This is a genomic window from Arcicella gelida (assembly GCF_034931025.1).
In the GTDB taxonomy this organism is placed as follows: Bacteria; Bacteroidota; Bacteroidia; order Cytophagales; family Spirosomataceae; genus Arcicella; species Arcicella gelida.
In genome coordinates this window covers 1-115,343 of sequence record NZ_JAYGIL010000013.1, presented here as the reverse complement: position 1 = coordinate 115,343, position 115,343 = coordinate 1, and the positions used below count along the sequence as shown (strand labels likewise).

Below are 115,343 nucleotides of genomic sequence, written 5' to 3'. Positions count from 1 at the left end.
CTAGCGAACAAGTAGAAGCTTAATATTACCGACTATCAAACAAATGGAAGAGTTTATCAAAAATGATATTAGTTTTTGATAAACTCTTTTTGTTTTGTACCGTCGTTGTAATTCTGTTAGACTTCCAGCGACTCATTCCAAAACTAAAAACAAACTAAACCCACACCGTTGATGTCGAATATTTTAGAAGCCCACCATGTGGTAAAACGCTATGCAGGACACACTGCCTTAGACGAAGTAAGTATTGAAGTCCCAGCAGGTTCAATTTTTGGTTTGTTAGGACCAAACGGAGCAGGTAAAACGTCTTTGATTAGAATTATTAATCAAATTACTGCCCCCGACGAAGGTGAAATCATTCTTCTTGGTGAAAAATTACAACCCAAACATATTGAGGTAATCGGTTATTTACCTGAAGAACGGGGGTTGTACAAAAAAATGAAAGTTGGCGAACAGCTACTTTACCTTGCTCAACTAAAAGGAATGAGTAAAGCCGAAGCCACTGAAAAACTAAAACATTGGTTTATAAAATTCGATATAAAAGATTGGTGGAATAAAAATGTTGAAGACCTTTCAAAAGGAATGCAACAAAAAACACAATTTATCGCAACCATCGTTCATGAACCTAAATTGATTATTCTTGATGAACCTTTCTCTGGTTTCGACCCCATCAATGCCAATTTATTGAAAGATGAAATCCTAGAATTGAAAGAAAAAGGGACAACCATTATTTTTTCTACACACAGAATGGAGTCCGTTGAAGAATTATGCGACCACATTGCATTGATTAATAAATCGAAAGTGGTACTTCATGGAGCTAAAAAAGAAGTAAAAAATCGTTTCAGAGATAATTCTTATACCATCGAATTTATTGGTACGCTTAACGCAAATCCTTTGTTTTTTGAAGTATTAGATAGCAAACCGCTGGATGATGGCATTACCCAATCTCATATTAAACTTGTTGAAGGGGTATCCGTAAATCAAATGATTACTGTTTTGCTTGAACAAGTAACGTTAATTTCTTTCAATGAAAATATTCCTTCATTCAATGAAATTTTCATCAAAGTGGTTGGTGGCGAAGCTAACGATATTCTTTGAAATAATCCTAAACCAATTTTTACTCCCTTTTTAAATCCCCAAAACGATGAATAAGATTTTACTGATTATACAGCGAGAATATACAACCAGAGTAAGAAAAAAATCTTTCTGGATAGCTTCGCTTTTAGTGCCAATTCTTATTGCCGCAGTTTATGCTATTCCGCTTTATTTATTTTTGAATTCAAACGATACCAAAACGATTGAGGTTGTCGATGAAAGTAAATTATTCAAAGGGAAATTGCAATCTGAAGAAGACATTACTTTTAAATTTGTTGAAACCACCTTTGAACAAGCCAAGAAAAACTTATTTAAAAGTAATGCCGACATTGTTGTGAATATTCCCAAAGATATTCTTGACAATCCAAATGGTGTGAAAATGGTTGGTAAAAAGAGTATTGGTTTGTCAATTCAATATAGCATTCAAGGGAAAATCCAGAATGAGTTACGCAACATAAAATTACAAAGAGCCAATATTGATTTAAAAGTACTGGAAGAAAACAAGGTTAACGTAAATGCAAAAACCTATACTTTGGATGAAGATGGTGGCGAACAAAGCAGTAGCTCGACTGGTGCGATGATTTTGGCAGGTATTTTTGGAATGATATTGTACATCTCAGCATTCTTGTATGGTTCACAAGTGATGAATGGTGTAATCGAAGAAAAAAGTAATAGAATTATTGAAGTAATGATTTCTTCGGTTCGTCCTTTTCAATTAATGATGGGTAAAATTGTAGGAGTTGGTTTGGTTGGTCTTACTCAGTTTTTATTGTGGGGCATACTTACTTTTGGTGCTTCAACAGCCACAACAGCAATTATGTCGGGTAAGATTCAGGAAAAAGTAGAAACTTTAAAAAAATCTGGAGCAGGCTCAGACGAAATCAAGAAGTACCAAGATTCTGTAAAAGATACAAATCCACTTTCTAGTATTTCTCAAACAATTGAAAACATATCGCTTGCAAAAATTATTATCTGTTTCTTTTTATTTTATATCGGTGGATATTTACTGTACAGTTCACTTTTTGCAGCGATTGGTTCAGCTGTTGAAAATGCTTCGGAAGCACAGCAATTCATGTTCCCCGTCACGATTCCAATTATCTTATCGTTTATTTTAGCACAAGTAATTATTCAAAAACCTGATAGTCCGATTGCTTTTTGGGCATCAATTTTTCCACTGACTTCACCAATTGACATGATGGTGAGATTACCTTTCGGTGTACCCAACTGGGAAATTGCCTTATCTTTTGTACTATTAGTCTTTGGCTTTTTAGGAACAACTTGGTTTGCCGGAAAAGTATATCGAGTAGGAATTTTAATGTACGGTAAAAAGCCTTCTTGGAAAGAAATTAGTAAATGGGTTTTTTATAAAGGATAAAATCAATAAAATGCTTTTCAGATTACTGAAAAGCATTTTATTTTCACAAAGGTTTTATTTAGGTTGGTTTAATAAGCCTAAATCTGGTTGTGAATACTTCAAAATTTTGATGTACATATCCGTTTTGGTTTGATACACTCCTTCAATATTCGGAATACGTTGATTAATTACTTCTAGTAAGTGATTATTGTCTCTACACATCACATCCACCTGAATATCAAAATCTCCTGAAGTGACCGCTAAAAAACTTACTTCCCTGAATTCTTGAAGCTGAGCAGCTACTGACTCAATAAGATTGGCTGGACGAACAGAAATTTTAATATGTACATAAGCATGAAAGCCTACTCTTGCAGTATTTACACGTCCAACAATTTGGATGGTTTTATCTTCAATGAGTTTACTTGCCCTGCTTCGGATGGTACTGGCAGAGGTTTTTAAATTTTCTGCCATGTCTGTAAATGAACGGCGTCCGTCTTCTTGTAATTGACCTAAAATAGCGAAATCTAATTCGTCAAGAACAACTGCATTTTCGTTTGTATTGGTTGGTTGAGTAAGGCTCATAAAGTAGAAAAAAGTAAGTTCATTATTAATTTCCGAATTTTTAAGGAAAAATAAAAACTAAATTTTAGCTTGTTTTTGAAAATTCATCAAAAAATAGGCGTTTTTTGGTGAAAAACTAGAAAAACAGACGAATTTTAGTGAAAAATAATAGAATCTACTTAGATGATATTTTTGCTTTTTTTTGATAAAAATAATACTTCATCACATTATTTTGAAGCATTGAACCTAAGCCAAAAATTAATAGTTGAAGAGATAAGTGTCAATTTGTGTAGAGAACTATTTTCAGAGAGCCCAAAATAATTATGATTACCACCACAACTACTTACCAAGCAGCTCAAATAGTTTCTGAAACTGTTGAAAGCCATTTTATATTTCATCATCAAAAAGCAGTTAATCACGATGGGAAAGTACTTGCACCGATTCCTACAAGCCAAGTAATAGAATCAATTATTGATACTACTTTTTGGGCAAGTCTTCGTCGTGAAGAAGGTCGTTTCCCTAAAATTTCTATTGCTTTTTTACCCCCAAACTTAGCTGAACAACCACTTATTTTTGAAAATAGCTTGTCGTTTAATCCTAATGTGTTGACCAAACTAGCACCTTCTGTTGAACATGCTGGTATTCATCTTGGCGTTTGGATTGAAAACGATGAATTATATATTTGGGGAACAACTACCAGTATCCCAGGTTTATGTTTTGTTTTAGAAGTAGTTGAACCGGGTTTGTTAGTCGTAAAACATAGAAGAACGGATGGTTTCGGGAAATTTATTAACGTTGCAGTTTTAAAAGGCGATCAGATTAAAATTATTGATGAGAATAGTAGTGCATTACCCGATTGTCCTGCTTTAGTTGGTTCTATGATAGGGATTGCTTCGCCTTCTTCTTGGAATGACTCTCTGAACATTTTAGTACAACTGGCTGTTGCGATGCGAGCACACCAAAGAGGAGGTGCTTTGCTGATTGTACCTTCAAAACACGATAATTGGCGTTCTTCAATAATTTATCCAATTACTTACTCGTTACAACCTGTTTTTACGGGACTTTCATTGCTGAATCAGAAAGGAGTTGATTTACAAAATTATGCTTTTCAAAGTAAACTCAATCAAGCCATTAATGGGGTTGCAGGGCTTACTGCGGTTGATGGTGCTACAATTATTAACGATAAATTTGAAGTAATGGCTTTTGGTGCTAAGATAGGGCGTTCACCCTCTGGCAAAGCACTTGAAGCTATTTTAGTGACTGAACCAATTTTAGGAAATGAACCTCAGGTGGTACATCCTGTACAGAATGGAGGAACAAGACATCTTTCAGCCGCTCAATTTGTATATGACCAGCGTGATGCTATTGCTATGGTGGCTTCGCAAGATGGAAGATTCACCATTTTTTCATGGTCGCCTTGTGAAAGAATGGTGCATGCACATCGTGTAGATACTTTGTTACTTTAAGCTAACAAGTAACACTTAGCCCGTCATAAGCTAATTTGATGTAAGCAGGAAGCTCTTCATCAACATCACGGTGTAAACCCATTTGGTGGCTGATGTGCGTAATAAAAGCTTGTTCTGGTTGGATTTTATCAAGTACTTCAACTGCCTCTGATAAAGTAAAATGCGATAAGTGTTTTTCTTTTCGCAAAGCACCAATTACTACAATTTTAGAACCTTTTACTTTTTCAATAGCTTCATCAGAAATGTGGTTCACGTCTGTAATGTACGTAAAATCGCCAATTCTGAATCCATAAACTGGAAGCTTGAAATGCAGTACTTCAATAGGAGTGAAGGTAATTCCTTCTACCTCAAATGGCGTATTATGAATTTCGTTGAGTGTAATTTGTGGAGTGCCAGGATATTTTATCGCTGTAAAAGCATAAGCAAATTCTTGTTGGATTTGCTCCAAAACTGACGGACGAGCATAAATAGGCATGTCTCTTTTTTGAGAGAAATTGTAGGCTCTAACGTCATCTAATCCTGCTGTATGGTCTTTGTGTTCGTGGGTGAAAATTACGGCATCAAGCTTGTGAATGCGTTCACGAAGCATTTGTTGCCTAAAGTCTGGACCAGTATCAATAACAAAACTTTTGTCGGCTATTTCTAGGTGAATAGAAACCCTAAGACGTTTATCACGGAAGTCGAGAGATTGGCAAACTTCACAACCACAAGCAATGACAGGTACTCCTTGCGATGTTCCAGTGCCTAGGAAGGTAATTCTCATAAAATGATGAAGTATCAATTATGAGTTATGAATATATAATAATAGAAATTACAGCTTCATAACTCATAATTCATTTTCATAACTATTCAGTAAGTGATTTTACTTGTGCTACTAAAGCGTCAAAATTAAGAGGTTTAGCAAGCATATCATCAAAACCAGCTTCTTTGAAATCTTCCATTGAATAGTTTCTAGCATTACCAGTAATAGCAATCATTGGTATTTTTGCTTTCGCTTCATCTTTCAAACTACGTACAGCTTTAGCACATTCCATGCCGTCCATTACAGGCATATTAATATCTAGCAAAATAATGTCAAAATTTTCTTTTTCAAGAGCATCTAACACTTGTTGCCCATTTTTAACAGAGTGAATTTCGAAATTTTGAAATTCTAAAATCTTCTTAGCAAGGTTCTGGATAACTGAGCTATCTTCGGCAATCAGGACTTTCTTCATATTAAGGTTAATGATTGATTAATGTGGTAAAGATAAGTAACAGGAAACAATTAACAATTACCAATTAATAATTAAGCGTTTTTTTTGTAATTAAATCTTAGCTTTTAAAGGTAAGTATTTACATCTATAAGCATTGTAAAGCTAATCAAAAATATTAAAAATCGCTTACGAAATTATCATCAAATTCAATAAAGTACTATTATGAGTGAATAAAATGATAAGTTTCTACATAAAAAAAGCTTGTTTGCGTTCTACGGCAAACAAGCAGAGTAAATTTTAACAGAGATAATTACTTCACTTTGAAAGCAACAGCAACTTTATCCCACATCAACGTTACGTCTCCGTTGTTTTCTGCTTTGATGGTAAAACGTTCCATCATGTCGTTAGCTTTTGGCGTTGCTTTTACTCTTAAAGCATCTTCGGCTTCGTTATATTTGAAAGCACCCCATTGTTTAGCAACTTTATTGAAAATGATTGTCCATTCTTTTTCTCCAGGAATTGTAAATAAAGCATATTTCCCAGCTTTCAATGTTTGTCCTTGTACTGTTACATCTTTACTTACTTCAAAAGTGGTAGCATCATTTGCTCCTGTACGCCATACTTTACCCAAAGGTGCTAAGTTCCCATCCCAAACATTACGTCCTTTTACGGCAGGCTGACTATAATTAATTGTTAAAGTAGTTTCTCCGATTGTCGCAGAAGTAGAAGCTGGAGGAGAAGGTTTTGATTTGGTTTCAGCCATTGCCTCATGTTGAGCATTGCTGATAAAAGCAGTAACAGTAAAAAAGGCTAATAAAAGTAATTTTTTCATTTTTGTAAATCAGTTTAAGTTATTTTTGAAAGGAGTTCTCCATCTAAGCAAACGCAAAAGATTTTATAAAGTTTTATTTTAATGGAGTTATTTTACTGCAAATTTGTTATATTTCTATTAAACGATTATTATAATTTAGTAGATGAAGAGATTTTTATTTTCAGAGAGCCCCGTATTAACCTATTTTGATAAGCAATTCGAGCAAGAAAATATTCGTAGAGAACGACAAAGGGCGGGCGTTTTATTGATTTTTTTTTCAATTAGTTTTCTTTCTTATGCTTTGTTTGCCAAAACAGTATATCAATTGAACTATTTGAATGGGCATGAAAACGTTCCTCAAATTATTTTTTTGTACTTGGCATTCATGACCTTCTACGAGCTTACGGTTTGGATTTCAATGAAGTATCTTTTGAAAGTAATGAGCAAAATGCCTTTGGTTGCCAAATTTGGAAATGCTTCATTAGAAATTACTTTGCTTACTTTGGTGATGTATTTTGCAAGTCAGGAGTATAATCACCCAATTCTGATAGTCCTTTCTCCGTTAGTGTATATCTATTTTATTTTTATCATTCTTTCTACTTTACGGTTAAGCTTTGCAGTGTCGTTATGGACTGGACTTTTGGCTGGAATTGAATACTTTTTTCTGAGTAATCATTTGATAGAATCGGGGACGATTGTTTCTGAACACGATATTTACACGAAACAGATGTTTTCGTATTTACTCAAAACGTTTTCATTGATTTTTGGAGGATTATCTGCGGGTTATGTAGCCATGCAAATTCGTAAGAGTATTCAACTTTCGATAGAAAGAATGGAAACGCAAGAGCATATCGTAGAAATGTTCGGTCAGCAAGTTTCGCCTGAAGTAGTACAAGTAATGTTAGAACAAAACGGTATTTTAAAAGCCAAGCATCAAAAAGTAAGTATTATGTTTTTAGATATTCGTGATTTTACTGTTTATGCCGATAAGCATACTGCCGAAGAAGTAATGAATTATCAGAATGTTTTTTTTGAAGTTGTGGCGAATACCGTTAATGAGTATAACGGAATTGTAAACCAATTTTTAGGGGATGGTTGTATGGTTACTTTTGGGGCGCCCATTCCTTTGGAAAATCCTTCTGAGAATGCCGTGAAGGCAGGTTTGAGTATCATTGAGAAAATCAGTAAAATGAATGAAATGGGTACGATTCCTAATACTGGTTTAGGAATTGGGGTTCATACAGGCGATGCTGTAGTGGGAAATATTGGGACGGATACTCGTCAACAGTATAATATTACTGGAAACGTGGTGATTCAGGCTGCAAGAATTGAGCAATTGAACAAGAAATATCAATCTCAATTATTGATTAGCCAAGAAGTAATGGATGAGATTTCAGCGATTCCGATTGATACCGTTCAAGTAGGTTCGGTAAAATTGAAGGGAATGGAAAATGAAATGTTTTTATGGAAATTAGCATAAGTAAAAAGGAGGGATTTGAATTTCCCTCCTTTTGTTTTTAGAAAAATAATCCCGCTTTTACTGAAAATAAATTACTTTCTTCGGTTATTCCGTACATGCCCGTAATCACAACCATGTTGAACGGAGCAACCCAAACACCCGCCCCATAGCCATGATGCCATTTCTCTGAATTTTCGTTTGGATTCCATACTCTACCAACATCATTGAATGCAAGTACGCCTGCGTAAGCTGGAAATAAGTATGATTTGATGTTGATAACTTTCAAACGAATTTCTGTATTATTATAAAAAGACGATTTTCCTGAAAAACGAGTACGTCTGTAACCTCTGATATTACTTAAACCTCCTAAAGAATTGGCTTGATATAATTCATAATCTGCAAGGTTCATCCCGCCACCGAAACGTGTCGCTAAACTAACAACCGCTGGTAATTTGAACGTATAATAAAACGATAAATCCGTTTTTAAATTTGCATATTTATTTTCAGTAACGTCGTTTGCACCTCTTTGTAAAGTAGCATCAAAATTCCATAAAATACCTCTTGTTGGGAAAATGATGTTATCTCTATTATCAAGAACAAATCCAGTTTTTAAACCAATAAAAAACTTGTCTTGGTAAATTTCATCACCATTTGGAACTAACTTCGTGAATTCATGAATAAACCGTTTTGGATTTTCTTTGATATGCCATTCGTTTTTGACAGCTCCATAATACAAAGTCAATTTATTAAATCGGCTTTTGAAAAGTGCAGTAATCTCTTCGTTTTCATACTGAATTCTGTAATAATCAATGCCTTTTTCTTGTTTGTATTCAGATTCATTACTCAAACCAAAAAAGTTATCAACCAAACCGCCTTGCTGAATATTAGCTTTTAGCTCAAAATCTGTTTTTCCGATTACATCCATAAATTCGCCTTTGTAGAAAATATTATATGAATTTGTCCCGAAAGCATAATTCCCAGAAATACTGTGTTGTGAAGCGAATGGGTCTTTTCTAAAGCCTTGGCGAGTCCACTGTAAACCTGTTCCGATAAAAATTCCATCATCGACATTGAAGGCAAAAGACGCAAGTGGTGCTATTCTGTCATATTTAAAAGCTTCACGATTGTAATCATTTACGGTCTTTTTCTTACTTGTTAAATCTTTGGCTTCACTTCCTAAATATAAACTTGTGTTGTCTTTTTTATCATAAATAAGCGTCTTTTTACCGAAACCAGCCACTTCTGAAGAATCGCTAAAAATATCTTTCCCTTTTCCACCTATCAAACGTACTTTGATGCCTCTGTTGGCTTTTCCCAAAATTTGAAAATTGTCTTCGCCGTCTAATCCCCAAATTCTAATTTCTTTGGTGATTTTGGGTTCAAAAGTTCTTTCATAAAGTACTCTTCCTATTTCTCCATTTTTCTTTTGGTCGTAAACACTTACTTTGGTTTCGCCATTTTCTAGTCTATTGACAAAGAAAAACTCGTCTTTATCACTTCCTAAAATATCAACTTCTTTACTTAAAAATTCATAAAGTTCTTTAGAATAAGTAGTTAAATCATTACGACGTTGTTTTAGTTTTTTAGCAATAATGGCAGAATGTTCTGGGAAATTTGGAAAATGGCTCACGGCTGAATCAATGACAGAATCGCTGATTTTCAGTTGTAATTCAGTTGCCATTGAAAGCCAATCTTTTTCTGAAGATTGTGTCAAAAACGAGCGGTCGAAGTATCGGGCATTGAATGCCAAACCAGCTACATCACGGATTTTATAATCGAACCCTTGAATTTTAGGCAAAATCCATTTTCTGGAAATAATGGTTGGTAAAAGCCCTTGATTGACAAAAAAAGCTTGATCTCGGTCACGTGGAATTGGTCTATAAGTAAGTCCTTTGTCGTTTTTATTTTCAAAACCAGCCCAACGCCATTGGTCTTCGTGGCGGTCCCAGTCGCCAATCAACATATCCAATAATCTGGCTCTGATTACTTCTTTTTCATCAATATTGTTATGATTATCTTCTGCGAGTTTTTCAACAACTTTTTGTGTACTCTGAATTTTTTTAGAACCACCAAAACTACCTTCTGGTCTTTCTTCAAACAGTGCTAATTGATTGGTGAAAAGGCGTTTGTAATTTCCTAAAACATTACTTTCTGGAATAATTACTAAGGAAGGATTCGTGTGTAAAACTCCAGCCGCTTCTGCTAAATGCGAAGCCACCAACGCAGCAAATGGATGTGAAGCAGAAATTTGATCAGAGACAATATCAGTTGTAAACTTACTTCTAATAGCATCTGGAACGGCTCTTTCAGGATATTTTTCTACTGAACGAGTAACGAATTGTTCGCCTTTTGGATTTTGATAACGTAAAGAAAGTGTTTGATAACCTCCGCCTCTTTGAATTACTTTCAAACCGCCTTGTTCTTGTTCAAAATCAATCGTTTTGGGTTTGATGGCTGTCGTCCAAATATCACGATAGTTTTTTCCAAGTAAAAAACTTTTTAGTTTTCCCGCTTTATAAAGTGGATTAGGAACAATTCCTTCTGTTTGTATTTTGGCAGTTTGTAAATCTTTTGGGTCAATAGCATTGGTATTCAGTAATATTTCAGTGCAGTAAAGTTCTTTGCCATTTTCTCCATCGCCACTTAAAAAAGTAAGTACTGTTTTGTTATCGAAGAAATCTAAACGAGCAAAACCAACTTGTGAACTCGCAAATTTTGAATCTTTGCCCATTTTCACAGGCGTATTTTTTGAACCAGCCCCAGAAGTAATATAATTGATAGAATCTCTTTGAATCAATTGCAAATTATGTTCGTGACCATTGGCATAAATAACATTTTTATATTGCTTAAAAATTCCGACCAATCCATCACGCATTTGCTTGTATTTTGGATGCGGAATGTCTTGAATATCACCAATTAAGGTTCTGTATAAAGGGTAAATTGAGCCAAGAACTGGCAAAGGAATGTTTACATTTAATTCGTGAAAAGGTAAAAGATGATCTGCTAGAGTGAAATATCCACCATGAGACCCGTGCGAATACATGGGATGATGCCCCATCACAATTACTTTTTTATGACGATTTCTGTCTAAAATATCATTCACACTCACAAGCATTTCCTCTAATGATTTTACTTCACAGTCAGATTCTGCTTCTGGTTTTTTCCAAGGATGAAGCCACCATTGGGTATCTAAAATAACAGCGGTTACTTGGTCATTTAGTGCTACTTCGTGTGGGGTTGGACAGCCACCTTTAGGAAAAAACACATCTTCTCTTTTCAAAAAATCAGAAACAAATTTTTCTTGATTTTGAATATATTCCCAACCTTTTTTTCCGCCTTGTTGCCAATCGTGATTTCCCGGAATGATAAATGGTTTTCCTTCATAATCTTTTAAAATTGATAATTGGTCAGCTAAACGAGTAGAATCATTTTTTCGATTGGGTTCATCAAGATTACTTAAACCTTTTGGGTAAACATTATCGCCCAAAAAAACAACAGAAGAATTTTTTCCTGCTTTTTGCATTTGTCTTTTTAATGGCGTTAGTACTTGGTTGGTGTCAGCTTTGGGTGGTTCGCCAGCGTCGCCAATTAAAAAGATAGAGTAATTGGGAGTGGTTTGACTATAGCCCAATGTTGCATTCCCCAAGATGGTAAGCAATATACTAAAGCCTGTAACGATGTGCTGTTTGAGAGCTGTCTTCATATATTTTTTGGTTGATAAAGATTGAGGTTTAGTAATGGACTTGTTAATAGTTATGAATTGTGAATTATAAATTATGAGTTGTCCAACATTTGATTTAATGTCTCAACTGTTTCACTGTTACTATTTTTTATAATCAAATTTCAAAATATAGCCATCGCCACCATCGCCTTCTGATGAAATAAATAGATTTCCATCAGGAGTAAAACAAATGCCTTCTGGTTGTTTGTAAAGTGATGGACTCAAATCTACTAAAGCTTCTTTAGCTCCGTCTTTTGATAAAATCAAGAGTTTCTTTCCTTGTGAAGCAATAATAAAAACTTGCTGAGTAATTGGATGAACAGCAATTCCTGAAGGTCTGAACATTTTTTTGCCATCTTTCCCTACTAATTTTTCTTCTGGAATGGCAATAGATTTAAACAATACTTTTCTGTTGAAATCGTAAGCGTAAATCATTTTTTTATTATCAACATCTTTTACTCTTTGCTTGGCAGCTAATAGTAAATTTCCAGTTTTGGGGTCATATCCAAGTCCTTCGTATTCAATTACGTCTGGGTCGCTACAATCAATTTCTCTTTCAAAAGCTTCTCCAATTTTAAAGCTCTTAATTATGCCATTGCTTTTCAGTATAAATACTTCATTTCCAATTACTTCTACACCTTCATAGTCGCCTTTTTTGCCGAAGGGAATTGTCTGTAAAATTTCTTTTTTAACAAAGTCGAAAATAAAAACTTTACCTTCTTCGTCATTAATGCAAGCCAATTGATTATTTTTATAAAATGACAGTCCAGAAATTTCTTGAAGACTACTCGGTAAGGTGATTTTTTCAATAGGATTTTCAAAATTATATTGAAGCTTAAATGCCTCAGCATCTTCTTGTTTGATGTCTTTTTCTTGGTGTTTGTTTTTACTTTCACAAGAAAAGAACGACAATGGAACGAAAGTTAGTAGAATTAAAGTTTTGGAAGAGATCATTACGCTTTTTATTTAATGTTATAAGTTATTATGCAAACGGAATTGCTCATAAAGGTACAAGAATATGCTGAAGGAATTTTAAAGAAATTACCTACGGAATTGATTTATCATAATTTGGGACATACCCAACATGTGGTAAAAGTTTCGGAGGAAATTGGTAAAGCTTCTGACCTTTCAGATAAAGCGTTGGAAACGATTCTGATTGCTGCTTGGTTACATGACATCGGTTATCAAGAAGGATGTATCAAACATGAGGATAGAAGTAAACTTATGGCGAAAACGTTTTTGGAAGGCTTAGAAGTTCCAGAAAAGCGTATAAACAAAGTTTTGGGCTGCATTGAGGCAACGAAAATGCCTCAAAATCCAAAGAATGAAAAAGAGATGATTCTTTGTGATGCCGATTTATCACATTTGGCTTCACCTGATTTTATGAATTATTCGGAAGCTTTGAGAGTAGAATTTTGCACCATCTTACAAAGTATTGGCGAAAAAAAATGGTGGGAATCGACAGTAGAATTAATTCAAAATCATCATTATTTTACAGAATATGCCCGAGAACATTTTGAAGTTTCCAAACAAGAAAATTTGAAAAAAGGTATATTGAAATTGGCTGAATTTCAGGGAGAAAGTAATTTTGAAATTCCCATTCCAACTATTTCAGAGACTCACGAAAGTAAGTTTGACAAGAAAGTCAGAAAAGAAATAGAAAAAATAAAAAAGCCAGAACGTGGAATAGAGACGATGTTCAGAACGACTTCCTCAAACCATTTTCAATTATCAGCCATGGCAGATAACAAGGCAAATATTATGATTTCGGTGAATTCAATTATTATTTCTTTGGTACTCAGTGTTTTGGCTAGAAAGTTAGAAGAATGGCCCAATTTAATTTTGCCAACCGCCTTATTAACTATTGTTTGCCTTGTAGCAACGATTTTTGCCATTTTGGCTGTTCGTCCTAATGTTACTTCTGGAAAATTTTCTAGGGAAGATATTGAAGGGAAAAGTGCCAATTTACTTTTCTTTGGTAATTTTCACCAAATGGAATTGAAAGATTATGAATGGGGAATGCGTGAAATGATGAATGATTCAGATTTTTTGTATGCCAGCATGACTCGAGATATTTATTATCTTGGTAAAGTATTAGGCATAAAATATAAATATCTGAGGGTCTCTTACACAGTTTTTATGTTTGGTTTTGCAGCATCGGTTTTATCATTTGCTATTGCAATGTATTTTTTTAAATAGCTTTTTTATCAGAATGCCCCAAACTTTTTTCTGGACAAACAAGGTCTCGAACAATTTGTTTGAGTTCCTTGGCTTCAGGAAAATGTCCTTCTCTTTTTCTATCGAAAATTACTTCATTTTCTAAGAAAACTTGAAAACGCCCAGATACTTCGCTTGGGCGTAAACTTACTTCTCCTAATTCTTCAACAAAAGTTGTCAGTAATTCCTGTGCCATCCAAGCTGAACGCATCAACCAATTACATTTTGGACAGTATTCTATGGTAATTTTGGGTTTCATTTTTAAGAGGATATCGGTCGTCGGCTTTCAGCTTTCTGACTTCATATTTGGATTAAAAAATTGTGTTAGTCTGCGTATCAATCAGCGAAAAAACTGCGAGTAAAATTAGCTTTCAATAATCATTTATCTGAAAGCCGACGACCGAAAGCCGATAGCTTTTTTACAAATGCCACCAATAAGTAAATTTCAATACAATTGCTCTGTTTTTAATGTTCAAACTTCCTGGAATATAATTGTCGGTATAAACCAAAAATATATCTGAGGCAGGTTTGTAACGCCATTGTACACGACTATTAATGTTTACGTTTTGTACCTGTTCGTTATACTGTATAAAAGTTGTCCAGAATAATTTGTTGGTAAAAGTAATATCAATTTTTGGACTAACCAGCCAGAAATTTGTTTTCACAATTTTATCAGCTTGGTCTTTCACAGGAATTTTTATATCACTAATATCAACATAATTAATATTGGCAGATAAACTGACATAAGGTTGGAAACGATAACCAAAATCACTTGAAATACTGAGTAATTTTCCATCGCCAAAGTAACTTCCATAACTTCCTGTAAAACCAAAAGTATATCTTTTTCTTGGTGTAGATAAATAATTAAGATTAAAAGAACTAAAATGATGTTCGCTACCGATGGCTAATTTATCATCACTTCCTTTATTGGTTGGGTCGAAAGGACGTGGTAGTTTGATATAATTTGTTTCATAATAAGCAGTTAAACTACTTCTATCTTTCATGGAAACTAAGTAATAATATTGACGTTGAAAGTCTGTCAGTACTTTTTCAGTATTCCAATAAGTATTGGAAGTGAAAGCGGGAGCATGATATTGAACGATACTTCCCTTCTGTTTCGGGTAAAAATTATACTGTAATGGCATAGCAATTTTATGATACCCAACACGAGGAACATAGCCAATTTCAGGATTATAATTGCTTCCAACATATTCATATTGAATACTTCCAGAAAAATTCAATCCGTTATGATATACATTAAATGCACTCACAAAATCATCCCCTTTTGTATTTGGGCTGTATGATTTTAAGTACATGGCTTTACCAGTCCACAAATTACTTGCCGAAGCTAAATTGTATTCAAAACCAAAGTTTCGGTTGTACTGATTAAAGCCTTTATTGATAACTTCGTCATAATTAAGCGATTGCTTATTTAAAAGCATCATGCTGATGTTTGAGCGACTAAATACTTTTTGTTGAAGTACTAAAGCCGAAAAGTTTTGACTGGGACGATTATCCAAATCACTTGTTCCAGTTTGGATATTCATCGCACCGATTCTGAGGTTATTATTGATTTTTCCGCTCAATCTTGCTCCATAATTAATGGGTACTCCTAAACCAATTCTTCTTGAAAAAAAAGGGCGAATACTGCTCAAACCAAAATTGTTGAAGAGATCGGCATTTTCTAAAAAGAATTGTCTTCGTTCTGGAAAGAATAATTCAAATCGACTTAAATTGGTTACTTGCTTATCGACATCTACTTGAGAAAAATCTGGATTGACCGTTAAATCTAAATTTAAGGCTGATGAAACAGCGATTTTAGCATCTAAGCCAACATCTTTTCTGATACTTGTCGCTGAACCGTCTTGAAAATTTTTACTTGTTCCACCCAAAGCATAAGGAATGATTGAAATATTACTTTTAGGAGTAGGAGGAGGGGTTTCCCAATTCATCGTTCCAGTATAAGCAAGTGTGATACTGAAGTATTGTCTTGGAATTCTAGCCCAAGTAGATTTCTCGCCAGATTTTAAATCTAATCTACTGAAATTCATTCCCCATTTGGTTACTCCAGCTTTGTATCGAAGCGTTTTAAAAGGAATCGCTGCTTCAAAAATCCAGCGGTCGCCTAAGTACTTAGTTTCTGAAAACCATTTATTGTCCCAATTGGCATTCAAATTAGTTCCTTCAGAAATGATTCCGTCAAATTGTGCGCCCGCAGCATTTACTCCAAATACAAAACCGTTAGTTAAATCATTGAAAGGTTCAAGGATGAACCAGAAGTTATCATTATTCCCAAAGCTGAAATCTCTTTTTAAAGATTCAACGACAAAACCTTTATTTTTAATTTTTTCGTGACAAACGGCACTGATATACAGAAAATTGTCATCATAAGTAAGGCGTACTTCAGTGGGTGCTAAACTTTGTGAAGTATCCATTGGTGTCATCATCCAAAAGTCTTTGGCAATATCTGTTTTACTCCAAGCTTCATCATCAAGAATACCGTCAATTTTGATTTTTGTATCTGTTTTTTTGATATTGAACTGAAAGGATTCGTTAATCTTTTGAGAAAAAGATGAAATAGAAATAAGGATTATGGATAATAAAAGTAAAAGTTTGTTCATAGCAAATGGTTCAACATATTGATTCTTGTGCGAAGATACCCATAATCTTTTCGATTCATTGAATAATGAAAGGGGAGGTTTTCCTGTCCTGATTCACCAGACAAACAAACCTTGTGATTCATTACTTTTTGTGTACATTATCAGCATCTTTTAATGACTAGTGCCTGCTTTTTTGTAATTCTTGCAATCATTGACTAATTTGTATAGAATTGTCAATCCTTTAAAACCACATCAAATGAAGTCAACTCCTCCTAATCAAGGAAAATTAGTTCGCTCTATTGGACTTACCTCAGCCGTAGTACTCATCATCAGTTCTGTTATTGGTACAGGAGTATTCAAGAAAGTAGCTCCGATGTCAGCCGCATTAGAATCTCCTTCCTTAGTATTAATTGCATGGCTCGTGGCAGGCTTGATTAGTTTAGCTGGCACACTTTCCAATGCAGAAGTAGCCAGTATGTTAGCAGATTCAGGAGGAGAATTTGTTTATTTTCGAAAAATCTACAACCGTTTTTTTGCTTTTCTATTTGGATGGACCAACTTCGCTGTGATTCGTACCGCATCCATTGCTTCGATTGCTTATGTGTTTTCACAATCTTTAAACAGTGTTTTCCCATTTCCGACTACAGCTTCTTCATTGGCTGAAATAAATTTTATAGGATTACATCCTTTCGATAACCTCAGCGTAAAATTAGTAGCCATCGCTTTAATTATATTTTTAACCTATTTCAATTACAAAGGATTGAAATTAGGCGAAAACCTCAGCAGAGTATTAACGGCTTTGATGATTACCGTAATGCTGTTGATTGTTATTTTAGCTTTGCTGTCAAACTACGGAAGTTTAGAAAATATTACGATGAATAGCGTTCGTTACAATGCAGATGAAATGTCGGGAGCGACGCTCTTTAAAGCTTTGGCTTTAGCTTGTTTGAGTGCTTTTTGGGGTTACGAAGGTTGGGCAAGTGTTGGTTTTATTGGTGGAGAAATGAAAAATCCACAAAGAAATTTACCTTTAGCTTTAATCATAGGCACATTAATCATCATGGCTTTGTACATGTCGATGAATTTTGTGTATCTGTACATTTTACCAATTGATGATTTTATTCAAATTTATGAATCAAAAAATGGAATTGCTGCTGTGGCTGTGGTGAGTCACTTTTTAGGCTCTTGGGGTGGAATTCTGATTTCAGGATTGATTTTAGTGGCTACTTTCAACTGTGCAAGTACTACTATTTTATTAGCGTCAAGGCTTTTTTATGCGATGGCGAATGATAAAATGTTTTTCAAAAGTGTAGATTATATTCATCCAGATTATAATACACCATCCAGAGCTTTGTTTATTCAAGCAATTTGGACTTCCCTCTTGGTGTTGTCTGGAACATTCGACCAACTGACGGATATGCTGATTTTTGCTGCCTTTATATTTTATGGAGCAACAGCTTTTGGCGTGTTTGTTTTACGTAAAAAAATGCCAGAAGCACATCGCCCTTACAGAGTAATTGGTTATCCTATTGTTCCAGCTATTTTTGTACTTTTTTGTGTTATTTTAATTGTGAATACTTTAATTGAAAAACCAGTCGAAGCACTTAGTGGTTTAGGCTTGATGGCAACAGGCTTACCTTTTTATTATTATTGGACTAAGAAAAAAGAGTAATTTTGTGTAAATGATAATCAAAAAAGAGGCTGTCCAATAATATATTTGAGACAGCCTCTTTTTTGATTATCATGAATACTAAAAATCCTTTTGTATCAAAATAATACATTAAGTGATTGAATGGTAAAGTAAACCAAATCTTCTTTGTAATTTTGGAACTTAATTGGCTGTTAGACGATTAACTATTAGCTTGAAAAACAGCGATTTTATTATTCCAATTTATTTAAGATGTCAAAAAAAACTTACTATTCTCTTATTCTAATACTTGGTAGCTTAACGGCATTAGCACCTTTTTCAATTGATATGTATTTGCCTGGTTTTCCAGCCATTGCCCAAGATTTGAATACAAGTGCTGCCAAAGTATCGCTTACATTATCTGGTTTTTTTATTGGAATTTCAGCAGGACAATTACTTTATGGCCCGTTATTAGACCATTTTGGTAGAAAGAAACCTTTATACTTCGGTCTTTCCTTGTATATATTAGCCTCAATTGCTTGTATTTGGGTGAAAGATATTGATAGCTTAATTGTACTCAGATTCATCGAAGCCATCGGTGCTTGTGCCGCTACGGTTGCCTCAGTCGCTATGGTACGTGACCTTTTTCCTGTACAAGACAGTGCTAAAGTATTTTCATTATTGATGTTAGTTTTGGGCGTTTCTCCAATGATTGCCCCAACAGTTGGTGGAATTGTTACAGCTACTTTTGGTTGGCAAGCAGTTTTTATTATCTTAACTGTAATCGGTATTTTATTGCTATTATCAGTAATACTTTGGCTTCCCAACAGCTATAAACCTGATCCATCACACTCTTTAAAGCCAGAGCCTATCATTCGTGATTTTATTTCTGTAATTATTGAACCACAATTTTATACTTATGCGTTAACTGGGGCAATTTCTTTTGCGGGTTTATTTGCTTACGTTTCGGGTTCGCCAATGATTTTTATGAATGTTTTTAAAGTAAGCGAACAGGTTTACGGATGGATATTTGCCTTTTTATCAATTGGATTCATTGGTGCAAGTCAGTTAAATAATATTGTACTTCGTAGATTTAAGAGTGAACAAATTATTCAAGTAGCACTCAGAACACAAGTATTGGTCGGTTTTATCTTCTTAGTTGCTTCTTATAATGACTGGCTCAATCTTGGCATTACGCTTTTCTTACTTTTCCTCTTTCTTTCTTGTATTGGTTTTGCCAATCCAAACATGGCGGCACTTTCTTTAGCACCTTTTTCAAAAAATGCAGGAACAGCATCAGCCTTGATGGGAGCAATTCAAATGGGAATGGGTTCTTTGATTTCGGTTGTAATCAGTATGTTTGATGAACCATCAACTTTACCAATGGTTGCCGCAATGGCAGGTTCGGCATTAATTGCTAACCTAGTTTATTTATTAGGAAAAAGAACAATTACCGAGACTGTTGAAATTGGAGAAAATGCAGAAGCTGGATTAGTGCATTAATATTTAGAATAGTAAAAAATTAGGGCTTAGTTTGTTGAAAACTAAGCCCTAATTTTTATTTATGTCTCATAATAGTATGACCCATTTTATCTCTTTTGGTTTTGAGATAATTCTCATTATGAGGATTCGAGTCAATTTCAATAGGTACTGTTTCTACAATTTCTAAACCATAACCCAATAATGCTGCTCTTTTCTTTGGATTATTTGAAATCAATCGGATTTTGCTTAAACCTAAATCCCTTAAAATAGAAGCACCTACTCCATAATCTCTTTGATCCATTTTGAAACCTAATTCAAGATTCGCTTCCACTGTATCACGACCCATTTCTTGCAATTTATAGGCTTTTAGTTTGTTGATTAAACCAATGCCTCTTCCTTCTTGAAACATGTATAAAATTACGCCTTTACCTTCTTCTTCAACGATTTCCATGGCACGATGCAATTGCTCACCACAGTCACAACGACAAGAACCAAAAATATCACCCGTAATACATGAACTATGAACACGTACTAAAACAGGTTCATCTTTTTCCCAAGTACCTTTTACTAAAGCTAAATGCGTTTCACCAGTATTGATTTGCTTGAAAGCAATTAAATCAAAATGACCAAACTCTGTTGGTAAATCAACACCAATTTCACGTTTGATTAAACTTTCATGCTTTAATCGATACTCTACTAAATCTTTTATTGTTACTAATTTCAAATCAAATTTATCAGCAATTGCTCTTAAATCTGGTAAACGTGCCATCGTTCCATCTTCGTTCAATACTTCAATCAATACACCAGAAGGCTTGAAACCTGCCAATTTAGCAAAATCCATTGCCGCTTCGGTATGTCCAGTTCTGCGAAGTACTCCTTCTGTTCTTGCTTTCAGCGGGAAGATATGTCCGGGTCTTCCTAAATCTTCTGGCTTAGTCTTTTCATCTACTAAAGCCTGAATCGTTTTAGAGCGGTCATGTGCTGAAATACCTGTTGTACAGCCATTTCCCAATAAATCTACAGAGACGGTAAAAGGTGTTTCGTGCGTAGCCGTATTTGAACCAACCATCATGGTTAAATCCAATTCTTTGCAGCGGTCTTCAGTGAGTGTAACACACATCAAACCACGTCCTTCACGAATCATAAAATTGGCTAATTCTGGAGTCATTGCTTCAGAAGCACAAATCATGTCTCCTTCGTTTTCACGGTCTTCATCGTCGGCAACGATGATAATTTGTCCTTGGCGAATTGCTTCAATCGCCTCTTCGATACTATCTAATTTTATCTTTGACATTGTTTTCTTGGTAAAATCTTGAATCTAGGCTCAGAGGTTGCTTTGTTATTACAATTCACTTGTATTTTTATAACCTCAAAGGTACGATTTTTTGTTCCGTTGCGTTAAAGATTAAAGCTACAGATGGTAAAAATTATGCAATAAATTTGTTTGTCAAGCCAATTTTCAATGGCTTAATTCACCATCTTTCTATCTGTTATTAACTGTTCTAGTAGGTTTTCTGTCGTAATTTGCCAGAACAAACTAGAAAATATTCCTAATTCCAATATCTTAAAAAGTTTATAGCACAATTTTTGCGTATAGTATTGAAGAAATTTACTTTGTATAAATGAATATGATTTTTAATAAAATTGCAAAAATATTGATGATTCAGCTTGTAATGATACTGATGTCTGCCAATGTTTATGCTCAATGTAAAAATAAAGCTGAACCACCCGGAACACTACCTGGAGAATTCAGTATCAATGGAGCTAAAGTACAAGTGCTAGGTGATGGTGATGGTAATAGTACTGCTTCTAATAATATTCCAGTTAAAATTTGTGAAGGAGAGACTGTAACTTTAAAAAATACAATTACTGCTACCAGTACAAATGGTGTTAGTTATTGGTTGATGCCAGTGGCTCAATATAATTCCTTGTCTGTTCCACCTTCAACGCCAAGTACTGCTAGTGCTAGTTATAATACAATCGGTGGAGATGCTTCAATTACAATAAGCACTTCATCGTCTTGGTACACAGGGCCAGGTGTTTATGTAATTACACAAGGAGATAATTCAGGAAATGGAACGACAAATGATTATCATCATGCTTGCCAAGTCATTGAAATTATTAAGCCAAGTACTCCAGTTGCTACTTATAGTGTTTGTGCTGGCAATTTAATTAGGTTGAAATTGGAGGCTGACCCAAACAATAATTACGAAGAATATGATGTGACATTTTCTGCTGTTGGAAGTTTATTTAACCCTACTTTTAATGTAAAGCCTATATCATATCCACAAACTGTATCTAGTGGACCTATTCCTGGTAATTTTGACAGAATAATTACTATTGTAGGACAATCTAAAACAGGAACTTGCCCAGCTCCAATCTATACTTCTCCGTCTATTTCAATGACTGGAAATACGATAGCACGTCCTTTAATTTCTTCAATTACTGGTACTGCTACTCCAAGTGAATTTGAAATGGCTGTTTTTGCCCAAAATAATATTCAGCGGAAAGTATTTATGAGAGACGCACTGTCAGCTCCTAACTATGACTATTCAAATCCTGTATCAAATTATACTTCTACTTCAACGACTACATTTGATAAAGTTAAAGTAATTGTACCAAATGCTAACAGACAATACTGCTTTAGAACTGAGGCGGTTGACGCCAATTGTCCTATAACAACAAATGTTAACCTTGCTAATTTAAGCAGTGAAGAGGTTTGTACTACACCAGCAAATTTAGCGATGGTCAACAATGCCGTTCAGGTTTCTTGGTTAAGAGCTTTAACAAATGTCACTGGAGGAGTCTATAACGACTACCGTGTTGAAAGATTATTGACTGACGGAGTAACAATTGATAAATTTTTTCCAGCAATTAATAATATTTCAACGCTTACGCTTACCGACGATGATGTTGTTTGTGGGAAAGATTATATCTACAGAGTCATTACTAATTATGGACAAAAATCAACTTCTCAACTCTTGAAAATTAAAGCTACTTCAACTAAACCGCTTGCTAAAATTGCCAACGTTTTCGCTGATGTTCAAGCAATAAATAATTTAATCAACGTCAAGGGATTTTTTGAATCTGGTACAGGTGAACCAACGCCGACAGAAATGCTTTCATATCAGTTTTATCGGGCTAATACTCCTAATGGTTCTTATCAATTATTGCAATCCACAGCACCTACAATTAATGCAATAAATGATGTAAATGCCGATATTAATAAACAATCTTACTGTTATTATATGACTTGGAAGGATTTGTGTGACAGGGAATCTGAGCCATCTGAAAAAGTTTGTAGTATTTTCTTATCATCATCTGTTTCAGTCATTAACTGGACGCCAGAATCATCATTTTCGATAGCAACTGATTTTTATCGGATTAATAAAATTGACCCAATTACCTTACAAGTAATAAAACCCTTGGCTGATAACCTGAAAAATACTTATGCTTTTAACACACAAGGTTTGTCGGATAGCGAAGGACAAGAAATATATCTTCAGATTGAAGCTAAACCCACTACGGGAAGTATTAGCCAAAATACTCATTCTAACATTGTAAGAATTTATCGACCATCACTTTTACTGAGTCCAGATGCTTTTTCGCCAAATAATGATGGTGTGAATGATTCATTCATTGTTTACGGAAGATTCATCAAAAAATTAAAAATGAATATTTATGATCGTTGGGGAAATCCTGTTTTTTATGATGAAACCGACGATTATCCTAATAATACACAATTGGGTTGGAATGGTACTTTACAAAATGGTGAAAAAGCTTTGCAAGGAATGTATGTTTACAAATTGCAAGTAGAAGATTATACAGGACAGATGATTACTAAGGAAGGAACATTATTTTTGACTTACTAGAAAATAAATTTTTCAAAAAGAAAACTCATGGGCAACATGAGTTTTCTTTTTTGTGTTAAATGAATAGTGTTGTAACTTGCAAAGAAAATTTATTACCAAAAAATACGAAGATTATGTTTGATATGATGGGAATGCTTGGGAAAGTGAAAGACCTTCAAGCAAAAATGAAAGAGGCTCAAGAATCATTAGTTTCAATCGTTGAGACTGGCGAAGCAGGAGCAGGGATGGTAATTGCTACGGTAAATGGTAAAAAACAAATCTTGAAAATTGAAATTGACGAAGACTTACTTAAACCGTCTGATCGTGAAGTTTTACAGGATCTAATTGTGGCTGCTACCAATAATGCAATGGAAAATATTGAAGATAAAATAAAAGATCATCTTCAAAAAGCTACTCAAGGTTTGATGCCTAATATTCCGGGAATGGATTTAGGAAGTATGTTTGGACAATAATTGTTGCAAACAAATGATTCAGGAATAGAGCTTTAATTCATTCCTGAATTTAATCATATTCTTACCTTTCAATTTATGTCTTTAAAAATTCAGAATTTAGTGAAGATTTATGGTACACAAAGTGCTGTAAATGATATTTCTTTTGAAGTAAATCAGGGCGAAATCGTTGGCTTTTTAGGCCCAAATGGTGCTGGAAAATCCACAACGATGAAAATCGCTACTTGTTATCTTGCTGCTACTTCAGGAAAAGTAGAAGTATGTGGCTACGATGTACAGCAAGATGCGATGGAAGTACGAAAAAATATCGGCTATCTGCCAGAACACAATCCTTTATATTTAGAAATGTATGTAAAGGAATTTCTGGAATTTGTGGGTGGACTTTACCAGATAAAAGGGCAAAAACTGCAAAATAGAATTGCTGAAGTAATTGAATTGGTTGGACTTACGCTTGAACAAAAAAAGAAAATAGGTCAATTGTCAAAAGGTTATCGCCAACGTGTTGGTTTGGCACAAGCGCTTATTCATGACCCTAAAGTACTGATTTTAGATGAACCTACTACTGGACTTGACCCCAATCAATTAGCTGAAATTAGAGGCGTTATTAGAAATGTAGGAAAAGAAAAAACGGTTGTTTTTTCAACGCATATCATGCAGGAAGTAGAAGCTATTTGTGATAGAGTAGTAATCATTAATCACGGAAAAATCGTAAACGATAGCTCGCTTTCAGCCTTGAAAACTTCTGGAAAAACAATGGAAGAAGTTTTCAGAAATCTTACCAATCATTAAGTGATGGGTTTATTTTCCATCACTTATTTTAGGAATTAACATTGGTACTTCCTTTTGATATTTTTCATATTGTTTCCCAAATTCCTTCACTAATCTTTTTTCTTCAAAATGAATGCCAATCCTGATATAAAAAGTTAAGCTGATTGCTGTAACTAAGTGCAAGGATGTTCCGAAAAAGCCGAAAGCTCCCCACAAAAAAATCAATATTCCCAAATAAAGTGGATGGCGCACGATGGATGATAATTCATCTTTAATTAATAATTCCTGTTTCTTTTTGGTCGAATCTTTTAGGGCATCCGTTCCTAAAAACTCAGATAAATCATATTGTTTTAAAGCAGAAAAGCCAAGAAATATTCCTGAACCCATCATTAATCCCCCTAAAATTTGATTCATGATTGATTGTTCTAACAATAAATCTGTTGGAGAATCAAGTTGGAATTTAATAATTGGCAATATTAATACAACTGCTAAAGTGTTATAAATTAGTCGATAATAAATAGAAAATCTTCCCAAAACTGATTTGAGAAGATTTTTAAAACTTTCAGTGGCAGTTAAACTATGGAAAACACCATAAACTATCCAAAGTATTGATAATATAATTTCTGATTTCATTTTATACTCAAACAAAATTTTATTTGTTATTCTTGAGGTTTACTTTCTGATTCTTCTGTTGTTTCTTCCTGTAAATCGGTATCAATATTTTCAGTATTTTCAATTGTACTTACTTCATTGTCATTATTAGCGTCATTTTCAGATTCCGTAATTTCGTTTTTGGCTTTTGGTTCTTCAAAGAATTTATTCTGGAAAATCAAAATTGTTACAACACCACAAAAAATCGAGGCATCAGCAAAATTAAAAATTGGTGTTGAATACCAAGTTCCACCCCAAATAGGTAACCAATCAGGCAACCAACCTTGATAAATATCAAAAAAGAACATATCAATTACTTGCCCATGAAACCAAGGAGTAGGAGAGTCTAAAGGGGCATTATGGAAAATGATTCCATAAAAAGTACTGTCAACCACATTACCAATGGCTCCACCTAAAATGGCGGCAATACTCCACAACAAACCTACATGAGCTTTTTTGCGTGCCAATGATACCAAGTAAGCGCCAATTCCAAACATCGCCACTATTCTAAACAAACTTAAAACTATTTTGCCGTAGGGTTTAGGAATAAATTCGAGGGTCATCCCAAATGCCATTCCTTTGTTTAATACATAATGCAACTTGAATAAATTACCAATGATTGGTACTTCATTACCTTCATATTGCAAATATTTATGAACAGCTACTTTAATAATTTGATCAATAACAATAAGCAAAAAGGTAAGCCAAAAGTATTTATATGGGGAACGAAACATATTGAATTTGAGCGATTGGTTGGAAAAACTGATATAGATTGTTGGATTTTAATGAAAATGATAATCTTCGCAAGTTACAAAATAAAAGTCACAAAGTCAGAAACACTTATGTTAACTGTCTTTGTGACGAAATATTTAATCTAAAAGTATAATAGCGTCAAATAATATTATTTTTTGTGAAAAGCTAGTCTTTTTCTTCTCACAATTTCACGTTTGATTAAAGTAAATTCTCTACTTGCTTGTCCAGAAACAGAAGTATTTTCATCTGCACGGCGGAACAAATAAGGCATTACAGCTTCTACTGGGCCATAAGGAACATATTTTGCTACATTATAGCCAGCTTTTGAAAGGTTGTAAGAAATATTATCCGACATCCCCAAAAGTTGAGCGAAGTAGAAGTGTTTGTCGGCTGGAGCTATTTGATTTTTTTGCATTAAATCAACCAAATGTTTACAACTAAATTCGTTATGAGTACCTACACAAAGCGAAATAATATTTCTGTTTTCTACACAAAAATCAACGCCTAAATTATAGTCGTGATCGGTTGCTGCTTTTGTTTCATGAACAGGTTCACAATAATTTTCTTCGTGTGAGCGCTGGCGTTCTTTTTCCATGTAAGCACCTCTTACCAATTTTACACCTAAAAGGAAATTACTTTCACGAGCATGCTGCGTAGCATCTTTCAAATTTTGTAACATATCTTTACGATACATCTGGAAAGTATTATAAACAATACAAACCTCTTGGTTGTATTTTTCCATCATGCCATAAGTAAGGGTGTCGATAGTATCTTGAATCCAAGATTCTTCTGCATCAACAAATATTCTTACTTTCAAAGCATGAGCTCTTCCGCAAAGGATGTTCATTCTTTCTCTTACTCTTTCGAAAGCGGCTTTGTCATCATTGTCTAATTCTTCCTCATTCTGGATTTTTTCAAGTAAATCCATACTTGCAATACCTGTTACCTTAAATACTGCGAAAGGGATAGAAATGTTCTCGTTGGCTTTTTCAATGGTTAGCAATACTTCTTGGGTAGTTTTGTCAAAACTTTTTTCATTGTCTTCGCCCTCTACAGAATAGTCTAATATTGTGCCAATATGAGATTTGTCCAAATTTTCTATTGTCTTATTGCATTCATGCAAAGTTTCCCCACCACAAAACTGTTCAAACACAGTAACTTTTATGAGTTTTTTTATGGGAAAATGAAGAAAAATAAAGAGTTTGATAAAAAAAGTCCCTAACTTTACGAGCCAATTCTGGTTCATACTTGCGAAGATTAAATAAATCTTCTTCAATTGTAAATTAGATTTTGAAGAAAAAGCGATTGAAGTATCTTCAAAACTAACTTTTGTGGACTCCTTAAGGGTTGATGTGGCTGGCATTTTGGTCATGTTACAGACGAATAATCGTATATAAATTAAAACTGAATGATAATTTATTGATTGATAATCAGTTTAATATGATTTAGAGCGTCGTCAGTTGTTTTACTAAAACGTGCAAATATAGCATATTAGAATAATACAAAAACAAATTTTATCGGATTAAATTTTTTAGTTTAGGATTTACTCAAATTTTAGAGGGGGAACTTAATCAGCTTTTAATAAAGCTTTTACAATATTAAATGAAATATTATGAAGGTTGATACTGTTTGTTACAAAATAATGTTTTGAAAATTTGTTAACTGTTGTTTGAAAAAAAATTAATTTTTTTGAAGATTTAAGAATCTTAGAGCATAGAAATTGATAGAGTATAGATAATAGCAGTTGATTTTACTTAATACTGTTTGCCAAATGAACGCAAATTTAGATGTAGTGCCGATGCAGGAATGGATAAAAACTGACGGCAAACCCTTGATTATCGCAGGTCCATGTTCAGCCGAGACGGAAGAACAAGTGTTGGAGACTGCTAATAGAATTAAAGCAGAAGGATATGCCCATATCATGCGTGCAGGTGTGTGGAAACCACGCACACGTCCAGGAAGTTTTGAAGGAATGGGAGAACCAGCTTTAAAATGGCTTGTTGAAGCAAAAAAACAAACTGGATTACCATTAGCTATCGAAGTAGCAACTCCTGAACACATCGAACTTGCTCTTAAATACGGAGTAGATGTATTATGGATTGGTGCTAGAACTACAGTAAACCCTTTTAATGTACAAGACTTAGCCGATGCTCTTAAAGGTGTTGATATTCCTGTATTAGTTAAAAACCCTGTAAATCCAGACTTAGCCCTTTGGGTTGGTGCTTTTGAACGTTTACAAGGATCTGGCATTAAAAAATTAGGTGCTATTCACCGTGGTTTTTCTAATGCACAAGAAGTAAAGTATCGTAACTCACCAATGTGGCAAATGGCTGTTGAGATGAAACGTTTGTTTCCTCAATTACCTATCATCGGTGACCCATCTCACATGGCTGGAAAGCGTTCGTTGTTGATGGAATTGTCTCAAAGAATTCTTGATTTGAATTACGACGGGATGATTATCGAAACTCACCGTGATCCAGATGCTGCTTGGTCTGATGCTTCACAACAATTGACTCCTGAAGCTTTAGGAACAATGTTACGTGAGTTAGAAGTACGTCAAGCAAATTATGGTGCTGAATTTACTGACGAATTAGCTGCAATGCGTGCTAAAATTGATAATATCGACCGTGAATTAATGGAAGTATTAGCAGCTCGTATGGCTATCGTAGAGAAGTTAGGCGAATACAAACGTGATAACAACGTTGCTGTATTACAATTAGACCGTTGGAAACAAGTACATGCTGACCGTGCTAAACAAGCAAGTGGTTTAGGCTTGTATCCTGAATTCGTTGAAGAATTGTTCAAATTGGTTCACTTAGAATCAATTCGTAAACAAACAGAAGTAATGAGCTCTACAGTAGCTTAATTTTCTGATAGTTTTCATAAAAAGCGGTTGTTTCAAATCTGAAACAACCGCTTTTGTTTTATGTGCCAAATAAATTATCAGTTTTGATAAAATGGCAAATATTGATGTTACTTCTTAATATTGTAGAGGGATTATGCTAAAAAATAATTGTGTTTTTATCGTGATTAGCATAAATTCTTGAGTGTTTGAAATTGATTATGTAGCGAGAGATGTTCAGAATAGATTTAAAGAAAAAATATTTTGAACTTATCAAATCTTGTTTTGACTTATTTTGAGATACACGTGCTAATTCATGAAATTTGACATGATTTGACCTTTTTTATACTTGTACTAAAGACAAATCATGACAATTATGTAATTTTTTTATAGTATTTTCGTTTCAAATTTTAATAGAGCAATTAGCATTAAAACTAAAAAAGTATGAAAAAATTAATTTTGTTTGCCTCATCAATAGTAATCATGTCTTCGTGCGTGAGTAAGAAAAAACTAACAGCTGCTCAAGCGGAATATGCTAACTTCAAAGCAAGCACTGAAAGTTCTCTTGCAAAAGCTAAAGCGGACTTAAACGACTGTGATAAAACAAGAGCAAGTTTAGAAGCTGATTTGAAATCGAAAGATGGAGATTTGCAAGCTAAGATTAAACAGTTGAAAAGCTTAGAAGACCAAATTGACTATTTGAAAAAAACTAACACTAATTTGTTAGACAGAATGTCAGATCTTTCTATCGTAAGCAAAGCTGGTGCTGAAAGTATCAAAAAATCTTTGGAAACTTTGAACGACCAAAGCAAATACATCAAAGATTTGAACTCTTCTGTTCAACGTAAAGATTCTTTGAATTTAGCTTTAGTAATGACGTTGAAACGTTCGTTAGCTGATGTAAATGATGACGATGTAACCGTAGAAGTGAAAAAAGGAGTTGTATATATCTCAATTTCTGATAAAATGCTTTTCCAATCGGGTAGCGCAGTTATCAATTCAAAAGCTGAAACAGTTTTAGAAAAAGTTGCTAAAGTTGTGAATGATCACAAAGAGTTAGATATTTTAGTTGAAGGTCATACTGATAGTGTACCTATTGCTACTGACTGTTTGAAAGATAACTGGGATTTAAGTACTAAACGTGCTACTTCAGTTGTTCGTTTATTGCAAACTAAATTTAGCGTAGCTCCAGAGCGTATGACTGCTGGTGGACGTTCAGAATTTGCTCCTAAAGATTCAAACGAAAATTCTGCTGGACGTAAATTAAATCGTAGAACTGAAATTATCGTAACTCCTAAATTGGATCAATTCTTCCAATTATTGGCGAATGGTCAAGGAAAATAAGATTTGATAGAAAATAGTTGTTTGAATTATCAAACTATTTTTCCAAATCTCTTCAAATAAAAGCCTGTTTCCACATCGGAAACAGGCTTTTTGTTTTATTTATCCCCTAGAATAATTGGCGTATTTCCTTTTCCACCAAGGATAATAACTTTAGCATTGGGTGAAAGTGCTAATTCTTTTTGTGCTTTTATCATTTCGTATTGCAATTGTTTATCACTTAAACCTGTAGAAAGTATTTTCTGATAATCAGCTATACCTTGGGCTTCAACTCGTTTACGTTCAGCTTCTTGTTTTTCTTTCTGAAGTACAAATTGCATTTTTTGAGCTTCCTGTTCTGCATTAATTTTAGATTCAATCGTTTGTTTTACTGAAGTTGGTAGATTGATATTTCGGATTAATAATTGTTCAAGTAACAAACCTCTTTTTGATAAATCTTTTTCGATAGATTTGAAAATTCTTGTTTGGAACTCATCTCTTTTGGTAGAATAAAGTGCTACAGCATCATAATAAACGGCATTATCCCTGATTTTTGTTCTTGTGATTGGTCGAACAACTTTGTCGTTATAGTCTAAGCCAATTTCTTTTAAAATTTTAGGAGCATCTACAGGAATTACTCTGTATAATACCGTTAGGTCGATAACTACTTCTAATCCATCTGCTGTTAAAACCCTGATTGCATCATCTCCATCTTTACTTCCTTCATCATGTATTGCCGACATCGTGTAGTTTTGTGTCTTAATGTCAAATGTCTGAACTTCTGCTAAAGGATTTACAAAGTTTAGCCCACTTGATAAAGTATTAGGATTTACATTTCCGAATAATGATTGTACGCCAACTTCGCCTGCATCAATTTGTTTAACTCCTGAACCAAGAACTCCGATTACAATAATAACAATACCTACCACTTTTACAGGACGAGAAAAACGTGCAGTCGATAAAGATGGAGTATTAATGGCAAAGCCTACCACTAAAATGATGATACCTAAAATAATTACAAACATGGTTTTGGTTGATTTAAGTTTGAAATTTGAGATGTTTTCAGTTAAATGGCTGAAAACGAAAACAGTATCAAATATTAACTACTTGATACTGTTTTATCCTGAAATAGTATGAATGGTAAGTTTTAAGGACAAGGAGTACTGTTAGAATGACGATTATTATTTTTAATAACTTATGCCCAAACGTTGGTAAATAAAACTCATCAACCAAGCAGGACCTATCATTAAAAAGAGTAAATCTTTGAAGAAAGAAGGCTTTTTCCCTTCAATTTTATGCCCCCAAAATTGTCCAATCCAAGCCAAAACGAAAATAGTAACACATACTTGCCAAAGTGGTACGAAAGCAGAATTTTCGATTAAATAACAAATGAATAAACAAAGAGCTGAAAATAGCAACATCCCAGCAGATAAAGGTTTGGATAGATTAAAGTAATAAATCAGTGTTAGCGTTAACACAATAAATGCAGCGTTACCTTGAATATTACCGAGACTGAAGAATGAAAGTTTGATGCTGTAGAGTAGTCCTAAAAGACTAAAAAAAATGAGTGGAACGCAAATCCAATGAACGGTTTTGTTGGTGGGGTTTTGATGGCTTTCTCCGTATTCGTCGAGCCATTGATTAATTGTCTTCATGTTGTATTAGTGATTTATGGTTAAGTGAACGCAATAATACTAAAAACCTTCAAATAAGACAATTTTATTGTTTGTTTTTGTACTATTTTGTTATTAATCAATTTACAATTTTTTGTCTTTAAAAGATAATTTCATATCATCCATTTTAAATTCTTTATCTTCGTAAAATGATAAATTTTTAGAACCAAAAATAATTAACGAAGTGTTTATTGAACCGTATCATAACCAACATCAACAAAATGGAAAAAAAACAGGCTGGATTGAAGTAGTCTGTGGCTCAATGTTTTCTGGTAAAACAGAGGAATTAATTCGTAGATTGAATAGAGCAAAAATAGCAAAGCAAAAAGTAGAAATCTTTAAACCAGCCATTGATGTTCGATATCATCATGAAGATATTGTTTCGCATAATTCTTCCTCAATTCGTTCAACACCAATACAATCTTCGCATGAAATACTCTTACTTTCTGGTGATTGTGATGTCGTTGGTATCGATGAAACCCAATTTTTTGATGAAGGAATCGTTGAAATAGCAAACTCTTTGGCATTTAATGGAAAAAGAGTAATTATTGCGGGTTTGGATATGGACTTTCAAGGCAATCCTTTTGGACCAATGCCAGCGCTAATGGCTATTGCAGAATACATTACAAAAGTTCATGCAGTTTGTATGGTTTGTGGCGATGTTGCCAATTATTCATACCGAAAAACTGCTGGCAAAGAACAAGTAATGCTCGGAGAAACAGATAGCTATGAAGCAAGATGTAGAAAATGTTTTCATTTATAACATAAAAATTTATGCTTGTTAGATTGTCAAAAAGAAGCAAAACAGTTTTTAAACCTAGAAATACTCATTGGTTTATCTTAAATCTGCTCGTTTTTTCTTGCTTATTGAATGTTAGTATTTTTTCTCAGATTTTAGCACAAGTACCAATTGGTACTTGGCAAACCTACTTCAATTATTCCACAGCAAAAGATATTGCCATTGTTCAAGATAAGATTTACTGCGTAACCGAAAATGGCTTTTTCTATTACGATAAAACAGCGAATGAATCCGTTAAACTTTCTAAAATTGATGGTTTATCAGAAATTGGCATTGTGAAAATTGCTTATGCCGTCAATCAAAATACGCTAATTCTTACTTATCAAACGGGGAATATTGATTTAATACGGCTAGATGAAAAAGCCGAACCTTCAAAAATTACGAATATTTCTTTATTGAAAGAATCTAGTTCAATCCTTGCTAGTAAAGTAGTCAATCATATTTCAGTTAGTAATAACCTTGCTTATTTGGCTTATGATTTTGGTTTAGTAATTCTTGACCTTGAAAAAGAGGAGATTAAAGAAACCTATCAAAATTTAGGTGAGAATGGTAACACGATTAAGATTTATAAAACAGTATTTGCCAACGATTCTATTTTTTTAGCCACTTCGGTAGGTATTCGCAAAGCTAAATTTGCCAGTAATGTTAATCTACAGTTTTTTGGTAATTGGACCACTCTGACAGCAGAACAAAGTACTTTAGTGAACTGGCAGAATGGACTTCTTATCGCAACAGAATCTGGAAGAGTATCTTCTTATCAAAATGGCAAATTATCAGGTGTATTATTACTCTCTGATAAAATAACGTCCATCAACCATATCACAGGCAACAAATATTTCCTTATCGCCAACGGGCAGCTAAATGTTTTGGATATGGATTTACTGACTTTTACAAAATTATCGGATGCCAAAATTCAATCTCCACAATTTTTAAGAGCTGATTCACAAGGGAAATATTGGATTGCAGATAATAAAAATGGACTTTTAAGTAACCTTGAAGGAAATTATAAAACCTACAGTCCGAATAGTTTAGATACTTTATTCAGTCAAAGAAAAGATTCTGTTGTAGTAGATTTAGAAGGAAATATCTGGATTAGGAGTAATAGTTTTGGTGGAATAATGGTAAAAAATACCAGTAATCAACAAAAATATGTCACCACTGGCGTAGGTTTTGGCAATTTGCCAAGTACTACTGTGAAAACCTTGGCATTGGATAAAGACGGACAAATGTGGGTTGGTACTGATAGAGGCGTGGTTGTTTTTGATAATCCTGCGAATGTTTTTTCTGGTAGAAATTTTGATGCTTATACGCCTGTTTTTGAAAGAAGGAGACTGTTGGGAAATGAAACAGTAACGGCGATAGGCATCGATGGAGGAAATAGGAAATGGATGGGAACTTTAAACGGAATCTTTTTATTTAATGCCGATGGAACGGAATTAGTCACAAATTTCACTGAAAGTAATTCTCCTTTACCTTCAAATGCTATTAATTACATCACGCTTGAACCGAACTCTGGAAATGTATTTATTCGTACGACAAAAGGTTTGGTTTCATACAGAGGTACTGCTACCGAAAGTACCAATAGTCAAGCTGAACAAAATGTAAAAGTATTCCCAAATCCTGTTAGACCAGACTTTGAAGGACAAATTGGCATTGAAGGATTGGTTGAAAATGCCTTTGTGAAAATTACAGACGTTGCAGGGAATTTGGTTTATGAAACCAGAGCCAACGGAGGTACTGCTGTTTGGAATGGAAAAACTTTAGAAGGGAAAAGAGCAGAAACGGGGATTTACCTGATTTTCTCTGCAAATGCAAAAGGAGAGGAGACTTTGGTAAGTCGTTTGGCTGTAGTGAAATAAAGGTTAGCTTTTCAATAAATAGGAAATAAAAACGGGTTTAGCATGTAAATTCTAAACCCGTTTTCTATTTAATCTTCCAACTTCACATGTCCCCAGTTTTCGCCTGAACGAATTCTGTTGAGCTGAGTATGCGTAATGCCAAATTGCTTTGCAATCATTTTCAAACGGTTTTTATCTGACCTAAGCATTTTTTTAATCATAATAACTTTACTTTCAGTCAATTTGTAATTTTTGGTACGTTTCGGAATTACTCTATCTTTCACCGCAGGATTTTCACGGTTATGGATAGTCATTTCATCACGAGAAACCCACTTTAGGTTTTCCCAATGATTATTTAGTTTGTCATGGTCAAGATGAATGACAAATTTCTGTTCTTCGTTTTGTTTTTCTAAAAAGAATTCGGCTACAAGTTTATGAACATACCTGTTTAATGACTTATTTCCTTTTGCCCTAATATTCAACGATTTGTATCCTTGAATTTTAGAGCCATTAATGATGTCTCCTTGAACTGGGTCATTTTGAAAACTCTTTAAACGACCATAGTTTGACACCTTATAAACAGGTGGATTTTCAACTTCGTTAAAAGGAATATCTACCCATTTTTCATTCCAAAAGCTTGCGCTTTTTTTGGTTCCTGAAGCAGTTTTTTTGTCGATCATTTTGGTTTTTTTTCTTAAATTTTTTTGTGGTTATATTACTGGGGTTAAAGCAATGAGATGGTTTCATTACTTTAAAATTGATAACGGTAAATACTATATTCTCCTTTTTCTAATAAATTAATTTGAATATTCTCACTACTACAAACGATGTTCATTTTTTTATTAGAAGTAAAAATATGCTCTAAATGTTTAGCTTCTACGATATTTTTAAATGAAATTTCTTCACTTTCTTGCTCTGTATCCAAGTTTACTATAAATAGATACAATGGATGTTCGCTTTGAGTCCATGCTATTACTTTATTTTTTCCAGAGAAATCTGGCGGAACAAGCCACAGAGTATTTTGATTTGCTATGGCAGGGCAAATTTCCTCCGAGATTTTCCTCAAGGTAGTCAAACCTTTGAATAATTCACCATTTTTTCCCCATTGATATTTTGAATGCGTCGCTTTTGGTCCTTCAGTAAGTTGAAAGACATACAATTTAGTATAGTGTTCATTTGGAGCGGGACTTAAGTGGACGTCTCTTTGTTCAAAGCCTAAGCTCATATATGAAGGCATATCACTCAAAAATAATCCCATGAACATTCTAATTTCATTTCCTCTCAAGAAAAACTCATCAAATCTTGGGTCGTCTTTATCGGCTGTAATAATGGTAAAGTTGGGTGCAAAAGTACATGTTTTTAATAATGAATGATAACGGGCAAATGCCGAAACAAATGTTTCAGAACCCAATATCATTGATTGTAAATCGCCCAAAGTACTATCGGCGTCAGAACCTTCAAGGTGTTCTTCTTCAACGCCATAAGCCATTGTATTGGGCGGAGCCAAGAAACTCTCTGCAAAATACGAAAAAGTAGGTATTGTTTGACAAATTATTCCTTTGATATATTTATGGATGTCATAAAATTCATCTGGATTGGCTGGAGTACCTTCTTTTCTAAGCTGAACATGCGACATATCACCACGCATGAAATCAAAATTATACTGTTGGGCGAAACCCAAATATTTTGCTGCCGTATATTCCCAAACTTCTTTTCTTGGAATTGAAAAATCAATTTCCCAGTGTTGGTTATTGTCTAAACTTTCATATAATTTGAATCTTGCCAAAGGTCCAAAAACTCTTGACATTGCTTCTGGTTGCGAAATGGTATAATCTCTCCATACTCTGCCGTCTTCATCAATCGTTTTGGCTTCTTCACGTTTATCAACTTCAAGTCCTCTATAAGGCGGAGCCATCGTAGCAGGTACAGGCTCGTAGCCTTCATTAAATAAAAAGCTGATTAATTGATTTCTTTTTTTATTTCTACCCCACAAATTACTTTTTTCGCCAAATAGTACTTGTAGCCTTTTTTCTTCTGGAAATAACTGGTTATTAAAAAATACTTCAGGTTCTTTTGGATATTCTATGTCAACGACCGCTCCAAACTGTTGAAGAAAGACCAGAATAAGTTCTTGAACTTTTTCATGTAAATTGGCATCATGATTAATGATTTCAAATTCTTTTCTTTGCAACCATTCAAAAAAATGAGGATTAGCTAATGCTATTTCAGAATATCTATCCGTATGCGGAATTACATCCATTCCTACCGTTTTGCCTGTTAAGTGTAAAAGATTACAGACCACTTTTAACTGTTTTTCTACGGTATTCAGATGTGAGAAAGCTCTTGCTAATTCTTCATCGTAAAATTCAGGATTAATATTCCAACTTGCCATTCCGTACAAACTAGCCACGACGCCACATTCCCAAATAGGAAGTAAATGTATGGAAGATTGCGATGCAGGTAAAGTAAGAGAATATTTTACAACATTAAAAAAACTACTAATGGTACGAACATTAATACCGACCATATTGACCGTTTTAATCCAAGATGTATCTTTTTGATAAGCAACAGGACTTGGAACAGTAAAGTCTGGATTTAAAGCTTGGTACAAAGCTGTTTGTCCGAAACGTTTTTCTAAAATGTAAAATAATTGAATTGCTGGCATTGCTACTGATTGTTCAGGCAATAAACCCACGATAAAAGAGTCTTTCTGACTTGTGTACGCCAAAATAGCCTCCTGTTGATGATTAGCCCAAAAATGGCTAAATTCATCATAAGTATCAGGAATGTGCATATAAGTATTATAAAAATGGTCTTGAATTTTCGGAAGAACTAAAAGCCTCCTGAAAAATGTTTAAAAATAAAATAAATTATTGGTAAAATCATACAAACATGAAAACATTAGTAGTTGGGGCATCAACAAATACAGAAAGATATTCATTTAAAGCCGCTAAAATGCTATTAGCCAATGGACATGAAGTAGAATTATTAGGGAAAAGAGTAGGCGAGATTGAAGGAAAAGCAATCAATACGAGTCATCCAGATTTTGAAAATATAGACACGATTACCATGTACATAGGTCCTAATCATCAGTCTGATATATATGATTATTTATTAGGATTAAAACCAAGAAGAATAATTTTTAATCCCGGAACAGAAAATGAAGTATTTGAAGAGAAAGCGAAAACGGCAGGAATAATTGTAGAAGAAGCCTGTACTTTAGTATTACTTTCCACAAAGCAATATTGATTGAAAACAAAAAAACTCAGAGAAATTTCTCTGAGTTTTTTTGTGGATGTTGTATCTGCAATAATAATTAGTTGAAGATATAACGGATACCCAATTGCATTTGCCAAACGTTATCAACTGTAATACTTTTTACATAAGAATCACGTAATAAAATTGTTTGGTTTGCACCAGCAGCATCTTTGATAACTTGTGTACCAATTCTATAAGAAGGAACACCCGCAGAGCTGATTGTTACGTTTAATGGGTTACCACTTGTTGATACATTACCAACTCCCCAAGCGTTGTTTAATAAGTTACCAATGTTTAAGATATCAGCACGTAAACGGATTGTGTTTCTCTTTCCTTTAGCTGATGTTTGAACAAAGAAATCTTGTTCAACTGTAAAGTCAAAACGAGTTAACCAAGGAGAATAACCACCGTTACGTTCTGCATATTGTCCACGACGAGTTTTCAAATATGGGTTACCTTCGATGTAAGCATCAAATGCTGTAGCCTGTTCAGCAGCAGTATAAGTTTTTGCAGTAGCACCTGTTCCAACAGTTAAAGGAATGAAGTTCAAATCTGAAGCTTTGTTAGGAACAAAGATTAAGTCATTGTTTTGACCGTCTCCGTTGAAATCACTACCAAATACATAAGATTGTCTGAAACCACTGTTAGAAACAGCCCCTAAAGTAAACATAGTCGAACCTCCGAACTCACCACCATAATTGATACGGTAGTTAACATAACCTACAAAACGGTGGCGTAAATCGTTATCAGAAAGTGCAGTAGTTAAATAATTTTGACCAGCTACTGTAGCAATGTTTGCTTGTACTGTACTACCAACAGATTGAATATCTTTTGCTTTTGCATAAGTATAACCCAACATACCACCTAAACCATTCACTGTTGGTTTTTCGATTTTAGCAGTAAAAGAATAAGATTCACCTTTGTTAGTGTTAGTTAACACAAATACGTTAGTTGTAGCAGAATTGTAAAAACGAGCAGGGTTTACAGCAGCACCAGATAAACCAGAAGCAGGGAAACGACCACGTTGGTCAGCACCTTCAAATTTAGTAGAAGCGCCCTTTAAATTAGCATCGATATAACGTAAAGCATTAATGTTTTTGTTGTAGATAGCTTCTAAAGTACCGATTAAACCAAATGGCAATTTGTAATCTACTGCGATATTTGATTTCCAAATTACTGGGTTTTTCAAATCTTCAGTAGAAGCATTCACAACATAAGCAGGCAATTTAGAGATGTCAGTTGTTGTTGGTTTGTAAACAGTTGGATTCAATGTGAATGGATAAGCTGTTGTATTAGTTTGGTTGATTACTGCTGTGTTTACACCATTGTTACCCAATTGGTTTGAAACTAATACTTGTGGAATACGAGATACGAAGAAACCTGTACCACCTCTTACTTGAACAGATCTATCTCCTTTAACATCGTAGTTAAAACCAATTCTTGGAGAAACTAACACTTTAGCACTTGGGAAAGCTCCTGTATTTACTCTTAAATCAGCATTGTTTTCATCCTTATAAGTCAAAGCACCAACAATTGGGTTATAGAAGGCTTCAGATGTTGAATTGTCATAACTGAATACATCGAAACGAAGACCACCGGTAACTTTCAATCTTTCATTTACTTGGAATTCATCTTGAACATAAGCTGCATAATTAGAAACTTTCAAAGTTTGAAGAGGCTCTACACCGTCAGGTAATAATGAATAACGATAGTTGAAACGGTTGATTGTAACTGGAGAAACTGTCAATGCTGGATTTGCTTTGTAAGCTAAAGCAGCTGTTTTGAAGTCAGCAATCGAGTTAAATACCCAAACACCGTTTGATGAAGGAAAGAATACGTTGTTTGAAGTAAAGTATTCATAACTCAAACCTAAAGTAAAAGTATGCTTGCCAGCGAAATAACTTAAATTATCAGTGAAATTTAAAGTTGAATAATTTAATTTGTTATTTGGCGTAAATGGATCCATACCTAAAGATGTATAAGTAGAGCTACCATTTAAAATATCAATTGTTGGGAAAAGAGAAACTTGTTCTCTGTCTTCAATTTGTTTGTTGTATGTTGCAATAAAGCTATTGGCAAATTTACTATTGAAAGTTGAACTTAACTCTGCTACGATTGAACGTGTATTATCTTGAATTTTGTACCCTGTATTTTGTGGAGATAAAGCTAAAGAAGAGTTAGTACGGTTCCCATTACCAGCTGTACTACTACTATTACTGTTACTGATGATTGAACCAGTTTCAGAATCGTGATGAGAATAACGAACGCTTAATTTATGATTGTTATTAATGTTATAATCTAAACGCAACAATCCTTTTTTACTATTCACTTCGTTGTTGAAACCATCAATTGCACCGATTTCATATCCGAAGTTTGTTCTCATAAAATTACCCAAATCTTCAATATCAGAATAAGTTACTCTTGAGACGTTACCAGTAGCACCAGTTCTGTTCGCAACCCAGTCTAAGGCTGGATTTGAACTTTTGAATTGCTCATAATTAGCAAAGAAGAATAATTTGTCCTTAATGATTGGTCCACCAACACGAAAACCGTAAGTTTTTTCATTGATATTTACAGGAGGTAAATCTTGACCATCTGCTTTTTTACCAACTAAATCACTATTTCTGAAAATGTGGTATGCAGAACCTGTAAATTCGTTTGTTCCTGAACGAGTAACTGCGTTGATACCAGCACCTGCAAAACCAGACTGACGAACATCAAATGGAGCAATGTTTACTTGTACTTGTTCGATAGCGTCTAATGAAACAGCAGTTGTACCAGTACGACCACCCGCTTGTGCTGAACTACCTAAACCAAACCCGTTGTTGAAAACTGAACCATCGATAGTGAAGTTGTTGAAGCGTGAATCTTGACCAGCGAAAGAACGACCATTACTGTAGGCGTTGTATTTAGTAATATCATTAATAGTACGACCAATTGTTGGAAGGCTGTTGATAGTATTTGTTCCGAATGAAGCTGCTGCTCCAGTACGATTTGATGACATAATGTCAGAACGACTACCTGTTACAGTTACCTCAGCAAGTGCATTTTCAGTTTCAGCTAATTTGAAACTTACATTTGATGCAGCTCCTAGGTTGGCAACTATACCTTCTTGTACTTGGTCTTTAAAACCAACAAATGACGCTTTCACTGTATATGGACCACCAACACGAACCGCTGCCAATGTATAGCGACCCGCTGCGTTAGTAATTACTCCATAACGTGAACCTGAAGGAACGTGAACTGCAATAACTGTAGCACCCGGAAGTCCAGAACCTTTGTCGTCTGTAACAATACCCGTAATCTGTGAGCTTGTTACCTGACCAAAAGTATTACTCGAAAAAAATGCTGTAAAAATCAGTAGCAAACCGAAAATTACCTTTGTAGTAAAGAATTTTTTCATGTTGAAAATTTGGAATTTAGTTAGAATTTGAATTGTTGAATTTGTTTGCAAAATAACAACTTTTTTTTAGCAAGAACAATATACCTTTATTAAGAAACTGTAAACAAGAATAGCCTAATTACTTGATTTGTAGGTATAGTGCAATTTATTGTTTGAAAAGTTTAGTTGTTTGCCTTTTTTGGGAAAAGAAAGATTCAATTATAAAATAACTTATTTATAACTCTATAAGTTTAGTATTTTTTAAAGATTTACCTCTTGCCAGTATATTTGATTTCCGTAAACTAAATATCGCTATAAAAGTTTTTTTAAAAGAGTATTTAATAGATAAATTTGCTTGAATATGCCTTTTGAGGCTATTTGTAATATTGAAAAAGAAAGGGGAACTTTGAAAAAGTTATTCATTAGATTACATTTTTTGATAAATAAACATTAGTAATAACATTATTCATCTTGAATTTGAGAAAAGCTTCTTGAAGTACAGAATGGTTAATTTATACAATTTTCAATGAAATTATATTGTAGAAAAACAGGAGAAAGTGGTTCGAGTATTGTCATTTTACACGGCATTTTTGGCTCGTCGGATAATTGGTTAACTATCGGTAAAGTACTTGCAGAGCAATTTACTGTTTATATGCTCGACCAACGAAATCATGGTCAGTCGCCAAGAAGTGAAGTCTTCAATTACGAAGCAATGGCGGCCGATTTAAAAGAATTTCTTGATGAAAATGCTATTGAAAATCCTATTTTAGTTGGGCATTCAATGGGTGGAAAAGTAGTAATGCAATTTGCGATGAATTATCCAGATGCTTTTGCTAAAATGGTGGTGGTTGATATTGCTCCTAAATTTTATCCTGTTCATCATTCAATGATTTTACAAGGATTGGCAGCAGTAAATTTAAAAAACCTAAAAAGTAGAACCGAAGCCAACGAAATTTTAAAAAGATTCGAAGAAAGTGAAGGCGTTCGTCAATTCCTTTTGAAGAATCTTTGGCGAAATCCTGAAAAAAATAATGAGTTCGATTGGCGAATCAACGTGCCTGTAATTACTAAAAATATTGATGTTGTTGGGCATGAGCTTGAAAATGAACACAGTGTTTCTCAACCTGTTTTGTTTATTCGTGGGGCTGAATCTCATTATATTCAGCCAGAAGATGAACGTAAAATTTGGGAATTATTCCCGAATTATGAATTAGAAAGCATAGAAGGGGCAGGGCATTGGGTACAGGCTGATAAACCTCAAGAATTCATCGAAGTGTTATCTCGATTTGTGAAAGCTTAAATATTTTAAGAATTTTTCTGGATTACAATCTCAAACAAATCGTTTAAAAATGCTTTTTTTAATTCCTTCCAAATTAGCTCCTGATACTTCTGAATCAGTACTTTCTCCACAAATCAAAGAAGTAATCAAGGAAACTGATTATTATTTTGTTGAAAATATTCGCACGACTCGCCGTTTTATCAGCGAGTTAAAAGTCGGTAAAGTAATAGACCAACTTCATTTTTTTGAACTGGACAAAGATACTCCTCTTGCCAAAGTAAAGCAGTATTTCAAAGAAATCCCTCAAGGAAAATCTATCGGTGTTATTTCAGAAGCGGGTTGCCCAGGCGTAGCCGACCCGGGAGCTTTAGCAGTACAGACCGCCCATCAATTAGGAATGAAAGTTGTACCTTTAGTTGGTCCTTCGTCTATTCTTTTGGGTTTGATGGCTTCTGGTTTTTCTGGACAGTCTTTTGTTTTTCACGGTTATTTGCCCATTGATAAAGTAGAAAGGAGTAAAAAAATCAAAGGGTTAGAAAATGATTCAAGAAAAGGACAGACTCAAATTTTTATGGAAACGCCTTTTAGAAATAATCAATTGTTGGATGATTTACTGAATAATCTGGCTTCAAGTACCTTTTTGTGCATTGCTTGTAATGTAACTGGTTCTGATGAATTCATACAAACAAAAACAATTGCAGAATGGAAAAAACAAAAGCCAGATTTGCATAAAAAACCTACGATGTTTTTATTGTCAATCTAAAAATTTCGGGGATTTATCGTCATCTTTGCACACAGTTTAATATTATTAATGACCACAAAACATGATTCAAGTACAAACATTCAGATTTAATCCTTTTGGCGAAAATACTTATATTCTTTTTGATGAAACGAAAGAATGTGTAATTATCGACCCGGGTTGTCATATCTATGAAGAACGGAGTGCTTTGAAAAATTATATTGAAGATCAAGGTTTGAAAGTAGTTCATTTACTGAATACTCATGCCCACATCGACCATGTTTTGGGCAATGAATTTATTAAAAGAACTTATGGCGTAAAGTTACATCTTCATAAAGAGGATTTACCAATTTTATTCAATGCAGAAAGCCGAGCAGAATACTACGGTTTCCCGAATTATGAACCTTCAACGGTGGATGTTTTTATTGAAGAAGGCGATGTAATAAGTTTTGGTAATTCTACGCTTGACGTGATTTTTGTACCAGGTCATGCGCCAGGTCATGTTGCTTTTTTGAATAAAGCTGAAAAAATATGCGTAAGTGGCGATGTACTTTTTAAAGGAAGTATCGGCAGAACAGATTTCCCTTTGTGTAGTTTTGAGGATTTAGAAAAAAGTATCAAAACCAAACTTTATATACTTGATGATGATATGGTGATATATCCCGGACATGGAGAAACCACAACCATTGGTTATGAAAAAGTATATAACCCTTTTGTTCGACTATAAACCACTTGCCTCACCACAAAAATGATTGAAATTAAAAAACACGTTCCTAACTTACTTACTTCTGCGAATTTGCTTTGCGGTTGCTTTGGAATTTTAAAAGTTTTCAATGGCGACTTGCAAACTGCTTCATACTTAATTGGAATTGCTTTACTGTGTGATTGGCTAGATGGCTTTGTTGCCAGACTTTTAAATGTTTCTTCCCCTATTGGAAAACAGTTAGATTCATTAGCAGATATGGTTACTTTTGGTGCTTTGCCTGCTTTTATGATGTTGAATCTAATTGAAAGTAGCTGTACTGGTTATTGTACAACTGGGCTTTTCGGTTTTCATAAACCTTATATTGCTTTTGGATTAGCTATTTTTTCAGCAGTACGTTTGGCTAAATTTAATATTGATACTCGTCAAAGTGATTCGTTTATTGGCGTGCCAACACCTGCGAATGGAATGGTTGTGGCAGCTTTACCGCTTATCGCTTTTTATCAACCTGAATACAAAGATTTTTTTATCAATTACAATGTGTTGATTTTCTATTCAATCATCATGTCGTACTTGTTGGTAGCAGAGTTACCGCTGTTTGCTTTGAAATTCAAGGATTTTGGATGGAAGGCAAATCAAACGAAGTATGTATTCCTGATTCTTTCTATTTTTCTACTTATTTTCTTGAAGTTTGTGGCAATTCCTGTCATCATTCTAATTTACATTTTACTGTCGATTATTCAGAACTTCTTACTGAAAGGCAATCAATAATCAAGAAATTACTGTTTCCTACTTTGATTATTTCGGTTGATACTAAAAACCGCAAAATACCGTAAAAAAGTATCTCACGAGATACTTCAAGTATATCGGTTGATACTAAATCCCGCAAAATACCGCAAAAAAATATCTCACGAGATACTTCAAGTATGTCGTGAGATATAAATTACCGCAAAATACCGCAAAAAAGTATCTCGTGAGATACTTCAAGTATGTCTTGAGCATCTAAAAGACGCTCAAGACATAATTTCAGTTTATTTTTTGATGAATTTCTTCGTGAATTGTTTTTCTCCTTGGCTGACATTCAGTAAATAAATTCCTTGTGGAAGTTGACGGATGTCGATAGGATAGATTTTACCAGCGTCTTTTTGTTCACTTTCATAAACTGGTTTCCCCAATAAATTATTGATTTTAAGTAAAATCGTTCCTTTTTGTTGAGTGTTTACTTCAACCGTAATGATTTCTTCACTTGGATTTGGATAGACTTTAATACCCACTTCTTGTTCTTCTGCATTTGCCAAAATTCTTTCTTCTTCTAGTTTCCAAGGGACTAAATTGGCTTCTGGTTTGGCTAAAGCTACATTACTCAACACATGAAATTGCCCCGGTGCTAATACATATTTAGTTTTTGTATCGCTTATATTGATTTCTGAATTAGTAAAGAAATCATACCATTTGCCCGTACTTTGAAAAACATCTGTGATTGTTTTCTGTTCTAAATCAAGATTGGCAACCAAGATAATTTTCTGTGAAGATGAATTTAAAGTGATTCTTTTTACCGTCGAAGTAAGGTCAGTCTGAAAATCACTTGTTTTAAATATTTCCTGCGTTGTTTTGAGTTTAATCAATTCAGCAAATACTTTATAAAGTTTTAGGCGGTCGGCATCGTCTTTATAGTCCCAACGAATAGGTTTTTTGCCCGTTCTACCATTTTGGTCAATCGACACATCGTAGCCCAACTCTCCAAATTGCCAAATCATTTTTGGTCCAGGAATCGCAAAAAACATCGCTGCTGCGGCTTTTGTTCTTTCCATTACGGTTGCCACACTAAAAATCGCTTTACTGTTTTTTAAGGCATCAAAAGCGATTCTTTCTTCATCGTGACTTTCCATATAAGCAATTGCTCCAGCATTTTTGAATCCATGTGCTTTGTATGAAAGCCTGCTGAAGTCACTGGCATTTCCTTTCACAGCATTTCTGAATTCTCCGTTAAGATTTGCCCAAACCATCATTCCCAAATCTGTAAAGGTTTGTTCTTCTTTATCTTCTGAAAATAATTCTAGGATGAAGTACGCATCTTTATCGAAGCTTCTGATATTATCATAATAGCCTTTCAAAATATCAACTCTACTTTGGTCGTACAGTCTAAACTGACTATCGTTTGAAGAACTTTTTTGGGTAAAACCTTTGGCTAAATCCACTCGATAGCCATCAATATTATATTCTTTTAACCAAAATTCATTCGCACGATTTACATAAGCTTTGGTATTGATACTTTCATGATTGAAATCGAAGAAAACACTAAATGGATGGTTTGCTTGCTGATTGAAAAAAGGCGAATCAGTAGAAGGTTGTGAGCCATCCCAATACATTTTTACATAAGGGAATTCATAATCCGCTTGGTTGAAAACAATGTCTAATACTACTGCAATGCCATTTTCATGACAAGTATCAATGAATTTCTTGAGGTCTTCTCTAGTGCCATAAGCTTTATCGGCTGCGAAGTAGTAAATTGGATTATAGCCCCAAGAATCATTTCCAGTAAATTCTGTTACTGGCATTAATTCGATACAATTGATACCCAATGTTTTTAAATAAGGAATTCTATTGATAGCATTTTTGTAAGAACCATCAGTATCAAAATCACGAATATGTAATTCGTAAATCACCAAATTATCTTGTGAAGGACGTTTGAAATTAGTCGTTTTCCATGGATAAGGCGTTTGTCCAATCTGAAAAACCGAAGCAATACTTTTTACCGTTTCAGGAAGTTTTTTCAGGTTCGGATAAGTACTACTTGTAATGTATTGGTCATTATTAGGGTCGAGTATTTTTTCGGAATATGGGTCGCCCACGGCTAAAGTACCATTTACTAAATACTGATAAGCGTATTCTTCCCCTTTGTTTAAGCCATCAATTTCTAACCAGTAACGATTGCCATCAGGAGTACGTTTCATCAGAAATTTTGCATCACTTTTCCATTGATTAAAATCACCAATGAGGTAAACAAAATCTTTTTTCGGAGCAAAAAGTACTAAAGCAACTTTCGTGTCTGAAATATAATTAATTCCATCTTTTAATCCCGCTGGTAAGGCTTCTGTAATTGGGGTTGGTTTCACAGTAACAATAAATTCTGTAGTTGATGTTTCGGTTAGGCTTGTGGCAGTAAATTTTACAGTTTGTATTGCTCCTGAGATATTTCCTACATTCAGTGAATACTTCAAAGAATCACTATTTATACTTGTTAAAACAGTGCTACCATTTACTGTTAAGTTTAAATTAGCTTTTTGAGATGCCACCGCTACAATGGGAATAGTACTGCCAGCGTTGGCAAAAAATGTTTTTTCTTGAGGTTGAATAAAAGCCACATTGAGCTTATTATCGTACATTGTTATGAAAATGTCTTCGGTTTGGGCAGTTCCATCGCCACTTTTTAACAATGCTCCAAGCCTTTTGATGGTTGAAGAAACTGGAACAGCATAATAATCTCTAGGTTTCATTTTGATACTCCATTGGTCATTGCCGAGTGAAGTCATTTTCCCTTTTTCAAAAGGTTGGGCAAAATTGCTTTGTCCAGCAGGTTGATATTGAAAGGCATCGCCTGTTTCGGTAGTACCCGCACCCGACCATAAGTAAACGTCGGATGTTTTGCCTAATAAAGCTTTTGCACGAGCATCTTTAGCAAGTTTAAGATTGAAGATGATTGTAATTTCTTGGTCACCATTTGGTAAAGCTGGTATTGTAGTGACGACCTGTGCAAAAGAGCAGAGGCTAATCACCCAAAGCAGAGCGAATAGTATTGTTGATTTTTTCATGATGTTTATAAAAAGTTGGTCAATGGAAACCCGAAGGTACTAGAAAGGAGCGAGTACTTTGGTAGAGTGCTACACAGGTATAATGTAGAAATATTTAATTGTTTAATAGTATTATTGGTTGAATTTTGACCGAAAAGAGCAGAAAAAATCAGCGTTTAGCTTCTAGTTATGTAAAGAAGAAGTATTTTACAGAACCAGAAACTAAATGTTTGATAAACAGTATTTTATTGAATTTTAAAGAAAGGTTGAAGGGCATCATAAACACGGTGAACGGGCAAACCCATCACAGTAAAATATGAACCTTCCATGCGTGGAATGCCTACCATACCTATAAAATCTTGAACACCGTAAGCACCAGCTTTATCGAAGGGCTTGCAGGTTTTAATGTAATATTCAATTTCTTGATTCGTTAGTTCACGGAAGAAAACATTGGCAATATCGACGAAATTTTGCGTACCTTCCTTTGTCATCACGCAAACGCCAGTGATTACTTGGTGCTGACGACCCGATAATTTTTTAAGCATCAGGCTTGCTTCGATAGCATCTTTGGGTTTATTTAGAATATCATTCTCCACAACCACGATGGTATCGGCAGTAAGAATGATTTGATCATCAAGTTCTTCTTTGAAAGCTTCAGCTTTTTTGAGTGCTAAAAATGCAGGAACTTCAATGGCGGGCATCGTATTAGGAAAGTCTTCGTTGGTATCTTTTACTTTAACAGTAAACTCAAACCCAGCCTCTCTTAATAACTGTTGGCGACGTGGCGAGTTAGATGCCAAAATAAGTGGTTTAGTTAATTGAAGCATTATTTTTTGTTTTGGGAAATTAAAATTAATGAATAAAACTCGACAAATTTACTCAAATTCAGTCAATCAGCTCATGAAGTTTATTTTCTTCATGTGTATATTACTTTTTATCACTCCAATCAATCTATTTGCACAAAATTTAGACTCAATTACGACAGAAACTCCAAAGGTAAAAGCAACTCCATTAGATGTCAGTATGAAATCTAAAAAGGACAGTGTTACTTTTACGAATCTTAAAAAGAAGTTTTCTAAAAATAAAATTCTCAGAGAAATCCATCATGCTTTGTTCAAAGATGTTTATAATACCAACAATCAAGGGCAAGAAATTGTAAAAATTGAAGACGATCCATTTACCGAATATGAAGGTAGAGTAATCCGAAAAATCTATGTAAAACGCCTAAGAGTATTCGGAGAAAGTATTGCAGATACCACTAGAATTGCAGAAGGTTTTGAAAAGTTTTTGAGTTCATTGCATGCGAATACTCAGGAGAGTGTAATTCGAAAATCGTTTCTATTATTTAACGTAGGTGATATTGTTGATGCTGATAGATTAAGAGATAACGAGCGTTTGATGCGGCAAAGTGCTATTCTACATGATGCCAGAATTTTGGTTTTGCCCGACCCAGAGTATCCTAATTTGGTAGATTTATTAGTACTTACCCAAGATATTTGGTCTTTTATTGTTGATGGAGAAGCGAATGGTTTACAAAATTATTCAATCAGAGTTCGACAAGTGAATTTTAGAGGACTTGGACATTCGTGGAGTAATACTTTTTTCATGAATACCCGTGAAAAACCTGCTTTAGAATATGCCAGTACTTATACCATTCCTTATATCGGTCGAACATTTGTGACTGGTCAGGCTGAATTAGAGCTGAAAAGAACTTCTAGTCATTATGCTTTTCGGCTTTTTCGTCCTTTTCTTACACCAGAAATGAAATTGGCAGGAGGTTTTGTCGTAAGTAAAGATGAAAATGAGCGGACACAATTCAGGGCTTATGATGGCACAACCTATCGTCTTAACGATAGCACTAATTTCTTTTTTCCTATCAAAAAAGATTTTATAGATTTTTGGTTGGCTCGTGCCTTTAAAATAAATTTTTTGAACAAAGGAAAAGATAGTCGTTCCAGATTTGTAGTCGGACTCAGATTTAGCGATATCAGGTTCGATAAACGCCCAGAAGTAACAGCTGATACCAATCAACTTTTTAGAAATCATCGAGATTATTTGATTGGAATAGGTTTTTCAAACAGAAAATACAAACGTGATATTTTGATTTATGGTTTCGGATTAACGGAAGACGTTCCTTACGGTTACTTAGCGACTTTTGTAACAGGTGCTGAAAACTCAGATGCTTTTGGACACCGCTGGTATGCAGGTATAAAACTTGCGAAAGGAGAGTACATAGGCAAAGCGGGTTATTTGTATGGATTAATAAATGTTGGGGGTTATTCAAATGGCACAACTGGAATGAGTATTGAATCGAATTATTTCAGTACGCTTCATGCTTTTAGAAGGCGAACACAAATCAGGCATTTTGTTAATTTACGATATGCCTTTGGGACACAACGTTATACTGGAGAGTTCATCAATGTTAATCGTGAAAATGGAATATTAGATGTAAATAGCGATAAACTTTGGGGAACGAAAAAAATGGGTTTGGGTTATCAGATAGTCTTTTTTTCAAAATTGAATTTTGTAGGATTCAGAATTGCCCCATTTTTTCAGACAGATTTTGCATTTATAAATCCAAAAAATGAGTTTTTGTTCAAGCAAACTCCCTATACAAGTATTGGTATTGGGATACGTCTTAGGAATGAAAATTTAACCTTTAATACTTTCCAGATTAAATTCTCATACTTCCCGAACCTGCCAAATATTCAAGTTTTGAATGCCTCATTTAATGATACTTATAATTTAAGACTAAAAGATTTTGATATTTCGGCACCTGAAATTGTACCTTTTAGGTGAAAAAATGACCGTTAACTAAGTTTTAAGCCATTACGAAACAATATCTCATTAGCTTACGTTTTTTAAATTAGTATAAAGTTTAACCTAAGTAAACGATTAGATTATGTCCATTGAAAAAGACATTAAGCAGAAGTCCTTTAAGAATGTTTATCAAAAAGTTGCGGTCAATTTGATGTACACTGATAGTTGGTTATTGAACCACTATACCCAACTTTTAAAGCCCTATAATCTCTCGGATAAACAATATTTCGTGTTAAAAATCCTTTGTGAAAGTCATCCTGATACAGTTTCGGTCAATTTCATTCTTGAAAGAATGTTAGATAAAATGTCTAATGCTTCTCGTTTGGTAGATAAATTAATCGAAAAAAAACTTGTTGTGAAAGTTCGTTCAAAGATAGATAAGCGTTCAATGAACGTTGCCATTACTCCTAAAGGGTTATTATTAGTAGATGAACTAAACAAAAAAGTAGCTTTATGGGAAGCAAATTACTCAAGATTGACGAAGGAAGAGATTAAAATACTTCATAATTTACTGAATAAGATGAGAGATTCTGTAAGTAAACGATTTTAAGTATTTGATAATCAGCGTGTTGTTTTTATTAACAAAAAATTAACAATTAAATGTATTGACATTAAATGTTTTTACATTAAATTTGTATCGTAATAAAATTATGAGCATCGAAAAAGACATAAAACAAGCAAGCTTTAAATCAGCCCATTCGAAAGCGATGGTCAATATTGTCTATACAAACAATTGGTTGGCTACTTTGCAAATGGAAGTTTTAAAACCTTATGATTTAACACTTCAGCAATACAACGTTCTTAGAATTTTAAGAGGGCATCATCCAGAGCCTATTACTGTAATAGGAATTATTGAAAGAATGTTGGATAAAATGTCTAATGCTTCAAGATTAGTGGATAAGCTTTTGTTAAAAGAAATGGTGCTAAGACGTGAATGCCCGAACGACCGCCGTGCTGTTGATATTTTGATTACTCAAAAAGGTTTAGACTTATTAGCTGAACTTGATGTATTACAAAAACAATGGGAGCAACAACTTTATGGTTTAACAGAAAGTGAAGCTTTACAATTAAGCGATTTGTTGGATAAATTAAGACAATCGCCACCCGAATCAGAACAACAATAATTTTAATAAATAATAATAAATAAAATCAAGTAATGAAATCTATCAAATCTATTCTTAGCGTTTTAGCAGCAGCTTTGTTTGTAAACGTAGCAGTTGCAGGTACTCCAAACACAGGAAAAAAAGCAACAACTTTAGCAGTTGATACTAAAGGAAGTAAAATTCACTGGTTAGCTAAAAAAGTAACAGGTCAGCATGAAGGTACAATTGCTATTTCTTCAGGTTCATTAGTAACTTCAGGAAACAAAGTAACTGGTGGTAGCTTTATAATTGACATGAAATCAATCGTTTGTACTGACATCACTGATGCAGAATACAACAAAAAATTCATCGGTCACATCACAACTGGTGATTTCTTCGAAGTAGAAAAATTCCCAACTTCTACTTTCAAAATCACTAAAGTAGCTGGTGCAAACATCACAGGAGATTTAACTTTACACGGCATCACAAAATCAATCACTTTCCCTGCAAAAATTACTGTTGCTGGTGGAAAAACTACTGCAACGGCTTCTATTCCAGTTGACAGAACAGATTTCAACGTGAAGTACGGTTCTAAGAAATTCTTCGAATCAATCGGTGACAAAGCTATTGATGACGTTTTCAATTTAGATGTAACTTTAGTTGCTGGAAAATAATTTTCCTAAACCTTCATTCTAGGTTTTAAAATCCTTGTAAAGTATTCTTTCTGATGCTTTATGAGGATTTTTCTTTGTTCAATAAAATCGACAAAGGTATGCTTGCATAATAATTTTATTTAATTCATATTGCATTATATTTTATCTTGAAATTGTATAAATTTTAGATTATGAATTTTAATGAACCAATGCTAAGGGATGGAGCCTTGCGAGGAAAAACAATTATTGTGACAGGTGGAGGAACCGGTTTGGGGCGTTCGATGTCAAAATATTTTTTAGAGCTAGGAGCTAATGTTGTGATTGCTTCAAGAAAAAAGGCAGTTTTGGACGAAACTGCTGCGGAACTCATGGACGAAACAGGAGGGAAAGTATTGGCAATCGCCTGCGATGCACGGAATTATGAAGAAGTAGAAAATGTGCTAAAAGCTTCTGTCGAGCATTTTGGGGCAGTTCATGGCTTGGTAAATAATGCCGCTGGCAATTTTATTAGCCCAACAGAGAAACTATCACACAAAGCTTTTGATATTGTTGTTGATATTGTGCTGAAAGGCTCTTATAATTTTAGTTTAGCCCTTGGGAAATATTGGATTGAGCAAAAAATAAAGGGAACAGTAATGTCAATCGTGACTACTTATGCTTGGACAGGTTCGGCTTATGTTGTGCCTTCAGCAACGGCAAAAGCAGGGGTTTTGGCTCTGACACGCTCTTTGGCAGTAGAGTGGGGAGCGAAGTACGGCATCCGTTTCAATGCCATCGCACCCGGTCCATTTCCAACACAAGGAGCTTGGGAGCGTCTTTTCCCAGCAGAAGCGATGGGAGAGGAGTTGGCGAATAAATTAGCACCAGAAAACAGAATTCCATTAAAGAGAGTAGGTGAACATCAAGAATTAGCGAATTTGGCAGCTTACCTAATGTCAGAATTTTCGTCATATATCAACGGTGAAGTAATTACAATTGACGGCGGAGAATGGCTAATGGGAGCAGGAGAATTTTCAGATTTAAACGAAGTTTCAGAAGAAAAATGGGTAGCCATTGCTCGGGCTGTTAGAGGAAAAAAATAATAAGGTTTATAAGCTTATGAGTTAAAAGTTTATGAGAAAACAAATACAGTTTTGCCTCATAAACTTTTAACTCATGAACTCTATTTAAAACTTTACTTTCTTAATCCACTCTAAATCATATTTCATAGATTCCAGTGGAGTATGTCCTTGATAAGATTCTTGTTCGATGATATACTCGGTTGTTCCTGCGGTTTTAGCTGCTTCTTTTAATACTTCGGCAACGTTCATAATTCCTTTGCCAAGCATTGAGCTTTCCCAAGGTTCTTTTTCGCCTTTTACTTCGTCTTTTACGTGCATCAATTCAAAACGACCGGGATATTGTTTCAATAATTCCATCGGGCGACCGCCTCCACCATACATATTACCAATATCTAATTGCTGACAAACCAATTTTGGGTCAGTGTATTGCATAATAATGTCATAAACTTTTACGCTCGTCAGACGAAGACTAAATTCAAAATCATGGTTATGATAACCAAATTTCACACCAGATTTCAAAGAAAGTTCACCAGCTTTGTTGAATACATCCATAAAGCGTTTACAATCTTCAAAGTTTCTACGAAGACTAATATCCAACCACGGACTGATTAAATATTTTTGTCCGAGAATGGCGGCATCTTCTACGGTTTGTTTCCAAGAATCTGTAAAATCTTGCTTCGTAGCATCCCAGTCTTCACCTTTCATTACCACGTGTCCGCTTCGCATGGCAAGCCCCAAATCATCAATGATTTTACGGAATTCTTTTGGTTCGTAGCCATAAAATTTGTGGTTGATATAATTGGCGTGTTCTACATTTTTATAGCCCATTTCGGCAACCGCTTTCAGCGTAGCCAAAGGGTCTTTCTTCATGTCGTCACGGACAGAATATAATTGTAGTCCAATATTTTTTTGAGAAGCTTTACTTGCCCAAAGAGCATCAGGAATCAGTAGTGCTGTTCCAGCCAAAGCAGAAGTTTGGAGAAATTTGCGTCGAGAATCGTTGTGGTTCATTGTTGATATTTTTTTTCAACAATATATAAACTTCGTGTAGAAAAGGTGTCTTTGCTTGTGATGAATTTGGGTTTGATGGCTATTTTTCAACCGCCACCAAACCCAACTTAGCTCCTTCTGCCAATACAAAAGGGATGCCTGATTCTAAAGTATTTTCGATTTGTCCTTCTAAAATGGCTTCACGAACAGCTACTTTTATCAAGCCTACTTCTTTGGATGGTTTAATTCCGAATAAATCCATGATGATTTCACCTGTCACCACTGGCTGAAATTGACGTAATTTATCGCTTTCTTCTACTTCTTTTAATTTCTGTTCAACGATGTCGAAATTGCGGAGGTATTTTTTTACTTTTTCGCCGTTTTTAGAAGTAATATCTGCCCGGCAAAGTATCATCAAGCCTTCTAAATCTTCGCCTGCTTCGTAGAGTAAACGTCTGAGTGCTGAATCTGTAATGGCTTCTTTCGAAAGGGCAATTGGACGTAAGTGTAAACGCACCAACTTTTTCACAAAACGCATTTTTTCGTTCAAAGGCAAACGCATTTCTGTAAAAATTCCTTTTACCCATTTTGCTCCCATTTCCTCATGTCCGTGGAAAGTCCAACCTCGTTTTTTATCAAAACGTTTGGTAGCAGGTTTGGCGATGTCGTGAAGAATGGCAGCCCAACGAATCCATAAATCATCGGTTTTAGTAGAAGCGTTGTCTAATACTTGTAGCGTATGGTAAAAATTATCTTTGTGTCCTTTGCCTTCTTCGGTTTCTACGCCTTTGAGTTTGACGAATTCTGGAAAAATTTTTTCTAATAAACCACAAGAATCCAGCAACAGGAAGCCATAAGAGGGCTTTTTTGCCAAAATGATTTTATTCAATTCGTCGGTAATTCGTTCTTTCGAAATAATATCAATACGTTCCTTTTCTTTGATGAGGGCATCAAAAGTATCAGGATGAATATCAAAATTGAGCTGTGTGGCAAAACGAATCGCTCGCATCATTCTGAGCGGGTCGTCCGAAAAAGTAATACTTGGTTCTAAAGGAGTTTTGATAATTTTTCTACGAATGTCAGCCAAGCCATCGAAAGGGTCGATGAGTTCACCAAAATTATTGTCGTTCAAAGAAATCGCCATTGCATTTATGGTGAAATCTCTACGATTTTGGTCATCTTCCAAAGTGCCGTCTTCTACAATGGGTTTACGTGAATCACGTTGGTAAGATTCTCTTCTTGCACCTACAAATTCTACTTCCCAATCATCTAATTTTATCATTGCCGTTCCGAAATTCTTGAAAACAGAAAGATAAGTATCTTCTCTGCCAGAGTTTTTGGCAACTAATTCAGCTAATTCAATGCCCGAACCTACACAAACGATGTCAATATCTTTGGAAGGGCGATTCAAAATAAGGTCACGCACAAATCCACCTACTACATAAGCAGGTACATTTAAGGTTTTTGCGGCATCTGCCACAATTTTAAAAATTGGATTTGTATGTAAAGTTTCTGCGAAATTCATATTGATAAGTAATTGAGCGATTTAATGAATGTGTGATTTTTGATTTTACAACATTTAAATTTAAACCGCTTACAAATTACCTTTTGTATTATATTAAGTGCTTTAGGCTATAGGCTTTAAGCTGTATGTAACGAGCATAAAACAATTTATCATTTTTTTTAAACAAATATTTTTGCCTAAAGCTTATAGCCTACTGCATCATCATTAAGTAATTTATTTTCTGATGAATTTAAAATCTCCGCCCAATCCTAATTTCACAATTTGTGAAGGCTGAATATTTTTATTTTCGCCTTTGGGATTTTTTAAAATGAAGTCAACATTTTCGATAATTTTTGGAGAAATATCTTCAAATTTTTGTGGAGAAGGTTCGCCCGAAAGGTTTGCCGAAGTAGAAACAATAGCACGTTCAAATTTGTAAACCAAACCTTTACAAAATTCATCCTTCACCAAACGAATCGCAATTGAACCGTCTTCGCCCAATAAGTTGGGTGCAAGATTTTTTCCTAGTGGATAAATCACCGTTAAGGGTTTTTCGGCAAATTCTACCAAATTCCAAGCAATTTCAGGTACTTCAGTTACGTATTCTGAAAGTTGTTCGATTTTAGAAATCAAGATGATAAAAGCCTTACTTTCAGGTCTTTGTTTAAGCTGGTAAAGTTTTTCAACGGCTTTTCCGTTGCGGGAATCACATCCTAAACCCCAAATAGTATCAGAAGGGTAAAGAAGTGTATCTCCTTTGCGTAAATGTTGAAGAGCGTCGTGGTACATGTTTAATTTTTTTTGCAAAGGTATGAAAAAAGCTTCGCTCTGCCTTCTTAACTAGAATGATTGTAATTTCTGTCTTTTCGCTTATTGACTTTTTGTCTCTTTTTGTGGAACGTAATGGAGCTTCCGAAGGTAAAATACTTCTCTTGGTAATTCATCTAAACGGCTATTGCCTTCTAATTTTCTTTTTCCCCAAACCAGAAAATGCTGATTGTACCAAGCAGCAACATTGGCATCTTCATCGGCTTTTTGTGTACTATCGCTTTTTATTTCAAAAGTTTCAATTTCTCCTAGTACTTCATTTTTCCTGATTTGTTGCATTTGTACTTTGCCTTTTTTGAAATAAGCCATCAAATAATGGTCTTGTAAACTAGAAATTTGTACTTGTTCTACCAATTCAGCACTTTCTAAATTATCCATCACCAAAGCGTTGTCCCATAAAAGATTTCCTTCTTTATCAAATTCACAAATGACAGCGTGCGTAAAACGATAATCGTCTTTGTTTTCATAATTCTTGAACCTTGTTCGAGTTACAGTATTGAAATTATTGTAGTTTTTGGGCAAAGTATAATAAATTTCAGCGACTAAAACTGCACCATTTTTAGTTTCTATTAAGTTGTGAACCAGTAATTTATAGCTAAAATTTGGGTCTTTCCCTTCTTTCTTTTTTTGTTCAATTTTTTCTTTTAGCCTTTCTTGTTTCTTGGGCGACATAAAACTGAAAAAGTTTTTCAAATCAGCGAATTTAATGATGTTAGTATTTTTTTCGAGTCCTTCTTCCAAACGAGTAAGGTACAAACCTTTTGAAAATTCATTACAGTTATTGGAAAAATTACCCACAAGTAGCGATTCTTTTTCATTCAAAGTCAACATTTTTCCACTGATGAAACTCAAACTGTTTCCTTCTTTATCTGGCACATGAATGGTTCGTAACGATTTGCCTTCATAAGAGTAAGTTTGAATCAACAAACCACATTTTCCTTTTCTTCGCTCTTTGACGATAACGTTCAATTCATTTCTTTTTTCATCAATTTCCAACGCATTAATTTCCAGTCGGTCATCGTACAAACCGTGGAGTACTTTCGCTTTTTGATTGAAAAATGAAAAAGAGGCAACGATGGGTTTATCGAAATAAACTCCACCCAAAAAAGCAGTATTGCTTAGTACTTTAAAGAAAGAAAAATCAATAATACTTGGCAATTCGCCTTTAAATTCATCAATTTCTCCTCTGGTTAAATCAATTCTAACAATATTGATTTTGGGAGTTTCTGGAATACTAAAAAGCCAAAACAAGTAATCTTTGTTCTGGAAACTCATTTGAAGCTCATATTCATAAGCCATTGAAAAATTGGTAGTCCATGATAAATGAAAGTCGGTATTGTACTTTTGGAATGTCCATTGCATTCCATCACGATTGTACATGCCATTTTTTTCGAGCGTCAACAGCAAGCCATCATTTTCTAATGGCAAAACCGTCATTGTTTCTTCCGTTTTATTATTCTTAGGAATTTCAATAGAAGCAACTTGATTAAGTTGTGCAAAAATGTTTTGGGAAAGTAACAAAAAGGATAGAAATCCTGTGAAAGCAATTTTTTGATGTATTGAAGTAAAACGATGAATTGTTCTTAACCTCAACAACAACGAAAGTTTAGTTAGTAAATACTTCATAGCTTGAATACATTTAGAATAACAAGTTACAAAATCCGATGTTTACTCAAGATAAAATTGGCTAACTTTGTAGAAAATTATATGAATAGAATTTGATTTTATTTATTCCACTTCAAAAAAGGAAAGAGATGAAAGGAATTAATTATTTGACGAATGAAAAAAGGTTTAAAAACAGCGGTGGTTATTGACCTTAAAATACATAGGGAAGAAGTAGAAGATTTTTTAGATGCCTTAGACGCAAAATCTCGTAAAAATGAAACAACAGATGATGCTTCATTGGTTTTTGAACGAATTTTAAAATAGAAAAGAAGTTTATAAAAAATAGAAACACTTATCTAATCCATCAAATTTTATGATTTGAGGACAGATAGTCAGTATAAAAAAAAAATTTAATGAATTTAGAAAAAATATTACAAGAACACATCGCAGCAGCTTTGAAAGCTGAATTTGACGTAGAAGAATCTAATATTGCCCTTCAACCTACTCGTAAAGATTTTGAAGGTTCTTTCACTTTTGTGGTTTTTCCTTATGTAAAGGCTTTACGTAAATCGCCAGTTGAGTTGGGAAATGCTATCGGAAATTACTTGGTGGCTAATTCTGGCGTGGTCAAAGCTTTTAATGTTGTGCAAGGATTTTTAAATATTTCTATTGCTGATGCTGCTTGGCTTGATATGTTCAGTGGAATTTTTAAAGATAAAAAGTTTGGACAATTAGCTGATAAAAAGGAAACTGTAATGGTGGAGTATTCTTCGCCAAATACTAACAAACCTTTGCACTTAGGACATTTACGTAATAATTTCTTAGGCTTTTCAGTCGCTCAGATTTTAGCGGCAAATGGTTACGAAGTAGTAAAAGCCAATTTAGTAAACGACCGAGGAATCCATATTTGTAAGTCGATGTTGGCTTATCAAAAATTTGGCAATGGAGAAACGCCTGAATCTTCAGGATTGAAAGGCGATAAATTAGTTGGAAATTACTACGTTAAATTTGATAAAGAATTAAAAGAGGAAATAAACAAACATTTTCTCAAGATTTTGGATCACAATGATTTGACTGGTTTTAGTGAAACAGAAAAATTTGAGATTAAAACATATTTGGATAAAATTCAAAATATAGAAACAGTAAAATTAAATTCTGCCATAAATCAATTAGATTATGACTCAATTTCTGAATTTGGTACTGCTATCGAGATTAAAGTTGAATCAGCAATAGATGGTAATATTAAATTCAAATCAATAACTAAAAATTTACAAGATTCGAATAGTAGTAAAACATTGCATTTACTCCTGAAGCCAGTCTTATTAATTGAAGAAGAAATAGATGAACTTGAAGATAAAATAAAAGAGATTATTAAAAATAATTCTAAAATTCTTCAAGAAGCCCAAGAAATGCTTTTGAAATGGGAAGAAGGCGACGCCGAAACGTTGGCACTTTGGAACAAAATGAATGATTGGGTTTTTGCAGGTTTCAATCAGACTTACCAAAAAATGGGCGTAAGTTTTGATAAAATCTATCGTGAATCAAATACTTATTTATTGGGTAAAAAGTCTGTTGAAGAAGGTTTGAAATCTGGTGTTTTCTTTCAAAAAGAAGATACTTCTGTTTGGATTGATTTAACTGACGAAGGATTAGACCAAAAATTGGTACTTCGTAAAGACGGTACTTCGGTATATATTACCCAAGATATTGGTACTGCAGATTTGAAATACAATGATTTCAAAATGTCGAAATCGGTGTATGTAGTTGGAAACGAGCAAGATTATCACTTTGAAGTATTGTTCAAAATTCTGAAAAAATTGGGTCGCCCTTACGCAGACGGTACTTATCATTTAAGTTACGGAATGGTTGATTTACCTTCTGGAAAAATGAAATCTCGTGAAGGAACAGTTGTTGATGCAGACGATTTAATGCAAGAAATGACTGACACCGCACGTGAACGTACTTTAGAATTGGGTAAAATTGATGGTTTCTCAAAAGAAGAAGCAGAAGAATTGTATCATACTTTGGCAATGGGTGCTTTGAAATACTTCTTACTAAAAGTTGACCCGAAGAAAAGAATGCTGTTCAATCCAGAAGAATCAATAGATTTCCAAGGAAACACTGGTCCGTTCATTCAATATACTCATGCTCGTATTTGTTCAATTTTAAGAAAAGCCCATGAACAAGGAATTATTGGCGTAGCAAGTAATTACAAAACCCTGCATGAATCTGAACAAGAAGTAATATATTTATTGAGCGAATACCCGAAAAAGTTAGCTGATGCTGGTAGAGAGCTTTCTCCGTCTTTAATTGCCCAATATGCTTACGACTTGGCGAAGGCTTATAATCGTTTTTATAACGAAGTAAGTATCTTTAATGAGACCGATTTGGATGCACAGCAATTTAGAATTGCATTTTCGAGTGTGGTTGGAGAAACAATTAAGAAGGCAATGGCGTTATTAGGAATAAATGTTCCAAGCAGAATGTAGCATTTGCCATTTCATGAAAAAGAAAATCATTTTATCTTTCATCTTAATCTTCACAATCATTATGTTATTCAACTTATTAAAAATTGGTTCTTTGTTGGGTGCTTTGGCTATCCCATTTACTCAGAATGACATCGCAAGCCGCCCAGAAACAATGGAAGCTCCAGCAAAACAAGGTCTTTATGATTTCAAAGTGAAATCTTTAGAAGGCAAAAATGTAGATTTGTCGATTTATAAAGGCAAGAAAGTAATTATATTGAACACTGCTTCTAAATGTGGATTTACACCACAATATGCAGATTGGGAAAAATTCTATCTAGCAAATAAAGACAAAGTAGTAGTATTAGGTTTTCCAGCCAACGAATTTGGTGGACAAGAACCAGGTTCTGATGAAGAAATCTCTACTTTTTGCAAGAAAAATTACGGCGTTTCTTTTCCAATGTTTTCTAAAGTAGTAGTGAAAGGTGATGGGAAATGTCCTTTGTACCAATGGTTAACTACTAAATCATTGAACGGTTGGAACGATAAAGAACCATCTTGGAACTTTTGTAAATATGTAATCAACGAAAAAGGAGAATTGACACATTTCTTTGCTTCAAAAGTAAAACCTGATAGTCCAGAGTTTTTAGAGGCTATTAAATTGTAATTTAATTTGATTGTGGATTTCGGATTGGATTGTTTCAACAATCTAATCCGAAATCATTATTTATAACCATTATGAAACACTGGATTTCTGCTGCCAGACCTCGTACCTTACCTCTTGCCCTTTCAAGTATTTTCATGGGAAGTTTCTTAGCTGCGGGTGCGCATGCTTTTTCTTGGACTACCTTCACTTTAGCTGTTCTTACAACCATTTTCTTGCAAGTACTTTCTAATTTCGCTAATGATTATGGCGATACTGTCAGCGGTGTTGATACTGTTGAAAGAACTGTTGCTACTCGTGCCGTTCAGACAGGAGCAATTACTCGTGAGCAAATGACTAGAGCGATGATTATCATGTCTGTTTTATCTTTTATTACAGGTTCTTTGTTGATTTATGAAGGACTGAAAGATACTTCTACGCAAGCGATACTTACTTTCTTTGGCTTAGGAATCCTTGCCATTATTGCTTCCATTACTTATACTGTTGGGAAAAGACCTTATGGTTACATGGGTTTGGGCGATATTTCTGTGTTGATTTTCTTTGGTTGGGTTGGTGTATTGGGTACTTATTATTTGTTTGCCCATGAATTTGATTGGCTCAATGTTTTGCCAGCAACTTCATGTGGTTTATTTGCGGTAGGAGTATTGAATATCAATAATATTCGTGATATCGAATCAGACACAAAAACGGGGAAAAACTCCATCCCTGTTCGTTTAGGGAAAGCTAAAGCCGTAATTTATCATTGGTTTTTGTTAGGTACTGGTTTTTTATGTACCGTAATTTATACAGTAATTGTTACAATGAAAGAAAGCTCAGAATTTAATATCAACTTAAGTTATAAAAATCCTGACCTTCATCTTAATGTAGGCACTGGCGACCAAAACTTCAATTTAATTTGGTTAAACTGGCTTTTCATCGTGACGCTTCCATTGCTGATTAGAATCTGTAAAGGAGTAGCTAGAGGAAAAACCCCTGCCCAAATAGACCCTTTCTTGAAAGTAATGGCGTTAACTACGCTCTTGTTTGTGATTACTTTTGGAATCGGACGATTGTTTTAAAATCTACACATTGCTTTGGTATGAATAATTGGCGATAAGTAACAAATTTGAAGGAATTGGCAATATGCTTTAAAAACATACCGTTAAATTTGTAATATTGCGTACTTAAATCACCCTTTTATTTAATATCAAATAGCATTTATCAATTTTACTTATGAAAAAGAGTTTACTATTTTCATCCCTAGTTTTTTTGCTTATCAGTCATGTTAGTTTCTCTCAAGGGCAGACTTTCCAAGAATTAATGGATTTGGGCGTTACTCAAAGTCGTCTTGGTAACCATGCGATGGCACAAAGCTATTTTTCACAAGCAATTGCTATTAAGCCAGATGATGCTGTTGCTTATTATGACCGTGGTGTAACCAAAGCCAATTTAAAAGATAACCGTGGTGCCATCAATGATTTCGATAAAGCCATTGAACTGAATCCTAAATATGCAGAAGCTTATAGCGGAAGAGGGCAAAGTAAAGCTAGACAAGATGACCACAAAGGAGCGCTCCAAGATTATAACAGAAGTATTGATTTGAATCCTGTTGATGCCAATGCTTATTTTATCCGTGGTATCAGTAAAGCTAAGTTAGAAAACTACAAAGGTGCGCTTTCTGATTTCAATAAAACCCTTGATTTAACACCAGATAATGCCCAAGGACTTTCATCTCGTGGAACGATTAAACAAAAATTAGAAGACTATAAAGGAAGCTTAGAAGATTTCAACAGAGCTATTGAAATTAGTCCGAAAAGAGCTAGTTCATATTCTGGAAGAGCTTACAGTAAAATGAAGATGAACGACTATAAAGGTGCTATTGCCGATTATAGTAAATCATTAGAATTAGTGCCAGAAGATGCTGAATCTTTGTATTACAGAGGTTTTAGTAAATGTCAATTAGAAGATTTTCAAGGTGCTTTAGCTGATTTCGACCAAGCGCTTACTCAAGATCCTGAAAGTGCAAGTGCTTACTATGGTCGTGGATTTGCAAAAAGTAGATTAGGTAATACAAAGAGTGCCATTGAAGATTATAACAAAGCAATCGCCATCGGAAGTACCGAAAATACTAAAATAGTTTATACAGGAGCGATTACTAAAGTGATTTTAGATGAACTTCGTAATAATGTGCAAGAACGTTTGAAAATGTCTGAAATCACAGCACAGCGTTCGGAAGTATATTATAACCGAGGTTTAGCGAAAGCAAAATCTGGAGATACCAAAGCTGCTATTGAAGATTATAACAAGGCAATTGCATTAAATCCTACTTATTCTGAGGCTTATTTTACTCGTGGCATGGTGAAATCTCAGATGGGCGACCAAAGAGGTGCGATTCAAGACTGTAATAATGCCATCACTTTGAACCCGAAATACTCAGAAGCTTATTATGTAAGAGGAATCATTCGCCATTCTTTGGGAGATACAGACGGTTGTAATGATTTAAGTAAAGCTGGTGAATTAGGTTTTACCGCAGCTTATGCCGCTATTCGTGATTATTGTAATTAGACTGAGGACTTTAGGATTTTGAGACTTTAGGACTTGAAGACGAAAGATACAAGAGGCAAGATGTAAGATTTAAAACTTGTCATTTAAAATTTAAAGATTCAAGATTTAGACTTTGGCAACAAGGTTTAAATCTTGAATCTTTTTTTTGAGGGCATTAAAATGATGCTTATTCGTTGAGTACACTTACCAATGGTAATAGAAGAGTATTGAATAAATTTATCTTCCACTTAATCGAAAAAAATAAAGAATTACAATTTAATTTGGAGTATTTAACCATTTGGATTAGTTTTAATAATGGTTTTGGTCTTGATTTTAATTATGTAGTTATGGATAGATATGAACAATCTTTGTATATAGCTGAGGCATTGAAAGTGATATTAGACAATTCTCCTGAAGGCATTGTTTTAATATCGCCTGAACATAAAGTATTGGCCTTTAATAAAGTAATTAAAAAAGTATTATTGAATTATTTGAATAAAGAAATTGTGATTGGGCATGACTATAGAGATTATGTGCTGGATGCTCACAAGGATTTGTATTTAACTAATTTTGAAAAGGCTTCTAAAGGAAAGAAAGTTGTTATTCAAAACGAAACTAAATCCCCTCAAGGTTCAATATGGGTAGAATTCACGATGAATCCTGCTTATAATGCTGAAGGTAGTTTTTTAGGTGTTACTTTAATAGCTAAAAATATTGATGAGAAGAAAAGAATGGAGTTGGAATTAGAAAACATGGTAGAGACTTTTCAGGCAATTATTGAAAACAATACCGAATCTATTTTACTCCTAAGTGTTGATTATAAAATTTTGCAATTCAATAAACCTGCTAGGGATAGGATTTTTACTAATACCAATAAAGAACTAAAGATTGGTGCTGATTTCAGAGACTTTATTTACGAAGAACAATCCGAAACATTTTTCACTTCTTTTGCCAATGCCATCAAAGGCAATAATTATGAAGTAGAGGTAACCATGATAGATGGGAATAATGAAAAATATTGGTTTTTGTCGAGAATGTTTCCTGTTTATAAACGTAATGGTGATTTACTTGGTATTTCGCTTTTTGCGCTGAATATTACGGATAAAAAGAAAGCTGAAGTTTCATTAAAAGAGAGTGAATCAAAATTTAGGAGTATTGTTGAAGCAGCCCCAACATCAATGCTTATCGTGGATGAAAACATGAATATTGTTTTGTCGAATCCTGAAGTTGAAACTGTATTTGGATATACTTTTGAAGAATTAAAGGATAAAAATATCAAAATGTTGATTCCAGATAGGTATCATGATAATCATGTACATTATCAAAAAAGCTATTTGAATAACCCCGTGCCTTATAAAATGGGTGCAAACAGATTTACACCAGCTATCAAAAAAGATGGGACAGAAATCATTGTTGAAGTTAGTTTAAATAGCTTTGAATTAGGCAATAAACGCCATGTGTTAACGATTATTCAGGATGTTACACAAAGAGTAAAACATGAAAAACAAATTCTTGACCAATTGAATCGTCTTAAAGCAATTGCTTGGCAACAGTCGCACGGAGTAAGAAAACCAGTGGCTAATATTTTAGGGATTTGCCATTTGTTAAAGACAGATTCAGACATAAGTAGTGAAGAAAAAGACCATTATATTGATTTACTGTTTCAAGCAACAGAAGAACTAGATGATGTAATTCGCAACATTGTTAACTATGCCAACGAACATTAATAAGGCTTCAAAGCAAAAGAAATAGTTAGAGAGACAATCACGATTTCTAACTATTTCAAGCTTAATCTGTCGCAATTTTATTATACTTATTTTTATATTCAACAGGGCTAAGTCCTGTTATTTTTTTGAAAGTAGTTCTAAAAGCCTTCGTGTCGGTATAACCAACATCAAACATTACTTCGTTAATATTTTTTCGGCTACTTTCAATGCTTCGTTTGGCGGCTTCAATTTTTACTCTTTGGATATATTCTAATACCGAATTATTAGTTGCTAACTTGAATCTACGTTCAAAACTCCTTCTGCCTAAAGCTACTTTTTCGGCAAGGTCTTCTACCGTAAATTTCTCTTCAATATTACTTTCAATATATACTTGGATTTTTCGGATGGCATCATCTTTATGTTCTTTTTGTCCTTTGAACATCGCAAACGACGATTGGCTGGTGCGGTCAATATCAATGGCAAAATACTTAGAAGTAAGAATCGCCGTTTCACGGTCAACATATTTTTCGATGAGATATAGTAATAAATTCCAACAAGAATTAGCACCACCACTTGAATAAATCCCATCTTCATCCGTTACAATCTTTCCATCTTGTAAAATTACTTCTGGAAACATTGTTCTAAATTCATCATTAAATCCCCAATGTGTTGAACACTTTTTACCATTCACCAAACCTGTTGATGCCAACAAAAATGCCCCAACACAAAGCGAAGCTACTTCCGAACCTTTCTGATGTTGGGTAATAATCCAATCAATGGTACTTCTGTTTGCCGAAATACCTTCTTGCATATTGCCAGCCATTGGTGGAATAATGATTAAATCGGTATCATCAACCTCATTGATAAGTAAGTCAGGAGAAACCACAAAAGGACCATCAATGATTTGCATTTGCTTTTGTTGTCCGACCAATTTAACATCAAACAGTTTTTCTCTACCCGAATTGATTAGGAACTGATTAACAGTTTCAAACATAAAACGTGATATAGCTACCACATGGATAGTTGAATGCTCAGGAATTAGAATTGCCACTTTTTTCATAGTACAAATATAGAAAAATACTTTGTCGTAAATTACCCTTCATTTGTCGTTTTTCCATCGTTAATTTAAAAAAAGCTTTTGCACATTTGTAACATCAATAATTCATTAAAAAACCTAACATTATGGAAAGTGTAACAAAGACCAAGATTACCGTAGAAGTTTTGATAAATGCCTCGCTCAAAAAAGTATGGGAGCAATTTAATGACCCAACGCACATTATTCACTGGTGTTTTGCTTCAGATGATTGGCATGCACCTGCGGCTGAAAATGATTTCAGAGAAGGTGGAAAAAGTAAAACCGTTATGGCGGCTAAAGATGGTAGCTTTTCTTTTGATTTTGAATGGATTTATACCAAGATAGAAGACTTGGCAATTGTAGAATATATTTTGGAAGATGGCAGAGAAGTAAGCGTACAATTTGAACAAACAGTCAATGAAGTAAAAGTAACAGAAACCTTTGACCCAGAGCAACAGAATTCTCTTGAACTACAAAGAGATGGTTGGCAAGCAATTCTTGAAAATTTCAAAAAGTACGTAGAGCAAAACTAATCCAATTTAATAATCATGCACACAAACGCTATTACTTCATGCTTATGGTTTGACGGGCAAGCCAAAGAAGCTGCAACATTTTATAGTACTGTTTTTAAAAGTAGCAAAATCACATCCGAAAACCCGATGGTAGTCACTTTTGAATTGAATGGAACAAAATTCATGGGACTAAATGGTGGGTCGATGTTCAAGATTAATCCGTCTATTTCATTTTTTGTTACTTGTGGAACGCTCGAAGAAGTGAATGAAATATGGGATAAGTTGATTGAAGGCGGAAAGTTTTTAATGCCTATAGATACTTATCCTTGGAGTAAAAGATACGGCTGGTTAGAAGATAAATTTGGTGTAACATGGCAAATCAGTATCGCCAACGACGGTGGAACTGAACAGAAAATCAGACCATCGATGTTATTCACGAGTAATCAGTTTGGTAAAGCAGAGGAGGCAATCAGACATTATACAAGCATTTTTGGTGATTCAACAACAGATTTACTGATTCTGTATCCAGATGGCGGCGACCATGCAGGTAAAGTAATGTATTCAGAATTTCAGTTGAGTCAACAAGCTTTAATTGCGATGGATGGCCCTGGTGTACATGAATATACTTTTAATGAAGGCGTTTCTTTGATGATTAGTTGTGAAACACAGGCAGAAATAGACCATTATTGGGAGAAACTCACAGAAGGTGGAGCCGAAAGCATGTGCGGTTGGCTGAAAGATAAATTTGGAGTATCATGGCAAGTTGTTCCTTCAATCATTGGTAAACTCATGAGTGATTCTGAAAAAGGAGGAAGGGCAATGCAAGCAATCATGAAAATGAGAAAACTAGATATTGAAACATTAACGAACGCATAACTTGGATTATATCAGTGTTTTAAATCGTAGTAACATTCGCTCATAATTCAAAACTCTTACTTATCTTAGATGTCAACTATTAGTGCATATTTGAATTTTAACGGAAATTGTCGTGAAGCTATGCACTTTTATCAGGAATGTTTAGGAGGAATACTTTCTATGCAAACACTTGCTGAACATCCTGATGCCGATAAAATGCCCAAGCAAATGAAAGCTTGCGTACTTCATGCTAGTTTAAGCAGAAAAGGCTTACTAATTATGGGAACCGATATGCTTGGCGACGAAGGTTTGATAAAAGGCAACACCATTTCATTATTATTGCATTGCGAAAGTGAAACAGAGATTGAAGATTGTTATCAGAAACTCTCAAAAGGAGGGAAACAAACACATCCAATTGCACTCAGTTTTTGGGGAGCTTTATTTGGCGATTTAACGGATAAGTTTGGCAATCAATGGCTATTACATTACCAAAAAAATAAACTTAAAACTAATAAACATGAAAACGACTAAAATTACTTTTTGGATTAGTACTTCATTAATTTTCTTATTTATGGGTGTAATGCCAGCCTTGACTGGCCACACGGAGATGGCAAAAGAAGGTACAAAACATTTGGGTTATCCTCAATATTTCGGAATGGCTTTGAACATCTTTAAAATAGCGGGGTCATTAGCGTTAGTAATACCACAAGTTCCTAAAACGCTTAAAGAATGGGCTTATGCTGGCTTTGTATTCGATATTATTTTTGCAACCATTAGCTTATGGGCAGTAGATGGATTTAACGCTATGCTTTTAATGCCAGTGCTAGTGATGACAATATTGCTTGTATCGTATTTTAGTTATCATAAATTACAAAGCTCACAATCTTAATTATTGATACTTAGCAATGAAAGTTGTAAATAATATTGATGAATACATTGCAGATTTTCCAGAAGAAACGCAAGTACTTTTAAGGCAAATCCGTGAGACGATAAGTAACGCTGTTCCTGAAGCTACAGAGAAAATAAGTTATGCGATGCCCACTTTTTATTTAAAAGGAAACTTGGTGCATTTTGCGGCGTATAAAAATCATATTGGTTTTTACCCAGCTCCATCAGGTCTTACAGCGTTTCCAGAAGAATTGGTTCATTATAAGTTTTCAAAAGGAGCGGTGCAATTTCCACTTGATAAGCCTTTACCTCTTGAATTTATTAAAAGAGTTGTTGCTTTCAGAGTAGAAGAAAATCTTAAAAAAGCAGTGAAGAAATGAATTCACAGGTAGAATTTTAAGCAAGTATGGCAAAGAAACCTAAACTTTCCGAGGAAGAGCAAGTACTAGCATATTTTGAAGTGCTTAATCATCCATTGAAGAATGTTGTTGAAGCATTAAGAAAAATTGTGCTTTCTGCCGATGAAGAAATTGCAGAACAAATCAAATGGAATTCACCAAGTTTCTATTATACTGGAACGATGAAACCCTTTGACCCCAAAGAATACAAAAGGGATATTGTTGTGTTTAATCTTCATAAAAATGACTGTGTATTATTGGTTTTCCCGACGGGAGCAACAATTAATGATACTTCAGGATTTTTGGAAGGGAAATTTACTGATGCCAGAAAGATTGCTAAATTTATGAATTTAGAAGAAGTAAATAACAAAGAAGTAGCGTTGAAGACGGTGATTAAAACTTGGTTGAACCAAGTAGATAAATAAAATTGATAGGCTAGGATGACAGAAATGGTAATAGAAATATTCAAAACGAATGTAAGCAACAAGCAAACATCGGAAGAAGTATTAAACTTACTCAAGGGCTTTTATCCTCATCTCAAAATAAATTTTGACCTTGAAGATTGCGACAATATTTTAAGAGTTCAAGGTCACAGCTTTTGTTCAAACCATATCGTTGAGATATTAAGTCAGATGGGGCTTTGTTGTGAATTGTTAGAATGAAAATAATCCCTAAATCCACTCAAATCTGAGTGAATTTAGTGATTGAATTATTGAAAACTAATTTTTTCAAGAGAAACCTAAAACGCAACTTTACTCCTAAACCATAAACTCATCAAATATCATTTCTTTCCTCTGGTAAAAATCGCTACAACAGCCGTTGTCATAATTCCCATCAATAATGCACCAATTAAACCTTCTTTGATATAATTCTCTAAACTAAAATATTGTTCAGCTTCGGCTTGTTTCATCAAACCAGCACTTACTGAATACTTAATGGCATTGGGGAAAAATTCAGGAGTGATGATTTCTGTAGTAATAATTTGCGTTAATGGACTCAAAATGGAAATGATTACACTGATAATTGTACCCGAAATAAAGCCTTGCAAATAAGTCATAGAGCCATGATAAAACTTGTTCTTTTTCTCTAACAAAGCAAAAACATATACCGTGATGGCAGGAATGGCAATGAAGTTTGTGTAAGTAGCATGTTTGTCGATATGAGTACTGTGTAAGCCAGCAAGCTTTTCGAGTAACATCCATACTAAAGACATAGCAACAAAAATGATTGCCCATTTGAATTCGAGGGATAGCTTTTTCATGAATTAATTGGTTAAATTGTTAAAATTCATCAAATAGAAAATTGTCTTTCCAACCGCTCTAAATCATTCCCTTTGTATTCAAAAGTTCCTCCAAAGTATTACAAAATCCAAAAGCCCTGTGTACTTCTTTGGCTGGTTTGGCTTTAATTTCCTCAAAACTCATCCACTTCACTTCTTGGATAATCTGTTGCTCCAATTCGGGGTCAAATCCTTTTTTTACTTTTCCTTTCTCAAGATTTACTCTAAAAAATAATTCAATCGCATGTAGCGGAGGTTCGTTAAACTCGCTCACAAACATGAAATGTTCGATAGAAATTTCTGTAAATGTTTCTTCTAAAAACTCTCTTTTAATGGCTTCCACTGTACTTTCGCCAAACTGCAAACCACCTCCAGGCGGACACCAAAAATCTGCATTTTCAACGACTCCTTTGTGTTTTATCATTAAAATTTTTTCATCCTGAACACAAATACCACATACTCTTACTCGTAGTTGTTCACCGTATTGAGCCATCACTTGCTCATGAACTTTATCTATCATTTTATACTTAGGTTTTGAAATAGCTAATCTTTAGCCATTTCTTTATCATGAAGAATCTTGATGTATTTGATACTTCCAGCGTTAAATATCTGAATAAAACTTTGTTCTTTCAAACCTTCTGATTGAATTATGCTAAAACGTTCTAAGGTTTGCTTGTTGACCATGAAAAATTGAGGAGGAGTATTCTCTATTTTCTGAAAGCCTAAGGTTTTATAACTTCTTCCGTCCGACCAATCTCTGTCTGCATACGACATCACATCGTCGGGCTGATGTTCGTTGGCAAAAGCCTTTAAAAGTTTGTCCATTCCACCAACTACATGATGATTTTTTAGCGTTGCAAAACGCAATAATTCATACGAACGAGTACCTGCACGTTCGCCATATTTCATTGCTCGTCCTGCACTAAAAGTAGCCACAGCAATCAGTAAAGGCTTATTTTTTTCTTGAATTAATGCCAAATCTATAAATTTTTCAAGATACTGAGCTTTTAAAAATAAGCCATATTTGAATTTAGATTTTACCGAAGCCTGCAAATGATTTTCATTTAGGAATACTTCGGCAGTCGGACTGTCAATTCTTTCTACAAAGCAATGTCTGGCATTTAATCGTTTAGAATATCCGCACATTGCCAAAATTCTGGCATTTACTAAAGCTGCATCGTGGGCATAAACATCTTCCCAAAGATGAATAATTCTTTGTTGTTGAGTCTGAATTTTTTCAGAAAAATCTTTGAAGAAATCAAGAGGAAGAGTAATGTTTTGAAAAATTTTAAGTGAAATAAAATGCAGAAAAATTTGTTGTTGGGGTAAATAAATGAGTTCAAAAGGAGAATCACAAGTCTTTATTTCAAAACTAATTTGATGCTTTTCTAATAAAGTATAAATGTTAGATTGCCACACAAGCTTAAGAATTATGAGTTTTGAGTAATGAATTATGAGTGGTTTTTCGCTTCGATTTAAACTATTGACATTACTCTAATTTCCACTATAAAGTCATGTGTTTTACAGATACGACTCGATTTATTTTGAAGTAAGATATACTTTATCAATCATTTCTTGGTACTCAGAATGTTCGTCAGAAAAAACGGTAATTCCACCACCACTTTTAAAGATAAGTGAATTATTTTTCGTTTTTTCAATAAAACGAATCATGACAGAACTGTCTAAGTTTTCTCCATCAAAAATACCAAAAACGCCTGTATAATAACCTCGCTCGTAGTTTTCAGCTTCTTCAATAATTGCCAAAGTTTGTGGTTTGGGTGCTCCGCAAATTGAACCTGCGGGTAATAATTTAAACAATAATGAACCGATTTCTTGATGAAAATTTTCGGGTAATTTTCCGCAAATTTCTGAACTTACTTGTAATAAATCACCTTCTGAAGTTTGTACTTTACTAATATATCTAAAACGTTCAACCCACACTTTTTCTGCCACCATACTGATGTCATTTCTGATTAAATCAACGATTGTAGCGTGTTCGGCAAGTTCTTTTTTATTGTTCAAAATCTCCGTTTCGGCATTTGGTACATTTGCCGAAATTGTCCCTTTCATAGGATGTGAAGAAATGATTCCATCTTTGATTTTAACAAAAATTTCAGGTGAGAAAAGAACAAATTGATTTTTGAAATACAATTGATACTGAGCCGAACTCCGTTCAAAAATTTCTTTTAAACTCAAATTTACTTTGATAGGAGTAGGCTTGGTGAGGTTTACCAAAAAACTATTCCCACGCATTAAATGACGTTTTACAATGTCGAACGACTGTTGGTATTCCTGAAAACTAATCGGATATTTTTCTAAATAGAAAGGTTTTTCAAGTAATTCTTTTTCGAAATTGAAGTTACTTTTGTTCCCAACTTTGTATAAAATATCTTCTTTTTCAACTTCCTCAAGTGGCAAAACAATCGGCTTTTTCATCTCATAATCAATGATAAAAAGGAAAGGCTTGCGGTCACGACCCAACAAATTCATTTGTTCGATTGCGATTTCAGCTTGATTAGAAAGTATTTGGGATTTGAAAGACAATTGAGTTTGAAGAAAAAAACTAAGGATTAATGTATGTTAGAATTTCTTTTTGTGAAAGATTCCTATTAGTGGGAGACTTAAGTCTCCCACTAATAGGAAAATGATTTTAAACGGTGTTTTGTGACAGACAGAACACAGTTTAGTTGATATATTTTAAAATATCTATGTCTTCTTCTGTTAGGTTAGGATAAGCTACCATTTGAGCTTGATTATATTTATCAAATAGTTCAGTTGCATATTTGTCCCCGCTTTTAATAACTTTTTGAGGATTATGTACCCATTTTACAATCCAATCTAAGGGACGCCTTTCTGTAATATTTTTTAAGCCTGGTCCAATTAATGTCTCATCAGAAGTATTATGACAAGCAGCACAATTATTCCTGAATAACTTTTCCCCATTAACATTGTTGCCAAGATTTTTATCTATTTGAGATTCAGTTCCGCAGAAAAATTGAGGTTCAGGTTTTGGACTAGCATTTATTTCAAAATATGAATATACTACAATCCCGAAAGTCAAAACCGACATTAAAAGTATTAATGTGCTAACTTGGAGTATATGTGATATGATGTTCCTCATATATTAGCAACAATGAAAAAGACCTAAAAAGTTTATAAAACCTTTTAGGTCTTGAAAATGAAGATTAACGTAAGCGACTAATTTCCTCTTCTGAAAGACCTGTAGCTTTAGAAATCATTTCCATTGACAATCCTAATGAAAGCATATTACGGGTAACTTTTTGTATTCCATTGGCTTCGCCTTCTTCTCGTGCCGTGTCCAATGAGTTTTTCAAATCTCGGTAGTACTTTAAACTATCTTCATAAGAAAGTACCTGCTCGGGCGTGAATTTGGCTATCTCAGCCGTTTCAAATACCTTTTCAAAGATTCGCTCTCGCAAGCTTTCTGGAATACGTTCTAATTGATTCAAGTTTCGTATCAGATAAAGCCATTTCTCAAAACGTGTTGCTAACTCATCAATACTTTTCTTGAACTTAGGCATTTCTAAGTAAATGAAAGTTAGCTTGTCATAAAATACTTTATTTGTTTCTATGTCTTGCAACTTCACATCATAACGAAACTTCTCAGGTTCATTTTTATCCGAATCAAACACAAAATCAAGTATGGCTATCGTGTAAACTGCCTTCAATTCAAAATTCCAATCTGCTCGTTTGGCTTGTTCTCGAATAGGAAAAGTGGAGTAATAAACAGTTCTATCTTTAAAGAAATTTTGTTTTGATTTTTGTAATTCAACAATAAACTTTTCCCCTCGTTCATTCTCACAATACAAGTCAAAAATGGCTTTTCTGTCTGATTCTGTCAAACCTAAATGTTCGGTTTTCAAATACGTTAAGTCCTTGATTTGACCTTGTTCTTCTTTTAGCAATTCGTTCAAAAAATCCAATAGCAAGTCCTTGTTTAGTTCTTCGCCAAACAATTTCTTAAAGCCAAAATCCGTAAACGGATTGATGTATTTTTCTATGAATTCTGCCATTTCACACTTTTACGAAATCTTCAAGCCAGCCTTGAGCATCATTTCTTTCCCTAATTCAATTTGTTCTTTGTATTGTATATTTTGTTTGCGTAAATACTCATCAAACGCAGCCTTAAATTCTTGTTGCTCTTCTTTTGAAAGGCTATCATAATACCTCGACCAATCTCTTTCAATATAACTTTCAGCAAGCTTGTTTGGTGCTTCTTTTAGTTTTTGAAAATGCTGTTTGAAATCAAAATTTACCATGGCTTTATTGATTATCTGTTTGCAAAATGTTCTTGATTAAAATATTTACTTCTGTCCAGCTATCTAATAACTTATCTATTTCAGCTTGATTGGCATCTCTTTCGACAGCTTTTTCTAAATCTTGCTCGATATTAGACTTGATTTCTAAGAAATATTTCAGAATTTCATCTTTCCTAAACAATTAAAAATAACACATAAATTCAAATTTTCAAGACTTCAAACTTACATTTTATCTAAAATCTAAACCGCACTTTTCCCTTTCTCAACCGCCTTCACTAATCCTGAAACATCAGAACCACCAGCCGTTGCAAAGAAAGGTTGTCCGCCTCCGCCGCCTTTTACTTCTTTAGCCATATCACGGATGATTTGTCCAGCGTTCAAGCCTTTATCAGCTACCAAATTATCGGCAATCATTACTGCCAACTGTGGTTTGCCTGCTACTTCTGCACCCAAAACGCAATATAAATTATCAATTTTTGCTTTTAATTCATAAGCCAATTGCTTTAAAGCATCAGCATTTGGAACTGAAACTACTTCAGCAATTACATTTACTTCGCCAACTGCTTGTACTTTCGTTAGTAAAGTTTCTTTGATAGCTTGTAATTTTTCAGACTCAAAAGCTTCGATTTTTTTACTTAAAACTGCTTTTTCTTCCAACAAAGCTTTTACGGCTTTTACTACGTCTGCTTGACCTTTGAACAAACCTTTCAATTCATTCACAATTGCCAATTGTTCTTCAAACATTGCCAAAGCATTTTCGCCAGTATAAGCTTCTACACGACGAACTCCAGCCGAAACCGAACTTTCTGCAACGAATTTAAACAAACCAATTTGTCCTGTCGAAGGTACGTGTGTACCACCGCAAAGCTCAACCGAAAAGTTCGGGTCGAAAGTGATTACACGAACAAAGTCGCCGTATTTTTCACCAAAAGTCGCTGTCGCACCTGCCGCAATGGCTTCTTTGATAGGCACATTGCGTTTTTCGTCTAAAGCAATATTGGCTCTGATTTTGGCGTTAACGATGTCTTCAATTTTGCCCAATTCTTCGTCAGTTACTTTCGAGAAGTGAGAGAAGTCGAAACGAGTAAGGTCTTCGTTTTGGTAAGAACCTTTTTGCGAAATATGCGAGCCTAATACTTCACGCATCGCCGAAAGCATCAAGTGCGTAGCGGTATGGTTTGAAGTAATTTTACTTCTGCGAGCAGTGTCAATTTTGGCTACTAAATTTTTGTTGGTTACGTATTGTTCAACAAATTGCTCGAAATTTTTATCGGTAGAAATATGAATAAACAAATCGTTTTCCTTTTTAGTATCCGAAATTTTTATTGATAAATCACCTAATTCCAACACTCCTGAGTCGCCCACTTGTCCACCCATTTCAGCGTAAAAAGGGGTTTTATCTAACACGATATGGTATTCGCTTCCAGCTTTAGTTTTTACTTTACGGTATTTGATAAGGCTTGCTGACGCTTCTGTTTCGTCGTAACCTACAAATTCAAAGTCGAAATCTTCGTCAGAAACAATCGTCCAATCAGTTGCTTCTTTCGATGAATCTTTACGTGAACGGTCTTTTTGTGCTTGAAGGGCAACTTTGTAGCCTTCTTCGTCGATTGATAAACCATTTTCACGAGCAATCAAAGCCGTTAAATCAGAAGGAAAACCAAAAGTATCGTTCAATTCAAAAACGATTTCTCCAGCGATAACACCGTTTTTCTCAGTTTCAGCAATGATTTTATCTAATTTTGTCAAACCTGTTTCTAACGTACGTAAGAATGAATTTTCTTCTTCTAAAATTACTCTTTCTACAAATTCTTGTTGAGCGATTAATTCAGGGAAAACGCCATCAAATTGTTCCGACAGCAATGGAATAATGCTGTGCATAAACGGCTCACGGAAACCTAAATAAGTATAACCATAACGCACCGCACGACGCAAAATACGACGAATTACATAACCTGCTTTGTTATTTGAAGGCAATTGTCCATCAGCAATCGCAAAAGCAATCGCACGAATATGGTCAGCAATTACTCTTAAAGCAATATCTTCCCACTTACCTTCACCGTATTTTTTACCTGCTTTTGCTGCTACAAAATTGATGGTATTCGAGAAAACATCGGTATCATAATTTGACTGCTTGCCTTGAATCGCCATACACAAACGCTCAAAGCCCATCCCTGTATCAACGTGTTTGGCAGGCAATGAAACCAAAGAACCATCCGCCATGCGTTCAAACTGCATGAATACGTTGTTCCAAATTTCAACCACTTGTGGGTGGTCAGCGTTTACTAATTCTTTTCCAGAAATTTTGGCTACTTCATCTGCATCACGTAAGTCGATGTGGATTTCAGAACATGGCCCGCAAGGACCAGTATCGCCCATTTCCCAGAAATTATCTTTTTTATTTCCAAGAATAATACGGTCTTCACCAACCATTGATGCCCAAATATCCCATGCTTCTTGGTCGAAAGGAACGCCATCTTTTTCGTCACCTTGAAACACAGAAACATAAATTCTATCTTTTGGTAATTTGAAAACTTCTGTCAATAATTCCCAAGACCAAGCCAAAGCTTCTTTTTTGAAATAATCGCCAAAAGACCAGTTTCCCAACATTTCAAACATGGTGTGGTGGTAAGTATCAAAACCTACGTCCTCAAGGTCGTTGTGTTTACCAGACACACGTAAACATTTTTGCGTATCGGCAATACGTTTTGATGGAGGCGTACCATTGCCCAAGAAAAAATCTTTGAACTGAGCCATCCCTGAGTTGTTGAACATCAAGGTTGGGTCGTTTTTAGCAACAAGAGGAGCTGAAGGAACAATTAAGTGACCCTTTGATTTGAAGAAATCTAAAAACTGTTGACGTATTTCTTTGGAAGTCATTATAAAATCGGAATTTGGAAAGTCGAAACACAATCGTTCGACAGCATTTTTAAAATTAACCGCAAAATTAGTGAATAGTCTTGGAGAATGTTAGTAAAACAAGAGAAAATGAAATGAGATAGAAAAAAAGGTGTTTTTAAATTGATTGAATTAAGAAATCCGTAGAACGAGTTTCCAACTCGTCCCAATAATTATGTATATTTTTACGAGCTGAAAACTCGTATTACTTTACGTTTTTAAATCTATCGATCAAAATCATTCTTCTATGAAAGCTTACGCCAAAAAAGCCTTTATTTTTCGCAATCCTGAAGTTCAACAAGAAATTGCTTCGTTGAATCCTATCACCGACCACCAGCGAATGGTGTATTTGATGACGGCTTATGAATTTCCTTTTGATATGGTGCGGTCTTTAGAATTGGCTTTGTTTCATACTTATGCTAGTCCAAGTATTTCGGGACTTTTACAAAAAACAGGCGAATTTGTAAAAAGAGGACAAAAACGTTATGACGATACTGGAATTTTGATTGCACAATTTATGCAAGCTGGTTATGATAGTGAATTAGGCAAAAGAGCAATTGACCAAATGAATAAAATTCATGGGAATTATCGGATTGCTAATGAAGATTATTTACTGGTACTTTCTACATTTGTTTTTTATCCAATCAATTGGATGGAAGTAAATGGCTGGCGAAAAATGAGTAAAGATGAACAATTAGCCTTATTTCTCTTTTTTAAAGAAGTAGCAATACGAATGAATTTAACCGATATTCCTAAAGATATGGAGGCATTAAAAACTTTTTCCGAAGAATATGAACATCGTTATTTTTGCTATGCTGAAAGTAATAAAGTGATAGCAGATGCAACGATAAGAATTGTAGAAAATTGGTTTCCAAGCTTTTTGAGATTTGCCGTTAAACCAGTTTTTGCAGCTTTAATTACCGAAAAATTAAGAGAAGCTTTTGGTTATAAAAAGCCTTCGAAACTGTTTTGTGAAATATTAAATATGAGTTTTCAAATCAGAAAATACTTTTTGAAATATATTACTTTCAAGAAATATCCGACGGAAATAAGTAATAGTTATTATCGTACTTATCCAAAACATGAATTTACGATAGAAACTTTAGGACCTGAATATTTGACAAAGAAGAAATAAGAAGGTTCTAGTAAATCTATCTAAAACTAAAATATCAAGTATTCTACAAAATATCTATCTTTGCTATGTTTATAAAATCCTTATTTAGTTTTTTTGTTGCAGATGGAAAGTGTTGCTTTAACCAAACGGTATTATTCAATTTCAGAAGTTGCTCAGATGTTTGATATGAATATCTCTAAACTTCGTTTTTGGGAAGAGCAATTTCCGTCACTCAATCCTAAACGTGACCGTTCGGGGGATAGAAAATATACACAAGAAGATATTAATCATTTACGAGAAATTGTAGATTTGGTTGAAAATCAAGGTTATACAATTGAGGGTGCGAAACGTGCTTTAGAAAGTAAAAAGAAGAAAAAACAAGAAAATCAAGCGATTATAGATAGATTAGCTGATATTAAAAAGTTTATGCAAGAGCTTCGAGAAGCGATTGATGAAAACAAAGAAGAAACTAATCAATCAACTTAAAGTTAATTTTATTCAAACTTAAATATTATTCACTTATAATTCTACCTTATTTTATGTCCTCTACCGAAAATTTGCAATATCAAATTGCGCTCACGCTAATTCCCAAAATCGGGGATGTGCTTATTCGTCAACTCATTAGTTATTGTGGTGGAGCAGAACAAGTATTCAAAACGCCTGTTGCTAAACTGCTTAAAATTCCCAACATCGGAAAAACATTAGCCCAAAATCTTCAAGATAAATCCGTTCTCGACAGAGCTTCAAAAATTATTGAAGAAGCCGAGAAACAGCAAGTAGCATTGTTGTTTTATACCGATAAAAACTATCCGAATCGTTTAAAACAGCTTTATGATGCCCCCGTTTTGTTATACTATAAAGGCAAAGCCGATTTGAACCATACCAAAACGGTAGCAATTGTTGGAACTCGCCAATCTACAGAATATGGTAAAAATGTCACGGAAGAAATCATTGAAGATTTAAAACCTTTTAACCCTTTAGTGATAAGTGGTTTGGCTTATGGTATTGATATTATTGCTCACAAGGCTTGTTTAAAAAATGCTGTTCCTACATTGGGCGTAATGGCAAGTGGAATAGATTTGATTTATCCTTATCAGCATAAAAATGTTTCGATTCAGATGCAAGAAATGGGTGGAATCATCACAGAACAAACTTTTGAAACCCAGCCCGACCCAAGATTTTTCCCTCAAAGAAACCGCATTATTGCTGGCATGGCAGACGTAACTATTGTGGTGGAAGCTGCTGCAAAAGGGGGAGCGTTGATTACGGCAGAGTATGCTAATAATTATCATCGAGATGTTTTTGCCGTGCCGGGACAATTAGGGAAATCTTTTTCAGAAGGATGCAATAAATTGATTAAAGAAAGAAAAGCAGAAATTTATACCAGTATTCAGGATGTAGTAGAAACTTTGAATTGGGATTTAGTTGGTCATGAGAAAAACCAAGTAGTAAAACAAACACTTGATTTAAGTGCTTTCACCGAAGAAGAAAGCCAGATTATGGCTTTACTTCATAAAAATCAAGTAATGGAAATTGATGAAATCGCTTGGCAATCACAAATTCATATTGCTAAATTATCGTCGCTGTTATTGAATCTGGAATTTCAAGGAGTACTGAAATCTTTACCGGGAAAGAAGTATGCGATTTCTGTGCGGTAATCGGCTTTCGGATGTCAGTTTTAGGGAATAAAAAAACCAATCTAATTTTCGTTTAGATTGGTTTTTCGTATAATTTTTAACTGAATTATACTTTCCATTCAGAAGGATTGTGTCTCCACTCTTGTAAAGTAATTAATTGACTTTCAGAAACATAATTTTTTGCAACAGCTTCTTTAATTAAAGTGTCATAATTACTTAAAGTATAAACTTTCAGGTTTTTCTCAGCGAAATTTTTGTCTGCAATCTCAAAACCATAAGTAAAAATAGAAACCATTCCTAAAACATTTGCACCAGCTTCACGCAAAGCATCAACTGCTTTTAAAGAGCTTCCACCTGTTGAAACTAAATCTTCAATCAAAACTACTTTTTGTCCAGCTTTAATTTTTCCTTCGATTTGGTTGCCCATTCCATGTTTTTTCGGTTCAGGACGAACATAACAGAAAGGAAGTTCTAACCAATCAGCTACTAATGCACCTTGTGGAATACCAGCAGTTGCTACACCAGCGATAATATCTACATCACTCCAATATGCTTTCACAGCTGATGCAAGCCCATTTTTGATAGCAGTACGCACTTTAGGATACGAAAGCGTGATTCTATTATCACAGTAAATAGGTGAATTCCAGCCTGATGCCCATTTGAAAGGTTGGTCTGGACTAAGTCGAACAGCTTGAACTTCAAGTAACATAGAAGCGACTGTTTCTGCAAGAGTACGTTGTGCCATTTTGGGGTTTTTGTTAAATCTATGTGCAAAATTAAAAACTCTCAGTAATGTTTCGTAACAAAAGTTTAATTTTACGATGAAATATAAATTTTGATTTTAATTCACGAGCTAATCATTAAGGATCAATCCAACTAAAAATGATAATTTTCATTAACGAAAGACCGATAAAGGTCATAGGGAAAAAGAAAGCCCAAGCACTTACTTCAACAGAATTTGATCACTTGATAGATGCTCAGTTAGAAGCCATTAAAGCCAATAGTTTGCGTGGTCATGTTTTGATTATTAATGTACTTTCTCCTACAATTTCTAGGTTATTCTCTCTCTTAAAAAATGAAGAGCTTCCGAATTTACAATCGATAACTCTAGTTTCAGAAAATAAAGACGCTACTGAGACACAAATCAAATCTCAATATAAAGTAGTCAGAGCTGCTGGCGGAGTAGTGAGAAATGAAGAAGGAAAAGTTTTGATGATGTATCGCCTCAAAAAGTGGGATTTGCCCAAAGGTAAACTTGAGAAAGGTGAATCTTTCAAAGTAGCTGCCGTTCGTGAAGTAGAAGAAGAATGCAACGTAAAAGCTAGATTAGAAGAAAAAATCTGTACTACATACCATACTTATACTTACAAAAACGAAGCCATTTTGAAACAAACAAAATGGTATTCGATGGAATTAGTTGACGACGCTAAAATGAAACCTCAGTTTGAGGAAGATATTGAGAAATTAGAGTGGATGGATAGAAAACAAATCCATACAGCCATGATAAATTCCTATTATTCGATTCGATATGTATTGAAAAAATACTTTTACGAAGGCGAAGACAAATGAATTTAATCGAAAAAGTCTGCATGGAAATTCAATAAAAATACTTCATGGGTTGCACGGGTGACAGCCGTGTAAAGCCATCTGATAAAATCTTCATTGATATTTTCGTCGGTTAAATATCCTTGTTCTACAAAGACAGCATTCCATTGTCCACCTTGTGATTTATGACAAGTAAGAGCGTACGCAAATTTTACTTGTAAGGCATTCAAGTACGGGTCTTTTCTGATTTCTTCATTTCTGATTTTCTTACTTGCGAAGTGATCGTAATCTGCTGAAACAGATTCATACAAAGCTTTATTTTCATCTTTAGACATCGCTGGCGTATTCGTATAAAGCGTACTTAGCATTACTTTTGCTTCGATGTGTGGGTGTTCTTCATAATCCAGTAAACGAAGCGTAAGTGTTGCGAATCTAAATCCGTGCATCTCTTCAATGCCTCTGATTTTCATTACTTCAACAAAATCACCATTGGCTAAAAAGCCAGCGGGAGAATCTTCACTCAACCAATGATAATTGTTTCTAACAATCATCAACAAATCGCCAGCAGATAATTCATCTTCCATCGAAAAAATTTGCTGACGAATATATCGGTTGTATTGTACGGCTGTTTTGTTGGAGCGAGTAAGAATAATGGAGTTTTCTCTGCCAAATTTTCGGTAAGCATAGTTCAGTCCATCTTCTAGCTTTTCACCAGTCATTTTAAAGAAATCCTTAAAACCTTTGGTATTAAAACTGATTTGAGGTTTTTCATCTTTCAGAATATTTCTTAGATTCGTCGCATTAAACAAAATGCCAGAATCTGCATCCTGACGCATTACTTCTGTAAGTACTTGTTCCATTACTCCCAAATGAAATTGCCCTTCCATGTAATCTTTTTCCAAAGCAGGCGACATTAACTTGCCCACGGGAGGTAGTTGAGCAGTATCGCCTACAAAAATCACTTTATTGAAATTATAGTCTAATTCAGGATGCGAGAAAATAAATTTCATTAAATCGGTCAATAATCCAGGCGTACCAAATTCCGCATCGTCTGAAATCATCGAGGCTTCATCAATGATAAAAATCGTTTTAGTAGCATAATTATTTTGTAATTGAAATTCTAAACTACCAGTATATTGGTTGGCAACTTGTCTGTAAATCTTCTTATGAATCGTCAGTGCTTTGGTTTTAGCATAATTACTCATCACCTTCGCCGCACGACCAGTAGGAGCGAGGAGGATGGCTTTATAACCAAATTTTGGCAATACTTTCATGATGGTACTTAAAACTGTAGTTTTACCAGTACCCGCATAACCTTTTAATAAAAAGCACAGTGGACCAAAATCATCCTGATTAGGAATAAACTTATCCATTTTCTGGAACAATTCTATTTGCCCATTGGTCGGTTCAAAAGGGAACTTTTGGCGTAGTAGGAAGGAAGGGGTGGGTTTTGTATTTTCCAAGTGTTTAGCTATTAAATGAATGTTATAATCAACACAAAAGTAATCAAAGCACTTGATTGAAGGAAGAAGGAATTTGAAAATCAAAAAACAAAAGCTATTGAATTCAACTAAATAAAAAAAGAGTGCTGATTTCCATGCAAAAACGCTTGGAAATGAGCACTCTTAAAGTTGAGATTTGTAAATCTTAAAAAATCTTATAGCCTAGAGTCATTTGCCAAAGGTTTCCTTTTTGGCTGTAGTTTACACTTTTAGATAAATCAACCACAGAAGAAATATCTGAAAGACTTCCTTCATAACGTAAATCGACAGATAATGAACCAAGGTCAATGCCAGCACCTGCTTGATAGCCATAAGAAGCATTTTTGAACGAATCACCAATGTTGCTAGAATAATTTTTCAAGTCGTCACTAATACTGTTTGAGACTTTAAAAGAAGCAACAGGTCCAGCATTTACACGAAGTGGCCCAAATTTGTAACCAATCAACAAGGGTACATCAAGGCTTGTGTAATCAATTTTTACCGTTTCATAATCAGTGGATGAACCACTTTTTAATAGATTCAAGCTTCCTCCTTTTGCTGAGAAAATTAATTCTGGCTGTACAAAAAACGTTTTTCCTAATCGGAAATATACACCACCAACATAACCAGTTTTGGTATCTAAGCTTTGTTTAAGGTTCGCTCCAACTGACTGACTTTCGAAATCAGTTTTTAATTGAGAGAAGTTTACACCACCTTTGATACCGAATGAAATTTGTGCAAAAACGCTACTGGTTTTTACAAAAATTAACAGGGCAACGAGTAAAATGATTTTTTTGTGCATAGTAGTAAAATTTATTTTGTTAGCAAGATAACAGTATATCACCGACCTGAAGTATTTTGTTACCCGTTTTTTTTAGCATAATTTAGTAAACGGTATGTATTTCAAGAACGAACTAAGTAATCGACAAGTAATTGTAGGTATAATCCTAATGTTGAATTTTAAGGAATAAAATATAACTCGTTATCATTTGATAATGAGTTTGTTAAAGTGTAATATGGCAAAAACTAAAACTTCATTTTTCTGTCAAAACTGTGGCAACCAAGCTCCAAAATGGTTGGGACGATGCCCTTCGTGTGGAGAGTGGAATACTTTTGTAGAAGAAGTTGTACAGAAAGATGAACCTCAAAAAGGTTCTTGGAAAGTAAGTACTTCTTTAAAAATTGCTGCAAAACCAAGAGCGATTCAAGAAATTAATTTTCAGGAGCAAGCAAGAATATTGACCAAAGATGCTGAATTAAATCGTGTGTTGGGTGGCGGAATTGTGTTGGGTTCTTTGGTACTTATTGGTGGAGAACCGGGTATTGGGAAATCTACTTTGATGTTGCAAATCGCCTTGATGCTGGATTCGCATAGAGTATTATATGTTTCTGGAGAAGAATCTGAACATCAAATCAAGATGCGTGCCGAACGTTTAGAAAACAAAAGCGACAACTGTTTTATCCTGACAGAAACCCAAACGCAAAATATTTTTAAGCAAGTAGAGAATTTTGAACCTGATATTTTAATCATTGATTCCATCCAAACGCTACAATCTTCCTTTATTGAAGCGGGAGCAGGAAGCGTTTCGCAAGTAAAAGAATGTGCGGCTGAGTTGATGAAATTTGCCAAGGAATCTGGCACGCCCGTTTTCATTATCGGACATATCACGAAAGATGGCTCTTTGGCTGGACCAAAGGTTTTAGAACACATGGTGGACACTGTTTTACAATTTGAAGGCGACCGACATTTAGCGTATAGAATTCTACGAACCACCAAAAACCGTTTCGGAAGTACTTCTGAATTAGGTATTTATGAAATGTTGAATTCTGGTTTGAGAGAAGTGTCAAATCCATCTGAAATTTTGATTTCACAAAGAGATGAAGATTTTTCAGGAATTACCATTGGAGCGATGTTAGAAGGCAATCGTCCTTTGTTGATTGAAACACAATCATTGGTTTCCATTGCCACTTATGGTACTCCACAAAGAAGTTCTACGGGTTTTGATGCCAAACGTTTGAATATGTTATTGGCAGTATTAGAAAAAAGAGGCGGTTTCAGATTGGGCAATCAGGATGTTTTCTTAAACATTGCTGGAGGCTTAAAAGTAGAAGATCCAGCGATTGATTTGGCGGTTTGTGCTTCCATTGTTTCCTCTTACGAAGATATTTCTATTCCGAGTACGATATGCTTTGCGGCAGAAGTAGGATTAGGCGGAGAAATCAGAGCGGTAAATCGTATTGAAAATCGTATTTCAGAAGCCGAAAAATTAGGATTTAAAGAAATCTGGATTTCGAAATTCAATGCCAAAGGTTTGGATGTAAATCAATACAAAATCAAAGTAAGTATGGCTTCAAGATTGGATGAAGTATTTATGCAGGTTTTGAGGAAGTAGGTATTTTAGATATGAATTATGAAAGATGAGTTATGAATTTAAAGTGCTGAAATACAGGGTTATAGTTTTTTTTTTGTTTTAGATTTTTCTTTTAAAGTTTTTATTCATAGAGTATATTTTCGCTATTTTATAAAAAGCCGTTTAAAGGAGTTTTCTTCCGTAACTATGCCAAATCTTTTCCCAATTAATAAATTCTTTGCAACGCTCTGTGTATTTTTGTGAAACATTTAATTTTTAAATAGTAAACTCAAATTTCAAGGATTGTTGTTCAACGAAAAATTTGGACACATGATTTGAAACTTTTAATAATCAACATGGCAAGACCTTCTCAAAATCCTAACGATACTTCAAAACCCACCAAAAAACCTAACGAAACTCCACTTGCCAAACAGTATAATCAAATAAAAGCTCGCTATCCAGGTGCTTTGTTACTGTTTAGAGTGGGCGATTTCTACGAAACTTTTGGGGAAGATGCGGTTCGTGCTGCTAAGATTTTGGGAATTACGCTTACTCGCAGAAATAACGGTACTGCTGACGACCATCTGGCTGGTTTCCCACACCATTCTTTGGATACTTATTTGCCAAGATTAGTCCGTGCTGGCGAACGTGTAGCAATATGCGACCAACTTGAAGACCCTGCCACCGCCAAAGGAATTGTAAAAAGAGGCGTTACAGAATTAGTTACTCCAGGCGTTTCTTTCAATGATAATGTACTGGATACCAAGCAAAATAATTACTTGGCTTCCATCAGTTTTTCTTCTTTTTCTACAGAAATTATCGGAATTGCTTTCTTAGATATTTCAACGGGTGAATTCCTTTGTTCGCAAGGAAGTGCGGCTTATATCGAAAAATTATTACAAAGCTTTTCGCCTTCTGAAGTACTTTTTTGTAAGAAAAATCGACAAGAATTTACCGCTTTATTCGGTGATAAATTCAATACTTTTGGTATTGATGACTGGGCTTTTACCCGTGATTTTACTTATCCCTTACTTACGAATCATTTTAAAACCAATTCTTTAAAAGGTTTTGGGATTGAGACATTAGCGGAAGGAATTATTGCTGCGGGTGTAATTATGCACTATTTAGCAGAAACTGAGCATAAAGAAGTAAGTCATATTTCAAGAATCAACCGATTGGAAGAAGAGAAATATGTCTGGTTGGATAGATTCACAATTCGTAATCTGGAATTAGTAGCTCCACAACAAGAAGGAGGAATTTCTTTGATTCAAATTCTTGACCAAACTACCACTCCGATGGGAGCAAGATTACTCCGTAAATGGTTGGTTTTGCCTTTGAAAGAAAAGTCTTTGATTCAAGAACGTTTGGAAACGGTTTCGTTTTTCAAAGAAAATACTGAGTTGCGTGAGGCTATCGAACAGCAACTCAAACCTATTGGTGATTTAGAGCGTCTGATTTCAAAAGTAGCCGTTCGCAGAATAAATCCTCGTGAATTAGCTACCTTAAAAAGAGCTTTATCACGCATTGAGCCTATTCGAGAATTGTTGATGAATTCTGTTCATTCAGAAGATAAATCAGCATCAGCCAAAGCTACCAATGTGACGATGCTGAAAAAATATGCCGACCAGTTAAATCCTTGTCAGTTTTTATTGGATAAAATTGAAAATGAATTACGTGATGAATCATTACCGATTGTGACGAACCAAGGTGGAATGATTAAACATGGTGTTGATGAAGATTTAGACAGACTTTTAGGCATTGCTCATACTGGAAAAGACTTTTTATTGCAATTACAAAATCGTGAAATTGAACGCACGGGCATTACTTCGCTCAAAGTTTCTTTCAATAAAGTATTTGGTTATTATTTAGAAGTAACCAACGCCCATAAAGATAAAGTACCCAACGACTGGATTCGTAAGCAAACCTTGGTAAATGCCGAACGTTATATTACACCAGAATTGAAAGAATATGAAGAAACAATTTTGGGTGCAGAAGATAAAATTGCGGTAATTGAATTCAGAATTTTTAATGAACTGGTGAATGTTGCCAACGATTACGTGCATCAAATTCAGCAAAATGCCAAGATTATTGCGGTATTGGATGTGCTAACAAATTTTGCTAAAATTGCCGAGAAAAATAATTATGCCAAACCGCAAGTTTCTGATAATAAGGAGCTTGAAATTAAAGATGGTCGCCATCCAGTAATTGAACAACAATTGCCTTTGGGCGAAATTTACGTGCCGAATGATTTGTACTTGGATGATGCAACGCAACAAATTATTATCATTACTGGCCCAAACATGGCGGGTAAATCTGCGTTACTTCGCCAAACAGCATTGATTGTGTTGATGGCACAAATTGGGTGTTTTGTACCTGCCAGCGAAGCCAAAATTGGGATTGTCGATAAAGTATTTACAAGAGTAGGAGCGAGTGATAACCTTTCGAAAGGAGAATCTACTTTTATGGTTGAAATGACCGAAACAGCAAGTATTTTGAACAACCTTTCAGACAGAAGTTTGGTTTTGATGGACGAAATTGGTCGTGGAACAAGTACTTATGATGGCGTTTCGATAGCTTGGGCAATTGCAGAACATTTACATAATCATTCAAATTATCGTCCAAAAACACTTTTTGCAACACATTATCATGAATTAAATGAATTGGCGAACGATTTTCCAAGAATCAAAAATTTCAATGTTTCCGTAAAAGAAATCAATGGTAAAGTGATTTTTATGCGTAAGCTGAAAGAAGGCGGTTCAGAACACAGTTTCGGGATTCACGTAGCACAGTTAGCAGGAATCCCACAAACAGTAGTGTATCGTGCCAGTGAAATTTTGGTAGAATTAGAAAAGAATCGTTCAAAAGAACAACATCGCCAAACGATTCGTGAAATGCCAAAACAGAATTTTCAAATGAGTATTTTCGGCGGAGAAAGTAATCCGAAATTTGAGAAAATAGAAAATCTATTAAAACATCTCGATATTAACGCCATGTCACCGATAGAAGCTTTGTTGAAATTGAATGAAGTGAAGAAAATATTAATATAAACACTGTCTCTCTGAGATAGGATTTTGCATCTTTTTACCGCAAGATTCCATCTCGGAGATAGGATTTTGCATCTTTCCACCGCATTTTTCCATCTCTGAGATAGGATTTTGCATCTTTTTACCGCAAGCTTCCATCTCGGAGATAGGATTTTGCGTCTTTTTGTCGCAAGATTCCATCTCGGAGATAGGATTTTGCATCTTTTTACCGCAAATTTCTATCTCCGAGATAGGTTTTGGTATTGTTGGGAGATGTCTGGACTTAATAATTGACTTCCATCAAAAATAAACCTTGTGGAGGAGCTGCCCTGCCAGCTTTTTGACGATTTTTTGATTGAATTATCTTTTCAAAATCTTCTACACTAATCTTTCCCATCCCCACTTCTATCAAAGTCCCGACGATTGCTCTTACCATTCCTCTCAAAAATCTATTTGACTTAATGTGGAAAACCAATATACCATTTTCTCTTTCTTCCCATCTTGCTTCCATAATGGTGCAATTAAACGTAAATACTTGTGAATGAAGTTTGCTAAAGCTTTCAAAATCAATGTATTTGAAGAAATATTGACAAGCCTCGTTCATCGCTGTTATATTCAAAACAGGCGTAAATTCATAGCATAAATCTTTTAAGAATGGATTCTTTTTTCTCGAAATATGATACTCATATTTTCTTGAAGTTGCCTCAAAACGAGAATGATAATCGTCAGCAACAGCGAAAATATTCAGAATAGAAATATCAAAAGGCAACATTTTGTTCATGCGATAAACGATATTTTCAGGATTAGGAATTACTTCTTCTAAATCAAAATGTGCCGTTTGATGTTTGGCATGAACACCCGTATCAGTTCTGCTACTTCCTGTAATTTCAATGGGTTTTCTTAATAAAATTGCTAACACTTTTTCAATTTCACCTTGGATGGTACGTGCATTATCTTGTGCTTGCCAACCGCAATAATTTGTGCCTTTATATGAACATTCTATAAAATATCGCATTTCAATTTTATTACTAAATGGATGATGGTTGTGAAAGAAAAAAGCCAGAGTAATCTGGCTTTTTTTATTGACTAAGAAAATCTATCTCATGTTATGATAAACGTTCTGAACATCATCATCTTCTTCCAAACGCTCGATTAGTTTTTCAACATCAGCCATTTGTTCCTCAGTAAGTTCTTTAGTATCGTTCGGAATTCTTTCGAAATCAGCTCCTTGTAATTCAAAACCTTTTTCTTCTAAAAATTTCTGAATAGCTCCAAAAGCAGTGAATTCTCCGTAAATGTTTACTTGGTTGGTTTCTAAATCCAAGAAGATTTCATCAGCACCGTAATCAATCAATTCTAATTCTAATTCTTCCACATCAATGTCAGCAGTTTTGGCAATTTTGAATACAGATTTGCGTTCAAAAATGAAATCTAACATACCTGTAGTACCAACACTTCCACCACATTTAGTAAAATGACTTCTGATATTGGCAATGGAACGATTGGTGTTGTCAGTTGTACACTCTACTAACACCGCAACGCCATGAGCAGCATATCCTTCATAAACAATCTCTTTGTAGTCTTCTTGTTCTTTAGATGAAGCTTTTTTGATAGCACGCTCAACATTGTCTTTTGGCATATTCACAGCCTTGGCATTCTGGATAATTGCCCGTAAACGTGAATTTGAATGAGGGTCTGGTCCGCCCGATTTTACTGCAATGACAATATCTTTACCGATTTTGGTAAATGTTTTTGCCATTTGTCCCCATCGCTTAAATTTTCTTGCTTTACGAAATTCAAATGCTCTTCCCATTTCTATTTTTAATTGTGATTGCTATCTTTTCTTTTTGAGTTTGCAAAGTTAGGAATTATTAGGTTTTACGCAAAGGGAGAGTTTGTTTTAGCTTTTGCGATTGCACAAAAAAAGCTCATGAATTTCATGAGCTTTAGCGAATTATATTTTTTAGGTCTTACCAACCATCATCTGCTTTAGGTTTTACATTCGCTGAAGATGATTTTTTTACTACTGGTTTATTAGCAGTTGAAGCCGTAGAAGGAGCCGTTGCAGTACCTTTTACTTGGCTGTCTAAATCGGTACGACTAAATACTCTGCTTACGATTTTCCAATCATTCCCAAATTTTAGCATACTTAGTAAATCAACATATTTGAAATCACCAAAACGTAGTTCAACAGTTGCCAAAGCAGATGCACCAATGTAAGAATAACTAACTAGCTTAGTTGAACCTCCTTTAGTTTCAATTCCACCAGCAGGTGTTGTTGAAATAAATTTAGCTACAGGTACATCTTGTAAAACTCCAGTAACTGTATTGATACTCTTTAGCATAGCAGTTGGGTGAAATGCAAGATTTAAGCGAGCAGCATCGCCTTTCAAAACACCTTCCAAGTAATTATTCACACAAGTCTTGATAGCTTCATCTTCCGACTGGGCTTTCACAGTAAAGGAAAGACACATTAACAAGCACAAAAAATTGAGTAGTAGTTTCGAGATTTTCATGTTTTTTTAAATTTTCATAAAAGGTTTTTTACCCTCTAAAATTAGCTTTTTTTTATGATTAAACGAGTTTTTAAATAATTATTGTCAAAATAAAACGAAGTAAATTATTCGATTTCAAATTCGCCTGGCAGGCCTTCGCCACTCATAAAATACCAAGCTTTTTCTGGATACAGAATAGACTGTGCAACTTTTACTCTTGCCAATGCTCTATTTGAAACATTTTGTAAAATAATAATGGATGAATTATCTCGGTTATTGTGCATATAATAGTTTTTAAAACCATGCCACCAGCCTGTATGGAATGTTAGCCACGTACCATCGTCCAATAACTGAAGTCTCCAACCAAAACCATAATTCTTAGTCAAAAGATTTTTAAAAGAATGTGCGGGTAAAAAAGCTTCGTTGAGTGTACTCATTTTTACGAGTTTCTCACTGTTCAAAGCCATGTCCCATTTATATAAATCTTCAACGGTTGAATAAATTCCTTTATCACCCACCACACCATCAAGGTGGTCGAAAGGTACTTGCCAAAAGCCTCTTCGTCTTGGCGTATAACCGACAGCCGCAGAACTTACTAATTCTGGTTTCGCTGGGTCGTAAACAAAACTTTTCGACATTCCAGCAGGTGCAAACAAATTTCGCTTAGCATACTCTCTGAAATTCATTCCCGAAAGTTTTTCAACAATATAAGCCAATAAAGCGTAGTTTGAATTATTATAGTTGAATCTACTATTAGGATAATAATTGATGCCCGGTTTGTGGCGAGCGAACAAATCAACTACTTGGTCATTTGTAAGAGGTACTTTTTTATTAATGATTTTATCTAAACAATATACATAGTTTGGAATCCCAGAGCTATGCGAAAGCAAACTTTTGATGGTAATACTTGGGTCGTAAGGAAAATTTGGAATGTATTTATAAACGGGATCTTCGTAATTTATCAAACCTTTTTCATGTAATTGCATAATGGCAACCGCAGTAAACTGCTTCGAAACGGAGGCTAATTGAAATTGCGTTTGAGTTGTGTTAGAATCTTTTTTACTGAAACTTGCATAACCAAAAGCATTTTTATAAATCACTTTACCATACTGCGAAACCAAAACGGCACCATTAAAACCGTTAACTTTATGGAGTTTCTTGAAAAAAGTATCTAGCTTACTTGCCTTTTTAGCGGCGAGTTTAGGGTCAAATAATTTGGTAATACTATCATTTCTGATAGAAATGTCTGTTGAAGTGTTTTTGCCTAATTGTTTTGGCTGATGTGAGCAAGCCAATAAAACGATACCTGAAATTAAGCTACATATAATGATATGTTTTGTGTACTTTAATATTATCACGATGCTGTAAAGGATTATAATCTTAATTGAGTGGTCAATTAATGTAGCAATTTACTGCTGGAATTTGAAAATTGCCAATCTACTATCTAAATTGAATACTATTTTATCACAATGCTAATAAAACGACGCTGATGTCAAAAAGATATATTATTCAGAATAAAAACTTAGGAACTTCGCCCGGTACGCTCACTTATGTAGGAAAAGAAGTTGATTTTGAGACCAAAATACTTTGGACAAGCTATAATTTTGAAGAATATGAAGTAGCTAAAATTCCTACTTTGGATACTTTTAATGTAGAATTAGCTGAGAATAAAACTTATTGGATGAATGTTGATGGCATTCATGAACCTGCCGTTATTGCTACGATTGGAGAGATGTTTACGTTGCACCCATTAATGTTGGAAGATATTCTGAATACGCAACAGAAACCTAAGTTTGAGTATTACAATGAAGAACAGCTTTTTGTGACGCTTAAAATGATTGAATACAATCCTTATACTCGTGAAGTTGAAATTGAGCATCTGAGTTTTGTAATGGGCGATGGCTATGTGATTTCGTTTCAAGAAGAACGTTCAAGAGATATTTTTGAACCGATTCTGACAAGAATTAAAGCTTCAGCGGGTAAGACTCGTAAAAATAGTGCTGATTATTTACTCTATTCTTTGATTGACTTAGTGGTTGATAATTATTTTTCAGTACTTGATAAGCTTTCAGAAAATATGGAAAGATTGGAAGAGGATATTATAAAAAATCCTAATCCTAAATCACTTAACGAACTTTATAGTATGAAACGTGAGCTTACTCTGATGCGAAGAGCGATTTTCCCTTTGCGTGAAATGTTGGCGAATTTGATTAGAGAAGAAGCTCCATTGATTACTTCGAATACCAGTCTTTATTTAAGAGATGTACTCGACCACGTGATGCAAGTTATTGAAACGATTGATTCTTTTCGTGACTTAGGTGCATCGCTGATGGATTTGTATCTTTCGCAGGCAAGTAATAAAATGAATAACGTGATGAAAGTATTGACGGTCATTTCTGTGATTTTTATGCCACTCACTTTTGTGGCTGGAATCTATGGAATGAATTTCGATTACATGCCAGAACTACATTGGCAATACGGATATTATGTTGTTTGGGGAGTAATGATTTTGCTAGTAGTTACGATGCTATTATGGTTTAAACGAAAAAATTGGCTCTGAAAACTAAAAATATTTTTTATTATTTATGGGTTTGTTTTTTAGCCATTTTTTAGAAAATAATGCTTTTTAACACTTGAGATAGTATGAAATTGAGCCATTTTCTTTCAAAAACATCTCTTTATGGCAAATTGGAGGTTTGAATAGAAGTTTTCACTGGTAAAAGTGCAATAAAAAAACTTTAAAATTCAATAAAATAATTTTTTGGCAGAAGTAAGTTTTAAAAATAGGTAAATACGACTTAAAAATTACAGATTTTGAAAAAACAGCTTTTAAAATATAAATGCTTAAATGAAAAAAATATAAAACCTAAAAAAATAGCCTTTTCGTTATCTTGTGAGTAAAACCACTCAGAAATCTAACCGCTTGGTTTTTAATGACTTTTGTCTGAAATTTGTAAAGAAGCGTAACAATTTATACTTCGTTCGGTCAAAGAATCATTAAATTTTGTGAATATGGAAAGTGCATTTAATTCAATATTACTTATCTCAGGCCCGCATGGCGTGTATGAGGGAGTGCCGCCATTGGTCATGGCTGGTTTTATCTTGGTAGCTGGAGCATTAATATTTTTAGGTATTTATTTAAGTAAAAAGCGTCGTGATTGGTTACAACATTCTGTGTTAACAAATGGTGAAGTAGTAGAAGTAAGTAAACGCTATGAACGCAGTGATAAATTAGGTCAAAGCCCAATTTTCTTTCCTGTTGTTTCATTCAGTGTAAATGGAAGACAATTCAAAATTGAAGCAGACAAAGGAATGTCAATGCTTAGTCAAGTTGGACAAACCATGAAAGTAAGATATAATCCAGAGAATCCTTACGATTCTGCTTTGGGTGAAAGAAGTATCCCAGGGTTGAATCCATCAGTTTTCTTAATATTAGGAATCGTTTTGTTGTGTACTAGTGCAATTTTAATGTTCTAATTTTTGGGATGATTAACAAAAAGGGGATGAATTTATAATTTATCCCCTTTTTGTTTGCAAACTTTTGCAATAAATTTTATAGAATCTCTACATTTTTATTCCTAAAACCAGCCAACAAGCTATCATTAGGAGCTAAACTTGTGATTAAATAGTCTAATCTTGTAAAATCACAAACTTTATAATTTTCTTCTCGGTTGATTTTTTCTTCAATTACACAAGTAACAATTTTTCTAGAAATACTCATCATCTTTTGTTTCAACAAAGACTCTTCATAATGGCGAATAGCCAAGCCTAATTCAGGATTAATACTGTTTGTTCCCATAAAATAGACATCAGCATGAATATGTTCAAGGTCTTGGAAGGTTTTACTGCCCATCGTAATTTGATAACGTTTATAGAAAGAACCTCCCAACAAAATGATTTCTACTTTAGGATGTTCCGCTAATGCTGTAGCCAAATGTGGATTATTGGTTACAACGGTAAGTTCCATGTTTTTAGGGAGTTGCTCAGCGATATAGAAATTAGTTGTGCCTCCGTCCATCAAGATGATTTTATGATTTTCAATCAACTTCATAGCCTTTTTAGCAATGGTCACAAATTCAGTATTGACGATTCCAAGCCCTTTACTTGCTTTGATTGATAAATATGAATTAGCAATAGCACCACCATGTACTTTTTTTAAAAGACCACGATCTTCCAACTCAATGATGTCACGCCGAACGCTGTCGTAAGACACATTTAGTATTTGCCCTAAATCTACTAATGTTACTTTTTTATCAGTACTTAGTTTGTCTAAAATTATTTGTTGACGTTCTTCTTTTAGCATAATACCCAATTTGAAGTATAAAAATTAAATTCCCTGAAAATTATTGCAAATATTTGCAATAATTTTTGTTTTTATAATAAAAGTTTGCATAAATTTGTATTGCAAGCATTAACCATTTCTTTAAAAACACATTAACCATTTTTATAACAATCAAATTATACATCAATCAAACCTGAATAATGAATCAGAAGCATTTTTACTCAAATTGTTTTTGATTGTAATTATGTTTTGAAAGGTTGAAGTTAAAAGTGCAAGGATTTTTTCTTGCACTTTTTTGTTTATAGCTGATAAAAAACTCGTTTTACCCTTTCGCTTACGCTTGTCAATACTTCATAAGGAATAGTGCCAATTTTATGGGCTAAGTCAGAGATGGTTAATTCTTTATTGAAAATTATCACTTCGTCGCCTTCTTGAACATTATGCACATCAGTAATATCAATCATAGTCATGTCCATACAAACATTACCTACAACTTTACATTTATGACCATTAATTAATACTTCACCAACACCTCTGCCATATTTTCTATTAAAACCATCAGCATAACCAATTGCGATTGTTGCAATTTTTGTATCTCTATTTAATTCACCCTTGCGACCGTAGCCTACGGTTTCGTCAGCTTTGATATATTTAATTTGCGAAATTACTGTTTTCAGTGTTCCAACAGTTTGCAAATTTACTTGATCCTCAGCTTTTGCGGCTACTCCGTAAAGACCGATTCCTAAACGAACCATATCCATTCGAGCTTCTGGAAAACGAGCAATCCCTGCCGAATTAGCTAAATGACGAGAAGGACTATAACCAAGAGCTTCCGAAATTTCATTTGCCATTTCAGTAAAAATATTGACTTGCTTCAAGGTAAAATCATCATAAGCTTCTTCGTCAGCCGCAGCTAAATGGCTGAAAATCGTTGAAACCCACAAATTCGGATTCGATTGTAAATAGGAAAGCAAGGCATGAAGTGCTTCTTTCTCAAAACCCAAACGGTGCATTCCTGTATCAATTTTCAAATGGATTTTTGAACTTAAATTTCTACTGTCAATATAGTCTGAAAACTCTTGTAGTATTCTGAGACTATAAATTTCAGGTTCTAAAGAATATGCTACTAATTGTTCAAAATCATTTGGAGAAGGATTCATCACCATGATAGGCAAGTAAACGCCGTTCTGTCGGAGTGCCACGCCTTCATCAGTATAGGCAACAGCCAAATAGTCAACACCATGAAATTGAAGTAAATTTGCCACTTCTGTGCTGCCTGAACCATAAGCAAAAGCTTTCACCATTACCATCATTTTAATTTGTTGCCCAATTTTATCACGATAATAATTCAAATTGTTGGTAATAGCATCTAAATTAATTTCAAGAATGGTACCATGCGTTTTTTGAACAAGACGATTTACGATTTGTTCAAAGCCATATTTTCTTGCCCCTTTAATCAAAATCGTACAATTATGAAGCGATTTTATGGCTTGGCTATCCAAAAAGTCTTGGGTGTTTTTAAAAAATTGGATGTTAGTTGCTGTTTTAGCAGAACTTACAAGAAAATGACTTTTGTTGCGAGAAATCACATCGCCAATGCCGATGAAATACTCTAAATGTCTTTCTTTGACTAAATGTGCAATTTGTTTATAAAGCTCTTTTTCAGGAATGCCAGTTTCTAGCAAATCACTTAAAATAAGTACTTTTTGTTGTCTTTGTTTTTGTTGGCTAAGGAAATTGAGGGCAATGGTTAAACCCGCTAAATCATTATTATAAGTATCATCAATCAAGTAATTTGAATTAATTCCTTGCTTCATTTCAAGCCTCATCGAAACTGGACGAAGTATTTGTAATCTTGCCTGAATTTCGGAAGTGCTGTAGCCCAAATGCCAAAGCGTAAGCATACAATGAATGGCATTTTCGATAGATGCTTCGTCAGTAAATGGAATATCGAAAGCCGTAGTAAATTTTTCAGCATTGCTAGTAACTGCTGTTAAATCCAAAAACACTTTGGTGTTTTCTACATCAACTTCCCAATCAGCACGAATGCCTGTATTTGCCATCCTTGACCAATTGATGATTTCACAATTTGGATTTTCAATGATAAAATCTGACTTTATAATCTCATCTATTTCAACATAATCAGCACAATAAATAAGCGTTTTTGCATGCTTGAAGAGCTTGAATTTCTCTTTTATTTTCTGTGAATTACTTGTGAAAAACTCGCTATGAGCGTTACCAATATTCGTAAAAATTCCAATTGATGGCTGAACAACTTTTTCCAAATTTTCCATTTCATTGGGCTTTGAAACGCCAACTTCAAATATCCCAAGGTTATGGCTTTCATTAATTTGCCAAACAGAAAGCGGTACTCCAATCTGCGAATTATAACTTTTGGGGCTTTTTACAACTTTGAAACGATTGCCTAATAATTGCGAAAGCCACTCTTTTACAATTGTTTTTCCATTACTTCCAGTGATACTGATAATGGGTAAATTAAAATGCTCACGATGCTTTTGGGCAACTTCTTGCATAGCCGTAATGCTATTGTCAACTTGCCAGATTTTTGCTTCTTCGAATCTTTTTAATTCACGAAGAATTGCTGGACTGAGCGCATTCGTTTCGACTACAAATTCACGTACCCCTTTTCTATATAAATCATCTAAAAAAAGATGACCATCATGATGTAGCCCTTTGATGGCAAAGAAAATAGAACGTTGTGGTGATGAAAGCTGACGGCTATCATTCAAAAGATATTGAGCACTTGTGTTGATGGGTAATGACTGAAATTCCACGTTTGTTTTATTTTAATTATCTCAAAGATAAATAGAAAAAGGCGATACAATTTTGTATCGCCTTCAAATAATGCAAATGCTTTTTTATTTATTGCAATGCGGCAACACCTGGTAATACTTTGCCTTCCATATATTCTAATAAAGCTCCACCGCCTGTTGATACATAAGAAACTTTATCGCCATAACCAGCATTGTTTACTGCTGAAGCAGAATCTCCACCGCCGATTAATGAGAAAGCACCGTTTTCTTCTGTAGCTTTTACTACTGAGTCTGCAATGGCATTTGTTCCTTTTGCGAAGTTCGGGAATTCAAAAACACCCATCGGACCATTCCATAATACAGTTTTAGAAGCTTCAACAACTTTCTTGAAAATTTCAGCTGATTCTGGACCGATGTCTAAACCTTCCCAACCATCAGGAATTTCACCTTTTGCAGCAATTAATGTGTTGGCATCGTTCGAGAATTTATCAGCACATAAATTATCAACTGGCATATATACATTTACTCCTTTTTCAGCTGCTTTTGCTAAAATAGTTTTTGCTAATTCTACTTTATCTGGTTCACAGATTGACTTACCAATTTTTCCACCTTCTGCCAAAACAAAAGTGTAAGTCATACCGCCACCAATTATCAAATTATCAACTTTATCTAAAAGACGTTCGATGATTAAGATTTTATCGGAAACTTTAGAACCTCCCATGATTGCTGTAAATGGACGTTCAGAGTTTTCTAATACTCTTTGTGCATTTTCAATTTCAGCTTGCATCACATAACCACAAATTCTGTCTTCAAAAAACTGACCAATCACTGCTGTTGAAGCATGAGCACGGTGAGCTGTTCCGAAAGCATCATTTACCCAAACATCACCTAACTTAGAAAGCTTTTCAGCGAATTCTACATTTCCTTTTTCTTCTTCTTTGTAAAAACGAAGGTTTTCTAATAATAAAATCTCTCCGCTTTGTAAGCTAGAAGCCAAGTCTGTCGCTGATTGACCGATACAGTCATCTGCAAATTTTACTGGACGACCAAATACAACTGAAAGTGGATTCACAAGGTGTTTTAATGAATATTTTTCAGTTGGACCATCTTTCGGACGACCCAAGTGAGACATTAAAACTACTGAACCACCATCATTCAAAATTTTAGTGATTGTAGGAATCGTAGCCTTGATACGAGTATCATCAGTAATTTCAAAACGCTCGTTTAAAGGCACATTAAAATCTACTCGAATTAAGGCACGTTTGCCAGCAAAATTGTAAGAATTGACAGTTTTCATGGATAAAGTAAATTATGTATTTTTTGTTTATGGCAAAATAATATTTTGATAATATTGAGTATTTCAAAATATTTTATTCTTTTACAAAGAGAATAAGCTTTTTGTAAATTGTTCTTGAATACAATTAGAAGAATATTAACTTAGAAATGAATTCAAGAAACAAATATACATTTTTCATTATCATTCACGAAAAAAGTATATGAATTGAGTATTTTTTCTCATAAAATCATTGAAAGGTTATAATTATTATTGTTAAGTCAATATTCGCCACCAGCGCCACCACCTGCTGTACTTCCACCGCCAAATTTTAGTTCATCATTATGTTGTCCTAGTTTATGATTCACGAGTTCAGATAACAGCAAAGTATCAATATTCAAGCCTTCATAATTACTATCAGGTGCATAAGTAAAGCCAAATTTTACTTGTTTTAGCTGATAAATAATAAATGAGGCTGTGCCAATCAGCAAAGTTCCACAAATCAGCAATGCGATTTCTGTGGGAATGATTCCGAAATAATATCGATAAGTAAAGAATGAAAATCCAGCGGTAAGCAAGCCCAATGTCAAAAAAGTTCTGTCTCGTTTTTTTAATCCAACAACAATATATACTATTGGAATTAGGATGGTGAAAAAATAAAACAAAGGAGCTAAACCGATTTGCGGAGCAACCGAAGTAATGACTTTATTAATCATCGCATTGCCTTCACGAACGATAAAGTAATTCACGCTCAAATAAGCTGAAGCCAAAGTCAGTGTTTTAAAAATATCTAAAGATGTTTCATAATAAAGATAATCTGCTCTTTGTTTTAGTTTTTCTACAAAGTAATAAGCACCTAAAGAAAAAAGTAACATGATGAATGGCAAGAGTGTTTTCCCGATAAAAAATGTGAGTGAAAAATCCACTAAAATCATTACCAACAAAAAGTAAATCACACAAGCCACAAAAACATCTGCATAACGAATATAAGCCACCAGAAAGAATGGCATTATAAAAGTAAATTCAAGCCAAGCTGGTAAATGCAAAGGTTCTAACTGAACATAAATGACTGTAACAAATGCCACAATAGCACAATATAACAAACCGTTATCAATGCCAGATTGAAATATTTTTTTAGTTGTGATAAGCGTTTCTAGCAGAAAAACAGAAAATATTCCAAAGGCTAATGCTAAAATGGTTAAACCTGTTTTAGGACTTTCTCGAAAAGTACTTTCAAAAATCAAGTACAATAATGACACACTAAAAATGCAAGCCAAACAAGTAAAAAGAAACAGTGCGATTCTGATAAATGGATTCGGCTGGTAAAAATCTAAAGGGAATTGATTTTTAATTTCAATATTTTGTTCCTCAGAGAGTAATCCTTTTTCAAACCAATCTTGGGCTTTACTTTGAAGAAACGAATTATCAATCCATTGTTGTTGATATGCTTTCATAGGCGTTTTTAGCTTTTTTTAAGAATTTTCTTCAAATTAAATAGTAAGAATATCACACCTATTCCAGTAGCAACAAAGTAATACGCCGCAAACCAAGCCCTCATTGAGTTATATGGGAAAATATCAAAAATGGCTTCTGTAATAGCTATATAGGCAAAAACAATTCCCGTCAATAAAAAAACATAAGACTGTTTTATCTTGGCATAGAAAAATAAACCGACAGAAATTGCCAGTACAATTAATGTGTACAAGTACTTGTGATGCTCACTAAAAACGCCTGCGACTCCTGCAATTAATGCCAAATTACTTCCCAATAAAAGATAAGAAAAGGCAAAATGCTGTTTTAGTTTTCGAAACTCAGAAAGTAAGCCTATTGCCATGTATAAAAGTCCGAGGGCGATTGAAGTAAAAATAAAATAGGGAGCTGTAAAATCGTTTTTAGAAAATACTGCTAATGGAGAAATAGAAACGCCAATCCAAGAAGCAAAAGCCGTTATTGCCATTGAAAGTACGCCACGGTGGTCAAAAAAGTAAGCGGAAAAGAAGAAAACGATGGCAGGAATAAAAGTAATCAAACCATATTTTTCACCAAATAAACTGTATTGATATTGTAAGTAGCCTTCCAAAGTTAAGAACGACAAACAACCTAATAGTAGCGTAAAATCAGCAAAAGGATTTACTTGTTCTACAGCATCCCAAGTAAAGTTTTGTTTTTTCCAAGATGAAAAAGCAAAGCATGATACCACTAAGAAACTAATGAAAATTACAATGGCTGTATGACCGATTGAATCAAGATTTTGATAAATAACAATTCCCAAACCGCTGCTTAAAAGGAAAATGCCTAAATAAAGTAAAATCCTTAACTCATAATGTAGCGAAAATGGTTTTGACTTTTCAGATTCATTAATCTTTTGTACTTCCTTGGTAGAAATAATAGATTTAGCATGAAATATTTCAAGGACTTTTTGGTCTGTCATACCTAAATAGGATTGTTTATCTTTGTAAATTACGAAAAAAAATGATTAATGGCTCCTGAAAAAATAGAACTGCCTCCTAAATATTACTTGGAGTATTTTCAATACTTGCTGACTTTCGTGCAGAAGAAGTACCAACACATTCTGAACGAAAATGAACAGCAATTCTTATCTTCTTTTGAGGCTTTGACGGAAGACGAGAAATGTCTGTTTATCAGATTTGCCAATCGTACAGGTTCTTTTTTTAGGACAGAAAAGCTGAAATATGCTGAAATTGAGGATATTCCCGAAGTATTGAATAGTTTAATCAACAAAGGTTTTGTAGAACCTTTAGCTAGTAAACATCTTTCGCAAGCGTATGAAGTATTAGATATTTTCAATAAATCTGAGCTGATTTTTTTAGCGAAAATGCTCAATTTAGAGACCAAAGGCAAAGCTTCATTGAAAAAAGAAGAAGTATTAGATTGGCTTTTAGAAGTTGGAGATTGGGAAGAAATCCATTTTTTGTTGAACGAAAAGGACTTTTCAGCTATTCATGCTGTTCAGCATTCGGTCGTAAAAGTATGTTTTGAAGAAGAAGTTCAACTTTTGAAATTTCTCTTTTTTGGTACTCGTCACGGCGATATGTCTGAATTTGTGACTCGTGATTTAGGCTTCCAATCTTACGAAAAATACGACGAAGATAAAATGGTGGCGTATTTTCAAACCCGACAAGAGGTTGAAGATAAACTAAAAGTAAGTTTGGCTCGTGAAGATTTCTATTTGATGCAAGAAGCCAAAATTGAATACCTAGAAATCTTCAATTGGTTTATGGATTGGACGGAAACGCATCGTAAAGAACTCACAGAAATCGCTGTTCCGACCTTTGAACGCTTTACCTTAAAGGTTGGGGCTTATTTAGAAAAGCTCAAAGCACTGGACGAAGCATTGATTGTTTTTCGTTTAACGGAGCAGCCACCTTCAAGAGAAAGACAAGTACGCATTTTAGATAAACTCAAAAACAAAGAAGAAGCCAAAGCACTTTGCGAATTGATTTTGGCAGAACCGCAAAATGCCGATGAACATTTTTTTGCAGAAGATTACTTAAATAGATTGGAAGCGGCTCTCCAAAAAAAGAAATCCAAGAAAGCCATTACACAACATTTGCATGGCTCTGAATCTATTTCAATTGATTTGATATGGAAACGACAAGTAGAAATGGGCGTGATTGATTACTACGAACGTCATGGCAAAAAAGCAACTTTCACCGAAAATCACCTTTGGAGAAGCTTGTTTGGCTTACTCTTTTGGGATATTATTTTCGATACAGATACTTTAGCCATTCACCATCCTTTACAACGTTCTCCTTCTGATTTATTCAAGCCTACTTTCTTTGAAAAGCGTAAAGAAAGGATGGAAGAACGCCTGTTAATGTTGGAAGATATTGATGCAACCACGATTTACATTCATAATATTTTCTTTGAAAAGTACGGAATTACGAATCCTCTGGTGGATTGGTATGGCGGACTTTTTCCTCTGATTATTACCCTTTTAGAAAAACTTTCTCCTGAACAAATAAGTTTGATTATGCTTGAAATGGCAAGAAACTTAAGAGAGAATGTAAGGGGTTTTCCAGACTTAATGATGTGGTCGGATGGAGAATATTGCTTTGTAGAAGTGAAGTCGCCAACGGATAGTTTATCTAATCAGCAATTGTATTGGCAACGTTTTTTTGAGAAAATTAATGTACAATCTAAAGTACTGAGAGTAGAGTGGCAAAAGCCAAATTTAGATGAATTTTTATAGATTTTATAAGCAGTTTTACGCATAAAAATCTCCTTTTTTGCACTTTTCTAATAAGTTTTCATCGTTACTATATAGCAGGATTCAATAACTTTGATTATTCAAAGAATGTGGATTTAACATTTGGATAATCAAAATATAATCTCTAAATTCATTATAAGAAAAAGCTCAGAAAAGTTATAGACCCTGTTTTAATGAGAGGGTTTATTTGACTAAAACGGAGAGTTCTTTGTTTCGACTTTAATGTTTCTTATTCATTATTTTTTTGTTGAATTATTTTTTTTGTTTGATTGCAATAAGCGGAAAATTGTTAGAGTAAGTAAAAAAAGAATTTGAAACAATTAAGGTAAAACAGAGAACTGCTCCATTGAGCAAAAGCTTTATCTGAGGGCTTTCTTTTAAAATTTGTTTAACTTTAAACACCGAGTGCGTATGAAATTACAAGTGCATTCAATTCACTTCGATGCTGATATCAAGCTATTGGAGTTTATCCAGTCAAAATTAAACAAGCTGGATACTTTTTATGACCGAATTACTGGTGGTGAAGTATTTCTTAAAGTAGATAAAGGAGATACGAAAAAGGTCAGAAGTAAAATGTTGGAAGTTAAAATTAATTTACCCGGAGGCACGCTTTTCGTAAAAGAACAGGGTAAAACTTTTGAAGAAGCAATGGATATTGCCATTGAAGCTTTGAAAATCCAACTTAAAAGATTTAAAGAACGAATACAAGAAAAAGCTAATCCGACTAGAAATGTACTGATGTCGATGGCTATGGAAAGTTAACATTATAATGCAAATTGCTTTGAAAGGGAACTTCGATTGGAGTTCCCTTTTTTATTTGTCTTCGGATAGAGTATAAATTGATTTTTTTAGGCTTGAGGTATAAATTAGATAATATTATAAAATGGTTAATAGTAAAAAAAATAAGGTGCCGATTGACGCCTTATTTTTTTGTAGTATGATTAAATGCTTTTTGTAATTAAGCCAAACCAAATTTAGCTTTTACAGCATCTACATAATCTAATTTCTCCCAAGTAAATAACTCTACTTCTTTTTCAAAAACAACACCGTCTGGTCCTTTGAATGATTTTGTTATAATCTCATTTGTACGACCCATGTGTCCGTAAGCGGCTGTTTCTGAATAAATTGGGTTACGTAATTTTAAACGTTGTTCAATTGCATAAGGACGCATATCGAAGATTTCTTCTACTTTACGAGCAATCTCTCCGTCCGTTAAACCAACTTTGCTAGTGCCATAAGTATTGATGAAAAGTCCACAAGGTTGTGCAACACCAATTGCATAAGAAACCTGTACTAAAACTTCGTCAGCTAAACCTGCAGCTACTAAGTTTTTCGCTACGTGACGAGTTGCATAAGCTGCCGAACGGTCAACTTTTGAAGGATCTTTTCCAGAGAATGCACCTCCACCGTGAGCCCCTTTTCCGCCATAAGTATCAACGATAATCTTACGACCTGTCAAACCTGTATCTCCGTGAGGACCACCGATTACAAATTTACCAGTTGGGTTGATGTGATAAGTAATTTCACCGTCGAATAAACCTTGTAATTCTGGCTTACATTTATCTTTTACTCTTGGAATGACGATATTGATAATATCTTCTTTGATTTTCGCCAACATTGTTTCATCATCAGAGAATTCATCATGCTGTGTTGAAACTACGATAGTATCAATTCTTTGAGGAACATTATCGTCAGAGTATTCAATGGTTACTTGTGATTTTGCATCTGGACGAAGGTAATTAATCAATTCTGGTTCGCTGTTACGAATCGCAGACATTTCCTTCAAGATTTGGTGAGCCAAATCTAAAGCCAAAGGCATATAGTTGTCAGTTTCTTTGGTGGCATAACCAAACATCATCCCTTGGTCACCAGCACCTTGAGCATTTGCTTTTGATTCGAAATCATCAGCCGTTACTCTATCAACACCTTGGTTAATGTCAGCAGATTGGTCGTGGATAGCAGAAATAATCCCACAAGAATTTGCCTCAAACATGTATTCAGATTTAGTATATCCGATTTTACGAATTACATCACGAGCAATCGTTTGTACATCAAGGTAAGTATTTGTTTTTACTTCACCTGCCAATACCACCAAACCAGTGGTTACAAGTGTTTCGCAAGCTACTTTTGAAGATGGATCAAACGCCATGAAGTTATCAATTAATGCGTCTGAGATTTGGTCTGCTACTTTGTCTGGGTGTCCTTCCGATACCGACTCAGAGGTGAAAAGATATGCCATTATGAATATTTTATATTTTGTGAATCAATCAAAGTACAAATTTATCACTAATATTTTTATTTGACAATTTGGCTTATTGAATGCTGTATTTATAGATAAATTATCTTTAAATAGGTATATATTTAATGATATTAACTGTAGAAAAGATAATTCACCTAAAATATTAGGAGTAATACTACTAAAATTTAATAGAGTTTTGAAAGGAGAACTCCTTTTAGTCCTATAATAAAAGGAAAAGTAGGGACACTGTGCATGATACTAATATCTTTCAAAACGCTAGTGTCTTCATCTAAAAACTTTAATACATCGGCAGGGCGGTTGTTTTGAAAGAGCTTAGTGAATATTTCATCGGCAGGCATTCTTTTATGAAGCATTACGTTCAAAAGCACACTATCCAAAAGAGCTTTCCAAGTACTTGTGCTAAAATTACCTTTGAAAGTAAGAGTAGTATTCTTGCTTTTTACTTCTTCTAAATCCTGCACTAATTGCTGTAAAAACCTTTGTGTACGCTGAAAACTATAACCCGTAGAAGCTTTTACATAACCTCCAGCCGTGCCAATTCGGATAACTTTAGGGGAAGGCGAAATTACTTGTGGTTCATCCGACATCGGGATTACGCCAGATTCTACCTCAGTAATTTGATAGTCTTCAATCTTTAAAACCTCTTTGATATATTTTTTCAAAGCATCATTATATGAAGCTTCGTCGAGTAAATTATCAGAGAAAATGGTAAATTCTATCAAAGCCTTTTTCTCTGAATGCGGCAATACATAGACAAATCTACATTCGTTTTGTTGCTCAATCCTGAAATCAAAAAGGGTAGGTTGTTCAGGATTAAAACTAGGTTGAGAAGTTTCAATTACCCAGCCCTTAAAATGTTGCAACATATTATGATACTTAGCCTGATTGAATTTAGATACAGAAATACTATCAAAAACAAAAGTCTTAGCTTTGAAAACACCTTGATTTGTCATCACTATAGCATCATCTACGGTACTTTCAATATGTTCGATGTCGGCTTGCAAGAAAGTAATATTCGGATTCTTTTTAAGCTCTGGAATCAGGTACTGATAGAAATCCTCTCCTCGAAGCATTTTATACGAGTACTCTTCAATGTTAAGAAATGAAGCAAAATCTTGATGCCCATAGAACCAAAGTCCCTTCCATTTTCTACCAATAATCTCTTCAAAAGGACTATTTCCTTGTTCCCAAAAGCACCAAGTATGGTCATTCGCTTGTTTTACATCACGGTCGATAATTAAGATAGACTCATTTTTCAACAAGCTTTTATTCAAATAAAAAGCCAGAGAAAGCCCCGCCATACCGCCACCAGCAATGATATATTGATAAGTATTTGGAAGATTTTGATTCATCATAAATGTGAAGAAAAGCCAATTTAATGATTTTGTACGAAAACCATTCTACTCAATCAACTCGAAAAGCTAAATCTTGTTAGAAAATTTTTAGCTATCAGCCTTGAGCCTTTAGCTTTGAGTTTGTTTTTTGTGGGTATTGTTAGATGAAATAGCCATCTAGTAAAAAGCAATAGGCACCTTGTTAGATGAAATAGTCATCTAGTAAAAAGTAGTGAACCTCTTGTTTGATGAAATGGTCATTTAGTAAAAAGTAATGAGCATCTTGTTTTATAAAATGCTCATCTAGTAAAAAGTAATAGGCATCTTGTTTGATGAAATAGTTATCTAGTAAAGTATAATGAGCGTCTTGTTTGATGAAATTGTCGTCTAGTAAAATTAGCTAGAATGTTACAAAACCATTATCCCTATTTGAGTTTTTGGACTTAAAGTTACTATATCGTTTGTAGAGAAAAAATAAAGTAGTACTTTAGAAAATAGAATTATATATACTAGCAATATATAACGGACTACAATACTTTCACATATTTGCGAGTTACATCCAAGTAGTAGGACGACGAGCTACCGAAAAAAAACATGAACTATAAATGACAATAAAAGAAGCTATTTTAAAAAGCCTAGATGAAATAAATAATTTGACGAACTATCTAGAAATTCATAATCATATAATTAAAAACAATTACTATGATTTTGGATCAGCAAAAACGCCAGCTTCAACAATTTCGGCTTTACTTGGCGACTTTATTCGAAATGGCGACACAAGAGTAAAAAGAATAAAACAAGAAGGTGGAAGTTATTCTTACTACCTGACTAAAAACGAGCAGAATATCGGTGTCGAAGTTTTGAGTGGGGACAACGAAGTTGTGACTATAAAACTAGTAAAAGCAACTAAATCTAAAATTTATGAAGAGCGAGATTTACACAAACTTTTGAGCAGTTACTTAAAGAATACAGACACTTACTCAAAAACAATTTTTCACGAACAATCGAATGGAAAAGACAACAACCAAATTTGGACACATCCAGATATGGTTGGAATTAAATTTTTGAACTTACAGACAAAAGCAAGTCAAAATTTTTTGAAGTCTATTAATCGTGTTGATACTTTCAAAATTAGCTCATACGAACTTAAAAGAGAAATAAATAGTGACAGTGAACTGAAAAAAGCATTTTTTCAAGCAGTTTCAAATTCAAGTTGGGCAAATTATGGTTATTTAGTTGCTTTTGAATTTAGCGATAGTTTGAACGAAGAAATGGCAAGGCTTAATCAATCTTTTGGAATTGGAATTATAGAACTTAATGCAAATCCATATCAAAGTAAAGTTCTCTACCCTTCTGTTTTTCGGGACTTAGATTTTAAGACAATTGACAAACTCTGTAAGATGAATAAAGAGTTTGAAAAATTTATAGAGCAGACAGAGAAACTAATGACAGCAAGTGAAAAATATGTTTCGGGTGCTGAAAAAGAATTGGACGAATTTTGTGACTGTTACTTTGCAAACGACACAGAAGTTGAAAATTATTGCAAAGACAAACATATACCTACAAACGAAGAATAACCACTGGCTATAACATTGATTTTTCGCCGTTATTGTTGCTTGTTCACCTACAACACGAGCAAAAGGAATGTAGTAATTACCAAAACTACATTTTTGAGTTGATAGAAAAGCCTAAGATTAATTGGAGTATTTTAAAAATAGTAAATAGCCCTTTTCCCCAATCCCGAAGGGATGTCAGGATTATAGAAAAGAGTAAGATATTGTTTCTAAAACCCCGAAGGGGTAGTATAGATGTGTCGTATCACCCCTTCAGGGTTTTGGTTTTTGTCAATGGTTTATCTATAATCCTGACACCCCTTCGGGATTTTCCGCTGTTGTTTGTTCACTAACAATAGGTGTGTAAGCTACTTACCAATTATCAAAACCAAAATTTTTGAGTTGTATAAAAGCTTAACATTAGTGGCAAGTATAAAGCAGAATCAAGTATCTAACACAATATAAAATATGGATAATTTAAAGGAAGCTCAGGAAGATATGAGAAATGGCTACGGCTTTGGCTCAATCGGTATTTTTGTTTCAGGGACAGTTTGGATTACCGCTGGTTTAATGGTGAATTTATATTCATCTCAAAAAGGGATTTTGACCTTAATTATTGGGGGAATGTTCATTTTCCCATTGGCAACATTAATTGAAAAACTTATAGGTATCAAAGGAGGACATCATAAAGATAATCCTCTCGGAAAACTTGCAATGGAAGGAACAATATGGATGATTATGTGTATTCCCTTAGCTTATGGTTTATCTCTTGTTAAAACAGCATGGTTTTTCCAAGGAATGTTGTTGATAATTGCCGGACGATACTTGACTTTTGCCAGTATTTACGGTTTGCGTATTTATTGGCTTTTGGGAATTGTTTTGGGCTTGGCAGCTTATGGTCTATTTATCATGCAAGCATTAGATTTTACTTCTGCATTGACAGGTGGTTTAATTGAAATTGTTTTTGGTGTAATTGTTTATGTTTTATACAGAAATAACAAACAAAAGAATTGAGTATTTTCACCATTGTTGATTTTGTCACTGAGTTGCTAAGACCAATATTACCTGTGGTTAAACTGTAATTTTTCACAGATAGACGTTAGCAGATATTGCATTTGAACACTCGTCTTTAGAAATTCAAGCTTTTAAAATTTTATATTTGTGTTATGAACTTAATACAAATTAAGATGACGAATATTCCCTTAAAGAACTTATCAAAAAAGATTTCAGATTTACTTAATGAGGCTCGAAAAAGAGTACTTCAAACGGTAAATCATACCATGGTTTTGACTTATTTTGAAATTGGAAGAATGATTGTTGAGGAAGAACAAAATGGAAAAGAAAGAGCTGATTATGGAAAACAATTGCTATCTGAACTATCTCACAGCTTGAATAAAGAATTTGGAAAAGGTTTCTCGATAACGAATTTACAGCAAATGAGACAATTCTATCTTATTTATTCAAAACAGCAGACACTGTCTGTTAAATCTGAAAAAGGTCAGATAGAGTCTAACGAATTCAAGCTTAGTTGGTCTCATTATCTAAAACTAATGCGAATTGACGATGAACTTGAAAGAAAGTTTTATGAAATTGAAACTTTCAAAAATAATTGGAGCTTAAGAGAATTGGACAGACAATACAATTCTGCCCTATTTACGAGACTTGCATTAAGCAAAAACAAAAATGAAATTTTAAAACTTGCTGAACAGGGTCAGGTTGTAGAGAAACCCCAAGATGCGATCAAAGATCCTTATGTTTTAGAGTTCATCGGGCTTCCAGAACAAAACACTTATTCAGAAAGTGATTTAGAACAAAAGCTTATCGACAAACTTGAAAACTTCCTTTTGGAACTTGGAACAGGTTTTACTTTTGTTGCAAGACAAAATAGAATAAGTTTTGATGACAAGCATTTCAGAATTGATTTAGTTTTTTACAACCGAATTTTGAGATGTTTTGTACTCATAGACCTGAAAGTAGGAGAATTAAAGCATCAAGACATAGGGCAAATGCAGATGTATGTTAACTTTTACGATAGAAAAGTAAAACTTGAAGACGAAAACAAAACAATCGGGATAATTCTTTGCCAAAACAAAAGTGAAGCAGTGGTTGAGTTCACACTTCCAGAAAACAATACTCAAATTTATGCAAGTAAATATTTGACAGTTTTACCAAGCAAAGAAACGTTAATAAAACTAATCGAAAAGGACTAAACAGAAATTAATATCATGTAATAAATATGGTATTGCCAAAATCGGAGCCGAATGGCTCTGACCGATAGATTTTGTTCTTCGATTGAACTTTTGAGCTAAAACACCGTATCACTAAGCCGTAAAACCTTTAGAGCCAATATTGAAAACCTACAAAAAAGACTAATTTAACAATGAAACATTTTTTCTTGCTGACAATTTTAACGATAATTATAGTGTCATGTTCGCCTAATATTAGGTCAAAAATCACCTCTAAACAACCTTTATTAGCTGACAATGAACCTGTTTTGGTTTTTCAGAAAGATGAGCCTTTTGACAATAATGGAATAAAAATTGGGACTATTAGGGCTGGAGACTATGGTATGTCAACAAATTGCTCATATAACGAAGTTATCAGAACGCTAATTCAGCTTGCTAAACAGAATGGGGCAAATATTCTAAAAATTACAGAACACAAAACGCCTGATATGTGGAGTACTTGTGACAGAATAACTGCCCAAATTTATAGAGTTCCTGATTTTAGGAAATATGAAAAAGAAATTATTTGGTCACCAAATCGCAAACTTACTTGGGATGACTTTAAAGGGAGTCCTAAGCCAATTTCAAACAGTAACGTTGCTGCGACAACTTATTGTGGGTTTGGGTTTGAGACGAACAGAGTAGCGTTGTTTAAAAAAATAAAAATTTACACCAAAGCAGTTTTTGATTGTAAATTGAGTTGGGTAGCACAAGACCAAGTAGGCAGACAAGACTTATTAGAACACGAGCAAACTCATTTTGACTTATGCGAAGTATATTCGAGAATATTAAGAAAACGAATTGAAGAGAAAAAATTGACAGTTTTTAGTATAGAAAATGAAGGGAATGCTATTTTTAAAGAGGTTTATGATTCTTATTTGAACAGACAAGAACTTTATGAAAAGGAAACGAATTTCGGACTTAACAGACAAAAACAAATTGAGTGGACTAAAAAAGTAGAGAAGGAACTCGCTGACCTTAACGCATTTTTGTGAGGTGAAATATTCATATAATTATTTAATACGCCATTATCGATGCTTGAGACAGGGTTGTTAAAACCAACAATACCCGTGGTTAAACTGTAATTTTTCACAGATAGACGTTCACTAAAATTTTAACACATAACTTAAACATAATATGAAACTACAAAACCTAATACTCACAGTTTTAATATCGTCCTCTTCAATATTGGCTTATAGTCAAAAAACTTACAATGGTCTTCCTGTCATAGAAGCAAATAATGCCAAAATCAAATATTATGTAAACAATATTGAAAACAGTAATTGGACAGTTACCCCTAAAGTTGCAGACGATACACTTCTCATTAAAACTTACCTTTCTGAAAAAACTAAAATTTTGTTCAAGTTCAAAACAGATATAGATAGTATAAAATTTGAAATTAAGAATGACGAAGCCAAACGTTTCTATGTTCATTTAAACAATGAATCTTATGCCTTGACAACCGTAAGAAGACAGAAGATATTTATACCAACGTTAAATTATGCTTCAACAAAAAGCAATCCTAAATATAAAATTTTATACACCAACGAAAATGAAAAAGAGTATCTTAATTCCTTGAATTCAAAATATCCGATTCCTTTCAAAAATTCAAAAACGCAAATTGATAAAGTTTTGACTATTTTAAATTGGACTCGTAGCCAATGGGAACATAGAGGAGATGTAAGTCCTAAAAAAAATGATGCTATCTCAATTTTAGATGAAGTAAAGGAAGGAGGAAGGTTTCCTTGTTTTGCTTATGGATATGTCTTGGCATCACAATTAAAGGTTTCAGGCTTTAAGTCAAGAGTTATATATCTTAAAACCAGTGATATCGCAACGTCAATGCGAGGCGGAGGACACGTTGCGACTGAAGTTTTTATCGATGAATTACAAAAATGGGTTTTTGTTGATGCTCAATTTAATGCCATGCCTTTTCTTAATAACGTTCCTTTGAATGCAGTAGAATTTCAAAATGCTATTAGAACAAATTTTGATAAACTGGAATTTAAAAGTCTGGGGAATGTTGATAAAATGTCCTACATAAGTTTTGTCCAACCATACCTTTATTATTTTGATTGTTCTTTTGACCAACGTGAAGCTGTAATTACAGAGCGTAACAGAGTAAATAACAAACGAAGTTTAATGCTTGTCCCTTTAGCTACAGAAAATCCTACTTTCATGTTGGTGTGGAATTCAAAAATTGATTATTGTGAATATACAAACTCAATTAATGATTTTTATGCAAAGCCAAATTAGATGGAAGAAACATCTGCCTCTCGTTGGTCACGCTCGCACTATAATTAGAAATAACTATTCATAAGTAAAAGGACAAATTAAATTGACAATAAATCTATGTTTGAATGTAGTATTAACTATCTGATTTTAAATTAAATACAGTTAACAGATATGCCGTTAACTAATTTCCGCCGTTGTTGGTGTTTGTTCACCAACAACACGAGCGTCAGCAAGCACCAATTATCAAAACTATATTTTTTGAGTTATAGGAAAGCCTACGATTAATGGAGTTTTTTAACCAAGAGCTTGTTTCTTATTTTTGATAAAGTAAACTGTAGTTTTTCACAGACGGACGTTAGTTGCTATGATTGAATTACACATCAACATTAGAAATGGATTGGAGATTTAATACAATTTGGTTTGAGCAATTAGAACAAGATAAAATCTTTCAGAAAGATTTTAAAGAAAATATTATTGCCACTGAAAATAAGAATTTTGGAAATGCTGAATATGCAGTCATTTGGCATCTGCAAGAAAAACTTAAATCTTTTGATAATCTATCTCAAAATGACAGCCTATCATACCTTGAGTTAAATTGGGCAGACATCAAGAATTTTGATAGAATAGAAAAGTTTAAGCATTTAAAAAGGCTAGAATTGCACTACTGTATAAAACTCGAAAGTGATTTTGGATTAAGTCGGCTTAAAGACAGTCTTGAATTTTTGCATATTAACACATCGAAGAAATTTAAGTTTACAGACGATTTACTTCAACTTAAAAAGTTGAGAGTATTGAGTTTAAATGCTTGTGAACCAATTGACAATCTTGATTTTTTAATAAACTTTCCAAATCTTATCGACTTTCGTTTTGTAAACACAAACATATTGGATGGAAACCTGAATCCAATTCTGGAGCATCCTACAATTAGGACGGTTGGCTTCTTAAACAAAAAGCACTATAATTATAAGTACGAAAAAATAAAGTTTAAACTCGATAAAAAGTTTGACGACGAATATAAAACTATTGTTTATAAAGGACAATGTTTGACGTACAGATACGACTACGAATAAAAGCCAAACCTCTAACTGGTAGTTAGATTGTTTCCTATTACCTAAAATGTTAAAGAGCGTTACGCTCGCACTATGATTAGAAATAACTATTCATAGATTTAGGAGTTATACAAATTTAAAATCTTAGTTTATGAATTTTGAAAAGCTAGTTCCTAATGTTTACTATGTAAATATTACCCATGGGTTGAAATTTTTTGCCGACTGTTTGGGGTTTGCCATTGTACATAATGAAATAAAATCAAGCGAACCGTTTTGTGTTTTGGAAAAAGATGGATTACAGATTTATCTTTTTGAACATGTAAAACTTGCCAAAGAACATAATCCAGAGTTTAGGTTAGTGACTAAAAATATTGAAGAAGTTTATGAAAAGGTGTCTAAATCTCATCCTGAATTTCTTCATCCTAACCTTAATAAAATTACGCTTCGTCCATGGGGAGCTAAAGAATTTGCATTAAGGGACGAACAAGTTTGTGTTATAATTCAAGCATGGTAAAATCTTTTGCCGTTATTGTTGTTTGTCACGAGTCACCAAGACCAATGATACGTGCATAAATAGGCTTCCCTTTAATCTTGTAAATATTTAATAATCAATATATTACCAATAAAATAACCCCGGGAAAGTGTCAATACTGGCAATTTTCGGGGTTTTTCTGTATTTTGTTTCTGCTAAAAAA

102 protein-coding genes (1 of these 102 running past the window's edge) are annotated in these 115,343 nt (G+C 34.2%); 54 read left to right on the top strand and 48 right to left on the bottom strand.

The genetic code is table 11. The features are described from left to right. From VB776_RS12405 to VB776_RS12395, 3 genes are all read left to right on the top strand, one after another. Positions 1–23, top strand: the 3' end of a protein-coding gene (locus tag VB776_RS12405) for a hypothetical protein (RefSeq protein ID WP_323330068.1). It extends 373 nt beyond the left edge of the window; the window shows 23 of its 396 coding nt (coding positions 374–396); its start codon lies beyond the left edge, outside the window; it ends in the stop codon at positions 21–23. 148 nt (positions 24–171) lie between these two features. Beyond that, the gene (locus tag VB776_RS12400) at positions 172–1,095 is read left to right on the top strand and encodes an ABC transporter ATP-binding protein (RefSeq protein WP_323330066.1); all 924 of its coding nucleotides are present in this window, start codon (positions 172–174) and stop codon (positions 1,093–1,095) included. Positions 1,096–1,141: 46 nt separating this feature from the next. Next, on the top strand, positions 1,142–2,467 hold the full coding sequence (locus VB776_RS12395; protein ID WP_323330064.1) for an ABC transporter permease: 1,326 nt from the start codon (positions 1,142–1,144) through the stop codon (positions 2,465–2,467). A gap of 54 nt (positions 2,468–2,521) precedes the next feature. Here VB776_RS12395 and VB776_RS12390 read toward each other — a convergent pair whose 3' ends face one another. After that, positions 2,522–3,028 carry an Lrp/AsnC family transcriptional regulator gene (locus VB776_RS12390; protein ID WP_323330062.1) on the bottom strand — a complete coding sequence of 169 codons (507 nt, stop codon included), beginning with the start codon at positions 3,026–3,028 and terminating at the stop codon, positions 2,522–2,524. 302 nt (positions 3,029–3,330) lie between these two features. Between VB776_RS12390 and VB776_RS12385 the strand changes: the two genes are divergently transcribed. Further along, complete coding sequence (locus tag VB776_RS12385) at positions 3,331–4,473, top strand: putative sensor domain DACNV-containing protein (protein WP_323330060.1); 1,143 nt, start codon at positions 3,331–3,333, stop codon at positions 4,471–4,473. A gap of 1 nt (position 4,474) precedes the next feature. On the opposite strand, the gene VB776_RS12380 is transcribed toward VB776_RS12385, so the two are convergent. From VB776_RS12380 to VB776_RS12370, 3 genes are all read right to left on the bottom strand, one after another. Then, on the bottom strand, positions 4,475–5,236 hold the full coding sequence (locus VB776_RS12380) for an MBL fold metallo-hydrolase (protein ID WP_323330058.1): 762 nt from the start codon (positions 5,234–5,236) through the stop codon (positions 4,475–4,477). Positions 5,237–5,318: 82 nt separating this feature from the next. Next, complete coding sequence (locus VB776_RS12375; RefSeq protein ID WP_323330056.1) at positions 5,319–5,687, bottom strand: response regulator; 369 nt, start codon at positions 5,685–5,687, stop codon at positions 5,319–5,321. Positions 5,688–5,976: 289 nt separating this feature from the next. Continuing rightward, positions 5,977–6,498, bottom strand: a complete 522-nt coding sequence (locus VB776_RS12370; RefSeq protein WP_323330053.1) for a DUF2911 domain-containing protein — start codon at positions 6,496–6,498, stop codon at positions 5,977–5,979. 142 nt (positions 6,499–6,640) lie between these two features. Here VB776_RS12370 and VB776_RS12365 point away from each other — a divergent pair, with 142 nt between their 5' ends. Next, on the top strand, positions 6,641–7,957 hold the full coding sequence (locus tag VB776_RS12365) for an adenylate/guanylate cyclase domain-containing protein (protein ID WP_323330050.1): 1,317 nt from the start codon (positions 6,641–6,643) through the stop codon (positions 7,955–7,957). A gap of 37 nt (positions 7,958–7,994) precedes the next feature. On the opposite strand, the gene VB776_RS12360 is transcribed toward VB776_RS12365, so the two are convergent. Next, positions 7,995–11,639 carry a metallophosphoesterase gene (locus VB776_RS12360; RefSeq protein ID WP_323330048.1) on the bottom strand — a complete coding sequence of 1,215 codons (3,645 nt, stop codon included), beginning with the start codon at positions 11,637–11,639 and terminating at the stop codon, positions 7,995–7,997. A 120-nt stretch (positions 11,640–11,759) separates the two neighbouring features. After that, complete coding sequence (locus tag VB776_RS12355; RefSeq protein ID WP_323330046.1) at positions 11,760–12,611, bottom strand: SdiA-regulated domain-containing protein; 852 nt, start codon at positions 12,609–12,611, stop codon at positions 11,760–11,762. Between the two features lie 30 nt (positions 12,612–12,641). On the opposite strand from VB776_RS12355, the gene VB776_RS12350 reads away from it, so the two are divergent. Then, positions 12,642–13,856: a Pycsar system effector family protein gene (locus VB776_RS12350; RefSeq protein ID WP_323330044.1), complete on the top strand. Its 1,215-nt coding sequence runs from the start codon at positions 12,642–12,644 to the stop codon at positions 13,854–13,856. Here VB776_RS12350 and VB776_RS12345 read toward each other — a convergent pair. Together VB776_RS12345 and VB776_RS12340 are read right to left on the bottom strand one after the other, a co-directional pair. Next, positions 13,849–14,133: a SelT/SelW/SelH family protein gene (locus tag VB776_RS12345; protein ID WP_323330042.1), complete on the bottom strand. Its 285-nt coding sequence runs from the start codon at positions 14,131–14,133 to the stop codon at positions 13,849–13,851. The two genes, VB776_RS12350 and VB776_RS12345, sit on opposite strands and share 8 nt — an antisense overlap. Before the next feature lie 160 nt (positions 14,134–14,293). Further along, positions 14,294–16,495, bottom strand: a complete 2,202-nt coding sequence (locus tag VB776_RS12340; protein ID WP_323330040.1) for a DUF5916 domain-containing protein — start codon at positions 16,493–16,495, stop codon at positions 14,294–14,296. A gap of 235 nt (positions 16,496–16,730) precedes the next feature. Here VB776_RS12340 and VB776_RS12335 point away from each other — a divergent pair, with 235 nt between their 5' ends. Together VB776_RS12335 and VB776_RS12330 are read left to right on the top strand one after the other, a co-directional pair. Further along, positions 16,731–18,146: an APC family permease gene (locus VB776_RS12335; protein ID WP_323330038.1), complete on the top strand. Its 1,416-nt coding sequence runs from the start codon at positions 16,731–16,733 to the stop codon at positions 18,144–18,146. Between the two features lie 228 nt (positions 18,147–18,374). Continuing rightward, a complete protein-coding gene (locus VB776_RS12330; RefSeq protein ID WP_323330036.1) occupies positions 18,375–19,604 on the top strand; it encodes a multidrug effflux MFS transporter in 1,230 nt (409 codons plus the stop codon). Positions 19,605–19,659: 55 nt separating this feature from the next. On the opposite strand, the gene VB776_RS12325 is transcribed toward VB776_RS12330, so the two are convergent. Beyond that, entirely contained in the window at positions 19,660–20,877 is a 1,218-nt protein-coding gene (locus VB776_RS12325) for a bifunctional 3,4-dihydroxy-2-butanone-4-phosphate synthase/GTP cyclohydrolase II (RefSeq protein WP_323330034.1), read from the bottom strand. Positions 20,878–21,241: 364 nt separating this feature from the next. Here VB776_RS12325 and VB776_RS12320 point away from each other — a divergent pair, with 364 nt between their 5' ends. From VB776_RS12320 to gldA, 3 genes are all read left to right on the top strand, one after another. Further along, the gene (locus tag VB776_RS12320) at positions 21,242–23,455 is read left to right on the top strand and encodes a T9SS type B sorting domain-containing protein (protein ID WP_323330032.1); all 2,214 of its coding nucleotides are present in this window, start codon (positions 21,242–21,244) and stop codon (positions 23,453–23,455) included. 113 nt (positions 23,456–23,568) lie between these two features. Then, a complete protein-coding gene (locus tag VB776_RS12315; RefSeq protein ID WP_323330030.1) occupies positions 23,569–23,907 on the top strand; it encodes a YbaB/EbfC family nucleoid-associated protein in 339 nt (112 codons plus the stop codon). 75 nt (positions 23,908–23,982) lie between these two features. Then, positions 23,983–24,693 (top strand): gliding motility-associated ABC transporter ATP-binding subunit GldA, encoded by a 711-nt coding sequence (gldA, locus tag VB776_RS12310; protein WP_323330028.1) that lies wholly within the window; start codon positions 23,983–23,985, stop codon positions 24,691–24,693. A 9-nt stretch (positions 24,694–24,702) separates the two neighbouring features. Here the strand turns inward: gldA and VB776_RS12305 are convergent, their stop codons facing one another. The 3 genes from VB776_RS12305 to VB776_RS12295 all read right to left on the bottom strand — a co-directional run bounded on the left by VB776_RS12305 (position 24,703) and on the right by VB776_RS12295 (position 27,439). Further along, the gene (locus VB776_RS12305) at positions 24,703–25,305 is read right to left on the bottom strand and encodes a methyltransferase family protein (RefSeq protein ID WP_323330026.1); all 603 of its coding nucleotides are present in this window, start codon (positions 25,303–25,305) and stop codon (positions 24,703–24,705) included. A 26-nt stretch (positions 25,306–25,331) separates the two neighbouring features. Further along, on the bottom strand, positions 25,332–26,057 hold the full coding sequence (locus tag VB776_RS12300) for a lipoprotein signal peptidase (protein ID WP_323330024.1): 726 nt from the start codon (positions 26,055–26,057) through the stop codon (positions 25,332–25,334). 167 nt (positions 26,058–26,224) lie between these two features. Continuing rightward, complete coding sequence (locus tag VB776_RS12295) at positions 26,225–27,439, bottom strand: proline dehydrogenase family protein (RefSeq protein ID WP_323260202.1); 1,215 nt, start codon at positions 27,437–27,439, stop codon at positions 26,225–26,227. Positions 27,440–27,847: 408 nt separating this feature from the next. Here VB776_RS12295 and VB776_RS12290 point away from each other — a divergent pair, with 408 nt between their 5' ends. Both VB776_RS12290 and VB776_RS12285 read left to right on the top strand, forming a co-directional pair. Continuing rightward, positions 27,848–28,942: a chorismate mutase gene (locus VB776_RS12290; protein ID WP_323260203.1), complete on the top strand. Its 1,095-nt coding sequence runs from the start codon at positions 27,848–27,850 to the stop codon at positions 28,940–28,942. Positions 28,943–29,362: 420 nt separating this feature from the next. Continuing rightward, positions 29,363–30,262, top strand: a complete 900-nt coding sequence (locus VB776_RS12285) for an OmpA/MotB family protein (protein ID WP_323260207.1) — start codon at positions 29,363–29,365, stop codon at positions 30,260–30,262. A 95-nt stretch (positions 30,263–30,357) separates the two neighbouring features. On the opposite strand, the gene VB776_RS12280 is transcribed toward VB776_RS12285, so the two are convergent. Next, a complete protein-coding gene (locus VB776_RS12280) occupies positions 30,358–31,263 on the bottom strand; it encodes a prohibitin family protein (protein WP_323330022.1) in 906 nt (301 codons plus the stop codon). A 162-nt stretch (positions 31,264–31,425) separates the two neighbouring features. Next, a complete protein-coding gene (locus tag VB776_RS12275) occupies positions 31,426–31,893 on the bottom strand; it encodes an Mpo1 family 2-hydroxy fatty acid dioxygenase (protein ID WP_323330020.1) in 468 nt (155 codons plus the stop codon). Between the two features lie 202 nt (positions 31,894–32,095). On the opposite strand from VB776_RS12275, the gene VB776_RS12270 reads away from it, so the two are divergent. Both VB776_RS12270 and porZ read left to right on the top strand, forming a co-directional pair. After that, on the top strand, positions 32,096–32,674 hold the full coding sequence (locus tag VB776_RS12270) for a thymidine kinase (protein ID WP_323330018.1): 579 nt from the start codon (positions 32,096–32,098) through the stop codon (positions 32,672–32,674). Between the two features lie 11 nt (positions 32,675–32,685). After that, positions 32,686–34,569, top strand: coding sequence for a type IX secretion system anionic LPS delivery protein PorZ (gene porZ / locus VB776_RS12265; protein ID WP_323330016.1), 1,884 nt, complete (start codon positions 32,686–32,688; stop codon positions 34,567–34,569). A gap of 68 nt (positions 34,570–34,637) precedes the next feature. On the opposite strand, the gene VB776_RS12260 is transcribed toward porZ, so the two are convergent. Then, the gene (locus VB776_RS12260) at positions 34,638–35,228 is read right to left on the bottom strand and encodes an HNH endonuclease (RefSeq protein WP_323330014.1); all 591 of its coding nucleotides are present in this window, start codon (positions 35,226–35,228) and stop codon (positions 34,638–34,640) included. 71 nt (positions 35,229–35,299) lie between these two features. Then, positions 35,300–37,342, bottom strand: a complete 2,043-nt coding sequence (locus VB776_RS12255; RefSeq protein ID WP_323330012.1) for a hypothetical protein — start codon at positions 37,340–37,342, stop codon at positions 35,300–35,302. A 98-nt stretch (positions 37,343–37,440) separates the two neighbouring features. On the opposite strand from VB776_RS12255, the gene VB776_RS12250 reads away from it, so the two are divergent. Further along, a complete protein-coding gene (locus VB776_RS12250; RefSeq protein WP_323330010.1) occupies positions 37,441–37,797 on the top strand; it encodes a CoA-binding protein in 357 nt (118 codons plus the stop codon). A gap of 67 nt (positions 37,798–37,864) precedes the next feature. On the opposite strand, the gene VB776_RS12245 is transcribed toward VB776_RS12250, so the two are convergent. After that, positions 37,865–41,209: a TonB-dependent receptor gene (locus tag VB776_RS12245; RefSeq protein WP_323330008.1), complete on the bottom strand. Its 3,345-nt coding sequence runs from the start codon at positions 41,207–41,209 to the stop codon at positions 37,865–37,867. 505 nt (positions 41,210–41,714) lie between these two features. Between VB776_RS12245 and VB776_RS12240 the strand changes: the two genes are divergently transcribed. The 4 genes from VB776_RS12240 to VB776_RS12225 all read left to right on the top strand — a co-directional run bounded on the left by VB776_RS12240 (position 41,715) and on the right by VB776_RS12225 (position 44,680). After that, positions 41,715–42,488: an alpha/beta fold hydrolase gene (locus tag VB776_RS12240; RefSeq protein WP_323330006.1), complete on the top strand. Its 774-nt coding sequence runs from the start codon at positions 41,715–41,717 to the stop codon at positions 42,486–42,488. A gap of 49 nt (positions 42,489–42,537) precedes the next feature. Further along, a complete protein-coding gene (locus VB776_RS12235) occupies positions 42,538–43,230 on the top strand; it encodes an SAM-dependent methyltransferase (RefSeq protein WP_323330004.1) in 693 nt (230 codons plus the stop codon). Between the two features lie 61 nt (positions 43,231–43,291). Further along, entirely contained in the window at positions 43,292–43,933 is a 642-nt protein-coding gene (locus VB776_RS12230) for an MBL fold metallo-hydrolase (protein ID WP_323330002.1), read from the top strand. A 21-nt stretch (positions 43,934–43,954) separates the two neighbouring features. Next, a complete protein-coding gene (locus VB776_RS12225; RefSeq protein ID WP_323330000.1) occupies positions 43,955–44,680 on the top strand; it encodes a CDP-alcohol phosphatidyltransferase family protein in 726 nt (241 codons plus the stop codon). A 260-nt stretch (positions 44,681–44,940) separates the two neighbouring features. Here the strand turns inward: VB776_RS12225 and VB776_RS12220 are convergent, their stop codons facing one another. After that, a complete protein-coding gene (locus tag VB776_RS12220) occupies positions 44,941–47,721 on the bottom strand; it encodes an alpha-amylase family glycosyl hydrolase (RefSeq protein WP_323329998.1) in 2,781 nt (926 codons plus the stop codon). Between the two features lie 224 nt (positions 47,722–47,945). Beyond that, positions 47,946–48,527 carry a Maf family protein gene (locus tag VB776_RS12215; RefSeq protein WP_323329996.1) on the bottom strand — a complete coding sequence of 194 codons (582 nt, stop codon included), beginning with the start codon at positions 48,525–48,527 and terminating at the stop codon, positions 47,946–47,948. A 73-nt stretch (positions 48,528–48,600) separates the two neighbouring features. Between VB776_RS12215 and VB776_RS12210 the strand changes: the two genes are divergently transcribed. The 5 genes from VB776_RS12210 (at position 48,601) to VB776_RS12190 (ending at position 53,337) form a co-directional block, all read left to right on the top strand. Next, on the top strand, positions 48,601–50,499 hold the full coding sequence (locus tag VB776_RS12210; protein ID WP_323329993.1) for a hypothetical protein: 1,899 nt from the start codon (positions 48,601–48,603) through the stop codon (positions 50,497–50,499). Between the two features lie 103 nt (positions 50,500–50,602). Further along, positions 50,603–51,070 carry a MarR family winged helix-turn-helix transcriptional regulator gene (locus VB776_RS12205; RefSeq protein WP_323329991.1) on the top strand — a complete coding sequence of 156 codons (468 nt, stop codon included), beginning with the start codon at positions 50,603–50,605 and terminating at the stop codon, positions 51,068–51,070. A 100-nt stretch (positions 51,071–51,170) separates the two neighbouring features. Further along, positions 51,171–51,644, top strand: coding sequence for a MarR family winged helix-turn-helix transcriptional regulator (locus tag VB776_RS12200; protein ID WP_323329989.1), 474 nt, complete (start codon positions 51,171–51,173; stop codon positions 51,642–51,644). A gap of 32 nt (positions 51,645–51,676) precedes the next feature. Beyond that, on the top strand, positions 51,677–52,276 hold the full coding sequence (locus tag VB776_RS12195; RefSeq protein WP_323329987.1) for a YceI family protein: 600 nt from the start codon (positions 51,677–51,679) through the stop codon (positions 52,274–52,276). A 170-nt stretch (positions 52,277–52,446) separates the two neighbouring features. After that, positions 52,447–53,337 carry an SDR family oxidoreductase gene (locus VB776_RS12190; RefSeq protein ID WP_323329985.1) on the top strand — a complete coding sequence of 297 codons (891 nt, stop codon included), beginning with the start codon at positions 52,447–52,449 and terminating at the stop codon, positions 53,335–53,337. An 84-nt stretch (positions 53,338–53,421) separates the two neighbouring features. On the opposite strand, the gene VB776_RS12185 is transcribed toward VB776_RS12190, so the two are convergent. From VB776_RS12185 to VB776_RS12170, 4 genes are all read right to left on the bottom strand, one after another. Next, the gene (locus VB776_RS12185) at positions 53,422–54,327 is read right to left on the bottom strand and encodes a sugar phosphate isomerase/epimerase family protein (RefSeq protein ID WP_323329983.1); all 906 of its coding nucleotides are present in this window, start codon (positions 54,325–54,327) and stop codon (positions 53,422–53,424) included. Between the two features lie 79 nt (positions 54,328–54,406). Continuing rightward, entirely contained in the window at positions 54,407–55,831 is a 1,425-nt protein-coding gene (locus VB776_RS12180; protein WP_323329981.1) for a CCA tRNA nucleotidyltransferase, read from the bottom strand. Between the two features lie 213 nt (positions 55,832–56,044). Next, positions 56,045–56,599: an L-threonylcarbamoyladenylate synthase gene (locus VB776_RS12175; protein ID WP_323329979.1), complete on the bottom strand. Its 555-nt coding sequence runs from the start codon at positions 56,597–56,599 to the stop codon at positions 56,045–56,047. 81 nt (positions 56,600–56,680) lie between these two features. Next, entirely contained in the window at positions 56,681–58,264 is a 1,584-nt protein-coding gene (locus VB776_RS12170; RefSeq protein WP_323329978.1) for a hypothetical protein, read from the bottom strand. Positions 58,265–58,417: 153 nt separating this feature from the next. On the opposite strand from VB776_RS12170, the gene VB776_RS12165 reads away from it, so the two are divergent. From VB776_RS12165 to VB776_RS12140, 6 genes are all read left to right on the top strand, one after another. Then, the gene (locus VB776_RS12165; protein WP_323329976.1) at positions 58,418–58,567 is read left to right on the top strand and encodes a hypothetical protein; all 150 of its coding nucleotides are present in this window, start codon (positions 58,418–58,420) and stop codon (positions 58,565–58,567) included. Positions 58,568–58,656: 89 nt separating this feature from the next. Then, entirely contained in the window at positions 58,657–60,732 is a 2,076-nt protein-coding gene (gene argS, locus VB776_RS12160; protein WP_323329974.1) for an arginine--tRNA ligase, read from the top strand. 61 nt (positions 60,733–60,793) lie between these two features. Continuing rightward, on the top strand, positions 60,794–61,375 hold the full coding sequence (locus VB776_RS12155) for a glutathione peroxidase (protein ID WP_323329972.1): 582 nt from the start codon (positions 60,794–60,796) through the stop codon (positions 61,373–61,375). A 71-nt stretch (positions 61,376–61,446) separates the two neighbouring features. Further along, positions 61,447–62,430, top strand: a complete 984-nt coding sequence (locus tag VB776_RS12150) for a 1,4-dihydroxy-2-naphthoate polyprenyltransferase (protein ID WP_323329970.1) — start codon at positions 61,447–61,449, stop codon at positions 62,428–62,430. Between the two features lie 154 nt (positions 62,431–62,584). After that, entirely contained in the window at positions 62,585–63,916 is a 1,332-nt protein-coding gene (locus VB776_RS12145) for a tetratricopeptide repeat protein (RefSeq protein WP_323329968.1), read from the top strand. A 173-nt stretch (positions 63,917–64,089) separates the two neighbouring features. Continuing rightward, the gene (locus tag VB776_RS12140) at positions 64,090–65,622 is read left to right on the top strand and encodes a PAS domain S-box protein (RefSeq protein ID WP_323329966.1); all 1,533 of its coding nucleotides are present in this window, start codon (positions 64,090–64,092) and stop codon (positions 65,620–65,622) included. 61 nt (positions 65,623–65,683) lie between these two features. Here the strand turns inward: VB776_RS12140 and VB776_RS12135 are convergent, their stop codons facing one another. Next, complete coding sequence (locus VB776_RS12135) at positions 65,684–66,661, bottom strand: GlxA family transcriptional regulator (protein ID WP_323329964.1); 978 nt, start codon at positions 66,659–66,661, stop codon at positions 65,684–65,686. Positions 66,662–66,783: 122 nt separating this feature from the next. Between VB776_RS12135 and VB776_RS12130 the strand changes: the two genes are divergently transcribed. From VB776_RS12130 to VB776_RS12105, 6 genes are all read left to right on the top strand, one after another. Continuing rightward, positions 66,784–67,209 (top strand): SRPBCC domain-containing protein, encoded by a 426-nt coding sequence (locus VB776_RS12130; RefSeq protein ID WP_323329962.1) that lies wholly within the window; start codon positions 66,784–66,786, stop codon positions 67,207–67,209. Between the two features lie 15 nt (positions 67,210–67,224). Next, the gene (locus VB776_RS12125) at positions 67,225–68,064 is read left to right on the top strand and encodes a VOC family protein (protein ID WP_323329960.1); all 840 of its coding nucleotides are present in this window, start codon (positions 67,225–67,227) and stop codon (positions 68,062–68,064) included. A gap of 69 nt (positions 68,065–68,133) precedes the next feature. Next, on the top strand, positions 68,134–68,574 hold the full coding sequence (locus tag VB776_RS12120) for a VOC family protein (protein WP_323329958.1): 441 nt from the start codon (positions 68,134–68,136) through the stop codon (positions 68,572–68,574). Next, complete coding sequence (locus VB776_RS12115; RefSeq protein ID WP_323329956.1) at positions 68,561–68,932, top strand: DoxX family protein; 372 nt, start codon at positions 68,561–68,563, stop codon at positions 68,930–68,932. Before VB776_RS12120 ends, VB776_RS12115 begins: the two co-directional genes overlap by 14 nt. A gap of 16 nt (positions 68,933–68,948) precedes the next feature. Continuing rightward, positions 68,949–69,311 carry an iron chaperone gene (locus VB776_RS12110; RefSeq protein ID WP_323329355.1) on the top strand — a complete coding sequence of 121 codons (363 nt, stop codon included), beginning with the start codon at positions 68,949–68,951 and terminating at the stop codon, positions 69,309–69,311. Positions 69,312–69,337: 26 nt separating this feature from the next. Then, positions 69,338–69,754: a DUF1801 domain-containing protein gene (locus VB776_RS12105; RefSeq protein WP_323329353.1), complete on the top strand. Its 417-nt coding sequence runs from the start codon at positions 69,338–69,340 to the stop codon at positions 69,752–69,754. A gap of 356 nt (positions 69,755–70,110) precedes the next feature. Here the strand turns inward: VB776_RS12105 and VB776_RS12100 are convergent, their stop codons facing one another. The 9 genes from VB776_RS12100 to alaS all read right to left on the bottom strand — a co-directional run bounded on the left by VB776_RS12100 (position 70,111) and on the right by alaS (position 77,768). Next, positions 70,111–70,590 (bottom strand): DUF4199 domain-containing protein, encoded by a 480-nt coding sequence (locus VB776_RS12100; protein WP_323329351.1) that lies wholly within the window; start codon positions 70,588–70,590, stop codon positions 70,111–70,113. 58 nt (positions 70,591–70,648) lie between these two features. Then, the gene (locus VB776_RS12095) at positions 70,649–71,128 is read right to left on the bottom strand and encodes an NUDIX hydrolase (protein WP_323329349.1); all 480 of its coding nucleotides are present in this window, start codon (positions 71,126–71,128) and stop codon (positions 70,649–70,651) included. 23 nt (positions 71,129–71,151) lie between these two features. Then, positions 71,152–72,027 (bottom strand): hypothetical protein, encoded by an 876-nt coding sequence (locus VB776_RS12090; RefSeq protein WP_323329347.1) that lies wholly within the window; start codon positions 72,025–72,027, stop codon positions 71,152–71,154. Positions 72,028–72,147: 120 nt separating this feature from the next. After that, positions 72,148–73,152, bottom strand: coding sequence for an aminodeoxychorismate synthase component I (locus VB776_RS12085; RefSeq protein WP_323329345.1), 1,005 nt, complete (start codon positions 73,150–73,152; stop codon positions 72,148–72,150). 139 nt (positions 73,153–73,291) lie between these two features. Then, the gene (locus VB776_RS12080; RefSeq protein ID WP_323329343.1) at positions 73,292–73,678 is read right to left on the bottom strand and encodes a c-type cytochrome; all 387 of its coding nucleotides are present in this window, start codon (positions 73,676–73,678) and stop codon (positions 73,292–73,294) included. 115 nt (positions 73,679–73,793) lie between these two features. Further along, positions 73,794–74,642, bottom strand: coding sequence for an Rpn family recombination-promoting nuclease/putative transposase (locus tag VB776_RS12075; protein ID WP_323329341.1), 849 nt, complete (start codon positions 74,640–74,642; stop codon positions 73,794–73,796). Between the two features lie 9 nt (positions 74,643–74,651). Continuing rightward, positions 74,652–74,888: a hypothetical protein gene (locus VB776_RS12070; RefSeq protein ID WP_323329339.1), complete on the bottom strand. Its 237-nt coding sequence runs from the start codon at positions 74,886–74,888 to the stop codon at positions 74,652–74,654. A gap of 4 nt (positions 74,889–74,892) precedes the next feature. Then, positions 74,893–75,069, bottom strand: a complete 177-nt coding sequence (locus tag VB776_RS12065) for a hypothetical protein (protein WP_323329337.1) — start codon at positions 75,067–75,069, stop codon at positions 74,893–74,895. Positions 75,070–75,128: 59 nt separating this feature from the next. Then, positions 75,129–77,768, bottom strand: coding sequence for an alanine--tRNA ligase (alaS, locus tag VB776_RS12060; protein ID WP_323329335.1), 2,640 nt, complete (start codon positions 77,766–77,768; stop codon positions 75,129–75,131). Positions 77,769–78,033: 265 nt separating this feature from the next. Here alaS and VB776_RS12055 point away from each other — a divergent pair, with 265 nt between their 5' ends. From VB776_RS12055 to dprA, 3 genes are all read left to right on the top strand, one after another. After that, positions 78,034–78,921, top strand: coding sequence for an oxygenase MpaB family protein (locus VB776_RS12055; protein WP_323329333.1), 888 nt, complete (start codon positions 78,034–78,036; stop codon positions 78,919–78,921). 102 nt (positions 78,922–79,023) lie between these two features. Continuing rightward, positions 79,024–79,386 carry a MerR family transcriptional regulator gene (locus tag VB776_RS12050; RefSeq protein WP_323329331.1) on the top strand — a complete coding sequence of 121 codons (363 nt, stop codon included), beginning with the start codon at positions 79,024–79,026 and terminating at the stop codon, positions 79,384–79,386. Between the two features lie 53 nt (positions 79,387–79,439). Further along, positions 79,440–80,558: a DNA-processing protein DprA gene (dprA, locus tag VB776_RS12045; RefSeq protein ID WP_323329329.1), complete on the top strand. Its 1,119-nt coding sequence runs from the start codon at positions 79,440–79,442 to the stop codon at positions 80,556–80,558. 85 nt (positions 80,559–80,643) lie between these two features. On the opposite strand, the gene pyrE is transcribed toward dprA, so the two are convergent. Further along, positions 80,644–81,282 carry an orotate phosphoribosyltransferase gene (gene pyrE / locus VB776_RS12040; protein ID WP_323260292.1) on the bottom strand — a complete coding sequence of 213 codons (639 nt, stop codon included), beginning with the start codon at positions 81,280–81,282 and terminating at the stop codon, positions 80,644–80,646. 137 nt (positions 81,283–81,419) lie between these two features. Between pyrE and VB776_RS12035 the strand changes: the two genes are divergently transcribed. Further along, positions 81,420–82,106: an NUDIX hydrolase gene (locus tag VB776_RS12035; RefSeq protein ID WP_323329327.1), complete on the top strand. Its 687-nt coding sequence runs from the start codon at positions 81,420–81,422 to the stop codon at positions 82,104–82,106. 2 nt (positions 82,107–82,108) lie between these two features. Here VB776_RS12035 and VB776_RS12030 read toward each other — a convergent pair whose 3' ends face one another. Beyond that, a complete protein-coding gene (locus VB776_RS12030) occupies positions 82,109–83,545 on the bottom strand; it encodes an ATP-dependent DNA helicase (RefSeq protein ID WP_323329325.1) in 1,437 nt (478 codons plus the stop codon). A 184-nt stretch (positions 83,546–83,729) separates the two neighbouring features. Continuing rightward, positions 83,730–84,365, bottom strand: a complete 636-nt coding sequence (locus VB776_RS12025) for a porin family protein (protein WP_323329323.1) — start codon at positions 84,363–84,365, stop codon at positions 83,730–83,732. A 214-nt stretch (positions 84,366–84,579) separates the two neighbouring features. Here VB776_RS12025 and radA point away from each other — a divergent pair, with 214 nt between their 5' ends. Beyond that, on the top strand, positions 84,580–85,956 hold the full coding sequence (gene radA, locus VB776_RS12020) for a DNA repair protein RadA (protein ID WP_323329321.1): 1,377 nt from the start codon (positions 84,580–84,582) through the stop codon (positions 85,954–85,956). A 314-nt stretch (positions 85,957–86,270) separates the two neighbouring features. Then, positions 86,271–88,961 (top strand): DNA mismatch repair protein MutS, encoded by a 2,691-nt coding sequence (gene mutS / locus VB776_RS12015; RefSeq protein ID WP_323329319.1) that lies wholly within the window; start codon positions 86,271–86,273, stop codon positions 88,959–88,961. Here the strand turns inward: mutS and VB776_RS12010 are convergent. The 5 genes from VB776_RS12010 to VB776_RS11990 form a co-directional block, all read right to left on the bottom strand. Continuing rightward, on the bottom strand, positions 88,953–89,159 hold the full coding sequence (locus VB776_RS12010) for a hypothetical protein (protein WP_323329317.1): 207 nt from the start codon (positions 89,157–89,159) through the stop codon (positions 88,953–88,955). The two genes, mutS and VB776_RS12010, sit on opposite strands and share 9 nt — an antisense overlap. A 61-nt stretch (positions 89,160–89,220) precedes the next feature. Beyond that, positions 89,221–89,952, bottom strand: coding sequence for a tRNA pseudouridine(38-40) synthase TruA (gene truA, locus VB776_RS12005; protein ID WP_323329315.1), 732 nt, complete (start codon positions 89,950–89,952; stop codon positions 89,221–89,223). 81 nt (positions 89,953–90,033) lie between these two features. After that, positions 90,034–90,750 carry a YebC/PmpR family DNA-binding transcriptional regulator gene (locus VB776_RS12000; protein WP_323260305.1) on the bottom strand — a complete coding sequence of 239 codons (717 nt, stop codon included), beginning with the start codon at positions 90,748–90,750 and terminating at the stop codon, positions 90,034–90,036. Positions 90,751–90,907: 157 nt separating this feature from the next. Continuing rightward, a complete protein-coding gene (locus tag VB776_RS11995) occupies positions 90,908–91,453 on the bottom strand; it encodes a nuclear transport factor 2 family protein (RefSeq protein ID WP_323329313.1) in 546 nt (181 codons plus the stop codon). Between the two features lie 104 nt (positions 91,454–91,557). Further along, a complete protein-coding gene (locus VB776_RS11990; RefSeq protein ID WP_323329311.1) occupies positions 91,558–92,790 on the bottom strand; it encodes a serine hydrolase domain-containing protein in 1,233 nt (410 codons plus the stop codon). A 131-nt stretch (positions 92,791–92,921) separates the two neighbouring features. Between VB776_RS11990 and corA the strand changes: the two genes are divergently transcribed. After that, complete coding sequence (corA, locus tag VB776_RS11985; protein ID WP_323329309.1) at positions 92,922–93,992, top strand: magnesium/cobalt transporter CorA; 1,071 nt, start codon at positions 92,922–92,924, stop codon at positions 93,990–93,992. Positions 93,993–94,444: 452 nt separating this feature from the next. Then, on the top strand, positions 94,445–94,909 hold the full coding sequence (locus tag VB776_RS11980; RefSeq protein WP_323329307.1) for a DUF3592 domain-containing protein: 465 nt from the start codon (positions 94,445–94,447) through the stop codon (positions 94,907–94,909). Positions 94,910–94,985: 76 nt separating this feature from the next. Here VB776_RS11980 and VB776_RS11975 read toward each other — a convergent pair whose 3' ends face one another. From VB776_RS11975 to VB776_RS11955, 5 genes are all read right to left on the bottom strand, one after another. Further along, positions 94,986–95,735: a DeoR/GlpR family DNA-binding transcription regulator gene (locus VB776_RS11975; protein ID WP_323329306.1), complete on the bottom strand. Its 750-nt coding sequence runs from the start codon at positions 95,733–95,735 to the stop codon at positions 94,986–94,988. A 278-nt stretch (positions 95,736–96,013) separates the two neighbouring features. Next, positions 96,014–98,509 carry a bifunctional UDP-N-acetylmuramoyl-tripeptide:D-alanyl-D-alanine ligase/alanine racemase gene (locus VB776_RS11970; RefSeq protein ID WP_323329303.1) on the bottom strand — a complete coding sequence of 832 codons (2,496 nt, stop codon included), beginning with the start codon at positions 98,507–98,509 and terminating at the stop codon, positions 96,014–96,016. Between the two features lie 88 nt (positions 98,510–98,597). Beyond that, positions 98,598–99,785 (bottom strand): phosphoglycerate kinase, encoded by a 1,188-nt coding sequence (locus VB776_RS11965; protein WP_323329301.1) that lies wholly within the window; start codon positions 99,783–99,785, stop codon positions 98,598–98,600. 257 nt (positions 99,786–100,042) lie between these two features. Next, positions 100,043–101,215: a hypothetical protein gene (locus tag VB776_RS11960; protein ID WP_323329299.1), complete on the bottom strand. Its 1,173-nt coding sequence runs from the start codon at positions 101,213–101,215 to the stop codon at positions 100,043–100,045. 8 nt (positions 101,216–101,223) lie between these two features. Further along, the gene (locus VB776_RS11955) at positions 101,224–102,192 is read right to left on the bottom strand and encodes a DUF2157 domain-containing protein (RefSeq protein WP_323329297.1); all 969 of its coding nucleotides are present in this window, start codon (positions 102,190–102,192) and stop codon (positions 101,224–101,226) included. 48 nt (positions 102,193–102,240) lie between these two features. On the opposite strand from VB776_RS11955, the gene VB776_RS11950 reads away from it, so the two are divergent. Then, positions 102,241–103,974: a VRR-NUC domain-containing protein gene (locus VB776_RS11950; RefSeq protein ID WP_323329295.1), complete on the top strand. Its 1,734-nt coding sequence runs from the start codon at positions 102,241–102,243 to the stop codon at positions 103,972–103,974. Between the two features lie 429 nt (positions 103,975–104,403). Further along, complete coding sequence (gene hpf, locus VB776_RS11945; protein WP_323260328.1) at positions 104,404–104,754, top strand: ribosome hibernation-promoting factor, HPF/YfiA family; 351 nt, start codon at positions 104,404–104,406, stop codon at positions 104,752–104,754. A 196-nt stretch (positions 104,755–104,950) separates the two neighbouring features. Here hpf and metK read toward each other — a convergent pair whose 3' ends face one another. Both metK and VB776_RS11935 read right to left on the bottom strand, forming a co-directional pair. Continuing rightward, the gene (metK, locus tag VB776_RS11940; protein WP_323329293.1) at positions 104,951–106,231 is read right to left on the bottom strand and encodes a methionine adenosyltransferase; all 1,281 of its coding nucleotides are present in this window, start codon (positions 106,229–106,231) and stop codon (positions 104,951–104,953) included. Positions 106,232–106,416: 185 nt separating this feature from the next. Beyond that, entirely contained in the window at positions 106,417–107,607 is a 1,191-nt protein-coding gene (locus VB776_RS11935) for a lycopene cyclase family protein (protein ID WP_323329291.1), read from the bottom strand. Between the two features lie 584 nt (positions 107,608–108,191). Between VB776_RS11935 and VB776_RS11930 the strand changes: the two genes are divergently transcribed. The 7 genes from VB776_RS11930 (at position 108,192) to VB776_RS11900 (ending at position 115,162) form a co-directional block, all read left to right on the top strand. After that, on the top strand, positions 108,192–109,163 hold the full coding sequence (locus VB776_RS11930) for a hypothetical protein (protein WP_323329289.1): 972 nt from the start codon (positions 108,192–108,194) through the stop codon (positions 109,161–109,163). 444 nt (positions 109,164–109,607) lie between these two features. Then, the gene (locus VB776_RS11925) at positions 109,608–110,153 is read left to right on the top strand and encodes a DUF7010 family protein (RefSeq protein ID WP_323329287.1); all 546 of its coding nucleotides are present in this window, start codon (positions 109,608–109,610) and stop codon (positions 110,151–110,153) included. 152 nt (positions 110,154–110,305) lie between these two features. Further along, complete coding sequence (locus VB776_RS11920; RefSeq protein WP_323329285.1) at positions 110,306–111,349, top strand: PDDEXK nuclease domain-containing protein; 1,044 nt, start codon at positions 110,306–110,308, stop codon at positions 111,347–111,349. Between the two features lie 170 nt (positions 111,350–111,519). Further along, the gene (locus tag VB776_RS11915) at positions 111,520–112,359 is read left to right on the top strand and encodes a hypothetical protein (protein ID WP_323329283.1); all 840 of its coding nucleotides are present in this window, start codon (positions 111,520–111,522) and stop codon (positions 112,357–112,359) included. A gap of 142 nt (positions 112,360–112,501) precedes the next feature. Beyond that, positions 112,502–113,620 carry a transglutaminase domain-containing protein gene (locus VB776_RS11910; protein ID WP_323329281.1) on the top strand — a complete coding sequence of 373 codons (1,119 nt, stop codon included), beginning with the start codon at positions 112,502–112,504 and terminating at the stop codon, positions 113,618–113,620. 371 nt (positions 113,621–113,991) lie between these two features. Continuing rightward, positions 113,992–114,669 carry a hypothetical protein gene (locus tag VB776_RS11905; RefSeq protein WP_323329279.1) on the top strand — a complete coding sequence of 226 codons (678 nt, stop codon included), beginning with the start codon at positions 113,992–113,994 and terminating at the stop codon, positions 114,667–114,669. A 130-nt stretch (positions 114,670–114,799) separates the two neighbouring features. Further along, the gene (locus VB776_RS11900) at positions 114,800–115,162 is read left to right on the top strand and encodes a VOC family protein (RefSeq protein ID WP_323329277.1); all 363 of its coding nucleotides are present in this window, start codon (positions 114,800–114,802) and stop codon (positions 115,160–115,162) included. Positions 115,163–115,343: the final 181 nt, after the last annotated feature.

Bases quoted from the DNA above. Each gene is read 5' to 3' on its own strand.
- VB776_RS12275 (WP_323330020.1), bottom strand. From the start codon at position 31,893: ATGAAGACAATTAATCAATGGCTCGACGAATACGGAGAAAGCCATCAA.
- VB776_RS12125 (WP_323329960.1), top strand. From the start codon at position 67,225: ATGCACACAAACGCTATTACTTCATGCTTATGGTTTGACGGGCAAGCC.
- gldA (WP_323330028.1), top strand. From the start codon at position 23,983: ATGTCTTTAAAAATTCAGAATTTAGTGAAGATTTATGGTACACAAAGT.
- VB776_RS12280 (WP_323330022.1), bottom strand. From the start codon at position 31,263: ATGTTTGTAATTATTTTAGGTATCATCATTTTAGTGGTAGGCTTTGCC.
- hpf (WP_323260328.1), top strand. From the start codon at position 104,404: ATGAAATTACAAGTGCATTCAATTCACTTCGATGCTGATATCAAGCTA.
- VB776_RS12295 (WP_323260202.1), bottom strand. From the start codon at position 27,439: ATGCCAGCCACATCAACCCTTAAGGAGTCCACAAAAGTTAGTTTTGAA.
- VB776_RS12300 (WP_323330024.1), bottom strand. From the start codon at position 26,057: ATGTTTCGTTCCCCATATAAATACTTTTGGCTTACCTTTTTGCTTATT.
- VB776_RS12175 (WP_323329979.1), bottom strand. From the start codon at position 56,599: ATGTACCACGACGCTCTTCAACATTTACGCAAAGGAGATACACTTCTT.
- VB776_RS12010 (WP_323329317.1), bottom strand. From the start codon at position 89,159: ATGCAAAATCCTATCTCCGAGATGGAATCTTGCGACAAAAAGACGCAA.
- VB776_RS11950 (WP_323329295.1), top strand. From the start codon at position 102,241: ATGGCTCCTGAAAAAATAGAACTGCCTCCTAAATATTACTTGGAGTAT.
- VB776_RS12370 (WP_323330053.1), bottom strand. From the start codon at position 6,498: ATGAAAAAATTACTTTTATTAGCCTTTTTTACTGTTACTGCTTTTATC.
- VB776_RS11995 (WP_323329313.1), bottom strand. From the start codon at position 91,453: ATGAAAATCTCGAAACTACTACTCAATTTTTTGTGCTTGTTAATGTGT.
- VB776_RS12070 (WP_323329339.1), bottom strand. From the start codon at position 74,888: ATGGTAAATTTTGATTTCAAACAGCATTTTCAAAAACTAAAAGAAGCA.
- VB776_RS12230 (WP_323330002.1), top strand. From the start codon at position 43,292: ATGATTCAAGTACAAACATTCAGATTTAATCCTTTTGGCGAAAATACT.
- VB776_RS12290 (WP_323260203.1), top strand. From the start codon at position 27,848: ATGAACGCAAATTTAGATGTAGTGCCGATGCAGGAATGGATAAAAACT.
- VB776_RS12105 (WP_323329353.1), top strand. From the start codon at position 69,338: ATGGCAAAGAAACCTAAACTTTCCGAGGAAGAGCAAGTACTAGCATAT.
- VB776_RS12155 (WP_323329972.1), top strand. From the start codon at position 60,794: ATGTTATTCAACTTATTAAAAATTGGTTCTTTGTTGGGTGCTTTGGCT.
- alaS (WP_323329335.1), bottom strand. From the start codon at position 77,768: ATGACTTCCAAAGAAATACGTCAACAGTTTTTAGATTTCTTCAAATCA.
- VB776_RS12120 (WP_323329958.1), top strand. From the start codon at position 68,134: ATGTCAACTATTAGTGCATATTTGAATTTTAACGGAAATTGTCGTGAA.
- VB776_RS12025 (WP_323329323.1), bottom strand. From the start codon at position 84,365: ATGCACAAAAAAATCATTTTACTCGTTGCCCTGTTAATTTTTGTAAAA.
- VB776_RS12095 (WP_323329349.1), bottom strand. From the start codon at position 71,128: ATGATAGATAAAGTTCATGAGCAAGTGATGGCTCAATACGGTGAACAA.
- VB776_RS12340 (WP_323330040.1), bottom strand. From the start codon at position 16,495: ATGAACAAACTTTTACTTTTATTATCCATAATCCTTATTTCTATTTCA.
- VB776_RS12390 (WP_323330062.1), bottom strand. From the start codon at position 3,028: ATGAGCCTTACTCAACCAACCAATACAAACGAAAATGCAGTTGTTCTT.
- VB776_RS11960 (WP_323329299.1), bottom strand. From the start codon at position 101,215: ATGAAAGCATATCAACAACAATGGATTGATAATTCGTTTCTTCAAAGT.
- porZ (WP_323330016.1), top strand. From the start codon at position 32,686: ATGCTTGTTAGATTGTCAAAAAGAAGCAAAACAGTTTTTAAACCTAGA.
- VB776_RS11930 (WP_323329289.1), top strand. From the start codon at position 108,192: ATGACAATAAAAGAAGCTATTTTAAAAAGCCTAGATGAAATAAATAAT.
- VB776_RS12215 (WP_323329996.1), bottom strand. From the start codon at position 48,527: ATGCTTCAATTAACTAAACCACTTATTTTGGCATCTAACTCGCCACGT.
- VB776_RS11900 (WP_323329277.1), top strand. From the start codon at position 114,800: ATGAATTTTGAAAAGCTAGTTCCTAATGTTTACTATGTAAATATTACC.
- corA (WP_323329309.1), top strand. From the start codon at position 92,922: ATGTCAAAAAGATATATTATTCAGAATAAAAACTTAGGAACTTCGCCC.
- VB776_RS12000 (WP_323260305.1), bottom strand. From the start codon at position 90,750: ATGGGAAGAGCATTTGAATTTCGTAAAGCAAGAAAATTTAAGCGATGG.
- VB776_RS12375 (WP_323330056.1), bottom strand. From the start codon at position 5,687: ATGAAGAAAGTCCTGATTGCCGAAGATAGCTCAGTTATCCAGAACCTT.
- VB776_RS12330 (WP_323330036.1), top strand. From the start codon at position 18,375: ATGTCAAAAAAAACTTACTATTCTCTTATTCTAATACTTGGTAGCTTA.
- VB776_RS12365 (WP_323330050.1), top strand. From the start codon at position 6,641: ATGAAGAGATTTTTATTTTCAGAGAGCCCCGTATTAACCTATTTTGAT.
- VB776_RS11935 (WP_323329291.1), bottom strand. From the start codon at position 107,607: ATGATGAATCAAAATCTTCCAAATACTTATCAATATATCATTGCTGGT.
- VB776_RS12325 (WP_323330034.1), bottom strand. From the start codon at position 20,877: ATGTCAAAGATAAAATTAGATAGTATCGAAGAGGCGATTGAAGCAATT.
- VB776_RS12130 (WP_323329962.1), top strand. From the start codon at position 66,784: ATGGAAAGTGTAACAAAGACCAAGATTACCGTAGAAGTTTTGATAAAT.
- VB776_RS12400 (WP_323330066.1), top strand. From the start codon at position 172: ATGTCGAATATTTTAGAAGCCCACCATGTGGTAAAACGCTATGCAGGA.
- VB776_RS12150 (WP_323329970.1), top strand. From the start codon at position 61,447: ATGAAACACTGGATTTCTGCTGCCAGACCTCGTACCTTACCTCTTGCC.
- radA (WP_323329321.1), top strand. From the start codon at position 84,580: ATGGCAAAAACTAAAACTTCATTTTTCTGTCAAAACTGTGGCAACCAA.
- VB776_RS12055 (WP_323329333.1), top strand. From the start codon at position 78,034: ATGAAAGCTTACGCCAAAAAAGCCTTTATTTTTCGCAATCCTGAAGTT.
- pyrE (WP_323260292.1), bottom strand. From the start codon at position 81,282: ATGGCACAACGTACTCTTGCAGAAACAGTCGCTTCTATGTTACTTGAA.
- VB776_RS12285 (WP_323260207.1), top strand. From the start codon at position 29,363: ATGAAAAAATTAATTTTGTTTGCCTCATCAATAGTAATCATGTCTTCG.
- VB776_RS12100 (WP_323329351.1), bottom strand. From the start codon at position 70,590: ATGAAAAAGCTATCCCTCGAATTCAAATGGGCAATCATTTTTGTTGCT.
- VB776_RS12195 (WP_323329987.1), top strand. From the start codon at position 51,677: ATGAAATCTATCAAATCTATTCTTAGCGTTTTAGCAGCAGCTTTGTTT.
- VB776_RS12260 (WP_323330014.1), bottom strand. From the start codon at position 35,228: ATGATCGACAAAAAAACTGCTTCAGGAACCAAAAAAAGCGCAAGCTTT.
- VB776_RS12225 (WP_323330000.1), top strand. From the start codon at position 43,955: ATGATTGAAATTAAAAAACACGTTCCTAACTTACTTACTTCTGCGAAT.
- VB776_RS12035 (WP_323329327.1), top strand. From the start codon at position 81,420: ATGATAATTTTCATTAACGAAAGACCGATAAAGGTCATAGGGAAAAAG.
- VB776_RS12250 (WP_323330010.1), top strand. From the start codon at position 37,441: ATGAAAACATTAGTAGTTGGGGCATCAACAAATACAGAAAGATATTCA.
- VB776_RS12135 (WP_323329964.1), bottom strand. From the start codon at position 66,661: ATGAAAAAAGTGGCAATTCTAATTCCTGAGCATTCAACTATCCATGTG.
- VB776_RS12245 (WP_323330008.1), bottom strand. From the start codon at position 41,209: ATGAAAAAATTCTTTACTACAAAGGTAATTTTCGGTTTGCTACTGATT.
- VB776_RS12385 (WP_323330060.1), top strand. From the start codon at position 3,331: ATGATTACCACCACAACTACTTACCAAGCAGCTCAAATAGTTTCTGAA.
- VB776_RS12075 (WP_323329341.1), bottom strand. From the start codon at position 74,642: ATGGCAGAATTCATAGAAAAATACATCAATCCGTTTACGGATTTTGGC.
- VB776_RS12305 (WP_323330026.1), bottom strand. From the start codon at position 25,305: ATGAAATCAGAAATTATATTATCAATACTTTGGATAGTTTATGGTGTT.
- VB776_RS12395 (WP_323330064.1), top strand. From the start codon at position 1,142: ATGAATAAGATTTTACTGATTATACAGCGAGAATATACAACCAGAGTA.
- VB776_RS12200 (WP_323329989.1), top strand. From the start codon at position 51,171: ATGAGCATCGAAAAAGACATAAAACAAGCAAGCTTTAAATCAGCCCAT.
- VB776_RS12345 (WP_323330042.1), bottom strand. From the start codon at position 14,133: ATGAAACCCAAAATTACCATAGAATACTGTCCAAAATGTAATTGGTTG.
- VB776_RS12380 (WP_323330058.1), bottom strand. From the start codon at position 5,236: ATGAGAATTACCTTCCTAGGCACTGGAACATCGCAAGGAGTACCTGTC.
- metK (WP_323329293.1), bottom strand. From the start codon at position 106,231: ATGGCATATCTTTTCACCTCTGAGTCGGTATCGGAAGGACACCCAGAC.
- VB776_RS12220 (WP_323329998.1), bottom strand. From the start codon at position 47,721: ATGAAAAAATCAACAATACTATTCGCTCTGCTTTGGGTGATTAGCCTC.
- VB776_RS12190 (WP_323329985.1), top strand. From the start codon at position 52,447: ATGAATTTTAATGAACCAATGCTAAGGGATGGAGCCTTGCGAGGAAAA.
- VB776_RS12240 (WP_323330006.1), top strand. From the start codon at position 41,715: ATGAAATTATATTGTAGAAAAACAGGAGAAAGTGGTTCGAGTATTGTC.
- VB776_RS12180 (WP_323329981.1), bottom strand. From the start codon at position 55,831: ATGAATTTCGCAGAAACTTTACATACAAATCCAATTTTTAAAATTGTG.
- VB776_RS12185 (WP_323329983.1), bottom strand. From the start codon at position 54,327: ATGAACCACAACGATTCTCGACGCAAATTTCTCCAAACTTCTGCTTTG.
- VB776_RS11905 (WP_323329279.1), top strand. From the start codon at position 113,992: ATGGATTGGAGATTTAATACAATTTGGTTTGAGCAATTAGAACAAGAT.
- VB776_RS12235 (WP_323330004.1), top strand. From the start codon at position 42,538: ATGCTTTTTTTAATTCCTTCCAAATTAGCTCCTGATACTTCTGAATCA.
- VB776_RS12115 (WP_323329956.1), top strand. From the start codon at position 68,561: ATGAAAACGACTAAAATTACTTTTTGGATTAGTACTTCATTAATTTTC.
- VB776_RS12335 (WP_323330038.1), top strand. From the start codon at position 16,731: ATGAAGTCAACTCCTCCTAATCAAGGAAAATTAGTTCGCTCTATTGGA.
- VB776_RS12210 (WP_323329993.1), top strand. From the start codon at position 48,601: ATGAAGTTTATTTTCTTCATGTGTATATTACTTTTTATCACTCCAATC.
- VB776_RS12170 (WP_323329978.1), bottom strand. From the start codon at position 58,264: ATGAAGTATTTACTAACTAAACTTTCGTTGTTGTTGAGGTTAAGAACA.
- truA (WP_323329315.1), bottom strand. From the start codon at position 89,952: ATGCGATATTTTATAGAATGTTCATATAAAGGCACAAATTATTGCGGT.
- VB776_RS12350 (WP_323330044.1), top strand. From the start codon at position 12,642: ATGCAAACGGAATTGCTCATAAAGGTACAAGAATATGCTGAAGGAATT.
- VB776_RS12320 (WP_323330032.1), top strand. From the start codon at position 21,242: ATGATTCAGCTTGTAATGATACTGATGTCTGCCAATGTTTATGCTCAA.
- VB776_RS12165 (WP_323329976.1), top strand. From the start codon at position 58,418: ATGAAAAAAGGTTTAAAAACAGCGGTGGTTATTGACCTTAAAATACAT.
- VB776_RS11915 (WP_323329283.1), top strand. From the start codon at position 111,520: ATGAAACATTTTTTCTTGCTGACAATTTTAACGATAATTATAGTGTCA.
- VB776_RS12110 (WP_323329355.1), top strand. From the start codon at position 68,949: ATGAAAGTTGTAAATAATATTGATGAATACATTGCAGATTTTCCAGAA.
- VB776_RS12205 (WP_323329991.1), top strand. From the start codon at position 50,603: ATGTCCATTGAAAAAGACATTAAGCAGAAGTCCTTTAAGAATGTTTAT.
- argS (WP_323329974.1), top strand. From the start codon at position 58,657: ATGAATTTAGAAAAAATATTACAAGAACACATCGCAGCAGCTTTGAAA.
- mutS (WP_323329319.1), top strand. From the start codon at position 86,271: ATGGCAAGACCTTCTCAAAATCCTAACGATACTTCAAAACCCACCAAA.
- VB776_RS12360 (WP_323330048.1), bottom strand. From the start codon at position 11,639: ATGAAGACAGCTCTCAAACAGCACATCGTTACAGGCTTTAGTATATTG.
- VB776_RS11920 (WP_323329285.1), top strand. From the start codon at position 110,306: ATGAACTTAATACAAATTAAGATGACGAATATTCCCTTAAAGAACTTA.
- VB776_RS12080 (WP_323329343.1), bottom strand. From the start codon at position 73,678: ATGTCGGTTTTGACTTTCGGGATTGTAGTATATTCATATTTTGAAATA.
- VB776_RS12255 (WP_323330012.1), bottom strand. From the start codon at position 37,342: ATGCACATTCCTGATACTTATGATGAATTTAGCCATTTTTGGGCTAAT.
- VB776_RS11975 (WP_323329306.1), bottom strand. From the start codon at position 95,735: ATGCTAAAAGAAGAACGTCAACAAATAATTTTAGACAAACTAAGTACT.
- VB776_RS11965 (WP_323329301.1), bottom strand. From the start codon at position 99,785: ATGAAAACTGTCAATTCTTACAATTTTGCTGGCAAACGTGCCTTAATT.
- VB776_RS12315 (WP_323330030.1), top strand. From the start codon at position 23,569: ATGTTTGATATGATGGGAATGCTTGGGAAAGTGAAAGACCTTCAAGCA.
- VB776_RS12355 (WP_323330046.1), bottom strand. From the start codon at position 12,611: ATGATCTCTTCCAAAACTTTAATTCTACTAACTTTCGTTCCATTGTCG.
- VB776_RS11980 (WP_323329307.1), top strand. From the start codon at position 94,445: ATGGAAAGTGCATTTAATTCAATATTACTTATCTCAGGCCCGCATGGC.
- VB776_RS12145 (WP_323329968.1), top strand. From the start codon at position 62,585: ATGAAAAAGAGTTTACTATTTTCATCCCTAGTTTTTTTGCTTATCAGT.
- VB776_RS11910 (WP_323329281.1), top strand. From the start codon at position 112,502: ATGAAACTACAAAACCTAATACTCACAGTTTTAATATCGTCCTCTTCA.
- VB776_RS11955 (WP_323329297.1), bottom strand. From the start codon at position 102,192: ATGACAGACCAAAAAGTCCTTGAAATATTTCATGCTAAATCTATTATT.
- dprA (WP_323329329.1), top strand. From the start codon at position 79,440: ATGTCCTCTACCGAAAATTTGCAATATCAAATTGCGCTCACGCTAATT.
- VB776_RS12050 (WP_323329331.1), top strand. From the start codon at position 79,024: ATGGAAAGTGTTGCTTTAACCAAACGGTATTATTCAATTTCAGAAGTT.
- VB776_RS11925 (WP_323329287.1), top strand. From the start codon at position 109,608: ATGGATAATTTAAAGGAAGCTCAGGAAGATATGAGAAATGGCTACGGC.